Source organism: Limosilactobacillus panis, from assembly GCF_019797825.1.
Lineage (GTDB): Bacteria > Bacillota > Bacilli > Lactobacillales > Lactobacillaceae > Limosilactobacillus > Limosilactobacillus panis_A.
The window spans coordinates 1,496,832-1,612,174 of sequence record NZ_CP081855.1 but is presented as its reverse complement, the minus strand read 5'-3'; the positions used below and the strand labels follow the sequence as shown (position 1 = coordinate 1,612,174).

At 44.9% G+C, this 115,343-nt stretch carries 110 protein-coding genes, 1 tRNA gene, 1 pseudogene and 1 CRISPR repeat array (1 of these 113 only partly in view); of the genes and pseudogenes, 99 read left to right on the top strand and 13 right to left on the bottom strand.

Annotation, left to right across the window (positions count from 1 at the left end; all coding sequences use genetic code 11):
• Positions 1-30 precede the first annotated feature (30 nt).
• The 3 genes from rpoB to KZE55_RS07800 all read left to right on the top strand — a co-directional run bounded on the left by rpoB (position 31) and on the right by KZE55_RS07800 (position 8,574).
• Positions 31-3,648, top strand: coding sequence for a DNA-directed RNA polymerase subunit beta (gene rpoB / locus KZE55_RS07810; RefSeq protein ID WP_222258031.1), 3,618 nt, complete (start codon positions 31-33; stop codon positions 3,646-3,648).
• A gap of 46 nt (positions 3,649-3,694) precedes the next feature.
• Positions 3,695-7,330 carry a DNA-directed RNA polymerase subunit beta' gene (rpoC, locus tag KZE55_RS07805; RefSeq protein ID WP_222258030.1) on the top strand — a complete coding sequence of 1,212 codons (3,636 nt, stop codon included), beginning with the start codon at positions 3,695-3,697 and terminating at the stop codon, positions 7,328-7,330.
• A 74-nt stretch (positions 7,331-7,404) separates the two neighbouring features.
• Entirely contained in the window at positions 7,405-8,574 is a 1,170-nt protein-coding gene (locus KZE55_RS07800) for a DUF998 domain-containing protein (protein ID WP_222258029.1), read from the top strand.
• Positions 8,575-8,711: 137 nt separating this feature from the next.
• Here the strand turns inward: KZE55_RS07800 and KZE55_RS07795 are convergent, their stop codons facing one another.
• Positions 8,712-9,404 carry a prepilin peptidase gene (locus KZE55_RS07795; RefSeq protein WP_222258028.1) on the bottom strand — a complete coding sequence of 231 codons (693 nt, stop codon included), beginning with the start codon at positions 9,402-9,404 and terminating at the stop codon, positions 8,712-8,714.
• 253 nt (positions 9,405-9,657) lie between these two features.
• On the opposite strand from KZE55_RS07795, the gene rpsL reads away from it, so the two are divergent.
• From rpsL to rplQ, 35 genes are all read left to right on the top strand, one after another.
• Positions 9,658-10,074 (top strand): 30S ribosomal protein S12, encoded by a 417-nt coding sequence (gene rpsL / locus KZE55_RS07790; protein ID WP_047767437.1) that lies wholly within the window; start codon positions 9,658-9,660, stop codon positions 10,072-10,074.
• A 21-nt stretch (positions 10,075-10,095) separates the two neighbouring features.
• On the top strand, positions 10,096-10,566 hold the full coding sequence (gene rpsG, locus KZE55_RS07785) for a 30S ribosomal protein S7 (protein ID WP_047767439.1): 471 nt from the start codon (positions 10,096-10,098) through the stop codon (positions 10,564-10,566).
• A 136-nt stretch (positions 10,567-10,702) separates the two neighbouring features.
• The gene (fusA, locus tag KZE55_RS07780; protein WP_047767441.1) at positions 10,703-12,790 is read left to right on the top strand and encodes an elongation factor G; all 2,088 of its coding nucleotides are present in this window, start codon (positions 10,703-10,705) and stop codon (positions 12,788-12,790) included.
• Between the two features lie 217 nt (positions 12,791-13,007).
• Entirely contained in the window at positions 13,008-14,333 is a 1,326-nt protein-coding gene (locus tag KZE55_RS07775) for a uracil-xanthine permease family protein (RefSeq protein WP_222258027.1), read from the top strand.
• A gap of 339 nt (positions 14,334-14,672) precedes the next feature.
• Complete coding sequence (locus tag KZE55_RS07770; protein WP_222258026.1) at positions 14,673-16,166, top strand: peptide MFS transporter; 1,494 nt, start codon at positions 14,673-14,675, stop codon at positions 16,164-16,166.
• Between the two features lie 18 nt (positions 16,167-16,184).
• Positions 16,185-16,889: a serine hydrolase gene (locus KZE55_RS07765; protein ID WP_222258025.1), complete on the top strand. Its 705-nt coding sequence runs from the start codon at positions 16,185-16,187 to the stop codon at positions 16,887-16,889.
• A gap of 457 nt (positions 16,890-17,346) precedes the next feature.
• Positions 17,347-17,655 carry a 30S ribosomal protein S10 gene (gene rpsJ, locus KZE55_RS07760; protein WP_047767337.1) on the top strand — a complete coding sequence of 103 codons (309 nt, stop codon included), beginning with the start codon at positions 17,347-17,349 and terminating at the stop codon, positions 17,653-17,655.
• A gap of 55 nt (positions 17,656-17,710) precedes the next feature.
• Entirely contained in the window at positions 17,711-18,373 is a 663-nt protein-coding gene (rplC, locus tag KZE55_RS07755; RefSeq protein WP_047767338.1) for a 50S ribosomal protein L3, read from the top strand.
• Between the two features lie 21 nt (positions 18,374-18,394).
• On the top strand, positions 18,395-19,018 hold the full coding sequence (gene rplD / locus KZE55_RS07750) for a 50S ribosomal protein L4 (protein WP_222258024.1): 624 nt from the start codon (positions 18,395-18,397) through the stop codon (positions 19,016-19,018).
• Entirely contained in the window at positions 19,018-19,314 is a 297-nt protein-coding gene (gene rplW, locus KZE55_RS07745) for a 50S ribosomal protein L23 (protein WP_047767343.1), read from the top strand. Before rplD ends, rplW begins: the two co-directional genes overlap by 1 nt.
• Positions 19,315-19,339: 25 nt before the next feature.
• Entirely contained in the window at positions 19,340-20,185 is an 846-nt protein-coding gene (gene rplB / locus KZE55_RS07740; protein WP_047767344.1) for a 50S ribosomal protein L2, read from the top strand.
• A gap of 36 nt (positions 20,186-20,221) precedes the next feature.
• Complete coding sequence (gene rpsS, locus KZE55_RS07735) at positions 20,222-20,509, top strand: 30S ribosomal protein S19 (protein ID WP_222258023.1); 288 nt, start codon at positions 20,222-20,224, stop codon at positions 20,507-20,509.
• Between the two features lie 17 nt (positions 20,510-20,526).
• Positions 20,527-20,874, top strand: coding sequence for a 50S ribosomal protein L22 (gene rplV, locus KZE55_RS07730; RefSeq protein ID WP_222258022.1), 348 nt, complete (start codon positions 20,527-20,529; stop codon positions 20,872-20,874).
• Between the two features lie 12 nt (positions 20,875-20,886).
• Positions 20,887-21,552 carry a 30S ribosomal protein S3 gene (rpsC, locus tag KZE55_RS07725; RefSeq protein WP_047767348.1) on the top strand — a complete coding sequence of 222 codons (666 nt, stop codon included), beginning with the start codon at positions 20,887-20,889 and terminating at the stop codon, positions 21,550-21,552.
• Positions 21,553-21,555: 3 nt separating this feature from the next.
• The gene (gene rplP, locus KZE55_RS07720) at positions 21,556-21,990 is read left to right on the top strand and encodes a 50S ribosomal protein L16 (protein ID WP_047767349.1); all 435 of its coding nucleotides are present in this window, start codon (positions 21,556-21,558) and stop codon (positions 21,988-21,990) included.
• Positions 21,980-22,186 (top strand): 50S ribosomal protein L29, encoded by a 207-nt coding sequence (gene rpmC / locus KZE55_RS07715; RefSeq protein WP_003664552.1) that lies wholly within the window; start codon positions 21,980-21,982, stop codon positions 22,184-22,186. The genes rplP and rpmC overlap by 11 nt, the downstream gene beginning before the upstream one ends.
• 24 nt (positions 22,187-22,210) lie before the next feature.
• Positions 22,211-22,477: a 30S ribosomal protein S17 gene (gene rpsQ / locus KZE55_RS07710; protein ID WP_003716661.1), complete on the top strand. Its 267-nt coding sequence runs from the start codon at positions 22,211-22,213 to the stop codon at positions 22,475-22,477.
• Between the two features lie 64 nt (positions 22,478-22,541).
• On the top strand, positions 22,542-22,910 hold the full coding sequence (gene rplN / locus KZE55_RS07705; RefSeq protein WP_003714461.1) for a 50S ribosomal protein L14: 369 nt from the start codon (positions 22,542-22,544) through the stop codon (positions 22,908-22,910).
• 34 nt (positions 22,911-22,944) lie between these two features.
• Positions 22,945-23,253: a 50S ribosomal protein L24 gene (rplX, locus tag KZE55_RS07700; RefSeq protein WP_222258021.1), complete on the top strand. Its 309-nt coding sequence runs from the start codon at positions 22,945-22,947 to the stop codon at positions 23,251-23,253.
• A gap of 25 nt (positions 23,254-23,278) precedes the next feature.
• Positions 23,279-23,821 carry a 50S ribosomal protein L5 gene (rplE, locus tag KZE55_RS07695; protein ID WP_222258020.1) on the top strand — a complete coding sequence of 181 codons (543 nt, stop codon included), beginning with the start codon at positions 23,279-23,281 and terminating at the stop codon, positions 23,819-23,821.
• A gap of 15 nt (positions 23,822-23,836) precedes the next feature.
• Positions 23,837-24,022: a type Z 30S ribosomal protein S14 gene (locus KZE55_RS07690; protein WP_003664547.1), complete on the top strand. Its 186-nt coding sequence runs from the start codon at positions 23,837-23,839 to the stop codon at positions 24,020-24,022.
• A 31-nt stretch (positions 24,023-24,053) separates the two neighbouring features.
• Positions 24,054-24,452, top strand: a complete 399-nt coding sequence (rpsH, locus tag KZE55_RS07685; RefSeq protein ID WP_222258019.1) for a 30S ribosomal protein S8 — start codon at positions 24,054-24,056, stop codon at positions 24,450-24,452.
• Between the two features lie 29 nt (positions 24,453-24,481).
• Positions 24,482-25,018, top strand: a complete 537-nt coding sequence (gene rplF / locus KZE55_RS07680; protein ID WP_222258018.1) for a 50S ribosomal protein L6 — start codon at positions 24,482-24,484, stop codon at positions 25,016-25,018.
• Positions 25,019-25,074: 56 nt separating this feature from the next.
• Positions 25,075-25,440 (top strand): 50S ribosomal protein L18, encoded by a 366-nt coding sequence (gene rplR, locus KZE55_RS07675; RefSeq protein ID WP_047767363.1) that lies wholly within the window; start codon positions 25,075-25,077, stop codon positions 25,438-25,440.
• A 22-nt stretch (positions 25,441-25,462) separates the two neighbouring features.
• Positions 25,463-25,972: a 30S ribosomal protein S5 gene (gene rpsE / locus KZE55_RS07670; protein ID WP_047767365.1), complete on the top strand. Its 510-nt coding sequence runs from the start codon at positions 25,463-25,465 to the stop codon at positions 25,970-25,972.
• Between the two features lie 13 nt (positions 25,973-25,985).
• Positions 25,986-26,168 carry a 50S ribosomal protein L30 gene (gene rpmD, locus KZE55_RS07665; RefSeq protein ID WP_047767366.1) on the top strand — a complete coding sequence of 61 codons (183 nt, stop codon included), beginning with the start codon at positions 25,986-25,988 and terminating at the stop codon, positions 26,166-26,168.
• A 32-nt stretch (positions 26,169-26,200) separates the two neighbouring features.
• Positions 26,201-26,635 (top strand): 50S ribosomal protein L15, encoded by a 435-nt coding sequence (gene rplO, locus KZE55_RS07660; RefSeq protein ID WP_222258017.1) that lies wholly within the window; start codon positions 26,201-26,203, stop codon positions 26,633-26,635.
• A 1-nt stretch (position 26,636) separates the two neighbouring features.
• Positions 26,637-27,956, top strand: a complete 1,320-nt coding sequence (gene secY / locus KZE55_RS07655) for a preprotein translocase subunit SecY (protein WP_222258016.1) — start codon at positions 26,637-26,639, stop codon at positions 27,954-27,956.
• A gap of 2 nt (positions 27,957-27,958) precedes the next feature.
• Positions 27,959-28,609 carry an adenylate kinase gene (locus tag KZE55_RS07650; protein WP_315853402.1) on the top strand — a complete coding sequence of 217 codons (651 nt, stop codon included), beginning with the start codon at positions 27,959-27,961 and terminating at the stop codon, positions 28,607-28,609.
• Positions 28,610-28,741: 132 nt separating this feature from the next.
• Positions 28,742-28,960 carry a translation initiation factor IF-1 gene (gene infA, locus KZE55_RS07645; protein ID WP_003664537.1) on the top strand — a complete coding sequence of 73 codons (219 nt, stop codon included), beginning with the start codon at positions 28,742-28,744 and terminating at the stop codon, positions 28,958-28,960.
• Positions 28,961-28,999: 39 nt separating this feature from the next.
• Positions 29,000-29,119 carry a 50S ribosomal protein L36 gene (rpmJ, locus tag KZE55_RS07640; RefSeq protein ID WP_003714521.1) on the top strand — a complete coding sequence of 40 codons (120 nt, stop codon included), beginning with the start codon at positions 29,000-29,002 and terminating at the stop codon, positions 29,117-29,119.
• 29 nt (positions 29,120-29,148) lie between these two features.
• Positions 29,149-29,514, top strand: a complete 366-nt coding sequence (gene rpsM / locus KZE55_RS07635) for a 30S ribosomal protein S13 (protein WP_222258015.1) — start codon at positions 29,149-29,151, stop codon at positions 29,512-29,514.
• Positions 29,515-29,548: 34 nt separating this feature from the next.
• Positions 29,549-29,938, top strand: coding sequence for a 30S ribosomal protein S11 (rpsK, locus tag KZE55_RS07630; protein ID WP_047767375.1), 390 nt, complete (start codon positions 29,549-29,551; stop codon positions 29,936-29,938).
• A gap of 83 nt (positions 29,939-30,021) precedes the next feature.
• Positions 30,022-30,966, top strand: a complete 945-nt coding sequence (locus KZE55_RS07625; RefSeq protein ID WP_222258014.1) for a DNA-directed RNA polymerase subunit alpha — start codon at positions 30,022-30,024, stop codon at positions 30,964-30,966.
• A gap of 32 nt (positions 30,967-30,998) precedes the next feature.
• A complete protein-coding gene (gene rplQ, locus KZE55_RS07620; protein WP_047767379.1) occupies positions 30,999-31,382 on the top strand; it encodes a 50S ribosomal protein L17 in 384 nt (127 codons plus the stop codon).
• Positions 31,383-31,697: 315 nt separating this feature from the next.
• Here rplQ and KZE55_RS07615 read toward each other — a convergent pair whose 3' ends face one another.
• Complete coding sequence (locus tag KZE55_RS07615) at positions 31,698-33,026, bottom strand: ISL3 family transposase (RefSeq protein ID WP_222258013.1); 1,329 nt, start codon at positions 33,024-33,026, stop codon at positions 31,698-31,700.
• 291 nt (positions 33,027-33,317) lie between these two features.
• Here KZE55_RS07615 and tnpB point away from each other — a divergent pair, with 291 nt between their 5' ends.
• The 18 genes from tnpB to KZE55_RS07525 all read left to right on the top strand — a co-directional run bounded on the left by tnpB (position 33,318) and on the right by KZE55_RS07525 (position 52,478).
• Positions 33,318-33,674 carry an IS66 family insertion sequence element accessory protein TnpB gene (gene tnpB, locus KZE55_RS07610; protein ID WP_222258012.1) on the top strand — a complete coding sequence of 119 codons (357 nt, stop codon included), beginning with the start codon at positions 33,318-33,320 and terminating at the stop codon, positions 33,672-33,674.
• A gap of 71 nt (positions 33,675-33,745) precedes the next feature.
• Positions 33,746-35,287 (top strand): IS66 family transposase, encoded by a 1,542-nt coding sequence (gene tnpC, locus KZE55_RS07605; RefSeq protein ID WP_222258011.1) that lies wholly within the window; start codon positions 33,746-33,748, stop codon positions 35,285-35,287.
• Between the two features lie 127 nt (positions 35,288-35,414).
• Complete coding sequence (locus KZE55_RS07600; protein WP_222258010.1) at positions 35,415-36,242, top strand: energy-coupling factor transporter ATPase; 828 nt, start codon at positions 35,415-35,417, stop codon at positions 36,240-36,242.
• Positions 36,218-37,087: an energy-coupling factor transporter ATPase gene (locus KZE55_RS07595; RefSeq protein ID WP_222258009.1), complete on the top strand. Its 870-nt coding sequence runs from the start codon at positions 36,218-36,220 to the stop codon at positions 37,085-37,087. The genes KZE55_RS07600 and KZE55_RS07595 overlap by 25 nt, the downstream gene beginning before the upstream one ends.
• Positions 37,080-37,883, top strand: a complete 804-nt coding sequence (locus KZE55_RS07590; RefSeq protein ID WP_222258008.1) for an energy-coupling factor transporter transmembrane component T family protein — start codon at positions 37,080-37,082, stop codon at positions 37,881-37,883. Before KZE55_RS07595 ends, KZE55_RS07590 begins: the two co-directional genes overlap by 8 nt.
• Positions 37,884-38,120: 237 nt before the next feature.
• The gene (gene truA / locus KZE55_RS07585; protein ID WP_222259979.1) at positions 38,121-38,891 is read left to right on the top strand and encodes a tRNA pseudouridine(38-40) synthase TruA; all 771 of its coding nucleotides are present in this window, start codon (positions 38,121-38,123) and stop codon (positions 38,889-38,891) included.
• Positions 38,892-38,995: 104 nt separating this feature from the next.
• Positions 38,996-39,439 (top strand): 50S ribosomal protein L13, encoded by a 444-nt coding sequence (gene rplM / locus KZE55_RS07580; RefSeq protein ID WP_222258007.1) that lies wholly within the window; start codon positions 38,996-38,998, stop codon positions 39,437-39,439.
• A 13-nt stretch (positions 39,440-39,452) separates the two neighbouring features.
• Complete coding sequence (gene rpsI, locus KZE55_RS07575; protein WP_047767415.1) at positions 39,453-39,848, top strand: 30S ribosomal protein S9; 396 nt, start codon at positions 39,453-39,455, stop codon at positions 39,846-39,848.
• Positions 39,849-39,986: 138 nt separating this feature from the next.
• Positions 39,987-40,610, top strand: a complete 624-nt coding sequence (locus tag KZE55_RS07570) for a glycoside hydrolase family 73 protein (RefSeq protein WP_222258006.1) — start codon at positions 39,987-39,989, stop codon at positions 40,608-40,610.
• Between the two features lie 21 nt (positions 40,611-40,631).
• Positions 40,632-41,207, top strand: a complete 576-nt coding sequence (locus KZE55_RS07565; protein ID WP_222258005.1) for a xanthine phosphoribosyltransferase — start codon at positions 40,632-40,634, stop codon at positions 41,205-41,207.
• 10 nt (positions 41,208-41,217) lie between these two features.
• Complete coding sequence (locus KZE55_RS07560; RefSeq protein ID WP_222258004.1) at positions 41,218-42,393, top strand: ATP-grasp domain-containing protein; 1,176 nt, start codon at positions 41,218-41,220, stop codon at positions 42,391-42,393.
• A gap of 255 nt (positions 42,394-42,648) precedes the next feature.
• Complete coding sequence (gene pcrA, locus KZE55_RS07555) at positions 42,649-44,928, top strand: DNA helicase PcrA (RefSeq protein ID WP_222258003.1); 2,280 nt, start codon at positions 42,649-42,651, stop codon at positions 44,926-44,928.
• A gap of 16 nt (positions 44,929-44,944) precedes the next feature.
• A complete protein-coding gene (ligA, locus tag KZE55_RS07550) occupies positions 44,945-46,984 on the top strand; it encodes an NAD-dependent DNA ligase LigA (RefSeq protein ID WP_222258002.1) in 2,040 nt (679 codons plus the stop codon).
• 2 nt (positions 46,985-46,986) lie between these two features.
• Entirely contained in the window at positions 46,987-48,102 is a 1,116-nt protein-coding gene (locus KZE55_RS07545; RefSeq protein ID WP_222258001.1) for a CamS family sex pheromone protein, read from the top strand.
• Positions 48,103-48,247: 145 nt separating this feature from the next.
• Positions 48,248-48,565 (top strand): Asp-tRNA(Asn)/Glu-tRNA(Gln) amidotransferase subunit GatC, encoded by a 318-nt coding sequence (gene gatC / locus KZE55_RS07540; RefSeq protein WP_222259977.1) that lies wholly within the window; start codon positions 48,248-48,250, stop codon positions 48,563-48,565.
• Positions 48,565-50,037 (top strand): Asp-tRNA(Asn)/Glu-tRNA(Gln) amidotransferase subunit GatA, encoded by a 1,473-nt coding sequence (gene gatA / locus KZE55_RS07535; protein WP_222258000.1) that lies wholly within the window; start codon positions 48,565-48,567, stop codon positions 50,035-50,037. The genes gatC and gatA overlap by 1 nt, the downstream gene beginning before the upstream one ends.
• 1 nt (position 50,038) lies before the next feature.
• Positions 50,039-51,463, top strand: coding sequence for an Asp-tRNA(Asn)/Glu-tRNA(Gln) amidotransferase subunit GatB (gene gatB, locus KZE55_RS07530; RefSeq protein WP_047767408.1), 1,425 nt, complete (start codon positions 50,039-50,041; stop codon positions 51,461-51,463).
• 10 nt (positions 51,464-51,473) lie between these two features.
• Positions 51,474-52,478 carry a diacylglycerol kinase gene (locus KZE55_RS07525; RefSeq protein ID WP_222257999.1) on the top strand — a complete coding sequence of 335 codons (1,005 nt, stop codon included), beginning with the start codon at positions 51,474-51,476 and terminating at the stop codon, positions 52,476-52,478.
• Between the two features lie 99 nt (positions 52,479-52,577).
• Here KZE55_RS07525 and KZE55_RS07520 read toward each other — a convergent pair whose 3' ends face one another.
• Both KZE55_RS07520 and KZE55_RS07515 read right to left on the bottom strand, forming a co-directional pair.
• On the bottom strand, positions 52,578-53,000 hold the full coding sequence (locus KZE55_RS07520) for a MarR family winged helix-turn-helix transcriptional regulator (RefSeq protein WP_047767866.1): 423 nt from the start codon (positions 52,998-53,000) through the stop codon (positions 52,578-52,580).
• Positions 53,001-53,005: 5 nt separating this feature from the next.
• On the bottom strand, positions 53,006-54,310 hold the full coding sequence (locus KZE55_RS07515) for an MFS transporter (RefSeq protein ID WP_222257998.1): 1,305 nt from the start codon (positions 54,308-54,310) through the stop codon (positions 53,006-53,008).
• A gap of 262 nt (positions 54,311-54,572) precedes the next feature.
• Here KZE55_RS07515 and rlmD point away from each other — a divergent pair, with 262 nt between their 5' ends.
• The 9 genes from rlmD (at position 54,573) to KZE55_RS07470 (ending at position 64,541) form a co-directional block, all read left to right on the top strand.
• Positions 54,573-55,949 carry a 23S rRNA (uracil(1939)-C(5))-methyltransferase RlmD gene (rlmD, locus tag KZE55_RS07510; RefSeq protein ID WP_222257997.1) on the top strand — a complete coding sequence of 459 codons (1,377 nt, stop codon included), beginning with the start codon at positions 54,573-54,575 and terminating at the stop codon, positions 55,947-55,949.
• A gap of 487 nt (positions 55,950-56,436) precedes the next feature.
• Positions 56,437-57,795 (top strand): IS4 family transposase, encoded by a 1,359-nt coding sequence (locus tag KZE55_RS07505; protein WP_222257996.1) that lies wholly within the window; start codon positions 56,437-56,439, stop codon positions 57,793-57,795.
• A 71-nt stretch (positions 57,796-57,866) separates the two neighbouring features.
• Positions 57,867-59,026: direct repeats of the CRISPR family, unit length 30 nt; unit sequence GTATTTATCTAATAGAAGTGGAATGTAAAT.
• Positions 59,027-59,051: 25 nt separating this feature from the next.
• Positions 59,052-59,363: an MGMT family protein gene (locus tag KZE55_RS07500; RefSeq protein ID WP_222257995.1), complete on the top strand. Its 312-nt coding sequence runs from the start codon at positions 59,052-59,054 to the stop codon at positions 59,361-59,363.
• Complete coding sequence (locus KZE55_RS07495) at positions 59,326-59,745, top strand: hypothetical protein (protein WP_222257994.1); 420 nt, start codon at positions 59,326-59,328, stop codon at positions 59,743-59,745. The genes KZE55_RS07500 and KZE55_RS07495 overlap by 38 nt, the downstream gene beginning before the upstream one ends.
• Positions 59,746-59,811: 66 nt before the next feature.
• Positions 59,812-60,300, top strand: a complete 489-nt coding sequence (locus tag KZE55_RS07490) for a YbaK/EbsC family protein (RefSeq protein ID WP_222257993.1) — start codon at positions 59,812-59,814, stop codon at positions 60,298-60,300.
• A gap of 138 nt (positions 60,301-60,438) precedes the next feature.
• Entirely contained in the window at positions 60,439-61,974 is a 1,536-nt protein-coding gene (locus KZE55_RS07485; RefSeq protein WP_222257992.1) for a glutamate--cysteine ligase, read from the top strand.
• Between the two features lie 119 nt (positions 61,975-62,093).
• Positions 62,094-62,954, top strand: a complete 861-nt coding sequence (locus tag KZE55_RS07480) for an IS982 family transposase (RefSeq protein ID WP_222259876.1) — start codon at positions 62,094-62,096, stop codon at positions 62,952-62,954.
• Positions 62,955-63,034: 80 nt separating this feature from the next.
• Positions 63,035-63,976, top strand: a complete 942-nt coding sequence (locus KZE55_RS07475; protein ID WP_222257991.1) for a lactate/malate family dehydrogenase — start codon at positions 63,035-63,037, stop codon at positions 63,974-63,976.
• Positions 63,966-64,541, top strand: a complete 576-nt coding sequence (locus KZE55_RS07470; RefSeq protein WP_222257990.1) for an LOG family protein — start codon at positions 63,966-63,968, stop codon at positions 64,539-64,541. Before KZE55_RS07475 ends, KZE55_RS07470 begins: the two co-directional genes overlap by 11 nt.
• Before the next feature lie 41 nt (positions 64,542-64,582).
• Here KZE55_RS07470 and KZE55_RS07465 read toward each other — a convergent pair whose 3' ends face one another.
• Entirely contained in the window at positions 64,583-64,945 is a 363-nt protein-coding gene (locus KZE55_RS07465; protein WP_222257989.1) for a DUF4828 domain-containing protein, read from the bottom strand.
• 164 nt (positions 64,946-65,109) lie between these two features.
• Between KZE55_RS07465 and KZE55_RS07460 the strand changes: the two genes are divergently transcribed.
• The 4 genes from KZE55_RS07460 (at position 65,110) to wecB (ending at position 68,812) form a co-directional block, all read left to right on the top strand.
• A complete protein-coding gene (locus tag KZE55_RS07460) occupies positions 65,110-66,129 on the top strand; it encodes a Gfo/Idh/MocA family protein (protein ID WP_222257988.1) in 1,020 nt (339 codons plus the stop codon).
• Between the two features lie 11 nt (positions 66,130-66,140).
• The gene (locus KZE55_RS07455) at positions 66,141-67,445 is read left to right on the top strand and encodes a DEAD/DEAH box helicase (RefSeq protein ID WP_222257987.1); all 1,305 of its coding nucleotides are present in this window, start codon (positions 66,141-66,143) and stop codon (positions 67,443-67,445) included.
• Between the two features lie 56 nt (positions 67,446-67,501).
• Positions 67,502-67,574: transfer RNA gene (locus KZE55_RS07450), tRNA-Arg, on the top strand.
• Between the two features lie 104 nt (positions 67,575-67,678).
• Positions 67,679-68,812: a non-hydrolyzing UDP-N-acetylglucosamine 2-epimerase gene (gene wecB / locus KZE55_RS07445; protein WP_222257986.1), complete on the top strand. Its 1,134-nt coding sequence runs from the start codon at positions 67,679-67,681 to the stop codon at positions 68,810-68,812.
• A 57-nt stretch (positions 68,813-68,869) separates the two neighbouring features.
• Here wecB and KZE55_RS07440 read toward each other — a convergent pair whose 3' ends face one another.
• Both KZE55_RS07440 and KZE55_RS07435 read right to left on the bottom strand, forming a co-directional pair.
• Positions 68,870-69,307, bottom strand: a complete 438-nt coding sequence (locus KZE55_RS07440) for a GtrA family protein (protein WP_222257985.1) — start codon at positions 69,305-69,307, stop codon at positions 68,870-68,872.
• A complete protein-coding gene (locus tag KZE55_RS07435; RefSeq protein WP_222259975.1) occupies positions 69,300-69,761 on the bottom strand; it encodes a flavodoxin in 462 nt (153 codons plus the stop codon). The genes KZE55_RS07440 and KZE55_RS07435 overlap by 8 nt, the downstream gene beginning before the upstream one ends.
• Before the next feature lie 107 nt (positions 69,762-69,868).
• On the opposite strand from KZE55_RS07435, the gene map reads away from it, so the two are divergent.
• The 3 genes from map to KZE55_RS07420 all read left to right on the top strand — a co-directional run bounded on the left by map (position 69,869) and on the right by KZE55_RS07420 (position 73,644).
• Positions 69,869-70,723: a type I methionyl aminopeptidase gene (gene map, locus KZE55_RS07430; RefSeq protein WP_222257984.1), complete on the top strand. Its 855-nt coding sequence runs from the start codon at positions 69,869-69,871 to the stop codon at positions 70,721-70,723.
• Between the two features lie 404 nt (positions 70,724-71,127).
• Positions 71,128-72,633: a glutamate/gamma-aminobutyrate family transporter YjeM gene (gene yjeM / locus KZE55_RS07425; protein WP_222257983.1), complete on the top strand. Its 1,506-nt coding sequence runs from the start codon at positions 71,128-71,130 to the stop codon at positions 72,631-72,633.
• 117 nt (positions 72,634-72,750) lie between these two features.
• Positions 72,751-73,644 carry a YihY/virulence factor BrkB family protein gene (locus tag KZE55_RS07420; protein ID WP_222257982.1) on the top strand — a complete coding sequence of 298 codons (894 nt, stop codon included), beginning with the start codon at positions 72,751-72,753 and terminating at the stop codon, positions 73,642-73,644.
• Positions 73,645-73,715: 71 nt separating this feature from the next.
• On the opposite strand, the gene KZE55_RS07415 is transcribed toward KZE55_RS07420, so the two are convergent.
• Positions 73,716-73,961 carry a DUF2922 domain-containing protein gene (locus KZE55_RS07415; RefSeq protein WP_047768089.1) on the bottom strand — a complete coding sequence of 82 codons (246 nt, stop codon included), beginning with the start codon at positions 73,959-73,961 and terminating at the stop codon, positions 73,716-73,718.
• A 24-nt stretch (positions 73,962-73,985) separates the two neighbouring features.
• Positions 73,986-74,201 carry a DUF1659 domain-containing protein gene (locus KZE55_RS07410; protein WP_047768091.1) on the bottom strand — a complete coding sequence of 72 codons (216 nt, stop codon included), beginning with the start codon at positions 74,199-74,201 and terminating at the stop codon, positions 73,986-73,988.
• A gap of 99 nt (positions 74,202-74,300) precedes the next feature.
• On the opposite strand from KZE55_RS07410, the gene recX reads away from it, so the two are divergent.
• From recX to KZE55_RS07380, 6 genes are all read left to right on the top strand, one after another.
• A complete protein-coding gene (recX, locus tag KZE55_RS07405; RefSeq protein WP_222257981.1) occupies positions 74,301-75,101 on the top strand; it encodes a recombination regulator RecX in 801 nt (266 codons plus the stop codon).
• 59 nt (positions 75,102-75,160) lie between these two features.
• Positions 75,161-75,805 carry a sugar transferase gene (locus tag KZE55_RS07400; RefSeq protein WP_222257980.1) on the top strand — a complete coding sequence of 215 codons (645 nt, stop codon included), beginning with the start codon at positions 75,161-75,163 and terminating at the stop codon, positions 75,803-75,805.
• A 21-nt stretch (positions 75,806-75,826) separates the two neighbouring features.
• A complete protein-coding gene (locus tag KZE55_RS07395; RefSeq protein ID WP_222257979.1) occupies positions 75,827-76,588 on the top strand; it encodes a DUF4422 domain-containing protein in 762 nt (253 codons plus the stop codon).
• A 20-nt stretch (positions 76,589-76,608) separates the two neighbouring features.
• Positions 76,609-77,538 (top strand): glycosyltransferase family 2 protein, encoded by a 930-nt coding sequence (locus KZE55_RS07390; RefSeq protein ID WP_222257978.1) that lies wholly within the window; start codon positions 76,609-76,611, stop codon positions 77,536-77,538.
• Positions 77,539-77,602: 64 nt separating this feature from the next.
• On the top strand, positions 77,603-78,376 hold the full coding sequence (locus KZE55_RS07385; RefSeq protein ID WP_222257977.1) for a DUF4422 domain-containing protein: 774 nt from the start codon (positions 77,603-77,605) through the stop codon (positions 78,374-78,376).
• Positions 78,377-78,396: 20 nt separating this feature from the next.
• On the top strand, positions 78,397-79,365 hold the full coding sequence (locus tag KZE55_RS07380) for a glycosyltransferase family 2 protein (RefSeq protein WP_261313225.1): 969 nt from the start codon (positions 78,397-78,399) through the stop codon (positions 79,363-79,365).
• A 109-nt stretch (positions 79,366-79,474) separates the two neighbouring features.
• On the opposite strand, the gene KZE55_RS07375 is transcribed toward KZE55_RS07380, so the two are convergent.
• Together KZE55_RS07375 and KZE55_RS07370 are read right to left on the bottom strand one after the other, a co-directional pair.
• On the bottom strand, positions 79,475-80,398 hold the full coding sequence (locus KZE55_RS07375; protein ID WP_222257976.1) for an IS30 family transposase: 924 nt from the start codon (positions 80,396-80,398) through the stop codon (positions 79,475-79,477).
• Between the two features lie 360 nt (positions 80,399-80,758).
• Positions 80,759-81,247 (bottom strand): hypothetical protein, encoded by a 489-nt coding sequence (locus KZE55_RS07370; RefSeq protein WP_222257975.1) that lies wholly within the window; start codon positions 81,245-81,247, stop codon positions 80,759-80,761.
• A gap of 246 nt (positions 81,248-81,493) precedes the next feature.
• On the opposite strand from KZE55_RS07370, the gene glf reads away from it, so the two are divergent.
• The 13 genes from glf to KZE55_RS07305 all read left to right on the top strand — a co-directional run bounded on the left by glf (position 81,494) and on the right by KZE55_RS07305 (position 102,742).
• A complete protein-coding gene (gene glf, locus KZE55_RS07365; RefSeq protein ID WP_222257974.1) occupies positions 81,494-82,612 on the top strand; it encodes a UDP-galactopyranose mutase in 1,119 nt (372 codons plus the stop codon).
• Between the two features lie 3 nt (positions 82,613-82,615).
• Positions 82,616-84,049, top strand: a complete 1,434-nt coding sequence (locus KZE55_RS07360; RefSeq protein ID WP_222257973.1) for a flippase — start codon at positions 82,616-82,618, stop codon at positions 84,047-84,049.
• Between the two features lie 267 nt (positions 84,050-84,316).
• Positions 84,317-86,851: a M23 family metallopeptidase gene (locus tag KZE55_RS07355; protein ID WP_222257972.1), complete on the top strand. Its 2,535-nt coding sequence runs from the start codon at positions 84,317-84,319 to the stop codon at positions 86,849-86,851.
• A gap of 60 nt (positions 86,852-86,911) precedes the next feature.
• Complete coding sequence (locus KZE55_RS07350) at positions 86,912-89,467, top strand: C39 family peptidase (protein WP_261313224.1); 2,556 nt, start codon at positions 86,912-86,914, stop codon at positions 89,465-89,467.
• Between the two features lie 25 nt (positions 89,468-89,492).
• The gene (locus tag KZE55_RS07345; RefSeq protein ID WP_222257971.1) at positions 89,493-90,584 is read left to right on the top strand and encodes a glycosyltransferase; all 1,092 of its coding nucleotides are present in this window, start codon (positions 89,493-89,495) and stop codon (positions 90,582-90,584) included.
• Positions 90,577-91,521: a glycosyltransferase family 2 protein gene (locus tag KZE55_RS07340; RefSeq protein ID WP_222257970.1), complete on the top strand. Its 945-nt coding sequence runs from the start codon at positions 90,577-90,579 to the stop codon at positions 91,519-91,521. The genes KZE55_RS07345 and KZE55_RS07340 overlap by 8 nt, the downstream gene beginning before the upstream one ends.
• A 177-nt stretch (positions 91,522-91,698) precedes the next feature.
• A complete protein-coding gene (locus KZE55_RS07335; RefSeq protein WP_222257969.1) occupies positions 91,699-93,981 on the top strand; it encodes a glycoside hydrolase family 73 protein in 2,283 nt (760 codons plus the stop codon).
• A gap of 127 nt (positions 93,982-94,108) precedes the next feature.
• On the top strand, positions 94,109-94,978 hold the full coding sequence (rfbA, locus tag KZE55_RS07330) for a glucose-1-phosphate thymidylyltransferase RfbA (RefSeq protein WP_222257968.1): 870 nt from the start codon (positions 94,109-94,111) through the stop codon (positions 94,976-94,978).
• A 15-nt stretch (positions 94,979-94,993) separates the two neighbouring features.
• The gene (gene rfbC / locus KZE55_RS07325) at positions 94,994-95,569 is read left to right on the top strand and encodes a dTDP-4-dehydrorhamnose 3,5-epimerase (protein ID WP_222257967.1); all 576 of its coding nucleotides are present in this window, start codon (positions 94,994-94,996) and stop codon (positions 95,567-95,569) included.
• A 3-nt stretch (positions 95,570-95,572) separates the two neighbouring features.
• Positions 95,573-96,556: a dTDP-glucose 4,6-dehydratase gene (gene rfbB / locus KZE55_RS07320; RefSeq protein WP_222257966.1), complete on the top strand. Its 984-nt coding sequence runs from the start codon at positions 95,573-95,575 to the stop codon at positions 96,554-96,556.
• A gap of 117 nt (positions 96,557-96,673) precedes the next feature.
• On the top strand, positions 96,674-97,516 hold the full coding sequence (rfbD, locus tag KZE55_RS07315; protein ID WP_222257965.1) for a dTDP-4-dehydrorhamnose reductase: 843 nt from the start codon (positions 96,674-96,676) through the stop codon (positions 97,514-97,516).
• A gap of 24 nt (positions 97,517-97,540) precedes the next feature.
• The gene (locus tag KZE55_RS10315; protein WP_261313223.1) at positions 97,541-100,201 is read left to right on the top strand and encodes a peptidoglycan recognition protein family protein; all 2,661 of its coding nucleotides are present in this window, start codon (positions 97,541-97,543) and stop codon (positions 100,199-100,201) included.
• Positions 100,202-100,342: 141 nt separating this feature from the next.
• A complete protein-coding gene (locus KZE55_RS07305; RefSeq protein WP_222257964.1) occupies positions 100,343-102,742 on the top strand; it encodes a KxYKxGKxW signal peptide domain-containing protein in 2,400 nt (799 codons plus the stop codon).
• A 75-nt stretch (positions 102,743-102,817) separates the two neighbouring features.
• Here KZE55_RS07305 and KZE55_RS07300 read toward each other — a convergent pair whose 3' ends face one another.
• Positions 102,818-104,176, bottom strand: coding sequence for an LCP family protein (locus tag KZE55_RS07300; RefSeq protein WP_222257963.1), 1,359 nt, complete (start codon positions 104,174-104,176; stop codon positions 102,818-102,820).
• A 180-nt stretch (positions 104,177-104,356) separates the two neighbouring features.
• Between KZE55_RS07300 and KZE55_RS07295 the strand changes: the two genes are divergently transcribed.
• From KZE55_RS07295 to KZE55_RS07260, 8 genes and pseudogenes are all read left to right on the top strand, one after another.
• Positions 104,357-105,076, top strand: a complete 720-nt coding sequence (locus KZE55_RS07295) for a glycosyltransferase family 2 protein (protein WP_222257962.1) — start codon at positions 104,357-104,359, stop codon at positions 105,074-105,076.
• Between the two features lie 13 nt (positions 105,077-105,089).
• Positions 105,090-106,550: a hypothetical protein gene (locus KZE55_RS07290; RefSeq protein WP_222257961.1), complete on the top strand. Its 1,461-nt coding sequence runs from the start codon at positions 105,090-105,092 to the stop codon at positions 106,548-106,550.
• Positions 106,551-106,678: 128 nt separating this feature from the next.
• Positions 106,679-108,037: pseudogene (locus KZE55_RS10480) on the top strand (IS4 family transposase).
• A gap of 250 nt (positions 108,038-108,287) precedes the next feature.
• Positions 108,288-109,865: a peptide chain release factor 3 gene (locus KZE55_RS07280; protein WP_222257960.1), complete on the top strand. Its 1,578-nt coding sequence runs from the start codon at positions 108,288-108,290 to the stop codon at positions 109,863-109,865.
• Between the two features lie 160 nt (positions 109,866-110,025).
• Positions 110,026-111,237 (top strand): polymerase, encoded by a 1,212-nt coding sequence (locus KZE55_RS07275; protein ID WP_261313220.1) that lies wholly within the window; start codon positions 110,026-110,028, stop codon positions 111,235-111,237.
• The gene (locus KZE55_RS07270; RefSeq protein WP_222257959.1) at positions 111,227-111,847 is read left to right on the top strand and encodes a YveK family protein; all 621 of its coding nucleotides are present in this window, start codon (positions 111,227-111,229) and stop codon (positions 111,845-111,847) included. The genes KZE55_RS07275 and KZE55_RS07270 overlap by 11 nt, the downstream gene beginning before the upstream one ends.
• A 387-nt stretch (positions 111,848-112,234) precedes the next feature.
• Positions 112,235-113,980, top strand: coding sequence for a hypothetical protein (locus KZE55_RS07265; RefSeq protein ID WP_222257958.1), 1,746 nt, complete (start codon positions 112,235-112,237; stop codon positions 113,978-113,980).
• Positions 113,981-114,344: 364 nt separating this feature from the next.
• The gene (locus tag KZE55_RS07260; protein ID WP_222257957.1) at positions 114,345-115,250 is read left to right on the top strand and encodes a DUF6056 family protein; all 906 of its coding nucleotides are present in this window, start codon (positions 114,345-114,347) and stop codon (positions 115,248-115,250) included.
• Here KZE55_RS07260 and KZE55_RS07255 read toward each other — a convergent pair.
• Positions 115,247-115,343 carry the 3' portion of an IS4 family transposase gene (locus KZE55_RS07255; RefSeq protein ID WP_222257956.1) on the bottom strand. It continues 1,253 nt past the right edge of the window, so only the last 97 of its 1,350 coding nucleotides appear in the window; the start codon falls outside the window, past its right edge; the stop codon is at positions 115,247-115,249. The two genes, KZE55_RS07260 and KZE55_RS07255, sit on opposite strands and share 4 nt — an antisense overlap.

Genomic DNA, 115,343 nt, shown 5'->3' with positions numbered 1-115,343 from the left:
TAGAATGAACCCACCCAACAAATTAGAGAGGTGAACAGTTTGGCCGGACATTTAGTAAAATACGGTAAACACCGTACCCGTCGTAGTTACTCCCGAATTAAGGAAGTTCTCGAGTTACCTAACCTGATTGAAATCCAAACCGATTCTTACAATTGGTTCATGGACAAGGGCCTGCGGGAAATGTTTGATGATATTATGCCGATTGACGATTTCCAAGGAAAGCTTTCCCTCGAATTCGTTGATTATCAACTTTTGGAACCTAAGTACACTGTCGATGAAGCACGCGAACACGATGCTAACTACTCAGCACCCCTGCACGTTACTTTGCGGTTAACCAACCACGAGACCGGCGAAATCAAGTCTCAGGATGTCTTCTTTGGTGACTTCCCACTGATGACTGACCAAGGGACTTTCATTATTAACGGTGCCGAACGGGTTATTGTTTCACAATTAGTTCGTTCTCCTGGTGTCTATTATAATGAAGAAACAGATAAAAATGGTCGGCCAAACTATGGCGCTACCTTTATTCCAAACCGTGGTGCCTGGCTGGAATACGAGACGGATGCCAAGAACGTTTCCTACGTCCGGATTGACCGGACCCGGAAGCTGCCAATGACCGAACTGGTTCGGGCCCTTGGCTTTGGCTCTGATGACGAAATTATTGATATGTTTGGTGGCGACAGTGAAACTCTGTCGCTGACCCTGGATAAGGATGTCCACAAGAACGCTGAAGACTCACGGGTTGAAGAATCGTTGAAAGACATCTACGAACGTCTGCGTCCAGGTGAACCAAAGACGGCCGATTCTGCACGAAACTTGCTGACGGCCCGCTTCTTTGATCCAAAGCGTTATGACATGGCACCGGTTGGTCGTTACAAGACTAATAAGAAGTTAATGCTGAAGTACCGTCTGTTAGGGCAAACCCTTGCCGAAACGTTGGCTGATCCTGATACCGGTGAAGTTCTGGCACAAAAGGGTGACACGGTCGACAAGGAAGCTCTCAAGAAGTTGGAACCTTACCTTGACCGCGACGACTTCAAGATGATTACCTACACGCCATCTGACGAAGCGGTGGTTACGGAACCCGTTAAGCTGCAAAAAATCTTAGTTTACTCTAAGACTGACCCAGACCGGGTTGTACCAATTATTGGTAACGGCCACATTCCGTTGGAATACAAGCACATTGAACCAGCAGATATTCTAGCTTCTTTGAACTACTTCTTCAACTTGCAAGAAGGAATTGGGAGCACGGATGATATCGACCACTTAGGTAACCGGCGGATTCGTTCCGTGGGTGAACTGCTGCAAAACCAGTTCCGGATTGGGCTTGCCCGGATGGAACGGGTTGTTCGTGAACGGATGTCTATCCAAGACCCTGACACTGTTACTCCACAACAACTGATCAACATTCGTCCCGTGGTTGCATCAATTAAGGAATTCTTTGGTTCCTCCCAGCTTTCGCAATTCATGGACCAAACTAACCCGCTGGGTGAATTAACCCACAAGCGTCGTCTGTCTGCCCTTGGACCTGGTGGTTTGACGCGTGACCGGGCTGGTTACGAAGTTCGTGATGTGCACTACACGCACTACGGCCGGATGTGTCCAATTGAAACGCCAGAAGGTCCTAACATCGGTTTGATCAACAGTCTTTCCTCATACGCTCGTGTTAATAAGTATGGTTTCATTGAAACACCATACCGTCGTGTATCCTGGAAGACGCACAAGGTTACCGACAAGATTGATTACCTGACTGCTGACGAAGAAGATAATTATGTTATCGCTCAGGCCAACTCACCATTGAACGATGATGGTTCCTTCGTTGACGAACGGGTTATGGCTCGTGATAAGGATGAATACGTTGAAACTAATGTTGAAAACGTCGACTACATGGACGTTTCTCCTAAGCAAGTTGTTTCCGTCGCTTCCGCATGTATTCCATTCCTTGAAAACGATGACTCCAACCGTGCCCTGATGGGTGCCAACATGCAGCGTCAAGCTGTACCGTTGATTAACCCACACGCACCACTGGTAAGTACTGGTATCGACTACAAAGCAGCTCACGACTCTGGGGTTGCCCTGATTGCTAAGAAGCCTGGTACTGTTGAATACGTTGATGCTCGTGAAGTTCGTGTTCGTGAAGATGATGGTTCATTAGACACTTACAAGCTGATGAAGTTCCGTCGTTCTAACGGTGGTAAGAACTATAACCAACGGCCAATTGTTAAGGTCGGTGAACATGTGGATGCCGATGACGTACTGGCTGATGGTCCATCAATGGAACAAGGGGAATTAGCTCTTGGTCAAAACCCATTGATTGCATTCATGACTTGGCAAGGGTACAACTTCGAAGATGCCATTGCCATTAGTGAACGGCTGGTTAAGGATGATGTTTACACGTCCATTCACATTGAATCTTATGAATCTGAAGCCCGGGAAACCAAGCTTGGTCCTGAAGAAATGACCCGGGAAATCCCAAACGTCGGTGATGACGCCTTGAAGGACCTTGATGAAGACGGGATCGTTCGTGTTGGTGCCGAAGTTCATGATGGTGACATCTTAGTTGGTAAGGTTACTCCTAAGGGAATGACCGAACTGTCTGCTGAAGAACGGCTGCTGCACGCCATCTTTGGTGAAAAGTCGCGTGAAGTTCGTGATACCTCACTCCGTGTTCCTCACGGTGGTGGCGGAATTATCCAGGATGTTAAGATCTTTACCCGTGAAAACGGGGACGAACTGTCACCAGGTGTTAACACCATGGTGCGGGTTTACATCGCCCAAAAGCGGAAGATTCAGGTTGGTGACAAGATGTCTGGTCGTCACGGTAACAAGGGGACGGTTTCCATTGTTATCCCTGAAGAAGATATGCCGTACATGCCAGACGGAACACCAATTGATATCATGTTGAGTCCAATGGGTGTGCCAAGTCGTATGAACATTGGACAGCTGCTTGAATTGCACTTGGGGATGGCTGCCAAGCGCTTAGGTATCCACATGGCAACACCAGTATTTGATGGTGCCACCGACAAGGATGTTTGGGATGCCGTTCGTGAAGCTGGTTTCCCAGAAGATGGTAAGACCATCCTTTATGATGGGCGGACTGGTGAACCATTTGAAAACCGGATTGCCGTTGGTTCCATGCACTACCTGAAGCTGGCCCACATGGTTGATGATAAGATTCACGCCCGGTCAACTGGTCCTTACTCACTGGTTACCCAGCAACCATTGGGTGGTAAAGCACAGTTCGGTGGTCAGCGGTTCGGTGAAATGGAAGTTTGGGCTCTTGAAGCTTACGGTGCTGCCTACACCCTTCAAGAAATCCTGACTTACAAGTCTGATGATACCGTTGGTCGTGTTCGGACTTACGATGCCATCATCAATGGTGAATCAATTCCAAAGCCTGGTGTTCCAGAATCATTCCGTGTCTTGGTTAAGGAATTACAAGCTCTTGGCTTGGATATGAAAGTTCTTGACGGTAATAACAAGGAAATTCAACTGAAGAACATGGATGAAGATGATTCTGAAGTTGTTAGTGTCGACGCATTGGCTAAGTACGCTGAGCAACATAACGCTGATAACAAGGACAAGAAGACGGCAAACAAGGCTTCTTCAACATCCACTTCGACTGAAGATAAGACCAAACAAGATTAATTTATAGTTCTTCGCTCATATATTACGAAATAAGGAGGAACATCCTTTGATTGATGTCAATAAATTTGAAAGCATGCAGATCGGTCTGGCATCACCAGATAAGATCCGTAGTTGGTCATACGGTGAAGTAAAGAAGCCGGAAACCATCAACTACCGGACTTTGAAGCCAGAAAAGCAAGGTCTGTTTGATGAACGAATCTTTGGCCCAACTAAGGACTACGAGTGTGCCTGTGGTAAGTACAAGCGGGTTCGTTACAAAGGTCGGGTTTGTGACCGTTGTGGGGTTGAAGTTACCAGCTCAAAGGTTCGTCGTGAACGGATGGGCCACATTGAGTTAGCGGCCCCAGTATCACACATCTGGTACTTCAAGGGGATTCCAAGTCGGATGGGCTTGGTCCTGGACATGAGTCCCCGTTCCCTAGAAGAAATTATCTACTTTGCTTCCTACGTTGTTCTTGATCCGGGTGACACCCCACTGGAGAAGAAGCAACTGCTTTCCGAAGCCGAATACCGTGATAAGAAGGCTGAATTTGGTGACCGTTTCACTGCTGAAATGGGTGCGGCAGCCATCAAGAAGCTGCTTGCTGACGTGGACCTGGACAAGGAAGCAACCGAATTAAAGGAAGAATTAAAGGAAGCCACTGGTCAAAAGCGGACCCGGGCAATTCGGCGGTTGGACATCCTGGAAGCCTTCATCAAGTCTGGTAATAAGCCAGAATGGATGGTTCTAGACGTTATCCCAGTAATGCCACCTGACTTACGGCCAATGGTTCAACTGGAAGGTGGCCGCTTTGCTACCTCTGACTTGAACGACCTGTACCGGCGGGTTATCAACCGGAATAACCGGTTGAAGCGCCTGTTGAAGCTACAAGCACCAGGAATCATCGTTCAAAACGAAAAGCGGATGCTGCAAGAAGCCGTTGATGCACTGATCGATAACGGCCGTCGTGGTCGTCCGGTAGCCGGTCCTGGTAACCGTCCACTGAAATCTCTGTCACACCTGCTGAAGGGTAAGCAAGGGCGGTTCCGTCAAAACCTGCTTGGTAAGCGGGTTGACTACTCCGGTCGTTCCGTTATCGATGTTGGTCCATCCCTGAAGATGAACCAAATGGGGCTGCCAGTTCCAATGGCCCTGGAACTGTTCAAGCCATTTATCATGCACGAACTGGTTAAGCGGGGGCTTTCTGCCAACGTTAAGGCCGCTAAGCGGAAGATTGACCGTCGTGATGACGATGTCTTTGATGTATTGGAAGACGTTATCAAGGAACACCCTGTTCTATTGAACCGGGCACCTACCTTGCACCGGTTAGGGATTCAGGCCTTTGAACCAATCCTGGTTTCCGGTAAGTCCATGCGGTTACACCCACTGGTATGTACCGCCTACAACGCCGACTTTGATGGTGACCAGATGGCCATCCACGTTCCATTGTCCGATGAAGCGCAAGCGGAAGCACGACTGCTGATGCTGGCCGCTCACCACATTTTGAGTCCTCGTGACGGGGAACCAATTGTTTCACCATCACAGGATATGGTTATCGGTAACTACTACATGACCACTGAAGATAAGGGTCGTGAAGGAGAAGGGATGATCTTCAAGGACACCGATGAAGCTGAAATGGCTTACAAGAATGGCTATGTTTCATTGCAAACCCGGGTTGGGGTTCAAGTATCCTCCTTCCCAGATAAGCCGTTCACCGATGAACAACGGGGCCGGATCATGGTAACTTCCGTTGGTAAACTCCTCTTCAACCGGATCATGCCAAAGGACTTTGCCTACATTAACGAACCAACCGACGCTAACATTCATGAAGGGGTTGACGACAAGTTCTTCCTGGAACCTGGCCAAGACATTCACGAATACTTAGAAAACGCCCCACTGGTTCCACCATTCAAGAAGGGCTTCCTGTCCGATCTGATTGCTGAAGTTTACAAGCAGTACAAGGTTACTAAGACTTCTCAATTCCTGGACCGGATTAAGGACCTTGGTTACTACGAATCCACAATCTCCGGTTTAACAACGGCGATGTCCGATATTCATGACCTGCCTGAAAAGCCCGAAATTATCAAGAAGGCCCGTAAGCAAGTGGCCCTGATTACCAAGCAATTCCGTCGTGGTCTGATTACGGATGACGAACGGTACGAACGAGTTATCGGTGCTTGGAACGACGCTAAGGATGAAGTGCAAAACAAGCTGATTGAGCACATGGACATCCACAACCCAATCAACATGATGTCTGACTCCGGTGCGCGTGGTAACATTTCTAACTTTACCCAGCTAGCCGGGATGCGTGGTTTGATGGCCTCACCAAACGGTAAGATCATGGAACTGCCGGTTCTGTCAAACTTCTACGAAGGGCTGTCCGTTCTGGAAATGTTCCTTTCCTCACACGGTGCTCGTAAAGGGATGACTGATACCGCCTTGAAGACCGCCAACTCAGGTTACCTGACCCGGCGGCTGGTTGATGTTGCCCAAGATGTGGTTGTTCGTGAAAAGGACTGTGGTACTGACCGTGGCCTGGAAGTTACCGCCATTACTAACGGGAATGAAATGATCGAACCACTGTATGACCGGATTATGGGTCGTTACACGATGAAGTCCGTCTTTGATCCAAAGACTGGTGAAAAGATTGTTGGCAAGAACGTGCTGATTGACGAAGACATGGCCCAAAAGATTGTTGATGCCGGTGTTAAGAAGGTTACCATCCGTTCCGCCTTCACTTGCAACACTGAACACGGTGTTTGTGAACGGTGCTATGGTCGGAACGCCGCTACGGGTGACCGAGTAGAAGCCGGTGAAGCTGTTGGGACTGTTGCCGCTCAATCAATTGGTGAACCTGGTACCCAGCTGACCTTGCGGAACTTCCACACTGGTGGTGTTGCTGGTAACGACGATATCACCCAAGGTCTTCCTCGTGTGCAAGAAATTGTGGAAGCACGTAACCCTAAAGGGCGGGCAACCATCACCGAGGTTACTGGTGAGGTTGTTTCAATTGAAGAAAACCCGGCAGAACGGACTAAAGACGTTACTGTGAAGGGCGAAACTGACACGCGGACTTATACCCTGCCAATCACGGCACGGATGCGGGTTTCAGAAGGTGATTTTATCCACCGGGGAACCGCACTGAACGAAGGGTCAATTGATCCTAAGGAATTAATCCAGGTTCGGGACGTTCTTTCAACGGAAACTTACCTGTTGGCCCAAGTTCAGGGTGTTTACCGGATGCAGGGTATCGACCTGCTGGATAAGCACGTTGAAATCATGATTCGTCAGATGATGCGGAAGGTCCGGGTCATGGATCCAGGTGATACTGACCTTCTTCCTGGTCAACTGATGGATATTGGTCAATTCCGTGAGGCTAACAAGCCAACGCTTTATGCTGGTGGTATTCCAGCGACGGCCCGGCCAGTTATCCTTGGGATTACCAAGGCCGCTCTGGAAACTAACAGTTTCTTGTCGGCAGCTTCATTCCAGGAAACCACTCGTGTATTGACCGATGCTGCTATCCGCGGTAAGAATGACCCACTTGTTGGTTTGAAGGAAAATGTTATCATTGGTAAGATTATTCCAGCTGGTACTGGGATGAGTACTTACCGGCACATTAAGCCGAAGGAAGTTAGTGTTGCTGCATACTCCATCAAGGATTTAGAAGCCAAGATGAAGGAAGAAGACAAGCAAAACTAGTTCTGTAAAATTGATAAAAAGGGTTATGGCATTTGTCATGGCCCTTTTTTATTACGATGAAGAGGGGGAGTAAGGTGGCAAAAAAATATAAAGTTGAGATACCGGCGGCGGCCTTAAAAGAGACCGACTTTGATCCGGGGGATGACCTTTCCTTAAGCGTTAGTCATAAGCAGTTTGTTATCCGGTCAGCAAAGGTGACTGACCAGATACCGCAAATCAACATTGGCTTCTATACGGTACCAGCCCTGTTAATGATGGTTATTTTCTTTGTGTATAGCCGGAGTTTGGGCGTTAACCAGGTGGCCCTAACTGGAGAAGATTATTCGATTGCGAACGCGGGGACCTTGCTGGGAACAATCAGTGGGATTGTGATCTTTGTCATTGCGGCAATTTGGACGAAAGTTAACCAAACGGGGCCCACTAAAGAATTGTATTGGCGAAACCTACCGACGATTGTAATTGCTTGTGGACTGATTCTGGCTTTTTCCTTTTTGGCGGCCTTCTGGTTGCTCGGTCGCCTGTTTATGGATGCTAGCTTCGACATCTACACGTCAACTGTAATGATCTTCATGATCCTGGCGGTTGTTAACTATGTAATGATTAACTTAGCCATGACACTAACCACTAGTATTATCACCAACCTGCTGACCATCATGATTATTGGCGGAATGCTGTTTGCAATGCTGACCAACTCAAGCCGGGACTGGTGGAAGCACAACTTTAGCTTCTTGGGAACAGCAGAGAATTCTGCTAATTTTCAGTTCAACGTAACCTTGATTTTCTCTGGGGCGTTGATGTTGACCCTGGTGGACTACCTGTTTGTTAACCTTCAAAAGAACTTTAAGGGACGGCGGATTCTGATTTTGCGTTGGCTTCTCTATGCACTTTCCGCGTGCATCGCCTCGATTGGCCTCTTTCCGAATGACCCGCAGTTTCACATTCTCCATGACCGGATCTCGATGTGGCTGGTTTACATCATCCTAATCCTCATCGTTGCCCTCCGGTGGATTCTGCCGCGGGTTACCAAGCAGTTCTTAACCCTGTCCTATACGTTAGGTGTGGTAATGGGCGTGGAGTACATCGTTTTTAAACTGACTGATTACCTATCATTAACGGCGTTTGAGCTTTTGGAATTTGGCCTAGCCTTTTCTTGGCTGCTTTTGTTACTTCAGAACATTGAAAATCTGGCCAATTTTGGTCACAACCTTTTTATCGTAACGGTTAAGGACGATTCAAAGAAATAAATGACGGGAATAAGACAGAACTAGCTTGCTAGTTCGTTTTTCAAAGTGAAATAGGCCTAACCCCCGTCGACGCGAAGTAAGTTTTTAGAAGGGATCGGCTTTAGTGTTCGGAAAATCCGAATACTAGAGCCCCTTTTTTATATAATTTCATTTTTAAGTAGAATCAGAACCATCGCGAGGGCGGCAGCCAGCCCAGGTATAAAGGGAATCTTTTCTTTAATTGGCATTCGCAGGGTGAGTAGGAGCGTGAAAAAGGACCCAAGCATGATGACGTAAAGGGTGGGGTACCAACCAATAGTGAAAGTTACGACCAGGAGAAATTCGCCGTCTCCAATTCCTAGATAACTAGTCAGACAACAGCAAGCTAGAAACAGGAGTAGCAGAGCCGATGCAATCATATTTTCCCATGTCCAGTTCTGGTGATGGGTACAAAAGAAAAGGGGAAACAGACCCAGTAGGCCAACGGGGTAGATAAACTGATAAAAGAAATCGTTGCTAGCTAAGCCGACGAGGGTAGTAATCACTATAAAAAAAGCAGCTGAATCACCAAGGCCGGGGCCACAGAGTAAAGCGGCCGCGGTACCCGCCAGCAGTTCGCTGAGGGGGAAAAAGACGGGAATCGGCTGACGACAATAATGACAGTGACCACCTTGAATGAGGTAACCAAGGATGGGAATGAGCTGCCACCATCTCAGGCGGATATGGCAGGCGTCACAATAGGATCGTGGAGGAGCCCAGGGGCACTGCTGGTTGCCAATCCGTTGACCACAAAGGGCGGCAAACGAGGCGAGAACGGTTCCGATAAGAAAATAGTAGCTGGTGAAAAACAAAATAAGCACCTCCCTACCTATAAAGAACGGGAAAAAGGCCCAATTAACCTAAAATAACTATCCGCCGTTCATTGACATTCTATTTTGGTCGTGATACTCTATTTAAGGTGCTTTTTTAGCAACGAGTGTCTGTCGTTGGGCAGACGAATGCGTCAACGAAGGCACACTAATCTAATATTCATCCAGCACTTTTTTTATTCATTAAAAAGAACCACCTGGATGTGTGGACTTAAATTAAGGAAGGGGAAAAATTATGCCAACCATTAACCAATTGGTACGTAAAGGCCGGAAGAGCCACAAGGGCAAGTCAAAGTCACCAGCTCTTGGTTATGTTTACAACACTTTCAAGAAAGAAGAAGTTAAGACACCTTCTCCACAAAAACGTGGGGTTGCTACCCGTGTCGGGACGATGACTCCTAAGAAGCCAAACTCAGCTCTGCGGAAGTACGCTCGTGTACGTCTTTCCAACCTGATTGAAGTTACTGCTTACATTCCAGGTATCGGTCACAACCTCCAAGAACACTCCGTTGTTTTAATTCGTGGTGGTCGTGTTAAGGACTTACCAGGGGTTCGTTACCACATCATCCGTGGTACACTCGATACCGCTGGTGTTGAAGGCCGGATGCAATCACGGTCCAAGTACGGTGCCAAGAAGCCGAAGAAGAAGTAATTTATAAGGAGGAGTTAAGTAATGCCACGTAAAGGACATGTACAAAAGCGTGAAATCTTACCGGATCCAATGTACAACTCAAAGCTGGTTACCAGCCTGATTGACCACTTGATGATTGATGGTAAGCGCGGAACTGCTACAAAGATTTTGTACGCAGCTTTTGATCAAATTAAGGAAGAAACTGGCAATGATCCAGTTGAAGTATTCCAACAGGCGATGGACAACGTTATGCCGGTACTGGAAGTCAAGGCACGGCGTGTTGGTGGTTCTAACTACCAAGTTCCAATCGAAGTTCGTCCAGAACGGCGGACTACTTTAGGCCTTCGTTGGATTGTTCAATACGCACGTTTGCGTGGGGAACACACCATGGTTGAACGTCTGGCACGTGAAATCATTGATGCTTCTAACAACACAGGTGCTTCAGTTAAGAAGCGTGAAGATACGCACCGGATGGCAGAAGCCAACCGTGCATTCGCACACTACCGCTGGTAATCACTGTCAATTGAGACCAGTCGCTTAACTGGTCGAAAAAGGGGTGACGTAGTTGATTAATAACCGTCATCCCTTTTTCTAAAAATGACGAAATTATTCATAATAACCATATTTTGGAAGGAGATACATTCTTAAGATGGCTAATAAACGTGAATACCCACTCGCTAAGACTCGTAACATTGGTATCATGGCCCACATCGATGCCGGTAAGACGACTGCTACTGAGCGGATTCTTTACTACACTGGTAAGATTCACAAGATTGGTGAAACTCACGATGGTGCTTCACAAATGGACTGGATGGATGAAGAAAAGGAACGTGGTATCACTATCACTTCCGCTGCCACCACGGCCGTTTGGAAGGATCACCGGATTAACATTATTGATACCCCAGGACACGTGGACTTCACTGTCGAAGTTGAACGTGCATTGCGGGTGCTTGATGGTGCCGTAACGGTTCTTGATGCCCAAGCCGGTGTTGAACCACAGACTGAAACTGTTTGGCGTCAAGCTGACCAATTCAACGTTCCCCGGATTGTTTTTGCTAACAAGATGGACAAGGTGGGTGCTAACTTTGACTACTCCGTTCAAACGATCAAGGACCGTCTGAACGTTACCCCACTGCCAATCCAAATGCCAATTGGTGCCGAAGACTCCTTCGTTGGGGTAATTGACCTGGTTAAGATGGTTGCTTACGTTTACGATGAAGATAAACTTGGTACTCACTGGGATACTGATGATATTCCGGATGACATGAAGGATGAAGCTCAAAAGCGTCACGAAGCCATGATTGAAACCCTGGCCGACATTGACGACAACATCATGGAAAAGTACCTTGAAGGTGAAGATATTTCCGTTGATGAAATCAAGGCTGCTATCCGTAAGGGGACTCTGGAAGAAAAGCTCTTCCCTGTACTGGCTGGTTCAGCTTACAAGGATAAGGGTATCCAGATGATGCTTGATGCCGTTATCGACTACCTGCCATCACCACTGGATGTTAAGCCCTTCGTTGCTCACGATGCTGATGGTAATGAAGTTGAATTAACTGCTGGTGACGACAAGCCATTCGCTGCTTTGGCATTTAAGATTGCTACCGACCCATTCGTTGGTCGTCTAACTTTCTTACGGGTTTACACTGGTTCTCTGCAATCTGGTTCCTACGTTCTGAACGCTACGAAGGACAAGCGTGAGCGGATTGGTCGTTTGCTGCAAATGCACTCTAACCAACAACACGAAATCCCAGAAGTATTCTCTGGTGATATTGCTGCTGCTATCGGTCTGAAGAACACCACTACCGGTGACTCTTTGACCGATTCTGACCACCCACTGCAACTTGAATCCATGGACTTCCCTGACCCAGTTATCCAAGTTTCTGTTGAACCTAAGTCCAAGGCTGACCAAGATAAGATGGACAAGGGTCTGCAAAAGCTGGCTGAAGAAGACCCAACGTTCAAGGCTGAAACTAACCCTGAAACTGGTGAAACTCTGATTGCCGGAATGGGTGAACTTCACCTAGACATCATTGTTGAACGTCTGCGTCGTGAATTCCACGCTGAAGTTAAGGTTGGTAAGCCACAAGTATCCTACCGTGAAGCATTTACTAAGCAAGCAAGTGCCCAAGGTAAGTTCGTTCGTCAATCTGGTGGTAAAGGTCAATACGGTGATGTATGGATCGAATTCACACCACTTGAAGAAGGTAAGGGCTTCGAATTCGAAGATGCCATTGTCGGTGGGGTTGTTCCGCGTGAATTTATCCCTGCTGTTGAACAAGGATTGAAGGAAGCTATGCAAAACGGTGTTCTTGCGGGCTACCCACTTGTTGACATGCACGCTAAGCTCTACGATGGTAGTTACCACGAAGTCGACTCTAGTGAAGCGGCCTTCAAGGTTGCCGCATCCCTCGCTTTGAAGAATGCTGCTAAGAAGGCGGACCCAGTCATCCTTGAACCAATCATGAAGGTTGATATCGTTGTCCCAGAAGACAACATGGGTGATGTTATGGGTCAAGTTACTGCTCGTCGTGGGACGATCGATGGGATGGAAGAACGTGGTAACGCTCAACTGATTCACTCATTTGTTCCACTGTCTGAAATGTTTGGTTACGCTACCGCCCTGCGTTCTGCTACGCAAGGTCGTGGTACCTTCACGATGACTTTCGATCACTACTCAGCTGTTCCTAAGTCTATCCAAGAAGACATCATCAAGAAGAATGGTAACAACAACTAATTTTTAATGAATTGCCAAAAGGATAGTAATTGCTGATGCTTTTGGTAGATAAAGGGGACTCAGTATCCGTTTTGTCCGGATACTGAGTCTCCTTTTTTGTTTGGGTTTCCTAATGCGTCCTAAGTTAAACGTTTTAACGAACTTTTTAATTCTTTACATGCAATATAGTTCGTGTTATCCTATGAAATATATTAAAGTAATGAGGAGTAATTAGGAAATGGAAGAAAAAGCACAACTAATGTTTGGCCCAGATGATAAAATCTCACTTACCGAGGCGACCCTGTTGGGTTTGCAACATGTATTAGCAATGGATGTGTATGTGCCACCGATTATTTTGGCGGGGATGCTCTCCATGGGCGCGGCCGACTCAACCGGTCTCCTGCAAGCAACTTTCTTAGCTGCGGGAATTGGGACCATCCTACAAACGGGAATTTTTATGAAGATGCCGGTTTCCCAAGGTCCCTCTTTCGTTCCCCTGAGTGCTGCGGCGGGTGTTGTCCTTGCTAGTGGTGGGTTAAAAGGAAGCGGGATGGCAACTTTGTTAGGCTCATTAGTTATTGGTGCCTTCCTGCTGATTATTCTTGGCTTGAGTGGTGTTTTTCAAAAGATCATTAACTATCTTGTGCCAGCAGTAGTGGGTGGAACAATTATTACCTGTGTTGGCCTCTCGCTAATTCCGTCGGCCCTCAATGATAACATCTTTGAGGCCCAGGGAAATGTTTACCAGAACATGGAACTAGCAACGGTAACCGCGGTAACCTTATTAATTTGCGTTGGAATTAGTATTCGCTTTCCCCGCGTGCAAAAGCTGTTCAAGGCCGGCTCAATCGTCATTGCCTTGTTGGTCGGAACGGCAATGAGTGCTAGCATGGGACGCTTTGATTGGCATTCCGTTGCCGTATCCCCGTGGTTTAGCTTACCTCAACGAACAATGTTACACTGGGGAATCCATTTCAATATGACCGCGATTTTCACCTTCATTATTATCTACGCCATCCTGACCACGGAAACCACGGGAACATGGTTTGCAATGGGCGCGGTAACGAACCACAAAATTACTAAGAGACAGTGGAATCACGGGATTGTCGGCGAAGGGCTTAGTTGCTTGATTGCGGCTTTTAGTGGGACCACGCCAGTTACTGGCTACTCAACAAATGCGGGGATTATCTCAATTACTGGGGTTGCCAGTAAACGGGCTTTCATTTCTGCCGGGTGCTGGTTTATTGTACTGGGCTTCTTTACAAAATTATCCGCATTTTTGGCGGCAATTCCGGCACCGGTGATTGGTGGTGTCTTTGCAATTATCACGGTTACCATCATGTTAAACGGGTTAAACGTTATCCGGAATTTGCAGACTGGTGAAAGTGATATTTATGTTATTGGTCTGCCAATTATCCTAACAATTGCGCTGGTCTTGCTACCGAAACATGTTCTTAATGCATCTCCCCAGATGCTTCAGTACTTACTCGGTTCACCAATTGCTATTGCGGCAATTACCGCCATTATCCTAAACATTTTGATGCCACGTCGGCAGCATTTATAATCCTACCAAGAACTAACTAAGCAGATCACTATAAATGATTTCGCCAAGGGACGGGGAAACTTCGCTTTTTCCCGGTCCTTTTTACTTTTAAAATATTTGATGGAAGTTAACTAATCATGAATAAATAGTGATTATCTTAAACCGCCACTTAACACTTCCATTAATATTGTTAAGAAGGAGAGCAGATAAATTGCGGTTTTTGTTGCACTGTAAAACAAGAATCGTCAAACGAAATTGACTTTAATAACTTTGAAATTTTATAATAAAAACATTACAAAAATATTATTTGCTTTTAATCCTGCTAATAATGTTCAAGATTTCCTGGAGGTGTCGTAGTAAATGGGAAGACAAAGAAACATTGACACCGCATTTTTTGGACAGCCTCGTGGATTATCGACCCTGTTCTTTACTGAAATGTGGGAACGGTTTAGTTACTATGGAATGCGGGCAATCCTGATATTTTATATGTACTATGCTGTCACAAAGGGTGGTTTAGGCTTTAACCAGGTAACCGCTGCCTCAATCATGTCGATTTACGGCTCGCTGGTTTATTTGTCCAGCGTAATTGGCGGTTGGCTTTCGGACCATATTTGGGGATCCCGGCGAACAGTCTTTTATGGTGGTGTTTTGATCATGTTTGGTCACATTGCCCTTTCGCTCCCCTTTGGTCGGTGGGGATTGTTTGCCTCAATTGCATTGATTGTTATGGGGACCGGCTTACTGAAGCCCAACGTTTCTGAAATGGTCGGTAGTCTTTACAGTGATGAAGATAGCCGGCGGGCATCCGGATTCTCCTTATATCTTTTTGGAATCAACTTGGGAGCTGCCGTGGCACCATGGGCAGTACCGTGGGCGGCGGATGGTTTTGGTCTAGGACTTTTTCATGGACAGATGAATTTCCATGCCGGCTTTTCTTTGGCAGCTGTTGGAATGTTCTTTGGGTTAGTCCAGTACCTAATTGACGGTCGTAAATACTTGCCGTCAGTAAGTCTTAAGCCTGAAGATCCACTGAAGGCGGGACAAGGTCGCCCGGTAATTAACAAGACGGTTTGTGGTGTTGTATTGCTAGCAATCATTCTTGGTGTTATGGGGTTAGCCGGTAAATTGACCATTGCAAACGTCATCATGTTGATTACGATTGTTGCTATTTTACTGCCAATTTACTACTTTGTTTTGATGCTCCATTCCAAGAAAGTTACCAAGATTGAACGGGCTCGTGTGCGGGCTTATATTCCATTATTCTTTGCGGCGGTTATTTTCTGGATAATTGATGAATCTGGTTCAGTTGTCCTTGCGCTGTTTGCTGCTCAACGGACGGTTCTTCATATTGGGAGCTGGCATTTTGCCGCCGCCAATTTCCAGACGCTTAATCCATTATTCATGATGATCTTAACACCACTGTTTGCCGTTTTATGGGACCACCTCAAAAAACGGCCAAGTGCACCGGCAATGTTTGCCCTCGCCCTTGTCTTTGCTGGATTATCCTATGCCTTTATGGCCTTACCAGGATTAATTCATGGTACTACTGCCGGACGGGTATCACCATTCTGGCTGGTGGGTTCTTGGTTCATTGTTGAACTTGGCGAAGTTACTCTTTCGCCAGTTGGCCTATCGATTACCAGCTCATTAGCCCCACAAGCATTTAAGTCGCAGATGATGAGTATGTACTTCCTAGCTGACGCTGCTGGGCAAGCGGTTAACGCACAGATTGTTAAGTTCTACTCGTCAGCTACCGAGGTGCCTTACTTCCTGACAATTGGGACGACTAGCATTGCGTTTGGTATTTTGCTGTTCTTCTTTGTCAAGAAGATTCGTAGTTTGACCGAAGAGTAAGAAAAAGGGGTGAAGAAGTTGGATAAAGAAAAGCTGACGACCGCGTGGCAAAGGGTAATGGCTAAGTGCGGAAACCAGGCGGCAGTTGCTATTCAATTTGTAAATGACGATGAAGTCCTGGCAACCACTAATGCGCCGTCTTTTCGCTACGAAACGGCCAGCACTGTCAAAGTAGCTGTTCTAGCGCTCCTGTTAAAGGAAACGGGTGGCCAGCTTAACGCGACCCAGCGAGAGCTTACGGAACGAATGATTCGTTATAGTGATAATGATGCGACTACGACGATTCTGGAAAATTACTTGGGCGGGATGCTCTCACTCCAGTCCCTATACCAGGATTTGGGGATGGATAACACCACCGCTTCGTCATGGTGGGGGACCACATTAACCGTCCCAAGCGACCAATTGAAACTGTTACGGATGATCTACTGTAACTCACCTGCCAACTACTTGAGTGACTCATCACGGGCCTATATCAAGAAACTGATGGGAGAAGTTGCAATCAGCCAGCAGTGGGGAATTTCAACCGGAAAGAGTGAATACTATCTTAAAAACGGCTGGCGCCCCGCCAGTGACAATGGCAAATGGGAAGTTCACAGTATTGGTTATGTTCCAAATGGTCAAGAAAGCTATATAATTGCTATTTATACCCGTAATAATCGTAATTACGCTTCCGGAGTCAGTTTGGTCGAGGACCTTGCACGGGCAACTCAAAATAGTATCTAATGTTTAGGAAGCTGGGAAAAAAGCTTCAGAGCGCTCCGTATGGCTAGTATAGGACGATCGTTGGCACGTTACGGGCCGGCGATTGTCCGTAACTAGACACTAGGAGCGTGCTTTTTTTCCGCGATTACTATGTAATATTCTAGAAATACAAAAAGGGGGTGAGAAAAATTGTAGTTTTTTCTCACCCCCTTTTTAGGTTTAAAAAAGAAACCATTTTCTATTACAAAATAATTTCATTCAAAAATAATCGATTTAAACACTTGATATGACGGCGATTCTTTAGTATTATGGATAGGTGCTTGAGCGTTGGAGGTAGATTTGCCCTACCCCCATAGCGGTTTAAGCTGCGAAGCGATGATGCGGAAGGTTGCGACACACCCGGCCGCTTTGCCACAGGATGTGGCGGTAATTTCCGCGGAGCTAGTCAAATTTTAAATCTGACGAAGGAGGGAACATAATGGCAAAACAAAAGATTCGTATTCGGTTAAAGGCTTATGAACACCGTATCCTCGACCAATCTGCTGATAAGATCGTTGATACCGCTAAGCGGACAGGTGCTCAAATCTCAGGTCCAATCCCGTTACCAACTGAACGGACTCTCTACACTGTTATCCGTTCACCACACAAATTCAAGAAGTCGCGGGAACAATTTGAAATGCGGACTCACAAGCGTTTGATCGACATCATTGATCCAACACCAAAGACTGTTGACTCATTAATGAAGCTCGACCTGCCAAGTGGTGTTGACATCGAAATCAAATTGTAATTATTTTCTACTATATAAAAGAACAAACTAAAACATTGAAATTGGAGGTGTACTCATGGCCAAAGGAATCTTAGGTAAAAAGGTTGGAATGACTCAAGTCTTCACTGACAATGGTGAATTGGTTCCAGTTACTGTTATTGATGTAACACCAAACGTTGTTATGCAAATTAAGACTGTTGAAAACGATGGTTACAACGCTGTTCAACTTGGCTTTGATGACAAGCGTGAAATCTTGAGTAACAAGCCTGAACAAGGTCATGCAGCAAAAGCAAATACGACCCCTAAGCGCTTCATCGGTGAAATCCGTGACGCTGAATTAGGGGATGACATCAAGGTTGGAGACGAAGTTAAGGCTGATATCTTCAACGAAGGTGAAACTGTCGACGTTACGGGTACTACCAAGGGTCATGGTTACCAAGGTAACATCCACAAGGATAACCAATCACGTGGACCTATGGCTCACGGTTCTCGTTACCACCGTCGTCCAGGTTCATTGGGTGCCATCATTAACCGTGTATTCAAGGGTATGAAGCTCCCTGGCCGGATGGGTAACAAGACTGTTACTATGCAACACTTACGAGTTGTTAAGGTTGACTTAGATAACAATGTATTACTCATCAAGGGTAACGTTCCTGGTGCTAATAAGTCATACGTTACTATTAAGAACTCTGTGAAGGCTAACACTAAGAAGAGCCTGAGCAAGCAACACAACAAATAATAAGAAAGGAGGAAGTAAATAATGACTAGCGTTAATCTGTACAAGCAAGATGGTAGCCAAAACGGCACTATCGAATTGAATGCTGATGTTTTTGGTATCGAACCAAATCAAAATGCTGAATTTGATGCTATCTTGCGTCAACGTGCTTCCCTGCGTCAAGGTACTCACGCCGTAAAGAACCGCTCTGCTGTTAGCGGTGGTGGTAAGAAGCCATGGCGTCAAAAGGGAACTGGTCGTGCTCGTCAAGGTTCTATCCGGGCACCACAATTCCGTGGCGGTGGGATCGTCCTCGGACCTACCCCTCGTTCTTACAAGTACAACCTTCCTCGTAAGGTTCGTCAACTTGCTATCAAGTCAGCACTTTCCCAAAAGGTCCTGGACAACGCATTAGTTGTTGTTGATGCATTGAACTTTGATGCTCCAAAGACCAAGGAATTTGCTGGTGTAATGAACAACTTGAAGGTTGCTGAAAAGGCACTGGTTGTCGTAACTGACGATGACAAGAACGCTGCTTTATCTGCACGCAACCTTGCTAACGCAACTGTTGTTACTCCTGCTGGTGTTAACATCTTAAACGTTGCTGACGCACAAAAGATTGTTATTACTAAGTCAGCTCTTTCTCAAGTAGAGGAGGTGCTCGCATAATGGAAGCACGCGATATTATTTTACGTCCTGTAGTTACTGAAGCTTCAATGGCTGGCATGGACAACAAGCGTTACACTTTTGATGTTGATTTACGAGCAACCAAGACACAAGTCAAAAATGCCGTTGAAGAAGTTTTCGGCGTTAAGGTTGTTAAGGTAAACATCATGAACGTTAAGGGTAAGAAGAAACGTCAAGGCCGTTACGTCGGCTACACTAAGCGTCGTCGCAAGGCAATCGTTACTCTTTCTGCCGATTCAAATGAAATTAAACTGTTTAACGATGACAGTGAAAAATAATCATTAAAAAAAGGAGGAAAACATAGTGGGAATTCGTAAGTACAAACCTACCACTAACGGTCGCCGGAACATGAACGGTTATGACTTCGCTGATATTACGAAGAACACACCGGAAAAGTCATTATTGGCTCCATTAAAGCACACAGCCGGCCGGAACAGTTATGGTCACATTACTGTTCGTCACCGTGGTGGTGGTGTTAAGCGTCAATACCGGATCATTGACTTCAAGCGGATCAAGGATGATGTTCCTGCAACCGTTAAGGCTATCGAATATGATCCAAACCGGACTGCCAACATTGCTTTGCTTGGTTACGCTGATGGTACTAAGTCATACATCATCGCTCCAAAGGGCTTGAAGGTTGGCATGACTGTTCAATCTGGTCCAGATGCAGATATCAAAGTTGGTAACGCTCTTCCATTGAAGAATATTCCAGTTGGTACTATTATCCACAACATTGAATTAAAGCCAGGTAAGGGTGGTCAACTTGCTCGTTCAGCAGGTGCCTCTGCTCAATTACTTGGTAAGGATGAAAAGTACGTTCTGGTACGCCTTTCATCTGGTGAAGTACGGATGGTTCTGGCAACTTGCCGGGCAACCATCGGTACTGTTGGTAACGACGAACACGCCCTCTTAATCAAGGGTAAGGCTGGTCGGACCCGTTACGCTGGTCAGCGTCCACATGTTCGTGGTTCTGTAATGAACCCTAATGATCACCCACATGGTGGTGGTGAAGGTAAGCAACCAGTTGGTTTACCATCTCCTCTGTCTCCATGGGGTAAGAAGACTGTTGGTAAGAAGACCCGTTCACACAGGGCTCGTTCAAACAAGTTCATTGTTCGTGGTCGGAAGCGCGGTCCACATACTCGTTAATAATTTACGTCTAATACCCGAGAGGAGGTACACTAAATGGCTCGTAGTTTGAAGAAGGGACCTTTCGCTGATGCTTCATTACTGAAGAAGGTTAAGGCTCAAGAAGGTTCTGAAAAGAAGACAGTCATCAAGACCTGGTCACGTCGTTCAACCATTTTCCCAAGCTTCATTGGTTACACCTTTGCAGTTTACAATGGTCGGAAGCACGTACCAGTTTACGTACAAGAAGACATGGTAGGTCACAAGTTGGGTGAATTTGTCCCAACTCGTACTTTCCACGGTCACGCAACTGATGACAAGAAGACTGGTACTACTACTAAGTAAGGAGGGTGAATTAATAAATGGCTGAAAACATTACATCAGCTAAGGCAACCGCTAAAATGGTTCGCGTGCCTGCACGTAAGGTTCGTCTTGTTTTAGACGCAATTCGCGGCAAGAGCGTTGCTGAAGCATTTGCTATTCTGAAGTTCACCAACCGTGGTGCCGCTTCAGACGTTCAAAAAGTATTAAGTTCTGCTGTTGCAAACGCTGAAAACAACTTTGATTTAGATCGTGCTTCTTTGGTTGTAAGTGAAGCCTATGCAAACGAAGGACCAACCCTGAAGCGGTTCCGTCCACGTGCAAAGGGTTCTGCTTCGCCAATTAACAAGCGGACTAGTCACATTACAGTGGTTGTTACAGAACGATAGGAGGAATGAATAGTGGGTCAAAAGATCAATCCTAATGGTTTTCGTGTTGGAGTCATTCGTGATTGGACTGCAAAGTGGTACGCTGATAAGGACTTTGCTAACTACCTGAACGAAGACCTTCGGATCCGTAAGTACTTTGAAAAGCGACTTGCTGATGCCTCTGTATCAACCGTTGAAATTGAACGTGCCGCAAACCGCGTCAACGTTTCAATTCACACTGCCAAGCCAGGAATGGTAATTGGTAAAGGTGGTTCAGAAGTTGAAGCACTTCGTAAGGAATTAAACAAGTTAACTGGCAAGCGTGTTCACATCAATATTGTGGAAATCAAGAAGCCAGACTTGGATGCTCACCTTGTTGGTGAAAGCATTGCTCGTCAACTAGAAGCTCGTATTGCTTTCCGTCGTGCAATGCGTGGAGCTATGCAACGTGCAATGCGTGCTGGTGCAAAGGGTGTTAAGACCCAGGTTGCTGGTCGTTTGAATGGTGCTGACATGTCAAGGGTTGAATCATACTCTGATGGTACTGTTCCTTTGCACACTCTTCGTGCTGATATTGATTATTCTTGGGATGAAGCACATACTACTTACGGTGTTCTGGGTGTTAAGACTTGGATCTATCGTGGTGAAGTTCTTCCTGCCAAGAAGACCGCTAACGATGATGAAGAAGGAGGGAAGTAAAACATGCTAGTACCAAAGCGAGTAAAGCACCGTAAGGTTCAACGTGGCCACATGCGTGGTGAAGCTAAGGGTGGTAAGACTGTTGCCTTTGGTGATTTCGGTCTGCAAGCACTTGATTCTCACTGGATCAGTAACCGGCAAATCGAAGCTGCCCGTATCGCAATTACCCGTTACATGAAGCGTGGCGGGAAGGTTTGGATTAAGATCTTCCCTCAACTTTCTTACACCAGCAAAGGTGTTGGTGTCCGGATGGGTAATGGTAAGGGTGCTCCTGAAGGATGGGTTGCACCAGTTAAGCGCGGCAAGGTAATGTTCGAAGTAGGGGGCGTTTCTGAAGAAGTCGCTCGCGAAGCTTTACGTCTTGCCGGTCACAAGTTGCCAGTTCGCACTAAGATCGTACAACGTGAGGAAGTAGGTGGACAATCTAATGAAAAGTAAAGATTACGTACAAGAACTGAATGGATTAACCACTGACAAGCTACTTGACCGTGAAAAGGAATTGAAGGAACAATTGTTTAACTTACGTTTCCAATTAGCTACTGGTCAATTGGAAAACACTGCAAGTCTGAAGCAAGTACGTAAGGACATTGCACGGGTTAAGACAGTTCTTCGTCAACAAGAATTAAACAAATAAGAATACGAAAAGGAGGATTAGCGCATGAGTGAAGAACGTAATGCACGTAAGGTTTATCAAGGCCGCGTTGTTTCTGACAAGATGGACAAGACCATCACTGTTGTGATTGACACTTACAAGAGTGCCCCAATCTACGGCAAGCGTGTTAAGTACTCAAAGAAGTACTACGCCCACGATGAAAACAACGAAGCAAAGACCGGCGACACTGTACAAATCATGGAAACTCGGCCACTGTCAGCTAAGAAGCGTTTCCGTCTTGTAAAGATTGTCGAAAAGGCTGCTACCCTTTAATTAGCAGATAACTCTAAAATTCGTATTCTAATTCTTATTTGTAAATGGAAGGAGGACATTAACCGTGATTCAACAGGAAAGTCGGTTGAAGGTCGCTGATAACTCTGGTGCCCGTGAAATCCTTGTTATCAAGATCTTGGGTGGTTCCCGGGTTAAGACTGGTAATATTGGTGACATTATTGTTGCTACTGTAAAGCAGGCAACACCAGGTGGCGTTGTTAAGAAAGGTGACGTTGTTAAGGCGGTCGTAGTACGGACTAAGCATGGTCTGCACCGTAAGGACGGCTCTTACATTAAGTTTGATGAAAACGCCGCTGTTCTGATCAACAACGATAAGAGCCCTAAGGGTACCCGTATTTTTGGACCAATCGCTCGTGAACTTCGTGGCGATGACTTCATGAAGATCGTTTCTCTGGCTCCAGAAGTTCTGTAAGATTTAACCAAAAATAAGGAGGTGCACAATCAACATGTTCATTAAAACAGGTGACAAAGTTCGCGTTATCGCCGGTAAGGACAAGGGTAAGGAAGGTAACGTTAAGAAGATTTTCGCTGCCCAAAACCGTGTTATCGTTGAAGGCATTAACAAGGTAAAGAAACACCAAAAGCCAAGTAACGCTAATCCAAATGGTGGCGTTATCGATACGGAAGCTGCTATTAGTGCTTCAAACGTTATGCTGATTGATCCTTCTACCAACGAACCAACCCGTGTTGGTTTCAAGTTCGTTGATGGCAAGAAGGTTCGTTTTGCTAAGAAGTCTGGCAAGACTCTTGACTAATTGAGGAAAGGAGGAATAACTACCAATGGAAAACCGTTTAAAAGCTAAATACGAAAGCGAAATTCGTCCCGCTTTGATTGAAAAGTTTAACTACTCTTCAGTAATGCAAGCACCAAAGGTTGACAAGATTGTCTTGAACATGGGTGTTGGTGACGCTACCACTAATTCCAAGAACTTGGATGAAGCCGTTGAAGAACTTGGCCTGATCGCCGGTCAAAAGCCTCTAATTACTAAGGCTAAGAAGTCAATCGCCGGTTTCCGTCTTCGTGAAGGAATGCCAATTGGTGCTAAGGTAACCTTACGTGGTGAACGGATGTATGATTTCTTGGATAAGTTGATCAACGTGGCTCTGCCACGGGTTCGTGACTTCCACGGTGTAAGCAACAAGGCCTTCGATGGTCGTGGTAACTACACTCTCGGCATTCGTGAACAATTAATTTTCCCAGAAATTGATTACGATAAGGTTAACCGTGTCCGGGGCTTAGACGTAGTTATCGTTACTACTGCTGAAAGTGATGAAGAATCACATGAATTACTTGCCAAACTCGGCATGCCATTTGCTAAATAAAGGAGGTTCCACAAATTGGCTAAAAAATCAATGATTGCTAAGTGCAACCGTCCAGCTAAGTTCTCAAGTCGTGAATACACGCGTTGTGCACGTTGTGGACGTCCGCACTCAGTTTACCGTAAATTCCACCTATGCCGGATTTGCTTACGTGAACTTGCCCACAAGGGACAAATTCCTGGTTTAAAGAAGGCTAGCTGGTAAACAAATCACCGACAAAAGGAGGAAAACATCGATGTCTATGAGTGATCCAATTGCAGATTTCTTAACACGGATTCGTAATGCCAACATGGCGCAACACGAATCAGTTGAGGCTCCTGCATCAAAGATGAAGAAGGACATCGCCGAAATCTTGAAGAACGAAGGTTTCATTCGCGATGTTGAATATGTTGACGATAACAAGCAAGGCATCATCCGTGTGTTCTTGAAATACGGCAAAGATGGTCAACGGGTTATTTCCGGCTTAAAGCGTATTTCCAAGCCAGGGCTGCGGACCTATGTCAAGGCTGATGCTGTGCCAAAGGTTCTTAACGGATTAGGTATTGCGATTATCTCAACATCTGAAGGCGTTGTAACTGACAAGGTAGCTCGTGCCAAGAACATTGGTGGCGAAGTTATCGCTTACGTTTGGTAATAAATTATATATAGTTAGGAGGTGCACGCATGAGTCGTATTGGTTACAAGGAAATTGACTTACCAAAGGGCGTTGAAGTTTCCCAAGATGGTAACGTCGTAACTGTTAAGGGTCCAAAGGGTACTTTGTCTCGCGAAATCTCACCTTTGATTAAGATGACTGTCGCTGACAACGTTGTTAAGTTTGACCGTGATGAAGATACTAACAAGTTGAAGATGATTCACGGTACCACCCGGGCTAACATTAACAACATGGTTGAAGGTGTTGTTAATGGTTACAAGAAGGTTCTTAAGTTGGTCGGTGTTGGTTACCGTGCTCAATTTAAGGGTCAAAAGCTGATCCTGACTGTTGGTTACTCTAACCCAGTTGAGATTGACAAGCCTGATGATATTGATATCAAGGTTCCTGACAACACAACCATTGAACTAAGTTCTATCAATAAGGAACACCTTGGTGATTTTGCTGCCCAAGTTCGTTCCGTTCGTTCACCTGAACCATACAAGGGTAAGGGTATTCGTTATGAAAACGAACACATCATCCGTAAGGAAGGTAAGACTGGTAAGTAATCTGTTAAGTAGATTAGTTAGCCGTCTAATAATAAAAACAAACTATTTAATAAGAGGTGACTGTTGTGATTTCTAAACCAGATAAGAACAAGATCCGTCAACGCCGTCACATGCGCGTTCGCGGTAAGATTTCTGGTACTGCGGAGCGCCCACGCTTAAGTGTTTACCGTTCAAACAAAAACATTTACGCTCAATTAATTGATGACGTAAAGGGTGTGACGCTCGCAAGTGCCTCCACAAACGACAGCGAAGTAAGTGGTAAGACTAAGACTGAACAAGCTAGTGGTGTTGGTGCTTTAATTGCTAAGCGCGCTGCTGCTAAGAACATTACTAATGTTGTTTTCGACCGTGGTGGTTACCTGTACCACGGACGTGTTCAAGCTTTAGCTGAAGCTGCTCGTGAAAACGGACTTAAATTCTAAAGAAAAGGAGGAATAACCTGCAATGACATCATCAGAATACATTGATCCAGCAAAGTTGGACTTAGACGATCAAGTTGTTGCCATCAACCGTATTACTAAGGTTGTTAAGGGTGGTCGTCGGATGCGTTTCGCTGCATTAGTTATCGTCGGCGATCGTAAGGGCCACGTTGGCTTTGGTACTGGTAAGGCTCAAGAAGTTCCTGAAGCTATTCGTAAGGCCCAAGCTGCTGCTGAAAAGAGCCTGATCACTGTTCCAATCGTTGGTACTACTATTCCACACGAAGTTATCGGTACTTACGGCGGTGGAAAGATTATGTTGAAGCCAGCCGTTGAAGGTTCTGGGGTTGCTGCCGGTGGTGCGGTACGTAACGTTATGGACCTCGCCGGTGTTGCCGATGTTACTTCCAAGCGTCTCGGTTCTAACACTCCTGTTAACGTTGTTCGGGCAACATTTGAAGGCCTGAAGCAATTGAAGAGCGCCGAAGAAGTTGCTAAGCTTCGTGGTGTTTCAGTAGATCACTTGGCAGAATAAGGAGGGCATGAATTTGGCTAAAGTTAAAGTTACCTTAATCCACAGTGTTGCCCACCGTGAACCTACCCAACGTAAGACCGTTAAGGCTCTGGGTTTAGGCAAGATCGGTAGCTCAAACATTCTACCAGACAACGCTGCAACACGTGGTCAAATTTTCAAAGTTGCACACTTAGTTTCAATCGAAGAAGTTAAGTAATTAAAATTAAATAATAAGGAGGTGCCTACCAAATGAAGTTAAATGAATTGAAGCCTGCTGCAGGTTCTCGTTCAAAGCGTCTTCGTAAGGGTCGTGGCCTTTCATCCGGTCATGGTTTTACTTCTGGACGCGGTACTAAGGGGCAAAAGGCTCACGGCAAGACTCGTCTTGGTTTTGAAGGGGGCCAAATGCCACTCTACCGGCAAATTCCAAAGCGTGGTTTTACCAACATTAACCGTAAGGAATACGCTATTGTTAACTTGACTGCTCTGAACAAGTTCGATGACGGTACTGAAGTTACCCCACAAGTTCTTGTTGAAAATGGGGTTGTTAAGAACTTGAAGAGCGGTGTTAAGGTTCTTGGTAGCGGTAAGCTTGAAAAGAAGTTAACTGTTAAGGCTAACAAGTTTTCTGCTTCTGCAGTTTCTGCTATTGAAGCTGCGGGCGGTAAAACTGAGGTGATGTAATTTGTTCAAAGCCGTCATAAACACCCTTAAGGTTAAAGAGATTCGTAAGAAGATTCTCTTTACATTATTTGTGTTGATTGTTTATCGAATTGGGGCGGCTATCACTGTTCCGGGAGTTAATGCTGCAGCTTTGCAGGAAATTTCCTCGACCGGGTTAGCATCGATCCTCAATACCTTCAGTGGTGGTGGACTGGAAAACTATTCATTATTCGCGATGGGGGTTTCCCCGTACATCACTGCGCAAATTGTTGTTCAGCTACTGCAGATGGACATTGTCCCGCGGTTTGTTGAATGGAGTAAACAAGGTGAAGTAGGGCGGCGAAAACTTAATCAAGCAACCCGGTGGTTAACAATTGTTCTTGGTTTTATCCAATCAATTGGAATTACCGCTGGTTTTAATGCGTTAAGTACTATTAAGTTGGTTAATCACCCGAATGTGCAAACATATTTGACAATTGGTTTAATTCTGACTGCTGGAACAATGTTTGCCACTTGGATGGGTGATATGATTACTGAACGTGGTATCGGTAATGGTGTCTCCATGCTGATCTTTGCTGGGATTGTTGCTCAGATGCCTGGTGGAATCAGACAACTTTGGGATGATCAAATTGCTGGTGAATCTGGTTCGGCCCTATGGTCAGGAATTGGATTTATTGCCTTAGTAATTTTAGCGTTAATAATCATCGTGGCGTTTGTAACTTGGGTTCAACAAGCGGAACGTCGTTTACCAATTCAATATACCCGTCGAACAACTACCTCACCATCGAGTAGTTATCTACCATTGAAGATCAACGTTTCCGGGGTTATTCCAGTTATCTTTGCTGGATCCTTTATTTCGACTCCGCAAACAATCTTAATGGCTTTCCAGCAAAGCCATGGTGGTGATACTTGGTATCAAGTTTTAACAACGGTTTTCAACATGCAGTCCGGACCCGGAATTGCATTATACACATTGTTGATTGTTGTATTTACCTTTTTCTACGCCTTTGTTCAGGTTAATCCGGAAAAGCTTGCAGAAAATCTGCAGAAGCAGGGTTCTTATATCTCTGGTGTCCGTCCCGGACGAGGGACCCAGGACTTTGTTTCTAGTTTGTTAATGCGTTTAAGTACGGTTGGTTCACTGTTCTTGGGATTGATTTCGTTAATTCCATTAATTGCAAGTAACGTTTGGAACCTCAGTCAGTCAATCGGGCTCGGTGGTACGAGCTTGCTAATTATTGTCCAGATTGCCTTAGACGTAATTCGTCAATTAAACGGGTTAACAATGAAGCGTGAATATATTGGATTTATTCGTGAACCAGAAGGAGGAAATGGCAAATGAGTATGAACCTTGTATTAATGGGGTTGCCTGGTGCTGGTAAAGGTACCCAAGCTCAAAAGATTGTGGAAGATTTCGATATTCCTCATATCTCAACTGGGGATATCTTCCGTGCGGCAATTAAAAATAAAACGCCAATGGGAGTTGAAGCTAAAAAGTACATCGATAAGGGTGAACTTGTTCCTGACGAAGTTACTAACGGCATCGTTAAGGAACGGTTAGCTCAGGATGATACCAAGAAGGGCTTCATGCTTGACGGCTTTCCTCGTAACCTTAATCAGGCGGATGCCCTGGATAAGATGTTGGCTGAGAGCAACCGGCAATTAGATGCAGTTATCAATATTCATGTCGAACCTGACGTATTGGTAGAACGTTTAAGTGGTCGGTTTATTTGTCGCAATTGTGGTGCAACGTATCACAAGATTTACAATGCACCGAAGGTTGAAGGAACGTGTGACGTTTGTGGCGGCCACGACTTCTACCAACGTGATGACGATAAGCCAGAAACGGTTAAGAATCGTTTGGATGTTAACATTAAGTTGAACACACCACTGGTAGATTACTACCAAAAGAAAGGTGTTTTGCACACGATCGATGGTCAACAAGACATCGATAAGGTTTATGAAGACGTCAAGAAAGTGCTCAATAACCTTTAATTAGGTGGGATACCTTGCTATAGGGAGCGGATTATGCTAAACTAGGCAAGGTTTATCTAACTGACAGTGGGAAGTGGTCTGCTTCCCACCGTTTTTACGTAATTTCTTGATTAAGCAAGGAGGAACCGTTTCGTGGCAAAAGCCGATGTGATTGAAGTTGAGGGCAAGGTTACCGAAACCCTGCCTAATGCGATGTTTAAAGTTGAACTGGAAAATGGGGCGGAGATTCTTGCTCACGTTTCTGGGAAGATCCGGATGCACTACATCAAGATCTTGCCTGGTGACCGAGTAAAGGTTGAAATGTCCCCATATGATTTGACTAAGGGTCGGATTACGTTCCGGTTTAAGTAATAATTGTTAATCTAGAAACTCTCTAGGAGGATATTAAGAATGAAAGTAAGACCATCAGTCAAGCGGATGTGCGAGCACTGCAAGATCGTTAAGCGTCATGGACGTGTTATGGTTATCTGCTCTGCTAACCCTAAGCACAAGCAACGTCAAGGCAAGTAATTTTATTAATTAGAATGGAGGTGCACTAAATGGCTCGTATTGCAGGTGTCGATTTACCTCGTGACAAGCGAATCGTGGTCGGCTTAACTTATATTTACGGTATTGGTGATTCCCGGGCTAAGAAGATCCTGGAAGCAGCCGGTGTTTCAGAAGATGTTCGTGTTCGTGACTTAACTCCGGACCAAGAAGAAAAGGTCCGTGGTCAAGTTGAAAACATCGAAGTTGAAGGGGACTTACGTCGTGAAGTTTCCATGAATATCAAGCGGCTCCAAGAAATTGGTTCTTACCGTGGCATGCGTCACCGTCGTGGTTTACCAGTTCGTGGTCAACACACCAAGAACAACGCCCGGACTCGTAAGGGTAAGGCAGTAACCATCGCTAATAAGAAGAAATAATTTAATTTTATAAAAAAGGAGGTTAGTACTGGATATGGCAACCAAAAAGGGTACGCGTAAGCGTCGTGCAAAAAAGAATGTTGAAACTGGTGTCGCTCACATTCACTCAACATTCAACAACACTTTGATCATGATCACTGACGTTCAAGGTAACGCTGTTGCTTGGTCTTCAGCTGGTGTATTGGGCTTCAAAGGTTCACGTAAGTCGACACCATTTGCTGCTCAAATGGCCTCAGAAGCTGCTGCAAAGCAAGCAATGGAACATGGTATGAAGACTGTCGAAGTTGAAGTTAAGGGTCCAGGTTCTGGACGTGAAGCTGCAATTCGTGCTCTTCAAACAACTGGTTTGGAAGTTACTGCTATTCGTGATGTAACTCCAGTTCCACATAATGGTTCTCGTCCTCCAAAGCGTCGTCGTGTTTAATGGGCATTGGTGGAGAACGAGTTTTCCACATTTGTCTTTTCGCAAAAAATACGAACCACGTTTGAAAGGGGTACAGGGATAGAATGATCGAATTTGAAAAGCCAAACATTCATAAAGTTGAAGAAACGGATAACTACGGCAAATTTGTTGTAGAACCACTTGAACGCGGTTATGGGACCACTCTCGGTAACTCACTGAGACGGGTTCTGATTGCTTCATTACCAGGTGCTGCAATTACCACCATGCAAATTGATGGCGTTTTGCACGAATTCAGTACTGTTAAAGGTGTAACTGAAGATGTAACCCAAATTATCTTAAATCTTAAGAAGGTTTCTCTTAAGCTGAATTCTGAAGATCAAAAGGATTTGGAATTGGATGTTAAGGGACCTGCTGAGGTAACCGCCAGTGACATTCAGGGAGATAGTGAAGTAACTATCTTAAACCCTGACTTGCATATCGCAAATGTCGCTGATGGTGCTGAATTACACATTAAGATGACAGCTGATAAAGGTCGTGGCTACCTTTCAGCTAATGATAATAAGGCCCGGATGGAAGATCTTCCGATTGGTGTTTTGCCGATTGATTCCATCTACACCCCAATTGAACGTGTTAACTACACCGTTGAAAATGCGCGGGTTGGTCAACGTAGCGACTACGATAAGCTGACTTTGGATGTTTGGACTGATGGTTCATTAACGCCAATCGAAGCGGTTAGTTTGGGTGCTAAGATTTTAACTGAACATTTGGACATGTTCGTTAACTTAACGGAAACGGCACAAAATGCCCAAGTGATGGTTGAAAAAGAAGAAACCCATAAAGAAAAGACGCTTGAAATGACAATTGAAGAACTTGACCTTTCTGTTCGGTCCTACAACTGTCTTAAGCGTGCCGGCATTAACACTGTTAAGGAACTGACAGACCGTACCGTTTCAGACATGATGAAAGTTCGGAACTTAGGACAGAAGTCATTAGAAGAAATTAAACTGAAATTAAATGATCTCGGCGTTTCATTCCGTCAAGATGATTAATTGATACCAATTGCAAAGGAGGGAACCACTTCATGAGTTACCGTAAATTAGGACGTACAAGTTCACAACGTAAGGCTTTATTACGTGATTTAACTACCGATTTAATCGTTAATGGTCAAATTACTACTACTGAAGCACGGGCTAAGGAAGTTCGTAAGACTGCTGACAAGATGGTTACGCTTGCTAAGCGTGGCGACCTTGCTTCCCGGCGGAAGGCAGCTGCATTTATCCGCAATGTCGTTGCCGATGTTAAGGAAGACGGCGACAACATCCGTATCCAATCTGCGCTTCAACACCTGTTTGAAGAACTTGCTCCAAAGTATGCAGACCGTAACGGTGGTTACACACGGATTTTGAAGACGATGCCTCGTCGTGGTGACGGTGCACCAATGGTTATTTTGGAATTCGTTGACTAATTATTGTTAACTAAATACGTAATAAAGAATCACTATCACTGATGGTATAGAGCGTTACGATGGTGGGAACTCCCTAGTCTAGCTCGAATGCGGAAACCCCGTGCACTGCAGTGGTAAGTGATTTTTTATTTTAAATTGTTTTAGAGCAAATGGGTGTTCAACTGGCGTAGTTCGTAAGCAGTCAATAACGACACGTCTAGTCACGATCAGCCAATCCTCCTATACTAAAATCACAAGATTCAGTACAGGAGGATTTCTTTATGGAAGAAAAGGGCTCTTCGTCAAGAAGTACTGATAAGATAAATTGAATAATTTCTAAGCAGCTCTTGCCTGACCCTGGACATGAGCTGTTTTATTATGCCAATTAATGGCGATATAAGAATTCGGCAGGGAAATCAGGATACGAACGCGGAAGTGGAAGAAGTTACGAAAGCCATAGGCAGTCCGTTTGATAACTTTAATCTTATTGTTTGTACCCTCAACGGGACCATTCGTGTAATGATCATATTTGAAGCTGGCGATGATTTCTTGACGATGGGTTCGCAGAGTGCGTTGGACCTTCTGAAACGCTTGGGGAAGCGCGGTCCATTTGATAGCTAATAGTTGGTTGAGAGCTGACTTACTCCGATGATTAACTGCTAAAATCAGGTCTTGGTAATATTGATAGGCCTGCTTAAGCTCGTCGTCGAAAGCTAATAAACGATGAATAACCTCAATATCAGTTAGCTGGGCGTAACCAAAATTGCGGCGGCGCCAAAAGTTATCATACTTGAGGAGTGCACTAGGGGTTAAGAGCAGTTTCCAAAAATGTTTGAGAGCTCGCCATTGCCGGGAACTTTTTCCGGCACGGTTCATTACTTTAATCCTAGTTTGGTTCAGGGCACGGTAAGCTTGAGCTACGACATGGAAGTGGTCCGCGATAATTAAAGCATGCGGAAATAGCTCTTGAATCAAGCGGCGGTAAGGAGTATAGAGATCGACCGTAACAGTTTGAACCGCTAAACGAGCGCGGTGACTATAACGCAGGAAGTAATTGCGAAGAAAGCTACTCCGGCGTGAAAGAATGATATCGAGCGTTCGATGGTTCTCAATGTTTACGAGAATCATGCTCATTCCGCTGGGCGCAAAGCGACCAGAATGAAAGTCATCGAAGGCAATATGACGGGGAAGCCAATGGTAGTTAGGCTTAAAGACATGATCAAGGTGATTAATTACGCGCCTGACGGTCCAGCCCGAAACAGAAAAATCATCGGCGATATCAGTTTGGGATTCATTCTTAACCAGTTGCATCATAATGCGTTGCTTAATACTCGTGGCGATATGGTGACGATATTGGACATCCTCGACCGGAGCTAATTTCGTCACTGTTTGTGGACATTGAGGAGAAGCTGGGCAAATATACTTCTGCTTTTTAATCGACCAAACAGTCGGCTTGTAATGAAGGTCTGCCCCATGATAGTTAACGATTTTAATGCCATTCTTGTACATTAGCCGGCCACAATGAGGACAATGCATGGGGTAGGATTGAACAAGATGGACCACAATATAATCGCCGTGATCGGCAATCGAGTCTTCTTTAGTATTGGTATCAAGTTCAAGATGAGTGTCTTTAATTCCGAGAGCAGTTCTGATAGAATTATCCATGAAAGATGGTCCTTTCTTAAACGAAGACGGGGGTCAGCCATCTTTCGTTTTTTATTTTAAATTTAAACCAAAATAAGCACTGATGTTAAATCCATCAGTACTTAAAATTGTAGAACCAAGAAAAGCACGACGTTGTAGCACCGGTTTTCAGAACCAAAAAGGAGACACTTGATAAGCCTAAATTTTTACCGCGACCGGTCGTTAAAATGAAAGCTGGAAATATCCAATTAACAATCTTCAAGGGCACCAATCCCAGCCTTGCGGCCGAGATTGTAAAGGCTGTGGTCCGTTATGCTCATTAACTGGCACGATCCAGACCATGTTTATCTGGTTTGCGGGAAAACCGACTTACGTAAAGGAATTGATGGGCTGGCGATGGTTGTCGCGGAAAATTATGGACTAGAATTATACGATAATTCTCTGTTCCTCTTTTGCGGGTCACGTAATGATCGGTTCAAAGGGTTACTTTGGGACGGTGAAGGCTTTATTCTCCTTTATAAGCGCTTTGAGAATGGTCACCTGAGTTGGCCAAGATATAGTAGCGAAGCTAAAGAACTATCAGCCAGGCAATTGGATTGGTTACTGAAGGGATTAAACCCGTTGCCAGTTCGTAAAATCAAAGCTGCCCAACCAGGTACTTTTTATTGAATTACCTCTGTTTAAAATCGTTGTTCTTTGATATAATTACCGAAGAATAAGTTAAAGGGAGGTGACGTACCATGAGTAAGAGCTTAGTAGAAGAGAATCGAGAGCTTAAGCAGCAAATCAAGGCTTTGAAGGACCAGGTTAATAAGTTGACGGCGATTATTAAGCTTCAACAAAACCAAATGTTTGGGAAAAAAACTGAAGTAATTGAGTCCGTAGTTGATGGTCAACAATCACTGTTTAGTGATGATGAACTAGCTCAGCTGCAAGATTCTAATGTTTCAATCACGGAAGTGATTGAAAAGCAGACAAAACAAGTGGTGCGTCACCGGAAAGCCAAGGCTTCTGGTCAGCGAACCGCTTTTTTGGATGGTTTACCTCAAGTGGATAAGACGATTCATTTAACTAATACGAATTGTCCAAAGTGCCATGAACAGATGAAAAAGATTGGTAATCATTTGTATAGCCGCGAAGTCCGGCTGAAGCCAGCCGAGTTATATTGTGTGAATTTATACCAAGAAAGCTATAAGTGTAATGACTGTGACGAAGATGGTAAAGATATCATCATTAGTAGCGAGATGCCACAGTCGTTATTACCACACAGCTATGTTTCTAGCAGTATCTTGGCTAAAGTAGCTGAATATAAATTTGCCTTAGCTTTACCCTTTCATCGACAAGTAAAGCTCTGGCAAGCCGTTGGTTTGCCAGTTAGTGGTCGTCAACTCGCAACTAATATCATTACAGTTAGTCAAACATACTTGAGGCCACTGTATGACCGGCTAACCCAATTAATGCAAGGTGAAAACGTAATTCAAATGGATGAAACGCCATTTAAGGTCATTGATGAAGCTAAAAACACCAGCTATTTTTGGGCAACCAAGACGACGAGCGAATTTAGTCGTCATCATATGGTGATTTTTCACTATCGTAATACACGCTCAGGGAAAGTAATTGGCGATATTATCGGACAGGACTATCCGGGCTTTATCATGTGTGATGGCTATGGCGGTTACAGTAATCGTTTATATCCCAATGCCCGATTTGGCTCATGCTTGGTTCATATTCGTCGGGAGTTTATTCGAATCACTAAATTACTGAGTAAGGAGCAATTAAAGTATTCGAAAGCTCTCCATGCGGTAAAACTACTCGGGGCCGTTTTCCATAAGGAAAACGGATTAGTATATCAAACTGAAGAGGAAAAGCGGCAGCAAAGAATTACTCATGTGAAACCGTTGCTTGATAGGTTTTACCAGTACTTGGGAAGTATCACTTCACCACAGGGCCGGCTATGTGCAGCCATCAAGAATGCCTTAAAGCTTCGGACAAGAGTATATCGGATTTTTGAAAATGGACAAATTCCCCTAAGCAATAACTCGCTAGAAGGAGAGATCCGTTTTACAACCTTGGTTCGTAAGAACTGCTTGTTTGCGAAAAGCATTCGTGGAGCTGAAGCCAATGCGATTTATTACACGTTAGTGGCAACAGCGAAAATTAATAAACTAAATGTATATAAGTATTTCAAATACCTGTTTGATCGACTACCCAACCAGAAAAGTAGCAATATTGAGGCTTTTTTACCATGGGCAGAAGAAGTGCAACGAGTATGTCGTAACTAAAGAAAGGGCGTGAACCGCAAGAAGCCGCGGCTCACGTCCTTTCACTTGTTTTCAATACGTATCGTTATTGACTGCTTACCGTAGTTCACGCTAAAATGGAAATACTAACTGTGAAGGGATCAGTAACTTGGACGGAATAGTTTTAAAAGATATTACATATACATATCCGGGAGCCACGACTCCCGCCCTCAACGGATTAAACCTGACAATTTCCCGTAACCGGTGGACAACTTTAATTGGGAAAAACGGGAGTGGGAAGAGCACCATTGCTCGCTTGATAGATGGTCTCCTTGTCCCAAGTCAGGGGAGCATCACGGTTAACGGCCTAACGGTGATAGAAAAAAACCTTAGTAAACTCCACCAGCAGGTAGGGATCGTTTTTCAGAACCCAGAGAACCAGTTTGTGGGGGCAACGGTGGCTGATGACATTGCCTTTGGCTTAGAAAATCTCCAAGTTCCCCGAAAGAAGATGGAGTCCCTTATTAAAAGGTCACTGGAACGGGTTGGAATGACTGCGTTAGCCGACGCGGAACCGGGAATGTTGTCTGGCGGTCAAAAGCAGCGGGTCGCGATTGCTGGAATTTTAGCATTGGAGCCCGAAATAATCATTCTTGATGAGGCTACGAGTATGCTTGACCCTGCTGGTCGGCAGACAATTCTTGATCTTATTAGTAGGTTGCGGCGTGATAGCGGGTTGACCATTATTTCGATTACTCATGACCCGGTTGAAATGGAAATGGCGGACCAAATTGTGGTCGTGGGCGATCACCACGTTATTGAAAATGGTCCAGCAGCAGATATCCTGCAAAGAACGGCCTTACTAAGAAAACTTGGTGTTGGTATCCCGACCGGTCAGCGCCTACGTGATTTATTAGTTGCTAGGGGGGTCACAGTTCCCGAGCAGTACTTTACGGAAGATGAAATGGTGAAATGGTTATGGCAGCAATTGAGTTAAACAACGTTAATTTTACCTACCCAAATTCGCAGCGAGGCGATACTAATACTCTTACCGATATTAATCTTTCGATTGCCGCGGGAAGTTATACCGCAATCATCGGTCACACCGGGTCGGGGAAATCAACCTTGGTATCGCTGATTGATGGTTTATTGGTACCATCAAGCGGTCAAGTAAGAGTTGGCCCGGTGACAGTGACGAGTGAAGCCAAACAGGCAGATTTGGCCCACCTTCGTCGGCACGTCGGCTTTGTCTTTCAGTTTCCTGAACAACAGCTTTTTGCGGAAACGGTCGCTCAGGACGTTGCCTTTGGACCGGAAAACTTGGGATGGTCTCCAGATGAGGTTAAGGCAGCGGTCAAACAGTCGATTGCCGATGTCGGCTTACCAGAAGAGATTGGTAAGCGATCACCTTTTATGCTCTCCGGTGGGCAAATGCGGCGGGCGGCTATCGCCGGGGTGTTGGCGATGAAGCCGTCAATCCTGATTCTGGACGAACCAACGGCCGGCCTCGATGCCCAATCAACTAACCAGTTACTGGCGTTGGTCGCTAAGCTAAATGCGGCCGGAACGACCATCATCTTGATTACCCACCAGATGGAACAGGTGGCTGCTTACGCGGACCAAGTAGTGGTAATGAACCATGGCCACCTAGTAACTAGTACTGTTCCTCAAAAGTTGTTCAGTAACCCGCAGTTACTGGCGGATAACCACCTGGCTCAACCGGTGGCAATTAAGATACGGAAACGCCTTCAAGACCGGGGCCTTTCTTTGCCCCTTTCCCTAACTCTCGATGATTTGGCAGACAATCTGGCTAGCCGAATGGGAGGTGTGATGGATGAATAACGCAATTGTGTTCGGGAGTTACGTTCCTGGCGGCTCCCTCCTTCACCGCCTCGACCCGCGAACGAAGCTTTTTTTGTGTGTGGCATACGTGGTATTGGTTTTCTTTGCCAACTCGTTTGTGACTAGCGCATGGCTAACGGTAGCTTTGCTAGTAACGATGGTCCTCAGTCAAGTGGGCTTTGGACTTTACTGGCGTGGTATCCGGCCTCTAATGTGGATCATATTGATCACGGTTGCTTTTCAAATCCTGTTTAGCACGGGAGGAAAGGTATATTGGCACTGGGGAATTATGTCAATTACCCATAACGGCCTGGTCAACTCAATGATCATCTTTTTCCGCTTTATGGTGATTATTACCGCCTCCACCGTTTTAACGGCGACAACGCCGACCCTGCGGATTGCTGATGCTCTTTCTTGGTATATGAAGCCATTGCGGGTAGTTAAGGTGCCGGTCAATCAGATTACCCTGATGATCTCAATTGCGCTCCGCTTTATTCCTACAATCATGGAGGAAACGGGGAAAATCACTAATGCCCAGCGTTCCCGGGGGATGAACTTTGCGGAAGGTAACCTCGTCCGGCGGGTCCGGCGGATGGTACCAATCTTGATTCCGCTCTTTGTTGATTCCTTTAAGCGAGCGGAAGAATTGGCAACCGCGATGGAGGCCCGGGGATATGACCCGGCAGCACCACGGACACACTACCGCCAGCTCCACTGGGCAAAGCGCGACACCATCAGTCTCTTTCTGTTCGCTGTTGTAACCGTTATTTTAATTGGCTTACGAATTATTTTATAAAAGTCCGCTACTGAAATAAAAAAGATAAACAAGCTTTTTAAAACGCTAAATCATGATTCTGGTACTTAGCTATAAATTATACTTTTGATTCGACTGTAATTTTTTTAGGTCGAATTGATTGCATAGGGGATTAATTGAACGTGTCTAAATTTCGTGCTGGCCTCCTTTTTTCATACTTGTATCTCCAGAGACGACCAGCTAAAATAGGAGAGATAGTTTATGAAAGGAGCGGCAGAAATGTACCGTTACAAGATCACGTTTGCCTATGATGGAGCAAACTTCTCTGGCTTTCAGATTCAGCCGCACAAGCGAACTGTTGAGCAGGTCCTAAAAAACGCGGTCAACAAGATTGCTAAACACCCTAATCCGCCGATTTCGGTCATTGGGTCTGGGCGGACCGATGCCGGTGTCCACGCCCTAAACCAGGTAGCCCACTTTGACATTCCTTATCACCTGAGTAATGATTCAATGCGCAAAGCCCTCAATAGTATCCTTCCCTTAGATATCCTGGTGAAAAAGGCTGAACTGGTCGACACCAGTTTTCACGCCCGCTTTAGTGCCCACCGCAAGACCTACCGTTACCGGGTTGACCAGGGGGAATTCGTTAACCCTTTTAAGCGTAACTATACAGCACACTTTAAATACCCCCTTGATATTGCAAGAATGCGGAATGCGGCCCGGGACTTCATCGGCGAACATGACTTTACCAGCTTTGTTGCCTCGGGAAGCCAGGCCAAGAGCAATGTCAGAACGGTAGAGAAAATCACCATTAACCGGGACCCCACCCAAAATGAGGTCGTTTTTGAGTTTACGGGGAACGGGTTCTTGTATAACCAGATCCGGATAATGGTGGCCTTCCTACTGGAAGTGGGGAGCGGCCAGCGCCCGGTCAGTGACGTCAAGCGGGTGTTGGCGGCCAAGGACCGTACCCAGGCCCGGATGACAGCTCCCGCCAGCGGCTTATACCTGGTCAGGGTTGATTATGGATCTAATGGCGAGAATGATTGACGAACAAATAAGAAAAAGGTATACTAACACTTGGTATTTCTTTTCCATCTAATAACTCGGTACACTATTATATGTAAAAGAAAACAAAATTGGAGGAACTAATCGTGAGAACGACATACATCGCTAAACCTGGTGAAGTTGATCGCAAGTGGTACGTTGTCGATGCTAAGGATGTCCCAATGGGTCGTCTGGCTACCGTCGTCGCATCTATTTTGCGTGGTAAGAACAAGCCAACATTTACTCCCCACGTTGACACTGGTGACAACGTCATCGTTATCAACGCTGCACAAGTTAAGTTAACTGGTAAGAAGGCATCTAAGAAGATGTACTACCGTCACTCAAACTACCCTGGTGGTTTGAAGGCCCGGACTGCCGGTGACTTCCGTGCTAAGGAACCAGAGAAGTTATTGGAAACTGCTATCAAGGGTATGCTTCCCCACAACTCCCTGGGTCACAAGATGGGCTTAAAGCTTCATGTCTACGCTGGCGAAGACCACAGTCATGCAGCACAAAAGCCTGAAGCATTGGACATTACAAACTTAATCTAAGGAGGGAATGGAATTGGCTCAAACTGTACAATACAGAGGTACTGGTCGTCGTAAGGACGCTACCGCACGTGTTCGCTTAGTACCAGGTTCTGGTAAGATTACTATGAACGGTAAGGCAATCGAAGACTACATTCCATTTGCCAACTTACGTGCTATCGTTAACCAACCATTTGATGTTACTAAGACTAACGGTCAATACGACGTTATTGCTAACATCAACGGTGGTGGATTCTCCGGTCAAGCCGGTGCAGTTCGTCACGGTATTGCCCGTGCCCTGCTCACCGTTGATCCTGACTTCCGTGACGCTTTGAAGAAGGCCGGTCTTTTGACTCGTGACCCTCGGATGAAGGAACGTCGTAAGCCAGGTCTGAAGAAGGCTCGTAAGGCTGCTCAATTTAGTAAGCGTTAATATTCGATTATCGCTTCAATATCAGAGATCGAGGTTTACTCGATCTCTTTTTGTTTTAAAATCATACGGGCTGGTTATTAAAATAATGATATAATCTGAAGTAGATATTTTAAAATTGGTAGAGGAGGACAATTTCTTTTGGCAAGGCGAAAGGGAAAAAAGCGCAAATCAGGGACGAAGACGTTAATTTGGCTACTCGTCATTATCGCTCTATTCCTGGGGGTCTACGCTGCACATCACTATTACCGGATTTGGAACCAACAGCGGATTGAACGCCAGATGGAGCATCAAGACCGCGAGGCAAAGCGTCTGTTCATCAAGCAGGTTGCTCCTGAGGCCCAGGCAATGCAGAATACTTACCATGTCTGTGCTTCGGTAACCATTGCCCAGGCAATTCTGGAGTCCCAGTGGGGGACAAGCCAGCTGGCATCCCAGTACCATAACCTTTTTGGAATTAAGGGGACAGACCCCAGCAATTCTAAGGTGATGACGACAAAGGAGTACATTAACGGACGTTGGATTGTCACCAAGGGTCGTTTCCGGGTTTATGACAGTTGGAGTGATTCCATTAAGGATCATACAAAGCTGATGTTAAACGGGACCGACATGAACAAGCAGAACTACCAAGACGTGGTCAATGCGAAGAACTATAAGGAGGCGGCTGAGGCCTTGCAGAAATCGGGCTACGCAACCGATCCAGACTACGCCAAGAAGCTCATTTCGGTAATTCAGACTTATAAGTTATATAATTATGACAAGTAGAGAATCAAAGGAGTAATCACCATGCAGGAATTAAACGAAAAGGTCGAAAAGTTTGGGACGGTCCTGCCGGGCAATATCTTGAAGGTGGATGCCTTCTTGAATCACCAGGTTGACCCTGAACTGATGCTGCACATCGGTCAAGAGTTTGCCAAGCGCTTTGCGGGTGAAGGAATTACGAAGATTTGGACCGTGGAATCATCTGGAATTGCCCCAGCAGTAATGACCGGGTTGGCAATGAAGGTTCCCGTTATTTTCGCACGGAAGCACAAAAGTTTAACTCTGAACAAAGACATGTACGTTGCTGATGTTTACTCGTACACTAAGAAAACGACTAACCGAATTTCGATTTCTAAGAAGTACGTCTCACCGGATGACAAGATTTTAATGGTTGATGATTTTCTGGCTAATGGTCAGGCAGTTGAAGGAATGTTAGAAATTGCTGACCAGGCCGGCGTTAAGGTTGCTGGTGCTGGAATCGTGATTGAAAAGAGCTTCCAGCCTGGTGGCAAGGAACTACGGGACCGGGGCTTCCGGGTTGAATCCTTGGCCCGGATTAAGTCGCTGGCCAACAATCAGATTGAGTTTGATAAGGATTAGGGGGACGACAATGAGTACAAACGCTATTTATCCAGGAAGCACGATTGGCTTAATTGCTGTTAACCGGAATGTGGGGGCCCTGATTGCCGCAGCAAAGAAGGCTGGCTTTAACGTGGGTGTCTACTTGGATCACGCCCAGCCAGCATTAACAAAGATGGCTGATTTTACCATAGTGGGGCCCTACAATGATAAGGCCAAACTAACTGAGTTTGGCCAGGACTGTGACGCCATTATCTACCAGACGCCGAGTGTTGACTCCCGGGTCCTGCACTTTTTAAGCCAGTTTGCGGTAATCCCTCAGGGAATCAATGGCCTGGAAATTGTCCAAGACCGTCTGATGGAACGGGCCTTTTTGGACCAGATTAACATTAACATTGCCCCCTACGTAACGGTCGTTAGCCTGGATGATGTTTACCAGTCAATTGACTCCATCGGCTATCCGGCCTTATTGAAGCCAATTCAGCGGGGAATTGGTGAGCAGTCCATGATGATCAACCGCCAGTCGGACATTGCCCGAGCCGGTGACTTCATCAACACGGGAACCTACCTTTTGGAATCTTGGATTGACCACACTGCTGAATACACGATGACGGCGGCAACCGATGGGAAAGACGTCAAAATCTACCCGCTGGCAAAGCTTAAGTTTGCCCAGGATCGGAAGCTGATTGCTGTTGAAACGCTGGCCGTAGTGGATGATGACCTGTTGACAGAGATGCAGCGAATCGTGAAAAGTGTTGCGGCATCGTTGGAATACCGGGGTGTCTTCTCCCTTAACTTTTACGTTACGGCCACCGGCTCGCTGTACGTGAAGAATATTGAATTGGGCATGACTTCGATTGCCAACGTTTACGACAGTGCCGCCAACGTGACCCAGTATGAGGAGCAGGTTCGGGCAACGGCGGGGATGCCCCTCCACGTTATCCGTTCCCTACAACCGACTCTCTTGATGGTAGCCCGGTACTCACAGGAGGAGGCAATCCAGCGTCAGTGGATGCTGAAAGACAACTGGCAGTTCCGTCTCTTTAACCTCAGTAATCCGGATGATGATAGTCTGCTGGGCTTCGTCTGGATTACGGGTAGCAGCCTGACCGAACTGGAGGAACAGGTGGATGACACCGAAGTTTGGACAGAACCCCTCGCTGCACAGGATGAGCAGAAGACAGAAGATGACAACGATCAACTTTAACTAGAAAGTAAAACTGAAAAATTAACGCACGCTTTTGACTAGTATTGAAGCCAGTTTCGGTAGTCAATAGGGTGCGTTTTTTGCGATTACTGGGTAATGTTTGGAAATACAACAGGAGCCGGCAGGCAAATTAAAACTTTTTACCAGCCTTTTGCTTTTTGGAAAAATTCGTAACAGATGTTCGTTTTAGTCAAAAGTAAATGCATTATTTGGTATAATATTAGCCGACTGATTTTTTAGAGAGGATGGGACGGCGTGAATAATAGTCAAGCACTACTAGATGGAATGAACGATAAGCAAACCGAAGCGGTCTTAACAACGGAAGGACCGCTGCTGGTTATGGCTGGAGCTGGTTCCGGGAAGACACGGGTATTGACCCACCGGGTGGCCTACTTGATTGAAGAAAAGAATGTTTTTCCATGGAACATCTTGGCGATCACCTTTACCAATAAGGCCGCGCGAGAAATGCAGGAACGGGTCGGCAAGCTTCTAGGCGAGAGTGCCCAGGATATTTGGGTGTCTACTTTCCACTCCCTATGTGTGCGCATCTTACGACGGGATATCGAGAAGATTGGTTATAACCGGGCCTTTACCATCGCAGACACGGGTGAACAGCGGACGCTGATGAAGCAGGTCTGTGCTGAGTTAAACATTGACCCCAAGAAGTTTGACCCGCGGAGCATCCTCAGTACGATTTCAAATGCGAAAAATGCCCTGCTGACACCTGACGACTACGCAGCCAAGGCTAGCGATAACCGTAACCCACATAGCATGTACACCTCCGTGGTTGCCCGGGCTTACAAGCTTTACCAAGAGCAGCTTGAAGCCAACCAGGCCCTTGACTTTGATGACCTGATTATGAAGACGATTGAGCTTTTCCAAAAGGATCCGGAGACCTTGGAATTTTACCAGGACCGCTTTCACTACATTCACGTCGACGAATACCAGGATACCAACGATGCCCAGTACAAGCTGGTTCACATGCTGGCCGACAAATACCAAAACATCTGTGTGGTTGGGGATGCGGACCAGAGTATTTACGGCTGGCGGGGTGCCAATATCGAAAACATCCTGAACTTCGAACATGATTATCCCAACGCCCACACCGTCATGCTGGAACAGAACTACCGGTCGACCCAGACCATTCTGGATGCCGCCAACGAAGTGATTAAGAACAACAGTGGGCGCAAGGACAAGAACCTCTGGACCAAAAACGGCCAGGGGGACAAGATCACCTACTACCAAGCCCAAAACGAACATGACGAAGCCCAGTACATTGTCGCTAAAATTAAGGAAGAGCACGACAAGCACGGTTACCACTACAACGACTTTGCCATCCTCTACCGGACCAACGCCCAGTCGCGAATGATTGAAGAGACCTTTATGAAGTCCAGCGTCCCCTACACGATGGTGGGGGGCCACAAGTTCTATGACCGGAAGGAAATCCGCGACGTCCTGGCCTACCTAACTCTGTTAGTCAACCACCAGGATTCCATGAGTTTTAGCCGTATCGTTAACACACCTAAGCGGGGCATCGGCCTGACAACGGTTGAACACCTCCGGGAGTTTGCCAACGACAACGGCTGGTCTCTGCTGGAGGCGAGTCAGAACGTTGATATTGCCAATAATATTTCCTCCCGGGCGCGGACAAAGCTGGCGGATTTTGGCCAGTTAATTGCTGATTTGGACAAGCAGGTTGAGTACTTGAGCATTACTGACCTGACCGACCAAATATTGGAGCGGTCGGGTTATAATAAGATGTTGCAAAAGGAAAATAACCTGGAGAACCAGACTCGCCAGGAGAACCTGGATGAATTTAAGTCGGTGACCCAGGAATACGATAAGCAACACGAAGACGATGACACGCCGAACCGGCAGAAACTGGTTAACTTCCTAGCCGACCTGGCCCTAATTTCTGATCAGGACGATGTTGATGAGCAGGAGCCAGCGGTGACGTTAATGACCCTCCACGCCGCAAAGGGGCTTGAATTTCCGGTCGTCTTTCTGGTTGGCATGGAAGAGGGAGTTTTTCCCCTTTCCCGGGCCCTGATGGAAGACGATGAGCTGGAAGAAGAACGGCGGTTGGCCTATGTGGGAATTACCCGGGCCAAGAAGAAACTCTATTTGACGAACGCCGTTTCCCGTCTCCTGTACGGACGGATCCAGCGGAACAAGCCGTCCCGCTTTGTGGAAGAAATTGACCCGAAGCTTCTCGACGAAGAGGGGGGTCAAATGAATGACGACGTTCCATTCAGTAAGAAGGCCGCCACGATGGGAACTTATCGCCAGCGGTCAACGCAAAAGCACCATTACCGGGATGCCGGTAAACGGGTCAAGCCAATTACGAATACCGGTACCGGTGCGGACAAAGTAAGCTGGAAAGTTGGCGATAAAGTTACCCACAAGAAATGGGGCCAAGGAACGGTCGTCAAAGTCAACGGCAGCGGGAACGATATGGAACTGGACATCGCCTTCCCTGCTAAGGGGGTCAAGCGGCTCCTGGCAAGTTTTGCACCAATTCAAAAAGTAAATTAAAAGTGAGGCCAGAATAATGGATAAGCAAATACCAGTCGACCAGCTAACCCTGGCGGCGGCCAAACAAGAAATTGTTCCCCTGAGAAAGCAGTTAACCCAGTGGGGCAAGGAGTACTACGAACAGGACAACCCAACCGTTGAGGACTACGTCTATGACAGGGCCTACCAACGTTTGGTAGCCCTGGAACAGCGTTTTCCGGAGCTGAAGACGAGCGATTCGCCAACGCAACGGGTTGGGGGTGGCCCCCAAAGTCAGTTAACGAAGGTGACCCATGATATCCCGATGCTGTCAATGGGTGACGTCTTCTCCATTGATGAGTTGATGGACTTCAACCAGCGGCAACAGGATAATAAAGACGTTGAAGTGGCGCCTGAGTATAACCTTGAATTAAAGATTGATGGTCTTTCCTTATCCTTAGTTTATGAAAACGGCAAGTTAGTTCAGGGTTCAACTCGGGGGAACGGGGTCATTGGTGAAGATGTCACCGCCAACGTGATGACGATTAAGTCGGTTCCCCACGAACTACCCGAACCCCTTTCCCTTGAATTCCGTGGTGAGTGCTACATGCCGAAGAAGTCTTTTGTTAAGCTCAACCAAGAACGGGAGGCGGCTGGTCAACCAATCTTTGCTAACCCGCGGAATGCGGCGGCGGGGAGCCTTCGCCAGCTTGACCCGCACGTGACGGCTAAGCGGGATTTGGATACCTTTATGTACTATGTTCCTGAGTATCAGAAGCTGGGCGTTAAGACCCAGGCGGCAGCCCTCGACCGGATGCGGGAACTCGGCTTTAACGTCAACCCGAATAACCGGGTCGTTCATAACCGCCAGGAGATCACCGCCTACATTGAGGAATACACGGCCAAACGGGACCAGCTTTCCTACGGGATTGACGGAATCGTGGAAAAGGTCAATGACCTTGACACTGAGATTGCCCTCGGGAATACCGTTAAGGTTCCCCGCTGGGAAATTGCCTACAAGTTCCCACCTGAGGAGCAGGCGACGGTGGTCAGAGATATTGAATGGACGGTTGGGCGGACCGGTAATGTTACACCGACTGCGGTGATGGATCCGGTTCAACTGGCGGGGACCACGGTGAGTCGTGCTTCTCTCCATAATCCCGACTACCTCCAGGAGAAGGGGATTCGGGTCGGCGACACCGTTTACCTCCACAAGGCAGGCGACATTATTCCTGAAATCTCCCGGGTCGACCTGAAAAAGCGGCCGGCTGATAGTAAACCATACGAGATTCCGACAACCTGCCCAGTCTGCGGCGCCAAGTTGGTCCACTTAGACGATGAGGTTGCCTTGCGGTGCATCAACCCGATGTGTCCGGCCCAAATTAAGGAGGGGTTGGCCCACTTCGCCTCTCGGAACGCGATGGACATCGATGGCTTAGGACCGAAAATTATCCAGCAGCTCTGGAACAAGAAGTTAATTCATGACGTGGCTGACCTGTACAGCCTGACGCGGGACCAATTATTAACTTTAGATAAATTTGGTGACAAATCCGCCACTAACCTATTGACATCGATTGACAATAGTCGTAATAATTCTGTCGAACGCTTATTATTTGGTCTCGGTATTCGCCATGTTGGTGCTAAGGCGGCCCGGCTGATCATGGAGCATTTTGGCTCCCTCGACCAGTTGATGGCAGCAAGCGCTGATGAGGTTTCCGCGGTTGATGGCATCGGCCCCACCATTGGTGAGAGTGTGGAAGCCTACTTTGCTAACCCCCAAGTAGTCAAGCTGGTTGATGAACTCCGGGATGCCGGCATTAATTTCGCTTACCTGGGGGCCACCACACCAGTCAACCCAACAAGCGAATGGAACGACCGCCGGGTAGTTTTGACCGGGAAGCTGGAAGAAATGACCCGGAGTCAGGCGAAGGATTGGCTAGAAGCACATGGGGCAAAGGTTACTAGCAGCGTTTCAAAGAAAACTGATATTGTCATTGCCGGGACGGCAGCGGGAAGCAAACTGACGAAAGCCCAGGACCTGGGAATCACGGTTTGGAATGAGGCCCGCTTTGCCCAAGCAATGAAGGAGGAACAATAATCGTGAAGTTAAAAGTTAAGAAAATTGCAACAGCTGCGGCCCTTTTGATGAGCACGGTCGTCCTTGCTTCATGTGGCTTTGGGCACAGTTCGTCTAAAAACTATAGTACGACTGGCTCTGGCAACGGAAATTATCAAGGGGTTATTCAAAATGGTCGCTACAAGACCAGTAAGGCCCGGGGAATTAACGTTGCCCAAAACGATAATCCGTACAACCAAAAGAGCTTTGAAAGTGGTTTGACCCAGGTTTCCAAGCGGGTCTTTTCACCGAAGTCCTATATCTTCCAGGAAGGCCAATACTTGAACACCAATACCCTGCAGAGCTGGCTCGGCCGGAAGTCGAAGAAGAACCCGAACGGTCTTAACCCAGTCCGGGGTAAGAAGAGCGACCCGAATCCGGAATATATCCAGCAGATTGAGGAGCAGGACTACATGACGGATAGTGGTCGGTCGATGAAGCTGAAGGGAATCGTTATCGGGGTTGGAATCAACTCCGAATACAATTACCAGAAGAAGACGGATGGTCCGTCCTTCACTAAGGACATTAGCAAGGATGAAATGCGCCAACAAGGTGAAATTGCTGCCCAGAAGATTTTGACCCGCCTGCGGCACACTAAGGGCGTCGGTGACGTGCCGATTGTAATTGCCCTCTATAAGCAGGCGCCCGACGATAGCCTGGTTGGTGGAAGTTACTTTGCCTACAGCAAGAACAACGGTAACAAGATCAGTAGCTGGACGAACCTCCACTACAAGACAGTTGTTCTTCCGAAGGCATCAGCAACGAACTCCCGGACCAGCGCCGATTCACAGGATAATGACAACTTCTCGAACTTCAAGAGTCAGATTCAGAGCTTCTTCCCGAACCTGAGTGGGGTCACCGCCCAGGCCCAGTATAATAATGGTCAGCTGGCGGGAATGCACATCACGGTGACAACCCAGTTCTACAGTCAGACGGAAATCACCAGTTTTACCCAGTACATTGCCCGGGCCGCCAAGCGTTACCTGCCGAGCGGAATCCCGATTGATATCCGGATCCAGGCTGACTCTGAGATGCAGGCGATTGTTTACCGGGATTCCGGATCTAACACTTTCCACACCCACATTTTGGATTCTTACTAATACTTTTAAACTAAAAGAGGTCGGTTTTCAGCCGCCTCTTTTTATTTGCGCAAACTCCGACCGCAAATTGCTGAAAATACGACGAGTTCTGTGCTAAAATTGTTAATTGTATGTATACCTAAATTTTGGAAAAGAGGTAGAAATGATGGCCAGTAAAATCACTGAGCAACAAGTAGAACACGTTGCTGAACTTGCTAAGCTTGAATTCCCCAAGGACGAGCTGGGTAAGTTTACCACACAATTAGGAAGCATTATTGACATGTTTGAAGACCTCACTGCTGTTGATACCGATGGTGTTGAACCAATGACTTCAGCAACCGACCGGGTTAACGTGATGCGTGAAGATAAAGCTGTCAAGGCCACGAAGGAAGAGACCGAAGCACTGCTGAAGAACGCTCCGGACGAAGATGGCGGCTACATCAGAGTTCCTGTAATCATTGACGAAAGTGAGGATGGCGAATAATGGACTTCTATCAAACCGACTTAAGTCAGCTGCACAATGACCTGGTCAATAAGAAGATTAGTGCCAGTGAACTGACGAAGGCAACCTTCGACCACATCAAGGCCAATGATGACCAGGTCAAGGCCTTCTTGACCCTGAACGAAGATGCCGCAACTAAGCGTGCCCAAGAAATTGATGATGCCGGGATTGCGGCTGACCAACTCGTTAGTGGGGTACCACTGGCTGTTAAGGACAACATTCTGACCAAGGGGTTGACGACTACGGCCGCTTCCAAGATCCTGGAAAACTTCAATCCCGTTTATGATGCCACAGTTGTTGATAAGTTAAACCAGGCTGGCTTCATTAACGTCGGGAAGACCAACCTGGATGAATTTGCCATGGGTTCGTCCACGGAAAACTCAGCCTTCTTTACCACCCACAACCCATGGGACCTGACCCGGGTTCCTGGTGGTTCTTCAGGTGGTTCTGCAGCGGCAGTTGCAGCGGGCGACGTCCTCGGGGCCCTCGGTACTGATACTGGTGGTTCCATTCGGATGCCTGCCTCTTTCAACGGAGTCGTCGGCATGAAGCCAACATACGGCCGGGTTTCCCGGTGGGGGATCATTGCCTTTGGTTCCAGTTTTGACCAGGTTGGCTGGCTGACCCGGACCGTTAAGGACAATGCCTACTTGATGGCGCTGATTGCTGGTAATGATAAGCACGATATGACGTCTTCTCTGAAGGAAGTACCAGACTGGGCTGCCCACCTGAATGACGACACGAGTGTTAAGGGCCTGAAGATCGCCGTTCCAAAGGAATACTACGATGACTTAAACGACGACGTTAAGAAGGTTGTCAAGGCAGCCTTAGACCACCTGGAGTCACTGGGCGCTACGGTTGACAAGGTTAGTCTGCCCCGCACTAAGTACGGTGTTCCAGCTTACTACATTTTGGCATCATCTGAAGCTTCATCGAACCTGCAACGGTACGATGGGATTCGTTACGGTTTCCGGGCTAAGGATGCCAAGAACCTGGATGAAGTTTATGTTAAGTCCCGGACGGAAGGTTTCGGTGAAGAAGTCAAGCGGCGGATCATGCTGGGGACCTTCTCCCTGTCCGCTGGGTTCTACGATGCCTACTTCAATAAGGCCGCTAAGGTTCGTCGCCTGATCGCCCAAGACTTCGATAAGGTCTTTGAGAACTATGACCTGATCATCGGGGCTACCGGGGCCACGACCGCCTTTAAGATTGGGGCCGAAATTGATGATCCAAAGACGATGTACATGAACGATGTCCTGACCGTGCCGGTTAACATGGCTGGCCTGCCAGCAATGTCTGTTCCGGCCGGCTTTTCTGAAAAGAACGGGATGCCAGTTGGTCTGCAGATCATTGGGAAGCCATTTGACGAACAGACCATCTACAACGCTGGTTACGTCTTTGAACAAACCACTGATTTTCACAAAAAGGCACCAAAGTTAGGAGGGCAAAACTAAGATGAACTTTCAAACTACCATCGGACTAGAAGTCCACGTCGAATTGAAGACGAATTCAAAGATTTACAGTCCTTCACCGGTTGACTTTGGTGACCAACCGAACGCCAACACCAACGTCATTGACTGGGGGTACCCGGGGGTATTGCCAACCCTGAACAAGGGCGTTGTTCGTGACGGAATCATGGCCGGGCTTGCACTTCACGCTCAGATTGCCCACCACATGCACTTTGACCGGAAGAACTACTTCTATCCGGACAACCCGAAGGCCTACCAGATCACCCAGTCTGATACGCCAATTGCCCACGACGGTTGGATTGAAATCGAAGTCGACGGCAAAAAGAAGAAAATTGGAATCGCCGAAATGCACATCGAAGAAGATGCCGGTAAGAACACCCACACCAGCAAGTACTCCTACGTGGACCTGAACCGGCAGGGGACGCCCCTGATTGAAATTGTTTCTAAGCCGGATATCGCTTCACCAGATGAAGCCGTGGCCTACCTGGAAGCACTGCGGCAACGGATCCAGTTCACGGGGATTTCTGACGTGAAGATGGAAGAAGGGTCGATGCGGGTTGATACCAACATCTCCATCCGCCCAGTCGGCTCCGACAAGTTCGGGACCAAGACGGAAATGAAGAACATCAACTCCTTCAACTACGTCCGCAAGGCTCTGGCCTTTGAAGAAAAGCGTCACCAGCAAGTATTGATGTCTGGTGGGCACATTGCCCAGGAAACCCGGCGGTACGATGAACCAACCGGGACCACGGTTTCTATGCGGACCAAGGAAGGGGCCGATGACTACCGTTACTTCCCAGAACCAGATATTCCGGACTTGAACGTCAGTGACGACTGGATCAAGGAAATCGAAGGCGAAATGCCAGAAATGCCGGGTGAACGGCGTAAGCACTACGTTGACGACCTGGGACTTTCCGACTACGACGCTATGGTCCTGACCCAGACGAAGGAAATGTCAGACTTCTTTGAGGCGGCCGTTAAGGATGGCGGCGATCCAAAGCGGGTTGCTAACTACCTAATGAACGACGTTAACTCCTACTTGAACGACAAGCACATTGACCTGCCGGACACCAAGTTGACTCCTGCCAACCTGGCCGGGATGGTTAAGTTGATTGATGACGGGACGATTTCTTCCAAGATGGCTAAGAAGGTCTTCAAGGGGATTCTGGCCGGTGAAGAACCACAGGCATACGCCAAGGAACATGGTCTGGTTCAACTGTCTGACCCAGCACAATTACAGCCAATCGTTGACGATGTTTTGGCTAACAATGCCCAATCCATCGAAGACTTCAAGAACGGGAAGGACCGGGCAGTTGGTTACCTGATGGGTCAGATTATGAAGCAGACCCGGGGAAAGGCCAATCCACAAGTTGTTACCCAGTTACTGATGAAGTCCCTAAAGGCTAAGTAGGAGGATTACTATGCGTAAACGGGCACGGATTATTTATAACCCAACTGCTGGTCGTGAAGCCCTCCGCAACGACCTAGTAGACATTTTGGATATCTATGAAAAGGCTGGTTACGAAACGAGTGCGTTTGCGACAACACCAGCACCGAATTCGGCAAAGAACGAGGCGACCCGGGCAGCCAAGGAGGGTTTTGACCTGATTGTGGCCGCCGGTGGTGACGGAACGTTGAACGAGGTCGTTAATGGGATTGCCGGCTTAGAGAAGCGGCCCACAATGGCGATTATTCCGGCCGGGACGACCAATGACTACGCCCGGGCACTGCGGATTCCGCGTGATGATCCGATCGCTGCCGCCAAGCTGATCTTACGGAAGAACAAGAAGTTCAAGATTGATATCGGTAAGGCGGGCGACAACTACTTCATGAACATTGCTGCCGGGGGCACATTGACCGAATTGACCTATGACGTGCCGTCCCAGATGAAGTCCTTATTTGGCTATGCCGCGTACCTGGCCAAGGGGGCGGAGCTATTACCGCAGGTTAAGCCAGTCGATGTTTCCATCAAGTACGATGGTAATGAGTACCGGGGGATGGCCTCAACGATTTTCTTGGCCCTGACGAATTCGGTTGGGGGCTTTGAGCAAATTGTGCCGGACGCCTCTTTGGATGATGGTAAGTTCACGATGATTATCGTCAAGAAAAGTAGCCTGGCGGACATGCTGGGGTTAATGGCGAAGGCCTTGCAAGGAAAGCACCTCAATGATCCGCGGATTGTCTATGCCAAGGCAACCGATGTTGAGGTGACGCCGTTGAACAAGGATGACCGGCTGATGATCAACCTGGACGGCGAATACGGTGGTGATGCGCCGATGAAGTTCCACGACCTCAAGCAACATATCGAAGTGGTAGCTAACCTGGACGCCATTCCGGACGATGCCATTACTGAGTCGGCAGATTTCCGGCGAGTCGAAAAGGACTTCGTCGAAGGGGTCGACAAGATTAATAAGAAAAGCAAGTAGGGTAAAATTTAGTTTACCCGTAAGCAAAAAAGAGCCGTTAGTATTCGGAATTTTCTGAAAGCTAACGGCTCTTTGTGTATTCTAAATAAAAAGATTAAATCATTTACGGTTAATAAAGTTTTGCCGAGTATCATAGAGTAGTTGTTGAAATTTTTTCTGTTGCGCAATCGGTAATGTAGCCAGTGCTTCGCGGTTAACTTGTTCGGTAATGGCGTGTAACTGTGGAAGGATTGCTGTACCCTTGGCGGTTAAATATAGTGCGCTCTGTCGACCATCGTTTGCTGAACGCCGCTTTTCGATCCAGCCTTGTTTAGCTAAACGGTCGACTTGCCGTGTAATACTTGATTGGTCCCGGACAATCCTGGTTGCGAGCCCGGATTGACTAACCCCCGGTGTTTTTTCAATAATCATTAAGTAATAATAGTTGATTTCTGATAACGCTAGTGGCTGCAATAAGTGGTCTAAACGCCGGCGAATTAGGGCGTTTAGGATTGCTACTTGCCCGACAAAATCTTCTTGCATCGTTCTTAATGTGCTCCTTTCTTACATGCATATATTAAGCAGCCAGCCAGTGATAAGATGGCGAAAAGCAACGTCAATCCCATTGCCCAACGCATTCCCATAACCGAGTTATTTGGAACATCACTAATGACTACGACCAACGTAACTGCTAGGGCACCGGCAATTTGACGAAGGGCGTTGCTCATTGCGGTTGCCTGCCCAATATCGGATTTACGCATGCCCCGGTACGACTCTGACATTGTAGGTACAAACGCCATGCCGATACCAATCATCCGTCCTGTGTAAAGGAGAGTAAGGGTTAGTAAGGAAATATGAGCGGTAATCACCAGAGTAGGTGGCGTCGTAACGACACATAAGATTAGTCCCGGAATAGCCAGACGGTTAACGCCAATGCGGTCGTATAATCGGCCGACAATCATCCCCGTGATCGCGTCTAAAAAAGCACCGGGGAAAAGGATTAATCCCGCTACCATACTAGAAACGTGGAGACTGTTTTGCGCAAAGACCGAAACCATCTGTTCAGCACTAAGGAGGGTCATGAACAGGAAGGCACCGGCGATTAACATTAAGCTAAAGGACCAGTAGTGAAAAACCCGGAAGTCCAGGAGCAGCTTGGTTAATTTCTGCTGGTGCTGATAAAAAGCTATTGATACTATAACCCCAATTAATAGCATTGGGCAAGCAAGGAGTGGCGTCGTACTGACCAGAGAAAAGCCAGCCATGAAAAGTCCAGGACCCAAGATGAGCTCAATAATCGAGCGTTGATCCAGCATGAGATGGTGGGCGACGGTAAAGGCAGGCATCACGGCCCAGCCGGCTAGTAGGGTGAAGATCATAAAGGGAAGAACGACCCAGAAAATTGAGCGCCATCCCCAAAGATGCATCGTAAAACCTGCCAGTGTGGGACCAATCGCTGGACCAAACGCAATAACGAGGGATGATAGTCCCATAATGGTTCCCCGTTTCTGTGGTGGATAGATTGAAACCAGAACAGTCATCTGAAAGGAGATTAGTACCCCACCAGCCGCGGCTTGGATGAGGCGGGCAATCAAAAGGCAGATAAAGTTTGGTGCCAGGCAACCAAGGATGGTACCCAGAATAAAGAGGCTAATGATCCCCGAGAATAGCTGCCGGTTATTATACTTTTCGTAAAGGTTAGCCGACAGCGGGGTGGTAATTCCGAGTACGAGGGTGTAGCCGGTAGTGAGCCACTGCACCAGGTTGAGTGGCTGCTTCATCTCAGCTTGAACCACCGGTATGGCGGTGACAATCATCGTCTGACTCATTAGACCGATAAATGATGCTAGCAAAAGAAGCATCGCGGTTAAAGTTCGTTGACGGTTAGTAATGTTAAGAATAATTATTCCTCCTCATAATAAAATGCATCTGCATGTATTTACGGGTGAAATTATAGATGCAGATGCACTTATTTGTCAAGGTGGAACCAATCCTTATTAATGTCAACGGTGCGGCACACGTGACTAAGCCGGTATGCGGACTTAAAGAGGGGCTGGTTACTAGCGGGGGGTGCCGTGTATAATAGGGCGTAAGACCATTAATGGAGGAAGAAAAATGAAGGTTCAAATACCAGTACATAAGAACAACGATTACCAGGCAGAAGTGACCGACCTGACCTACGAGGGCAATGGGGTCGTTAAGGTTGACGACTTCCCAATCTTCTTGCCCAACGCCTTACCGGGGGAAAAGATTACCGTGCGGGTGACCAAGGTAGCCCGCCACTTTGCCTGGGGCCGGGTGATGGAATGGCAGAGTAAGAGCCCGGACCGGGTCGACGTCAAAGATAAGAAGTATATTCAGACGGGGATTGCACCTCTGGGGCACCTGAAGTATGCGGCTCAGCTGAAGTTTAAGCAGCACCAGATTAAAGAACTTCTGGAAAAGGCCCACCTGGGAGATATCGAAGTCCTGCCAACGATGGGGATGGACCGACCTTACCACTACCGGAATAAGGCCCAAGTCCCGGTCAAGATGGTGCGCGGCCAGCTGCAGACTGGCTTTTACAAGCGGGGGAGCCATACCCTGGTACCGATTGAGGACTTCTATATTCAAGACCCGCAGATTGATAAAGCAATCGTTGTGGTCCGTGACCTCTTACGGAAGTACCATGTGACTCCGTATGACGAGCGGACGGGCAAGGGCGTCATTCGAACGGTGATGGTGCGTCGTGGTTACTACAGCCATGAGGTGATGGTCGTTTTGGTCACCAACACGAAGCGGCTCCCGATGGCTAAGGAGATTGTGGCCGGTATCGTGGCCGGCGTGCCGGAAGTGAAGAGCATTGTCCAGAATATTAATGACAAGAAGACGAACCGCCTGCTAGGTGACCGTGATCAGACCTTGTGGGGTGCCGACGAGATCCATGACCAGTTACTGGGGATTGACTTTGCTATTTCGCCGCTGTCGTTTTACCAGGTCAACCCGCAACAGACGGAGCGCCTCTACCAGACTGCCATTGATAATGCCGGTCTGGATGGTAGTCAGACGGTGATTGACGCCTACTGCGGGATTGGGACGATTTCCTTAGCCGTGGCCAAGCATGCTAAGCAGGTTTATGGGGTGGAAATTGTGCCCGCCGCGATTGAAGATGCCAAGCACAACGCCAAGCGGAACGGAATTCGGAATGCGGAATTCGTGGTCGGTAAGGCGGAAGAACAATTTACCAAGTGGCAAGCAGCGGGACTGGAGCCGGACGTAGTGATTGTGGACCCACCACGCAAGGGCCTTGCGGAATCTTTAATTGAGGCGACTGGCAAGATGGCACCACGGAAAGTGATTTACGTTTCCTGCAATCCGGCCACCCTGGTGCGGGATATTCAACGTTTCGGTGAGCGGGGCTACCACGTTGTCAAGCCAATCCAGCCCGTCGACCAGTTCCCACAGACGACGCATGTTGAGAGTGTTACTGTCCTTGAACGCACAGAAAAATAGCCGACAAACCGCGTTATAATGGCATTTATAGATGATTGAAAGTGTACTTTTTCCCTTCTGAGCTATTGGAAAAAGTACACTTTTTCTATTTGAAGCTGGCGGGTCGAGTGTTCTATGTCCTATTTCGATAGTCGAGTAGGTGAATGTCCAGTTTGGCAGGTCGTGTCGATTAGGGTAGTGGAAGTAGAGGTGAGCCTTGATATGGTAGCGTTTGTGGTATGTACGAATCGGTCAGTTTGGTACTAAGGATTGAGTTAACAAAAATAATATTGAATTTATGCTAATTCGGTTAGAATATCGAAAATTCGCAGGAGAGTTGTATACTCGACGTATATGACAAAAATTATTCTTTTAACTGAAACTTGAAAGCTAATAATCACGCCAAAGGCGTGTGGTTATTGGCTTTTTTGGCAAAAAAATAAACGCAAGCTCTCCTGCGTTGTATACTTTAGTCGACCAAAACCAAGATACAAAGGAGACTTACGTCATGAATATTATAAGACAAAAAAATACAGAAAACGAGCTTCACAATATTGTTCATCAATTTACTTCCCTCATTGGTCTATCTAAACTCACCAAGTTGGTGAATTATCGCCGGAATTCAGAAATCAGCTTGATGAAGGTCATTGAATGGCTGCTCACGACAAAGTTCCTGGGACGCTCGCTTTATCGAGCCCATGAAACACCTAACTTTACCAGTCGCACCGTCAGAAATAATTTGAACGATGGCCGGATCAATTGGCAACGCTTGATTTGTCAAGTTGGGAGTCATTTAATCAAGCATTTACGACCGTTTATTGACCGCCGGCGGCGGTTAGCATTGATCATTGACGATACACTCTTTTCCCGTGAGTACGCCACCCAAACCGAATTACTAGCGCGAGTCTTTGACCATGACAAACAGTTATATATTAAGGGATACCGGGCTTTAACTTTGGGTTGGAGTGACGCCAATACATTCTTACCGATCAACTTTGCATTAATGTCTTCCAAGAAGCCACAAAACGTCCTTGGAAAATCAGCTAAAACAACCGATCAACGAACAATTGCTGGCCGGAGACGTCGCCAAGCACAGCAAAAAATGAACCTCGTTTCATTGCAACTTGTCAAGCAAGCCCTCGCAAATGGCGTTCTGGCTGACTATGTGTTATTTGATAGCTGGTATAGCTCACCAAAAATGTTCTATGAATTAACCAAGTTGGGATTAAACGGCGTGGGCATGCTTAAACGGTCCAGCAAAATTTACTATCAATATCGCGGACGGCAATATTCAGTTAAAGCATTATACAAGCGACTGCAGGCCTCAAAATATCAACCCAAGCAAGCTTATCAATACAGCTGCTTTGTCGAAGCGCACGTCGGGAACCAAAAATTCAAGCTTCGCTTGGTATTTGTGGCTAATCGGGTCCGTCAAGATGACTACCTAGTACTGGCAACGACTCAGTTAGGCCTTCAGCCACAAGCGATCATTCAACTATACGCCCGAAGATGGCAAATTGAGAATTACTTTAAAGTTGCCAAGCAATACTTGCGGCTCGACAAATCACAAGTTCAAAATTATGACGGGCTTTGTGGCCATTTAGCAATTGTCATGATGACTTATGACCTATTAGCTTGGCAGGAACGGCAAAATCAGGATGATCGCACCATTGGGGATTTATTCTTTATAATGAACGAAGCCATGCCAGATATTGAGTTGTCTCAAGCACTGGTATGGCTTCTAAATTCGTTAAAAACGATTATTAATCATGAAGTTTATGCAAGAAGAGCCCAAATTATTCAGATGATGAATCAGTTCTTCACATTTTTGCCGAAACGGTTAGTTTCGCTGTTAACAGCAAGCTAAATGGTTAAATTAATTAAAATATGCCCTGTGATACCAAGGGATCAGTCTGTCTTCATACTTTCAAGTTTCAGGTATTTATCTAATAGAAGTGGAATGTAAATGAATGGGATAAATTCTTACATCAAGTTTTCAATAAGTATTTATCTAATAGAAGTGGAATGTAAATATCGTATTTTGAATAGGCAAACTATTAGAGTTAACTAGTATTTATCTAATAGAAGTGGAATGTAAATATTGCAAACACTAGCCGCGTCCTGGTATGGGTCGCCGTATTTATCTAATAGAAGTGGAATGTAAATCAAGTCGTCCGCTGGTAAGGCCCCTCAAACTGGTGCTGTATTTATCTAATAGAAGTGGAATGTAAATTTCATAATGGGCGAAGAAGAATTTGACGACGGCATGGTATTTATCTAATAGAAGTGGAATGTAAATATTTAAAGAGGCGTACCATCAGCTTCAACCGAAGCAGTATTTATCTAATAGAAGTGGAATGTAAATCTCGTTATCTTTTGCAAAAGTAATCTTATCTAGCTCGTATTTATCTAATAGAAGTGGAATGTAAATATCTCTTTGATCTCCTTGCCGGCCTGGTCCGGAATGGTATTTATCTAATAGAAGTGGAATGTAAATTCATTGTTCTTTACAGCGTAGTCTTCAATCAAACGATGTATTTATCTAATAGAAGTGGAATGTAAATCACGTCAAACTTTATGTAAAAGATGAGAATGGTAATGTATTTATCTAATAGAAGTGGAATGTAAATCATTTGCAAGTTGTAGCCTCTGTCTTGGATAAATGGCGTATTTATCTAATAGAAGTGGAATGTAAATGCCACAGGCTTGCTACTACAATTTTTGGGATAAGTGTATTTATCTAATAGAAGTGGAATGTAAATGTCTTTTACTCTTACTCCGGAATGGCTAACCTGTGGGTATTTATCTAATAGAAGTGGAATGTAAATACAACTTACCAAGATATGGTCACTAAGATGACCAGTATTTATCTAATAGAAGTGGAATGTAAATTCAAGTAGTCATGCACCACTTGAAAGCAATCAAAAACCCGTATTTATCTAATAGAAGTGGAATGTAAATGCTATACTCTTAATGCTTCTAACGTTAAAAGCAATCATTTAGTATTTATCTAATAGAAGTGGAATGTAAATATTTATGCCTGATTACTTACGTCTTACCTTATAGCTGTATTTATCTAATAGAAGTAGAACGTGAATTATAGTTACAAAAAAGAGGTGCCCCATGGCAACCAAGCTAGACAAACAATTCACCCAAGACGTCCTAAACACAGTGGACTTAATCCCGTACGGGTGCGTCACAACCTATGGCCAGATTGCCCGCATGATTTGCCGCCCGCGCAACGCCCGCCTCGTTGGTAAGGCGCTGGGCAAATTTGGCGGGTGCGGTAAGCATCCCTGCCACCGGGTCGTCACTGCAAACGGTCGGTTAGTGCCTGGCTGGATTGACCAACGACCCATGCTAGAAGCGGAGGGGGTGCCGTTCAAAGATGCGACCCATGTCGACATTCAAAAATGTTTTTGGCGCGGCATCTAGTTCCCGTAACCTGGCTCCGTGGCCGATTCCACGCTATGCTGCCGTCCAGCGCCAGACCAAGAATGGCTACGTCCAGGTCAAATACACCTGGGTAGCGGCCGGCTGGCATTACGAGGCCCGCTGGCATAGTCGGGTCCCCACCGCCCAAATCATCACCTACCCAAGCTGGCAACTCAACCGTGTCCATCCTGGAAAGGGCTATGGCAAAGATGCTGCTCCTAGAATGGCCCAAACCCTCGTCGGTGACCAGTGGATTGCTACATCCCGCATCCGCTACCTTATCCAGCAGGCTGCGAACAACCCAACTCCCGCAGCCCAAAGTTTTCTACGCGCGGTTCATCCACCAGCAGTCGTCACATATTTCCCGGGAAATAATCATTAGGTTAGTGGCTTCTTAACCTATAATAAAACTACTTAACTGCATACACTTGTTTGAGGAAAAACAAACATGAATAATCCATCAGAAGAGGTTCTTAACCTGCTTAACCAACACCATATTGACTACCAACTGATTAACCATCCCCCAGTCTATACTGCGGAAGCGGCAGATAAAATTTACATCAATTGCCACTTTGGTCGCGCCAAGAACCTCTTTTTACACGGCAAGCATCACTTCTACCTGGTTACCTTTCACGATGACCATCAGCTAGACCTTCGCGCCTTACGCAAGGCCCTCCACACTAGTCGCCTGTCACTCGTTTCACGTGATGACTTACCTAAGTACCTAGGTATCCGAAGTGGGGCGGTTTCGCCGCTTAATCTAATTAATGATAAGAGCCATGATATCGTTCTTGTGTTTGACCGAAATCTTATTCACAGTGGTCTACCAATTGGCTGCCACCCCAACGACAACACTAAAACGGTGGTCATTCCCGTCGACCGTCTCCTCAAGCTCGTTAAGGAATGGGGAAACCCCGTGCAAATTCTGGACTTGTAGGATCCTTTGCCGGCACTTTCAAAGACTAATACAGACATCTAGTAAAATAATTTATTAACATTGTCTCTAAAAAGATTGTCCATTATGTTCCAAAAGTGTTAGAGTGAGAATGATATATTATGATTGGGAGGATGCTAGATGGCTGATAAATATGACCAAATCAAGTCAGCTTTGAAAGAGCCCGAACTGAACGCCAAAATGTTTGCCTGTCAGTTCGGCTTAGAAGCTAAAAAGCATCGTGTCTTGACGAACGGCCGGGCCAGTCGGTACCCATATCCGGCTAATCTACGGTCGCGTCAATACAACATTTACCTGAATTCAGGGTTTACCGATGACATGATTGACTTTGAGACACCACCGGTAGTGGGAAGCCGGCATGCGGTAACTCACTTGAAGATGCTGGAACAGATTATGATCGAGCAGCTCCACAGCGATGAGCGCCTGTGGCCACTTAGCATGGCCCCCGCGCCGGTTTACCAACACGACATGGACTACTTAAAGGATGCCTACACCAAGCCATGGGCCCAGGCTAACCATGATTACCTGGGAAATAAATATGGGGTTGCCAAGGAAATCATGGGCGATGTCCATATCAACTTTGGTCTGGATAGCGACCTTGTATCAACGCTCTACCAGCGCTTTTATATTGACGAGTACGGCAATGAAGTTGACTTCCGTAACCACCTCTACTTCAAACTCGCCCAGGCCTATTATCTTTACCAGTGGCTGTTCACCTACCTGTATGGGGCCAGCCCGGTTGCTGAGGACATGCCGCAGAGCTTTCCGGACAACATTGAGCTTCCGGTTCGGAGTATTCGGGCCAGCGAGTACGGGGACGATAACAAAGCTAGTGAACGGATTACCTACAACTCTCTAGAAGAGCACGTTGACCAGCTGCAGGAGTACGTCGACAACGGGACCTTCTACAGCCTCAAAGAATTCTTCGGGCCTGTTCGTCTACGTCATCATGATCAGAATATGCGCGACTTGCGGGGAGTAATGGCAGCCGGAATCGACTATCTCGAATTCCGCAATTTTGACCTCGACCCGCTCTCCCGGACGGGAATCAGTGATGATACCCTGAACTTCTTGGAGCTCCTCTTGTTGGACGCCATTGTCTCACCCCTTCCGGATGACTTGACGACACGTCTGACCAAAGCGCGTGAGCTTAATAACGAGGTTGCCCTACAGAAGCCAACGGATGAGACCGGCTGGATGAAGGATGCCGCTAACAAGCTGATTGACGAGCTCCAGGCCTTTGTGGAAGAGTTCAATGCCCCGCGGGAGTACAAACTGGCGTTGACCTTTGTCAAGCGGCGGGTGGAGGATCCGACCCTGACCATCAGTGGTCAACTGGCTGATCGAATCGAAAATGGTAACCTTCTGTCTTTCGGCTTGAAGATTGCCAATGACCGGTACACCAACAATATCAACTACCAGCACCCGCTCCAGGCCATCAGCAAGGACTATTCGGATGACGTCCAACGCCTGTTGCGGGCGGCAATCGAGCTGGGGGTTCAGTTTGAATTGCAGCCGGATATGGTTACCCTCTATGTTGGGGGCCATAAGGAAATGTACCAGGCGGAAGAACCCCTCGACTTTAGTAAGGGCCCCCGTGAATTCGTTTTAAGCGCCTTTCCTGAGGCCCAGAAACTGCAGGAACCACAAGAATAAATATCTTAAAATACGCGTGGTGCTAGTACTCATTAGTATGTTTGATTTTACAAAAAAAGCCCAACATGGTTAGACTATTAAGTGATACAAAACTTAAATAGAAAAGAGCCTTAATCATGTTGAACCTTCTTAAGTCTAACCACTATTGCCATCATTTACAAGTTAATTTTGCTCAATTAAACCGTACCTGCCATCGCTGGTATAAGCTTTATGCACCTAAAAAGCTCGTTCAACGACCGAACATCAACCAAGTTAAAGTTGATGATAGTACCCTAATAGCCCTTCTGATTTGCCAAACTCAGTTAGGAATCGAATCGCAACGACGCTTTTGTATGATCTTGGTGAGCTCCATTTCTCGGTCACGTTTCAACCGTCGCACTCGCCAATTACTACCGTTACTCAGTTTAATTAGGCGAAAGCTAAACCAAGATGTTGATTTACATGGACAATTCCTAATTATTGATAGCTTTCCAGTACCAGTTTGTCATCCAGTTCGCAATTATCGAGCCAAGATTTTTCGGGGAAGTACTGATATTGGCTATAACGCTACGAAAAAACAGTATTACTATGGGTTTAAAGTCCACATGATTGTTAGTAGTGATGGTTACTTGCTCAACTACATCGTTACTAAAGCTTCTGTCCATGATAGTAAGGTCGCCGAAGAATTAATCTTAAACACTATGCCACTTGAGCACTTTTTATTAGCAGATGTTGGCTATGTTAGCCGTCAGCTTCATACCGACCTAGTTAGTGATGGCTATGAGCTTTGGACTCCATTTCGTCAAAACATGGCTGGCGCTAAGAAGCATAATTCACGAATCCTAAAAGCAATTCGCCGAACGATTGAGACCGACTTTTCGTTATTAAAATACTATAATGCCGAAAATAATCGTGCGCGAAGTTTAGCAGGCTTTCAAGAACGGTTAGAAGTGGCAATTTTAGCATCTAATATGGAGTATTGTCTAGAAAAGTTTCACTAGCACCACGCGTCTTAAAATAAATAAGTAGAGGTTGGCGTAGAGAGCGTCAGCCTCTCCTTTGTAATTAGCGAGGTGCAGGTATGAGAAAAATTGGAATTATTGGATTAGGCCACGTGGGGCGCCTCCTGGCAAATGAACAGGTAGTTACTGGCGAAGCAGATGAGTTGGTCCTAATCGACCAGGATGATGACCGTGCCCTAGCAGTGCAAACCGACCTAGCAGACGCGGCTACCGCCAGTGCCTATCATCCGAAAATCACCATCCAGGACTATGCGGCGCTTGGTGGGGCTCAAGTTGTTGTTGTGGCGGTCGGTAAGAGTGCCTTAGCTAGAGAACAGCCGATGGCCGAGCTGACTACTAGTGGTCAGGCAGTAAGAAAGATTGCCCCGAAAATCAAAGCGAGTGGCTTTAAGGGAATCGTCCTCAACCTAACTGACCCGAACGAATCCATCACCGCCTTCCTCCAGGAGGAATTACTCCTCCCGCCTAAGCAGGTAATTGGCCTGGGAACGGTTCTGGATACCGCCCGGATGCGCCGGGCGGTTGCTCATGCTGCCCACTTGTCTGTGGCCAACGTGACCGGCTTCGTCTATGGTCAGCATAACGGTCGGCAAAGTTTTGCCTGGTCTACCGTCCGGGTTAACGGCCAGGGGATTGATGAATCCATCAATGGTCACCGGCTGGACGAGAGTCAGCTCAAGGTTCAGGCTGACCTCAGTGGTTGGTACACCTTAAAGGGACTGGGTTACAACGCCAGTGCAGCGGTTGCCTGGGCCCGGCGGATTATCCGGGCCATCTTTACCGATGAGCAGTTAGGCTTGCCGGTAGCCATTTTCCAGCCGCAGTATTCGACCTACGTAAGTTTTCCGGCACTAATTGGGCGTCAGGGTGTGGGGAACCTGTTGCTGCTCAAGTTGTACCCGGTCGAAGAGATGGCTGTTAAGACCGCTGCAGCTGATATCAAACAGCAGTTGGCGACACTTCAAGAATTAAGCAAAGAGGGGAAAGCAGATGACAATTAACAAGCTAGCAGTTTACTGTGGAGCCTTAGAAGGCAAGGATAAGCATTACATGGTTGAGGCGGAGAGGCTCGGTGAGTGGCTAGCAGCCCACCAGATTGACCTGGTTTATGGTGGTGGCCGTCATGGCCTGATGGGGGCAATTGCCCGGGGGACCCTCCTGAATGGCGGTCTGGTCCACAGCGTGATTACCCAAGAACTATACGACCGTGGCGTGACCTTAGACGGGGTCACGGACCGGCAGATCGTTGCCAACATGGACATCCGCAAGGAAAAGATGATGAGCCTGGCGGATGGGATGCTGGCCTTTCCCGGCGGCGTAGGGACCCTGGAAGAAATCAGCCAGGCGGCCTCCTGGGTAACGCTTGGTGATAATAAAAAACCAGTTGCCTTTTATAATTACCGTGGTTACTACGATAATTTAAAAAAGCAGCTGGTTGAGATGACTAAGGCGGGCTTTTTAGAGAAGGAATACCTGAAGAGTCTGTACTTTGGGGATGACCTGGGCACGATTATTAAATTCATGAATGACTACCAGGCTCCCCACCACCGCACCTATGACAAATAAATTTTAAAATAAAAAAACGCTGTGTTGCAGCGCTCCAATAATTATTGAACTGGTTGAATTGTGTAAACCTGGTCGTCAGCTTCATCGGAAAGGGAAACTGGCCGTTGTTCATTGGCTCGAATCGTAATGTGGTAACCAAACTTATCAAGGAATACTAATTTGTCATTCTTAATTTGTTGAACAGTGGCCGGAATTATCTGATTGTCGATGCCCAATTTAAGTTCAGGAGAAATGGTGATTTTATGGAATCGATTACGTTCCTTGTCATAATATTGCCAAGTACCAGTGTAAAAAATTGGTAGCGCTGTTGTCGTGCTACTCTTCTTTGCGCGGCTGAACCCGAAGGTACTGCTGAGTCCAGCCATAAGTCCCGCGCCGAAAAGTAACATTCCCTTTTTCTTCATATTCCATCGATCTCCTCAATTAAGTATGTGATAAGTCATTTAACTTCCATGCTTATTATACACACATTTGTGTTATGGGAAGATTTCAATTCTGTTAAAAAGCCGCAATAATTGGTAAAATTAGTTGTAACAATCGTATTTATATTAAAGGAGAGAATTGCATTATGCTCAAGTTAGGAATTATCGGAACTCACATTATTACTGATCAAATGTTAGATGCCGCTAAGACTACTGGTAAGTATAAGCTGACGACCGTTTATTCACGGACGATGGACCGGGCCAAGGAATACGGCAAGCCTTATGGGGCCACGGAATTCTACGATGACCTTGACAAGTTCTTTAGTGAAGGAGACTTTGATGTGGTCTACGTTGCTTCACCAAACAGTCTGCACTACTCACAAGTTCGTAAGGCCATTGAAAACGATAAGTTCATCATCGTTGAAAAGCCATCGTTTGCTAATCCTGACGAATTTAGCGCCATTGAATCCCTCCTTGCTGCCCACCCGAAGGCCCGCTTAGTTGAAGCTGCGCGGCACATCCACACGCCCCTTTATAAGAAGGCGGCTGAGAAGGTTGCTGAGATGAAGCAAGATCACTGCCAAGGAGCCACAATTACAGTGATGAAGTACTCATCCCGTTACGACAAGGTCTTAGCTGGTGATAAGCCATATCCAAATATCTTCACTCTCGACTTTGCCGGTGGGGCGCTGATGGACTTGGGAGTCTACGCCGTCTACGGTGCGGTGACACTCTTCGGCGAACCAAGCACGGTCGTATACTACCCAACCCTCGCTAAGACAGGTGTTGACGCCAAGGGGGTTGCGATCCTCGACTACGATAAGTTCTCCGTTACCCTAAACTTCGGTAAGACTGCCAATTCGCACCTGTCATCAGAAGTTTATGGACTAAAGGATACCCTGGTTTTTGACAGTATCTTCAACACCAAGAAGGTTGTTTACTATGATGCCGACAAGAATGCTCACCCGCTGGACGTCCCGGTTGAAGAAAACTCCATGACCGATGAAATGAATGACTTTGCCGACCTCTTCACCAATCCGGATGATCCGGCCGAAATGAAGAAGTACCAGCACTGGATGGATCTAGCCCGGACGGTTAACTCCGTCATGTACTCCCTCCGGCAGTCAGCAAATTTGGTATTTCCAGCAGACAATGATCAAGAATAGGATGATAATGTTTGATTGAACAATTTAAGGAACATTTTGATAAGCTGTACAAACAACCAACGGCAATCCAGTCGGCGGTTGAAAAGGCTCTCCAGACCGATAAATCAGTCCTGGGGATTGCCCCGACCGGTTCCGGTAAGACCCTGGCCTTCACTTTGCCGCTTTTACCCAAGGTGATGCCGGGCTCTGGCACCCAGATTCTGGTCCTCGCACCATCACAAGAACTGGCCCTCCAGACCGCCCGAGTGATGCGGGAGTGGGGGACCATTATCGGTGTTAAGGTCCAGTCCTTGACCGGTGGTGCGAACCTCCGTCGACAGGTGATGCACCTACACAAGCATCCCGATGTCGTCGTCGGAACGCCCGGCCGGGTTTTACACATGCTGGATAACCACCACCTGAAGCTTGGTCACCTCCAGACAATGGTGATTGACGAAGCGGATGACCTCCTTCAAGATGATACCTTAGCAGTCGTTGAGGACATTGAGCGGGCGACCCCGCTGTCCACCCAGCTGGCTTTCTTCTCAGCTACCATGTCACCGGTCCTCAACCAGTTGAATGTGATGTTTGGTCGCGACATCGTGACCTTCGATGTTCGTGAGTCTGACCATTCGCGGGGTCCCGTCCGTCACGTCTATCTCGCCGCCCGGACGAATGTCCAGAAGACGGCGACCCTCCGGCGTTTGGCCAGCATGAAGGACTTCCGGGCCCTGGTTTTCTTCAACAGCACCCGGACACTCCATTACGCGGCCAGCCGGTTAAAACACGAGCACGTTAATGTCGGCATCCTCGGTGGGCGCCAACGGCAAACCGAGCGGGAAAAGGCGATGCGAATGTTCCGTAAGCGCCAAATTAAGCTGCTCTTAACCACCGATCTGGCGGCCCGGGGGCTAGACATTCCAAAGCTGCCCGGGGTGGTGAACTTTGATTTGCCAACTGCAACCAATACCTACGTTCACCGGGCAGGACGGACCGGCCGGCAGGGTGAACGGGGCATGGTCATTAACCTCGGAGATGATCATGATATCCGTGACCTGCGTAAACTTGTCAAGGACCTCGACGTGGACATTAAGCACTTCTACATTAGCGAAGACCACCTGACCGACCAAAAGCCGGTTGCTGGTGAGCGGGTGGTTCCCTACGTCAAGAAGGCTGACCACCGCCTGCAGAAGAAGCAACTGACGGGTGAGCCGCGGTTGAAGAAGTCGGTGGATAAGACTTTTGCAGGCTTTTCCAAGCCCAAGAAGCACCGCCACAAAAAGAACCGCAAAAATAAGGGCATTCGTCTGAAGCACCGTCGCCAAAATTTAAAATAAAAAAGGACATTATTGCTTTACCTTCACCGAGGTAAATGCGATAATATTCTTTGCTTGGTCCCATAGCATAATTGGATAGTGCATCCGCCTCCTAAGCGGTCGATTCCGGTTCAAGCCCGGATGGGATCATCATTTTAATTAGCAGCCTGGCGAAGGAGTTCCCGGGTTGCTTTTATTTTACGGAAATATTAGGTGTACAATAATAATGAATTTTATCGAAAGGAGCGAGCTAAGTGCAACCACCGTATCGAATCATGTTCCTCTTCGGAACCCGGGCTGAAGCATTAAAATTGGCACCGGTAATCAAGTTGGTGCGGACTGATTTGGATACCTGGCAACCGCTGGTGGTAACGACCATGCAGCAAAGCCAGCAGGAGGTTCTCCAACAGACGTTGGACTACCTGAAGATCAAGTCAGACTTTGATCTGGCCCGGGAGGCCAACCAAACGGCCGACCCGGTTGAGGGACTGAGCTTCCTGTTGCACAATCTGAATAACGTCGTCAATGCTGGCCAGCCAGATATGCTCTTGGTAGTCGGGGATGCATCCACCAGCTTAGCTGCCAGCCTGGTGGGCTTCTATCACCGCCTACCAATTGGCCATATTGAAGCGGGACTGCGGACCCATGATAAGCGGTTACCGTTTCCGGACGAGATGCATCGACGGTTGACTGACGACTTAGCCGACCTTTACTTTGCGCCGACAACCCACGCCCGTGATAACCTCCTGTTGGAACACCATCCGGCTAAACAGATTTACGTGACCGGGAACACGGTAATCGACATGGTAAAGCAGACCTTGGCTGGTGACGATAACATGTCAGCCTTGTTTCCGGAGATTCCAACGGACCACCACTTAATCATTCTGACGATGGAGCGCCCCGAATACTTTGGTGAACCGATGCGTCAGGTTTTTCACACGGTGCGTGATATTGTGGAGACCAATCCCAACGTTGAACTAATCTACCCGGTCTTTCCGGATCCGGAGGTCGTGGCGATGGCCGAAGAGGTCCTCGGTAAGCATGCCCGGATCCACCTGACCAAGCCGCTGAATCACTCGACCTTCCTGCGGCTGGCGGCCCGGGGAACGTTGATCATTACCGATTCGGGAAGCATCCAGGAAGAAGCACCCGCCTTGCACACCCCGGTCCTACTCCTGCGGGAAAAGACGGAGCGGCAGGAGGCGGTTGATGTGGGGGCCGTTAAGGTTGTTGGAACGGACCCGACCAGCATCCAGCAGGCGGTCTTTGAACTGCTCAATAACCACCGGAAGTACAAGCGTATGGCGGAAGCGGATAATCCCTTTGGCAATGGGCACGCCAGTGAAAAAATCTTACAGATTATTCAGAATTATCTAGCTCAGAAATAGAAGTAAGGCTCAAGCAGGGGAGAATACCCCGGGCTTGGGCCTTGTTTACTTTGCAGGTTACTTGTTTTCAATTTTCTTATTATTGTTAAAGATGAGCCACTTCGAGAAGATATAGTTAGCGACAATAACGATGACGTTGTCGATGACCTTGACGATGAACTGGCCAAGTGGGTCCTTAAAACCGAGCCCGGAGATTCCAACAAAGGTAATAACGATGTCGATGACTAAAGTCAGGGCCCGGTAAAAGAAAAAGCGGAAAATCTCAGCGATAAAGTCGCTGACAGTGGTGTAGTGGGAACCAAATACCCAGACCTTATTGGTGAAGTAGGCAACCAAAACAGACACAAACCAGGCGATGACTGTGGCAACTTCGTAATTCCAATGAATCCCGGAACTGAGAATCTGGAAGGTGGCCAGGTTGACAATCGTCGTCACCACACCCCAGAAGAGGTAGGCGACGATTGACTTGTACTTGTCCCACAGTTCTTTAAGCATTCAGTTCTTCCGCCTTTTTAACAAGTTCCGCCGTGAATTTGTCCAGCTTCTTGACGTCTTCACTGTCGGGGGCCAGGTTGATGTGGACGTTTTCGCTACCCTTAGTTGCCCCAGTGCCGTCGAAGACTTTGCCGAATTCGTCAACCGCCTTGCAGAAGTCGTCACCGTAGAAGGTGTCCCCGGAGCCGGCAACACCGTAAACCTTACCGTCCAGTTCTTCTTCTTGCAGGTCATCGAAAAAGTCCATCCCCTCGTCAGGCAGGGCCCCTTCGTCGTAGGTGTAAGGGCAGACAACACAGATATCGACGTCTTCGAAGTCCGCCGGGTCGGCTAAGGAGATTTCGGTGGTTTCAACATCGACGTCGTGGTCGTCTTCCAAGGATTCGGCGATCAGGTCGGCGACATCCTTGTTGTTACCAGTGATGGTTGCGTAAATTACGAGTGCTTTCATTATATATGCCTCCAAATTATTGATCTTTTTTAGTATAGCATGGTTTGGGTGTTTTAGCGGTGACAAGTGGTATACTAATAACGATAGAATGTCAAAAAGGAGATCCGAGAATGATTACATTAAAATCGCCACGTGAAATTGAAGCGATGGAAAAATCTGGTGCGGCCCTTGCCGGCATGCACCTCGGAATTCGCGAGTTTATTAAGCCCGGAATTTCCAGCTGGAAGATTGAAGAATTTGCCCGCAAGTACTTCAAGGCTGCCGGTGCCAAGGCCGAACAAATTGGCTTTGAAGGATACAAGTACGCTACCTGTGTCAGTGTTAACGACGAAATTTGCCACGGTTTCCCCCGCAAAAACCTTATGTTGAAGAAGGGGGATTTGGTTAAGGTCGATACCGTGGTCAGCGTGGATGGCTTCTTTAGTGACTCTTGCTGGTCTTACGCAGTGGGCGAAGTAAAGCCAGAAATCAAGAAGCTGATGGATGTTACCAAGAAAGCGCTCTTCATGGGAATTGACCAGTGTGTTCCCGGCAACCGGATTGGGGACATTGGCGCCGTTATCCAACACTACACCGAAGACGAAAATGGTTATGGTGATGTCCGGGAGTTTGTCGGGCACGGTATCCAACCAACGATGCACGAAGATCCCATGGTTCCGCACTACGGGGAACACGGTCAAGGCTTGCGCCTGAAGAAGGGCATGACCATCACTGTTGAACCAATGATTAATACCGGGACCTGGGAAGCCGACACCAGTGACCCAAGTGGCTGGTTAGCTAAGACGGCCGATGGTGGTTGGAGCTGCCAATACGAACACACCTTAGTCGTTACCGACAAGGGACCAAAGATTCTGACTTCTCAAGACCCCGAAGCGGATGCTAAGTACATCTATGACGACAACTACGCCAAGTACCTAGACCACTACGGCAAGATTGCCCGGGAAGTTGCCGAACAATTTAAGTAATGATTTCAACCTCAGCTGTTGGCTGGGGTTTTTGTATTTTAAACCTTGTTTTAAACGCTATTACTCACTTAACAAAATAAAGTTATTCAATAAATTTGCTTATAATAATTAAGCAAATATTATCAATTCTCATTATTATGTTACCTAATCTGCCTAAATTGTCATTTTGCACCGATAAATATGCAAACCATGTGAATGCATCTTTATACGCACAAAAGCTGAATAATCGCGCTACTTTGTATCATAAATGAATATTTTAGCGAAAATAATTGCATATTTTGATTAGAGTTTGATTAAAAAGGCCTGTAAACTCTTCAAATATTCAAAAAGTGAACTATACTTATTTTATTAAATAATTTCTTAATTTTATTTAAGATTATGAGTATTTATGGAGGAATAGGATATTGGAAGAACAGAGTGGTAATAAAAAAATTATTACTACCTTTGGCTTGGTCACGATGATCATTACCGCTATCTTCGGTTTTGGTAATGTTTCAAACGCCTACTTACAAATGGGCTACGGTAGTATTATCTGGTACGCACTGGCGGGGATTTGTTTCTTCTTCCCATGCGGCTTAATGATGGCTGAATATGGTTCGACATTTAAGGATGCCAAAGGAGGGATCTACTCCTGGTTGGCGGGTTCCGTCGGTGAACGGATTGCCTTCATGGGGACCTTCGTTTGGTTGGCATCCTGGATCGTCTGGATGGTTTCGACAGCTTCACGGATTTGGATCACCTTCTCCGCACTGATTTTTGGTAAGGATACTACCCAACAGTGGCACGCTTTTGGACTGACTTCGACGCAGTTCATCGGGGTGTTAGGGATCATCATGATCCTGGTCGTTACCTTCCTGAGCTCGCGGGGGATGAACTCCATCGCCAAGGTTGGTTCACTTGGTGGAATCTTCACCATTGCCGTTAATATTATCTTCGTCGTTGTCAGTTTCATCGTTCTGATTGCTGATAAGGGGGTCTTGAAGGAACCAATCCACGGTGTTAGTTCCTTCATCACTTCACCGAATCCCCAGTTCCAGAGTCCAATTGCCATTATTTCATTTGTCGCCTACGCGATCTTTGCTTACGGGGGGATGGAATCATTGGGTTCCGTTACTGATAGCATGAAGAACCCAGAAAAGACTTTCCCACGCGGCTTGATTATCGCCAGTGTATTCACGATTGGTGCCTATGTTTTGATGATCTTCATGCTAGGGTGGTCCGTAAATTACCAGCATGATTTAACCAAGAGTAGTGTTAACCTAGGAAACGTTACTTACGTGGTCTTTAACTACCTGGGCGTTACGATGGGGACATCACTCGGTTGGTCCCACGCGGCGGCACTGACTTTCGGGGTAATCATGACCCGGATTGTTGCCTTGGCACAGACGCTAGGCTTCTTGGGCGCCCTCTTTATCTTGATGTACTCACCAATTAAGGCCTTCATCATTGGGTCTAACCCAGATTTGTGGCCAAAGAAGCTGACCAAGCTCAACAAGGCCGACATGCCGGCTAACGCCATGTGGCTGCAAGCAATTGTCGTTTGTGTTATCGTCTTCCTGGTTGCCTTTGGAGGATCGGCTGCCCAAAAATTCTACCTGATCTTGACTGATATGGCCAACGTTTCAACCTGTTTCCCATACATCTTCCTGATTGGCGCCTTCCCATTCTTTAAGGCCAAAAAGAACCTCGACCGGCCATTTGTAATCTTTAAGAACCGGTTCTGGACGAACGTCTTGGTTGTCTTTGTGGAACTGATCCTGGCTTGTGGGATCATCTTCACCTTCATGCAACCACTGCTGGAGAAAGATTACCAAACCGCCTTCTGGACACTCGCCGGACCAATCTTCTTTGCGATTGTGGCCCTGGTCTTCTACCAGATTGCGGCCAAGAAGCGGCGTGCTAATAAATAATTTATTAAATCAAAACGCGACTGACGTTCATTTTCGTTAGCCGCGTTTCTTTGTATTATCGTCCACTACCCATTATTATTTGCTATAATGTCCCTATACTATTAAAGGGAGAATACCATGAGTAAGGAACCGGGGAAATTTAAGAACTTCGTGCTGCTCTTGATGCGGCACTTCACCATGGCCCAGATATCGAGTTCGGCGGCCATGTTGGCCTACTATACCTTATTATCGATTTTCCCAGCCGTCCTGGTGATTGGAAACCTCCTACCAATGATGGGGCTGGATGCCAATACGGTCTTGGCCTACCTCCAATCAGCGGTTCCCACGTCAGTCTATGAGTTTATCCGGCCCCTGATTTTTGACTTCCTCCGCCGGGGGAGTGGGGGCTTACTGACGACTGGGGCCTTGATTGCTCTCTGGTCGACCAGTCAGGGGATTGCGGCCTTCCAGCGGTCAGTTAACCTGACCTATGGGGTGGCCCGCAACCAGAACCCGGTGATTAACCGGGTGGTTTCCTTTATCTGGATGATCGTTGTCCTCGCCGTTATTTTCATCATCGTCCTCCTTTACGGATTTGGTGAACAGATCTTAAAGAGTATCCAGCCGTTTCTGCGCTTTAACCGGAGTTACATCTACCTATTTAGCTCACTGCGGTGGCCGGTTACCTTTGCGGTCCTCTTTTTAGCGTTGACCCTGTTGTACTACTTCGTGCCCAACGCTAAGGTTCACCTCCGCTATGCTGCGGCCGGGGCGCTTTTGGCCGCCCTTTTGTGGATGGGATTGTCCCGGCTCTTTTCCTACTACACGGTCTTCTTCCGTCACAGTGTGATTTCCTACAAGACGATTGGGGCCTTCATCGCGATGATGATCTGGCTGGACCTGTCCGGCTACGTCATAATGCTTGGGGCGGTGCTAAACGCTACTCTCCAGGAAGCTCACGAAGGGGTCCTGCGCGAACGGGAACACTTCTGGCAAATCATTGACCGCGAGGAACGGCGAAAACGCAAATAAAAATGGGCCCCAACGCGGGGAAATCCCGAACGTTGGCGCCCAACTTATCTTATAGGTGGTACCATGCTTTGCTAAGCAGCTGGTGCTTCTTTCTTTTCGTCGTTAAAGAGGACGGTGGAGACGGTATCAACGTACTTGGCGGCGATTGGCTTGGCGTAGATGTCCTCCTCGTCGCCCTTACTGAAGGCGTGGGCGTTAGCAATTTGGTCCATTGCCTGGCGGACGGCATCGGCGGAGAGGTTTTCACTAGCGTAGCTGAGCTTTAAGAGGTGCTTTTTACCAAGGTTGCCCTTGAAAGTTAAATTAAGAGTTCGCATTTGAGAAAGTTCCTTTCTTTAAGTTTATTCAGCGGTGATGAACTGGTCAGTAGTGATGATGTTAGTGGCGGTGCACTTTTCGCCGGTCAGGCTTTCGATGGCAGAGCCAACAATTGCCAGCTGTTCACCAGAGACATTTTGGGAGACGTTGTTGAAGAGGCGCTTGATGCCCTTGGGATGCTTATCTCCGACTAATGTTAACTGGACTTTGGCAGACTTAAATTGACGTTCCATACTCATGTTGAGCACTCCTTTATTGTGTTTTTCATAAGTAGTGGCCACTGCTTACACTTATATAAACGATTCAGAACGGAAAAAATGAAGGGTGAATCTTAAAAAATGGCGAAGATTTCTAAAATTACAGCACAGAAGCGGCGTGGTCGCTATAATGTCTATGTAGATGGCAAGTACGCCTTTCCCGTGGCGGAGAGCGTCTTAGTGAAGTTCCGTTTGATGAAGGGGATGGAAGTCGATCAGGACCTTATCAGGCGGGTCACAACTGCCGACCAACAGGCCCAGGCCTACGCAAAGATTCTCGACTACTTATCCTATCAGATGCGGAGCGAGAGCGAGGTCGAAAAAAAGCTCCATGACCTTGAGACACCACCGGAATTTGTGGACCCCATCATGGCCAAGCTCCGGGAACACCGCCTGGTGGATGACCACCAGTACGCACTATCCTATGTCCAAACGATGATGACCACTAGCCTGAAGGGCCCCGGTGTCATCCGCCGGCATCTTCGTATGAAAAAGGTTGGGGAAAATGACATTGACGCGGCCCTGGCCAACTTCACCAACGCCCAGCAAGTAGAAAATGCTAGTAAGCTTGCTAAAAAGTTATTCAAGCGGTACCGTAACCAACCAACTTTCCGCCGGGAACAGAAAGTCCGGCAGGGGCTGATGACTAAGGGTTACTCCAGTGACCTATTTGACCAGATCAAGGACCAGGTTGAGCCCGCAGCGGACCCCGACCACCAGGCGGACCTCTTAGCTAGCCAGGCGGAGAAGGTCTGGCGCCGCTATCGTCGCTACACTGGATTGGATCGGGAGCGGCGGTTCAAGCAGGCAATGTACCGGAAGGGCTTTGACCTGGATGCCGTGCAGCACTGGCTGAGTGAAAAACAGGAGGGACTTTCCTAACGAAGAGAATACTGGTATTATAGGTAAGATATATTACTAAGGTTTAAAGAGAAAAGAAAATGAAGATTCATATTAATGAACAACAACTAAATCATCAGTATGGCTACCGCTTCATCAAACGGCTTTTTGACATTGTCGCTTCATCAATTGCGGTGGTTATTTTGAGCCCATTATTCTTGATCATTGCAATCTGTATCAAGATTGATGACCCCAAAGGCCCCATCTTTTATACCCAGATTCGAGTAGGTAAGGATGGTAAGCACTTTAGAATGTTTAAATTTCGTTCAATGGTTACTAATGCGGATGAATTGTTGGCGAAGTTGCGGAGTAAAAATGAAGTTAACGGGGCAATGTTTAAAATGAAGAACGATCCACGCATCACACGAGTGGGTCGTTTTATTCGGAAATATAGCCTTGATGAGCTTCCCCAACTAGTTAACGTAGTCGGCGGGTCGATGAGCATCGTTGGCCCCCGGCCGCCGCTGGTCGGTGAAGTCGCTGAATATACTGAGTATGATAAGCAACGCTTGATGGTTAAGCCGGGTGCCACGGGAATGTGGCAGGTTGGTGGCAGAAACGACGTCGATTTTGACGAAATGGTCCGCCTTGACCTGACCTATATTCAAGAACGGTCAATCTGGCTCGATCTAAAGATCATGTTTGAAACGGTAAAAGTAATGATTGTGCCAAATGGTGCGTACTAAGTAAGACAAGGAGAAACGAAAGTGGATGTGAAAGTACTTGTCGCAGCGCATAAGAACTATGCGATGCCCAAAGACAGCCTTTATTTACCCGTATTTGTGGGTAAGGAAATTCACCCGGATGTTAACCATACATTCCAGGGGGACAATACGGGCGACAATATTTCCGTCAAGAACCCGACTTATAATGAGTTGACGGCCATTTACTGGGGCTGGAAGAACCTTGATTTAGATGCCATGGGACTTGTCCATTACCGGCGGTACCTTAGTATGAACCACCGTAAGTCCCTGGATGACGTTTTGTCTAAAAAACAGGCAGAAACCCTACTAACCAATCATGATATCATTTTACCACCCAAGCGGCGTTATTACATTGAAAGTAATGAGTCACACTACTTACATGCCCACCACCATGAGCCATTTGAGGTGATGCGGCAGGTGATTAGGGAGCAGTACCCAGAATACCTGCCATCCTTCGAAAAGGTTGTGAAGCGGACCTGGGCGCACATGTTTAACATGTTCGTAATGAAGAAACAGCCGCTTAATGAATACTGCACGTGGATGTTTGCGGTCTTGGCAGAAGTGGAAAAGCGGACTGATATTAGCAACTATTCGGCATACGAGAAGCGAGTATACGGATTTCTGAGTGAGTTACTCTTGGATACCTGGCTGGATAAGAACACTCAGTATTCAACGGTTGAGGTGAAGTATGTCTTCATGGAACACACCAACTGGTTCAAAAAGGGCGGCAAGTTTATCTTACGCAAGATTACTGGCCATGCCTAAGAAAGTAGGGGGAATCTGAAGTGGCAAAGTTATCGATCGTCGTACCGTGCTACAACGAAGAGGAGACCGTCCCGTTGTTTTATCCAGCAGTGGAAAAAGTTGTCCAGAAAATGCCGGTTGAGGTTGAATACTGGTTTGTCAACGATGGTTCGGCTGACAATACATTGACTGAGATGCGGAAGCTCCACGAAAGGGATCCGGAACGTGTGCACTACGTCTCCTTCTCCCGGAATTTCGGTAAGGAGGCCGGCTTATACGCCGGACTGGAGGCAACGACCGGTGATTACGTGGTTGTGATGGATGTGGACCTCCAGGACCCACCGAAGTACCTGCCAGAGATGTATGACTATGTCTCGTCTGGCGAATACGACTGTGTGGGGATGAGGCGGACTGACCGGAAGGGTGAGGCAAAGGTTAAGTCTTTCTTAAGTGATCAGTTTTACAATGTAATCAACCGCATTTCTGATACTAAGATTGTCTCGGGAGCACGTGACTACCGGATGATGACCCGGCAAATGGTCGACGCGGTTCTTTCACTGAAGGAGTACAACCGGTTCTCTAAGGGAATCTTTAACTGGGTCGGTTTTAAGACCAAGTACCTGCCATATAAGAACGTGGAGCGGGTTGCTGGAACAACCGATTGGTCAACCTGGAAGCTGTTTAGGTATGCTATTGACGGGATTACCGACTTTTCCGAGGCCCCGTTGGCGATTGCGACCTGGATTGGGGGCTTTTCCGCCTTTATAGCCGTAATTGGTATCATTGTCGTAATCGTGCGCCACTTTATTGCGCCTAACGGCAGTGCGTTTGGTTGGGCCTCACTGGTATGTATTATGTTATTTATTGGTGGTGTCCAGCTCTTCTGTTTAGGGATTGTTGGCCGTTATATTGGTAAAATTTATATGCAGACCAAGCATCGGCCAATTTATATTGTTAAGGAGAAAAAGTAGTGAGGTTATGTACGACAAAAGTTAAAGTTAACCGCTGTAAGTATAATTAATGAGGAAACATTAAATGGTTGTTTATGTAATTACCCACAAAGATTTTAACTATCATAGTTTACAAAAAGGCTATGTTCCATTATTAGTAGGAGCCTACAATAAAAAGAATAAGTATAATTTTTTAACGGATAATATAGGAGATAATATATCTCAAAAAAATAAGTATTTTTGTGAAGAGACCGGGTTGTACTGGATATGGAAACATTCAAATGATAATAAAGTAGGAATTTCTCATTACCGTCGTTTTTTTTCTGACTGCGCTAATCGGAAAATAATGTACCTGAACCTTTTGTTAAGAAATAACACTAAAATTATATCAGTAAAAAAGTTAGACAGAATCTTATCTGATGGTTATCAGTGGATCCTGTCTCAACCAGAACATGGAGGGGATGGTACTCTTTGGAATCAATTTGCAAGTAACCATAATCTTCATGATTTAGAAGTTACTGAAGCAACGATACGTAACTTAACTCCAGAATATTCTGATGCTTTTGGAGAAGTTATGAAGCATAGGTCAACCGGTTCTTTTTACAATATGTTTTACACCACCCATGAGCAATTAAACTTATATTGTGAATGGCTGTTTAAAATTCTTTTCGCTGTTGAGAAGAAAACCGATGTTTCTAACTACGATGACTATCAACAGAGACTTTATGGATTCTTAGCGGAGCGGTTGCTTAATGTTTGGATTTGCAAAAATAAATCTAGAGTAAAGTACCTACCAGTTTTTGAAACTGAAAAGATGAACAGAAATTATGTTTTAAACATACTGAAGAAGACGGTTTAAATTTACTGGAGAATGAGACCTTGAAAGATTTTAAAGTTGCTATCTTGATGTCAACATATAATGGCGAATTATATATAAGACAACAGATTGATTCGATAATTCACCAAAGTTATTCTAACTGGATACTATACATTCGTGATGATGGTTCTAACGATCAGACTGTAAAGATTATAGAGGAATATTCTAAAAAATATGATAATATTGTTTTCTTTAATAAAGACAATATTGAAAACTATGGTGTTGTCCACTCTTTCTTAGAATTGCTGCAAAAAGTTAACGCTGACTTTTATATGTTTGCTGATCAGGACGACTATTGGAAGGAGAATAAAGTTCTTGATACTTTGCATTTAATGTTGTCAGAACCATATGATAACTTACCAATTTGTGTACACACAAACTTAACAGCTGTTGATAAAACCTTAAAAAATGAAGTAGTAACTGAGCCCAAAAGAGTTTGGTCATCATTTCAAAAGGTTTTATTTAGTAACTGTGTAACTGGTTGCACTGTAATGATTAATAATGGATTAAAGAATAAGATAAAATTTGATAACATTAGGTATCAAAATGTTGTAATGCACGATTGGTGGGTGGCACTGATTGCTTCTCAATTTGGTAAGCTAGTATATTTGAAAAAGTCTACAATGTTATATAGGCAGCACGGTGATAATGTTGATGGCAGTCAGAAGAAAAATACAATTGGATGGCTCTTTCATCGTTTAACTCATTATGATTATGATAGATTACAAATGCGTAAAAACATTACTATGATTAACGAATTCTCTCATAACTATATTGAGGAACTAAGTGGTAAAGATAAAGAATATGTAAAAAGGTATAGTCAGTTAGTTAACAAGAGTAGTTTTTTGCATAACTTATTACTGGGTATTCAGTGCCCGCCCCAAGAAAGAACAATAGGTGGATGCTTATTTTTTGTTTACCTAATAACTTTTTTTTATAAAGACTTATTGTATTTAGGCTTGAAACCATGAGAACTTATATGTATAAAAGTCGGTAGCGTAGCTGTGATTGTGTAGTAGTTAAAAAGAATACATACGGTCTTTATTAAGAGGCAGATTGCAAGAAATAACTTGAACGAATTTAGTGACGTAGATTAAGCAGGAAGATCTCGATTGGTGTATGCCAATTAAGACATTTAAGTGGCCGGGAATTCAGATACCAATTGATTTGAATCAGCTTGTGATCGCTTAACTCTTCAATGGCTTGGCCTTTGGGAATAAAGCGTCGTAAAACTCGGTTACGGTTCTCATTACTGCCGCGTTCATGTGGTGAATAAGCATGAGCAAAATAAACCGGAGTACCAGTTCGCTGCTCAATTGCCTGGTAGTTAGCGAACTCTTTACCATGATCTACGGTAAGCGTCTTGAGCTTGTCTTGAAGTTGACTAGCTAGTTCAAGTACGGCTTGAGTCATGGACTGACTGTCGCGACCATGGAGCCGTTTAACAATTGTCAGGCGACTCTTACGCTCCACAAAAGTAGCCACAGCTTGACCTTTACGTTTGCCAGAAAGTACGGTATCAGCTTCAAAGTGGCCGAATTCCTGGCGAGTTTCGACTTTATGAGGCCGCTCCTCAATGGAGCGGCCGTGACTGAACGTACCACGCTTTTCTTTAGCACGATGACGACGCATTCCATGATCAGGCAAATCGGGCAACTGTATATCAAGCCATCCTTGATCAATCCAGTTATAGACCGTCTTGTAGGCAATCCCAACCACATGGGCAACTTGTTCAGGGGACCACTTCTGGACTTGAATCTTTTCTTCGATCAAGTGTTTAAGGTTTTTAGTGAGCGAAGACTTCCGCCCCCGTTGACTAACCTTGCGTTCAAAGTCAGTTTGCGCTAGCTCAGCCTTGTACTCACTATTTAGCCGGTGAAGTTCGTTAAAGACTGTGGTTTTACTAAAGCCTAAGTAATTAGCGATGTATCGCAAGGAACGTCCTTCATTATGAAGCGTTTCAATGACAACACGGTTCTGGAATGATAAAATAGTGGTGCTCATCAAGGTCCTTCTTTCTAATGGATTGTGCGGTAACACCATTAAAGACCTTGATGGGTTTTTCTGTCCACTTAAATGTTCAACTTAAATTTTACAATCTACCAAGACAATTATTTTCTGAATAAGACATCTTTATTATTCATAAGTGATTAAATAGTGGTAGTAACGTTATCACTGACAGTATTGACTGTATTCCGATTGACTGTATTCCGGTGTGTAAATATCATAATTCATTCAACTAAAGAGGGACAAAGGGTTAATCCTAAAGTTGAGTATGTTAGATGATATTCTTTAAAAGAAAGACACAAGTTGCTAAATTTACAACTTGTGTCTTTCTTTTATATAATCATTATTAAAAGCTAATTAGTTATGATGAACAATCTGTGCATTGCTTGGTAAACTACCGGACCAGTCTTTGTAGGTTGTACCAGATTGGTTAGGTGAAGTCTGCCGGTCCATCCCATCACTATCAACGTGATGGGTGATACCGTTTTTATCAGTCCAAACGGCAACATCACTCAAGCCTAATTGTTTGTGACTAGTAATTGATGAACTTTCACTAGTAGCACTGTTGTTACTCTTATTAGTCGTTACGCTATTATTTGCAGCGCTTGATGAACTACTATCTTCTTCTGATTGACTATCACTTGAACTTGATGACTTCTTGTTAGTAGCCTTTGAAGAGGATTGCTTCTTATTCTCATGACTCTTCTTATGCTTTGTAACCTTAGTTACCCGGTCTTTTGAGGTTGCCGACTTAGAAGAGTTATGGTTGGATCCGCAACCAGCTAGTCCGAACGCTAATGTCAGAACTAAAATTCCAGAGCAAACAAAGCGTTGTAATTTTTTCATGTTAAGATGTCTCTCCTATATTTTTAATTTGCAAACTATACTATTGAAATGTTTAATAGTATAATTATAGCATTTGTAAGAAATATCCGTCCACAATGTTAATTGATTAAAAACACATGTGACACAAATCAATATGCATTTTAACACTAACCTCTTTGACCATCAATGAAAATAAGGGGAGTTGCTGATATTTAAAACAATAGTAAAATACTTGTATAAAACTGAAATGATTGAAGGAAATTTATCATGAAAAAATATGATTATCTAGTTGTTGGTACTGGCTTGTTCGGTGCAACCTTTGCTTACGAGGCTGCCGAACGTGGCAAGCATGTCAAGGTAATTGACAAGCGTCCCCATGTTGCGGGAAATATTTATACCAAGGAAGTGGACGGCATCCAGGTTCACCAATATGGCGCCCACATTTTTCATACTTCCAACAAGCGAGTTTGGGACTATGTTAACCAGTTTGCGAACTTTAACCGTTACACTAATAGCCCGATTGCTAATTACAAGGGCGAAATCTACAACCTTCCTTTTAATATGAACACCTTCAATAAGATGTGGGGGGTAAAGACACCTGCTGAGGCCCTGGCCAAGATTAATGAGCAACGGCAAGAGATGGCAGGTAAGGAACCGCAGAACCTTGAGGAACAAGCTATTTCTTTGATTGGTCGTGACATCTACGAAAAGCTAATCAAAGGCTATACCGAAAAGCAGTGGGGACAAAAGGCAACGGACTTGCCAGCTTTCATCATTCGACGTCTGCCAGTTCGTCTGACTTATGATAACAACTACTTCAATGATGATTACCAAGGTATTCCAATCGGTGGTTACACCCAAATTGTCGAAAAGATGTTGGATAGTGACCTGATTGACGTTGAAACCAATGCTGACTTCTTTACCAAGAAAGACGAGTACCTGAAAGACTATCCACGGATTGTCTTCACCGGGACGATTGACCAGTTCTTTGACTACCAGCTTGGTGAGTTGGAATACCGGAGCTTACGTTTTGAAACGGAAGAGAAGAACGTTGGCAACTACCAAGGAAATGCGGTTGTTAATTACACGGATGCAGAGACACCATACACCCGGGTGATTGAACATAAGCACTTTGAATTTGGCAAGGGTGATAAGAATAAGACAATTGTTACCCGGGAATACCCTGCCGATTGGCACCGGGGGGATGAACCATACTACCCAGTTAATAATCAACGGAATAACCAACTCTATACAAAGTACCAAGAACTAGCTAAGAAAGAGCCTAACGTTATCTTTGGCGGTCGGCTTGGTCAATACCGTTACTACAACATGGATCAAGTGATTGCTGCTGCTTTAAAGGCCGTGTCTAAGGAGTTTGACAATTAAACTATGAAGGTAATTAAGAATTATCTGTATAATGCGGGATATCAAATCCTGAATATGTTAATTCCATTAATTACGGTTCCTTATATTTCACGTGTCTTGGGAGCGCATGATGTTGGAATTAATGAGTATACCAACAGCTGGGTTACCTTTTTCTACCTCATGGGACAGATGGGGATTACCCTCTACGGCAATCGGGAAGTCGCTTATCACCGTGATGACTTGTATGAACGATCACGGACCTTTTGGGGGGTGGAGTCCCTCCAGGTGCTAACAATTTCTGTATCGCTGGTTGCTTATTTGGCGGCAGTTTTTCTTTTCAGTACGACTTTTAAGTACTACTTCCTCTTGCAAGGAATTTGGATTATTGCTACTGGCCTTGATGTTTCCTGGTACTTTATGGGACTTGAGAATTTTAAGGTCACAGTTCTTCGAAATACCCTAGTTCGATTGATATCCTTAGTGTTAATCTTTACGGTTGTTAAAAACGTTAATGACCTTTGGAAGTACATCGCAATCTTGGGCTTAACGCAATTAGTGGGGAACATTACTCTCTGGCCGTACCTCAAAGGTAATATCGTCTGGGTAAGCATTAGCAAGTGGCACCCATTTAAACACTTCTACCCAGCGCTTCTGTTATTTATTCCAACAATTACGACACAAGTTTACCTAGTTCTAAACCGGTTAATGCTGGGGAGAATGTCAACTCAGACTGCTTTAGGAAACTTTGGCCAGGCGGATAAGATAGTTAAATTTGTCTTAGCTGTTGTCACCGCAACAGGGACAGTAATGTTACCCCACGTTGCTAATAAGTTTGCTAAGGGAGACGTAAAGGGAGTTCGTTCTAGCCTGTATTCTTCCTTTAACTTTGTGTCCGCCATCTCCGTTCCAATGATGTTTGGCTTAATGGCAATCTCCGAACGTTTTGCACCATGGTTCCTTGGGGGTGACTTCATTCCCGCTGGTAGAATTATGTTTCTTGAAGCGCCGATTATCGTCTTGATAGCCTGGAGTAACGTTACCGGTACTCAGTATTTAATGCCAATTAACCGTGTTAAAGAATATACAACTTCCGTTACTATTGGTGCGGTCAGTAACATTATCTTCAACCTCTTCTTAATTGAAGGATGGGGAGCAAACGGGGCAGCAGTAGCTACTGTTTGCTCGGAATTCTTGGTAACGGCAAGTCAACTGGTAATGATTAGGCACACCATTAGTCGCCGCCGGCTGTTTGGCGAACAGTGGAAGTACTTCTTGTGTGGTCTTATCATGTACATTGTGGTCAACCGGATTTGCCTGACAATTAATATGACCGTTTCTAACCTTGTTCTGGAAGTTGTGGTTGGTGCAGGGCTCTACCTGTTAGGACTTATCATCACAAGAGCCTCTATCATTGATGAGGCACAAAAAATACTTAAGAAACGCACTAGCAAAAAGTAAATGTTTCTGCTGTGTTACAAGAATTTTAAAATATATTGACTCAAATTTAGCAAAGTAGCGATAAAAGCCTGGCATTTAGGCCTTTATCGCTGTTTTTAGCTTTTTTATTAAAATTTGCAATCTGGATCGCGGACGTATATCTTTATTATTAGTGTTAATAAGTCAACCTAAGTTTGACATTTGGAGGAAAACATTATTTTTAACCTTAAGAATTTCAAAAGCAAAATTTTACCAACAATCACCGTTTGCGGAAGTGCACTTTTCTTAATGCACGGTAAGGTTTCTGCTAATCAGATTGATACTACTAACCAAACTCAGACTGATGCCCAGACGACGGCAACAGTCAATAACACTAGTGCTAATGGCACCTCAAATGATAATGACAATAATACTGCTACTTTAACAAACAGTACTGCTTCAGCAACAAATTCTGCTGCAGATTCTCAAAATAGTGCTGCAACTACGGCAACTGATAACGCTGTTTCAGTAACGACAACTACGGTCACTGCTGCCGCTACTGCAACGACTAGTGATAATAGTCAGGAATCTAACTACAATCAAAATGATAAAGGCAACTACGCTTACCTGGATTCTGTTAAGCTGGGTAACGACGGACAACTACAAGTTTCTGGTTGGAACGCCACTAACTCTTCAGAAGGCAAGCCATACCACTACATCATTGCTTACGATAACACCACTAAATCTGAAATTACCCGGACTCAAGTTACTGATCCGGTTAGCCGGCCAGATGTGCAAAAGGCCCATAACGTTTACGGAGCTGCTCAGTCCGGCTTTAACGTCAATTTGAAGCTTTCCACAGATGCCTTGGCTAATGCGGATTCAATTAGCTTTATCAGCCGCTACAGTGCTTCTACTTCTGGTAATTCGAACTACACTGATTTTTGGTTTGCGCCGATTACCTTTGATAAGGAAAACCATGCTTACCTTGATAGTGTGACGGTAAACAATAACCAACTGCAGGTTACTGGTTGGAACGCTACTAATCTGGCTGCTAACAAGCCATACCACACCATTTCGGTATACGACCGGACAACCAAGCAGGTCGTTGCTAGTCAAACGGTCAAAGCAGTTAGTCGGCCGGATGTTGCTAAGGCCTACCCGGACGTTGATAATGCTGATCAATCTGGCTTTAACGTCAATTTTGACTTGAGTAAGCTCAACTTAAACCACCAGTTACAAATCATCAGTAGCTACAGCGCTGACGCTAATGCTCAACTTGCCGATGATGTTAACTATTACTTCACCCCAATCACTAACGGTAATTACACTAACCAAGGAAACCTGGATGGTGTTGATATCAGCAATGGTAAGCAGTTAATTGTTTCCGGCTGGCATGCTGATGATATTTCCAAACTGGAAAGCAACCACTACCTGATTCTGTTCGATAATACGGCAAACAAGCAGGTTACTGCGATTAAGCCCAGTACAACTAGTCGCCCTGATGTTGCAAAAGCCTATCCATCTATTATTACGGCTGCTCAATCAGGTTTTAAGGGTAGCTTCAACCTCAGCGACCTTAACTTGACATCTGGGCACTCTTATTCGTTAGTAAGTCGTTATTCAACGAGTGCTAATGGTAACGGCGGTGATGGTCAGTATACTGATAAGTGGTTTAGCTTACCATCATTTAACAAGCATGAAAATAACTTGGATAGCATTGAAATGACCAGTGAAGGTTTGCATGTTAAGGGTTGGATGGCCAGTGACTTCTCCCTTAATCGTAACAATGCCTACATCATTGTATTATCAAATGGTAAAGAAATTGGCCGTCAAAAGGTTAACCTGTATAATCGGGCTGATGTTGCCAATGCAAAGTCAAATGTTTACAACAGCCTTAAGAGCGGCTTTGATACCACCATTAAGTTTGACCCAGCGCAAGTTACTGGTAATATTCAAGTCTTGATGCGGTTCTCCGGTGCTGAAGACGGTAACAGTGATTACGATGACCAGTACAGTACTACTTATGCTACTAATGCTGGTTCTTTTGACCAAATTAACGTTAGTGATAATGGTATTTATGTCAGTGGTTGGCACGCTAGCAACCAATCTGCTAATAAGCCTTATCAATACTTAATCTTTGTCGATGCAGAAAGTGGTAAGGAGCTATACCGGCAACGAGTCTTAGATATCAACCGAAGCCGTCCTGATGTTGCTAGTGCTGAGCCAGCAATTACCAATAGCGGCAAATCTGGTTACCAACTTGGCTTCAACATTCCAACAAGTCTTGACCACCACACAGTCCGGGTTATCCACCGGATTACTAACGATGTGAATGGTAACGGAGACTACGTTGATGTTGAATCACAACCGGTTTCTATCCATGCTGATAAATGGGCTTGGCCGTTCCCAGCGGTTGGTGAAGGTTACTTCGCCGGTGCTCAGCTGTTCGGTGTTAACCCTGGTGGTGAATTCCGTCTAAACGGCTTCCACGATGGTCTTGACTTCGGTTCATATGACCACCCCGGTGCCCATGTTCAAGCAATTCACTCCGGTAAGATTGTCAGCGTTGGTTATACCGCTGGTCTGGACTGGTATGTTCTAGAAGATACCGGTGATTACCTGATCGTTTACCAAGAAGCGTTTGCTAGTCGTGGTGACATCCACGTTACCCCAGGTCAACAGATTAATGTTGGTGACGTTATTGGTACTCGGGATACTTCGCACGTTCACATTGGGATTACTAAGAACCATAACTTCAACTACGATTTAGCCAACTCCTTTAATAATAACGGGACTTGGCTGAACCCGCTTGAAATTATCCGAAACGGTTTAAATGGTTAAATAGGTCTTTGAGGTCGAGTATAAATACCCGGCCTCTTTTTCTAGGGAGAGAAAATTATCATGAAGATTATTGATTTTAGTCATGCCAAGCACGTGGCAATGACGACGTTGGCGATGACTAGTTGCGGCTTTGCGCTATGGCTATCACAGGTGAATGGTCAAGCTGACGTAACAACGACCAACCAAACGGTAACTGCTGAAAAATCCACTAACGTTGGACAACAGGCAACGCAGGCAAGTGCTACAACTACAACTGCGGTAGCAGCGAATACTGATCAAGCAACGAATAAAGTGAACTCAAACGATCAAGGAAACTACGCCAATATGGATAGTCAGGCTGTAAATGATCAGGGACAGTTAATCGCCCGTGGCTGGCACGCTACCAATGGTTCGGCTACTCGGCCTTATCACTACATTATTGCCTATGATCAAACTAACCACCGGGAAATCAGCCGACAGAATATTACGGACCAAGGGATTAATCGGCTGGATGTTCAGCGACAGCATAACGTGGCTGGGGCAGAAAAGTCCGGCTTTGCAGTTCAGTTTGATCTTTCAAAAGTCCTGCCAACCACGAATAGTGTTCAATTGATCAGCCGTTATACAGCTGATAAGCAGGGAAATGGTGATAGTGTTGACTACTGGTTTGCTCCACTGACCATTGACCATAATAACTACGGGAACTTGGATAGCGCGGTGGTTAAGAATAACCAGTTAGTACTGTCCGGCTGGCACGCTACTAATCGAGCCGCCAACAAGGATAACCACTACATTATTATTCTCGACCGGACAACCGGTAAGGAAGTGGGGCGGCAGCTAGTTAAGGCTGTTAGTCGCTCTGACGTTGCTAGGGTTTATCCTGGGGTTGACAAGGCCGGTCAATCTGGTTTCACGGCCACCTTTGCCATGGGTAACCTCAACTTTAACGACCAACTCCAGGTATTGAGCCGTTACACCGGTTCCGCCGATGGTAACAGCGACTATGTTGACTACTACTTTGCCCCAATCACAAACGGCCACTTCTCTAACCAGGGTTGTCTGGATAGCTGGGACTTAAGCAGTGGTCGGGTGAATGTCACCGGTTGGCACGCTAATGATGTCTCCCAGTTTGAAAATAACCACTTCCTAATTCTGTTTGACAACACCGCCAATAGCCAGGTGGCAGTGACAAACGCCCAACAGGTTACCCGTGAGGACGTTGCTAAGGCCTTCCCAAACGTGAAGACTGCCAAGAACTCTGGCTTTACGGGTAGCTTCAGCCTGCAGAATGCACTAGTCGGCGGGCACTCCTACTCAATCGTTAGTCGTTACTCCACCAGTAATAAGGGTAACGGCGGCGACGGAAAGTACGTTGACTTCTGGTCTGCTCCGAAGGTCTTAAACCAGCACCACTACTTCATCGATAGTCAGAAGATGACCAAGCAGGGGTTGCAGATTAGCGGCTGGATGGTCAGTGACTATTCTGGCTCGGATAGTCACCCTTACATCATCGTCTTAAATGGTAACCAGGAGATTACCCGTCAGCAGTTGACCTTGAACGACCGGCCAGACGTTGCCAAGGTGTACAGTGGAATCTATAACAGTAAGAAGAGTGGCTTTAATACTCTTGTTAAGCTTGATCCAACCACCATCACTCAAAACATGCAAATTGTTCTGCGCTTCTCAAGCGATGGTAGTAAGGGGGAAGGCAATAAGGATGACCAGTGGACACCCGCTTACGCAAGTAACCAGGGAGCCTTCGACCAGGTAACGGTTAACGGTAGTAATATCTACGTAAGTGGTTGGCACGCAAGTAACGTCTCCGCAAGCAAACCTTACCAGTGGCTGATTTTCCTGGACCAAAACGGTCATGAACTGACTCGCCACCAGGTTCAAGATATTAACCGGGCCCGACCGGACGTTGGAAATGCCGTTGGTTACATCCTGAACAGTGACCACTCCGGCTTCCAACTAACATTTGCTCTGCCGGATAGTGCCCAGCACAAGATTGTTCGGATTATTGACCGGCTAACCGATGATGTCAACGGTAATGGGAACTACATCGATTATTATTCTGGCAACGTCTCCATTAACTCCGGTGCCCAAACCAGTGGTCTCAAAACACTCTACTACGACGCAATGGGGAACATTGTGGGAGCCTTTAATAACGCTGAGGTAATTTGTCAACTTCCTGAATTGCCAACGGGATGTGAAATTACGGCAGTCACGATGATGCTTCGCTACGCGGGCTACAATGTCAACAAGATTCAACTGGCCAATGAGATGCCACGGAGCAGCAATGGTGACTTTGGCTTCGTCGGTAATCCATTCAGCCCGAGCGGCTGGTGGGTTTTCCCAACTGGGGTTGCTCCCGTGGTTAACCACTACGTTGGCCACAGTCAGGTGATGACCGGGACAAGCCTACAAGCAATTCAAGAAAAGCTGCGGGAAGGGCACCTGGTTGTCGTTTGGATGGCCAATATGAATGGTTTTGTTAACCATGCCATTGCTTTAACTGGTTACAACGCTAACGGGTTCGACTACAACAACCCGTGGACTGGTCGGAAGGAAGCAATGTCCTATGGTGAATTCTATTCCCACTGGAACGCCGACCGTCAACGGGCATTAAGTTACTAGTGTCTTAGTATGGAGGATATGAGGTATGAAAAAAGGATTACTTTTTGTTCCATTTATGACCGGAAAAGGTGGAACAGAAACCGTTATTCATAACTTATTTGAGGCATATAACAAAGTCAATGTTTCTAAAGAGTATGAGATATCTGTTTATTCAGTTGGTGGAAGCCAGGATTATAACTGGACGAGACCAATTGATAAAATAAATATTAAGTATATCAGTGATCGAAGGATAGTAAGAACGCTTTACTATTTGACATTTTTACCAGGGTACTTGTTTAGGGTATTGAAGAAAGAAAAACCTGATTTTGTTATTTCAACAAACCCAGTAATGTGGTTTTTGTCTTTTTATATTACTAAATGCTTGTCTTTAAATACAAAGATTGTATCGTGGTATCATTATTCGTTAAAGAGAAAACCAGTAAAGACACTTTTTTTAAAGGCTGCAGATTATTATTTAGCAATTAGTAATTCTATTAAAGAAGAGTTGATTCAAAATGGTGTTGACAAATCTAGAATATATACAATATATAATCCAATAATCACTAATGGGAAAGTTATTAAAAGGCCAATAAGTAAAACTAGGTTTATCTACCTTGGACGCCTTGATCTTAATGGACAAAAGAATCTTCAAGATTTAATAGATGCATGTAGTCTTCTGAAAGGCGAATGGTCATTAGAGCTTTATGGTGACGAGACTAATGCAGAAGTTATTAAGAAATATGCCCAACAGAAAAGTATTAAAGATAGTTTTACTTTCCACGGATTTGTTAATGAACCATGGGATAAAATAAATGAAGCTTCAGCATTAGTTTTGTGTTCAAAGTTTGAAGGTTATCCAATGGTAATAGCTGAGGCAATGTCTCATGGTGTCTTCTGTATTGCGTCAGATATAGATGGATCAAATGAGTTAATTAATGATCATAATGGCAAGATGTACCAACTTGGGCATACAAAGGAACTGGCAAAGTACATGCAAAGAGTTATTAACAATCCTAGTGGATTACCAGCTCAAAGGGAGATTCAACAATCTGTTAATAAGCTTTTGCCGCAAAGGTATATTGCCAGATTTAATGATTCAATTCGAGAAATATTAAAAAATAGGTGTAGCGATGAATAAAAAGGTTGCTGTCTTAATGTCGACATATAATGGTGAAAAATATTTGGAAGAGCAGATCCAGTCCATTATTAATCAATCGTACAAGAATTGGGTCCTGTACATTAGGGATGATGGCTCCAAAGATAGAACTGTCAATATTATCGAAAAGTATACTGACCATTATGATAATATTGTCTTTTTTAATAAGAATAGAGTAAAAAACGTTGGTGTTGTTAAATCTTTCATGGAACTGTTAGCAAATGTTACGGCCGATTGCTATATGTTTAGCGACCAAGATGATGTTTGGCTTGAGAATAAGATTAAGAATAGTGTTGATGAGTTAAGTAAAAATGAGCCTGGCCCGGTATGTGTATTTACAGACGTTGAGATAGTTAATCAGAATTTAGCACCGGTTAGAAAAATGAACGGTAGTAAGGTTTGTACAGACTTCATATCATTATTATTTACTAACTATGTAACGGGATGCACAATGTTATTTAATGATGAATTAAAATCATTAATTAAGTTTAACCAAATTAATTACCAAAACATCTTTATGCATGATTGGTGGATTGGGTTATTAGCGTCCGCGTTCGGTAAACTAGTTTATCTAGATGAAGCGACTATGCTATATCGACAGCATAGTGACAATGTGGTAGGAAGTAATAAAAAGAACACACTTCCTCGTATTATTTATCGTTTAACACATTTAGATCAAGAACGTGCTAATGTTAAGCGTGTTGTTAATATAGCCTATGAGTTTAGTCGAGAGTATCCTTCATCCTTAGAAGGAAAACAGCAACTCTATATTGATAAATATGCGGCACTTACAGATAAGAGTTCGATATCTAATAATTTGAAGTTAGTAATGAAGTTGGTGCCTCAACGGTTGAATCCCAAAGGAAAAGTATTTTTTAGTTATCTATTAGTGGTTTTTCATAATGACTTTCTTAAATAGAAAAAACATAAATAGGGCTGATTTTTAGTAATTCCTTTAGGAAGATTGTTTCTTTTATATTTCATTATCGGCCCTTTTTATAAACCTCTTGTAACTTAGCTGTAATTTAAGAATGTTAGTATATTCATGGTGTTTAAGTTAAATTATTAGTTAGATTTGAGGGAATATTAATACACAATGAAGAACAAGAAACAATCAAGAATTAAAATCGTTTTACCTGTTTTATTTACTTTCGGTGCATCTTTAATGTTTTTCCAAGCCGATGCGCAAGCTGATAGCACTCAAACAACTACTAGTGCTAACCAACAGGTAGCTTTAACTGCCAATGTCAACACAACTAGTCAAAATACTAATTACCAAAACTTAAATCAAAGTACGAACAACCAGCAAAATACTGCCCAAGCAAGCACACAGATGGCGGTTGCTGGTGCAAATGATGGCGTCAGTTTAAATGAACAAGCTGTTCAACAAGCAAATAGTAAACCGGTGATTGATACTAATCCTGGTTTCTCTACTAACCAGTACAATGTAACCGCAACCCCAGTTTCATCTTCAAATGGGGTTAATGGGGCAGCTTCTCTGAATACTGCCGGCCTTTCTAGCTGGAACATTAACTTTTTAAATAGTATCCATGATGGAGCCCTGAACGGTTGGCGCCAATACGGTGTTCTTCCGTCTGTTACCGCTGCTCAAGCAATTTTGGAAAGTGGCTGGGGCCAGTCTGGTCTAGCTACTCAAGGGCACAACTTGTTTGGAATTAAAGGTTCTTACAATGGGCATTCCATCACGATGCCAACCCGGGAAGTTTACGGTGGACGGAGTGTCTACATCAATGATGCCTTTCGGGCTTACGCCAACAACAATGAGTCTGTCCAAGACCATGGTCGCTTCTTAGCTGTTAACAGTCGTTACCATAACTTACTATGGCAGACTGATTACCGGACTGTTACCCGTTTGATTCAAGCCGACGGGTACGCAACTGATCCTTACTACGCTGTTAGTTTAAATGCGGTAATTGAACGCTATGGTCTAACTGCTTGGGACCGTGAAGTGGCTGAAGTTAATACTGGTCACATTGATAATCTGTCAGTGATTGGTAGCCAAATTAATATTCGGGGCTGGCATGCATCTGACTCGTATAATAATAAAATGCACCACTTTATTATTCTTCTAGATGGTAACGGTCATGAATTTTACAGGACAGAAGTAAATGGTGATTACCGTCAAGATGTGCAAAATGCATACCCAAATGCTGATATTTCCGGCTGGGGTGGCTTCAATATTAACGTTCCTTACTCTTCAAATCTTGTGGGCAAAAGTATTCAAGTAGTATCTCGTTATACCTATAACACTAATGGTGAACCAAATGGAGGCAAGGATTTATACTTTAATTCTGTATCTTTAAATGCTAATACTGGTTCTCTCGATAATATGAGTTTGGACGCTAAAACGGGAACAATTAACATTACTGGTTGGCATGCAGCTGATGCAAGCATGAACAAGAATTACCACTATATCATTATTTATGATGCTTCTAAGCATGCGGAATTAGGTCGTTACCTTGTTGAAAGCGGGTCACGTGGTGATGTTGCCAAGGTCTACAATATTTATGGTGCAAATAAGTCTGGCTTCAGCTTAAAGTTGAACTTTAACCCGGCCTTAGCGGGCGACCAGATTCAGGTAATTTCCCGTTACAGTGACTCACAAAATGGTGAAGGAAACTATGTTGACTACTGGTTTGCTCCAAAAACCTTCACTGAAAATCGTGGGAACTTGGATTCTTTCGTTGTTAAGGGAAACCAGCTCCATGTTACTGGTTGGCATGCAGCTGATGCAAGCATGAACAAGAATTACCACTATATCATTATTTATGATGCTTCTAAGCATGCGGAATTAGGTCGTTACCTTGTTGAAAGCGGGTCACGTGGTGATGTTGCCAAGGTCTACAATATTTATGGTGCAAATAAGTCTGGCTTCAGCTTAAAGTTGAACTTTAACCCGGCCTTAGCGGGCGACCAGATTCAGGTAATTTCCCGTTACAGTGACTCACAAAATGGTGAAGGAAACTATGTTGACTACTGGTTTGCTCCAAAAACCTTCACTGAAAATCGTGGGAACTTGGATTCTTTCGTTGTTAAGGGAAACCAGCTCCATGTTACTGGTTGGCATGCAGCTGACCAGAGCATTGCCAAGCCATACCACTTTATTATTATTTACGACGCAACTACTCACCGAGAAGTCAAACGTCAGATGGTAGATTCCTTGTCGCGGAACGATGTTCAAAAGGTCTACCCAAATATTTATAACGATGCTCAGTCCGGCTTTGACATGACAACCACTCTTGACCCTTCACTGAACGGTCACGAAATCCGGATTATCTCCCGGTACAGTGACGCCAAAAATGGTGAAGGCAACAAGATTGACTACTGGTTCAACCCGGTTAAAGTGACAATTCATTAATTATAACAAGTAAGGAAGAATGGCTTTTGTGCCGTCCTTCCTTTTTAATTTATCTATGAATTTAACCACGGGCCCTTGCTAAGTGTGATAAAATGTAACATGGATTTTGGCATTTAAGGAGGCCACTATGAAAGGAATTATTTTAGCTGGTGGGTCTGGCACCCGCCTGTACCCAATCACGCGGGGAATATCCAAGCAGTTGATTCCAGTATACGATAAGCCAATGGTTTATTATCCATTGTCAACCTTAATGCTGGCGGGGATTCGTGATATCTTAGTTATCTCGACTCCCGAATACACCCCTCTGTTTAAGGAGCTCTTGGGAAACGGTTCAGACCTTGGTCTGCACTTCACCTACAAGGTGCAGGAGAAACCTAACGGCCTGGCGGAGGCCTTCATCCTCGGCGCTGACTTCATTGGTGACGATTCAGTTGCTTTAATTTTAGGGGATAACATCTACTACGGTGCCGGTCTTTCCGAGCTTGTCCAGGCGGCGGCTAAGAAGACCGAAGGGGCCACCGTATTTGGTTACCACGTCAACGACCCAGAACGGTTTGGGGTGGTTGACTTTGATGACCAGATGCACGCCTTGTCAATTGAGGAAAAGCCCGCCCACCCGAAGAGTAACTATGCTGTTACGGGGCTTTACTTCTACGACAATAACGTGGTTGATATTGCTAAACATATCAAGCCGTCTGCCCGGGGTGAACTTGAGATTACTGACGTTAATAAGGAGTACCTGCGCCGGGGGAAGCTTGATGTTGAGCTGATGGGCCGGGGCTATGCTTGGCTTGATACCGGGACTCATGACTCGATGCTTGAAGCGGCGAACTTCATCGCAACGATTGAGCGGCGGCAAAACCTTAAGGTGGCCTCAATTGAGGAAATTGCCTACCGGATGGGTTACATCGATAAGGATAAGCTTGTCCAATTGGCACAACCACTGAAGAAGAATGATTATGGCCAATACCTCTTACGGCTGGCTAAGGAAAACTAAGGAGATAGGAAATAAATGTCATTAAAAGTTATCGACACTACGTTACCAGATGCAAAGATTGTGGAAACTGATGTCTTTGGCGACCACCGGGGCTTCTTCACCGAAACCTACACCAAGAACAAGTTTGAGGCGGCAGGCATCAACGTTGAATTTACCCAGGATAACCAGTCGCTATCTGTAGAACCCGGTGTTTTGCGGGGGATGCACTACCAATTAGCACCATACTCCCAAACTAAGCTCCTGCGGGCCGTTACTGGGGCCATTTACGATGTCATCGTCGACATCCGGAAGGGGTCACCAGCTTATGGTATGTGGGAAGGCTTCATTTTAAGTGAATACAATCACCGGCAACTGCTGGTTCCCAAGGGCTTTGCACACGGCTTTGTTACCCTGACGCCAAACGTTAACGTTGCCTACAAGGTCGACGGCTACTACGCACCAGATGCTGACCGGGGAATTGCTTACGATGATCCTGACTTAAACATCAAGTGGCCAATGCCAACTGACCACCTGATCCTGTCCGAAAAGGACCAACACCACCCATCCTTCAAGGATGCTGAAATGAACTTTACTTATGGGGAGGAAAAGTAAATAATGAATATTCTAGTAACCGGTGGAGCCGGCTTTATCGGTAGTAACTTCATCCACTACATGCTCAAGAAGCATTCTGACGATAACCTGATTAACTTAGACCTGCTGACTTACGCAGGGAACATCCACAATTTGGATGATATTAAGGATAACCCCCACTACCACTTCGTTAAGGGGAATATCGTCAACCGTGAACTGGTAACCCACCTGGTCCACGAATTCAACATCGACCACATTGTTAACTTTGCGGCTGAATCACACGTTGACCGCTCAATCCTTCACCCAGACATCTTTGTAGAAACCAATGTTCAGGGGACCCTGGCTTTGCTGGACGTTGCCAAGAAGGAAGGTGTTGAGAAGTTCCTGCAAGTATCAACCGACGAAGTCTATGGTACCCTGGGGGCAACGGGCTACTTCACGGAAGAATCCCCACTGCAACCAAACTCACCATATTCGGCAAGTAAGGCTTCAGCGGACATGATTGTACGATCCTATTTTGAGACTTACGGCTACAACGTCAACATTACCCGTTGTTCTAACAACTACGGTCCATACCAATTCCCGGAAAAGTTGATTCCACTGGTGACCTCCAATGGGATGGAAGGTAAGGACCTGCCAATCTATGGCAACGGTAAAAATATTCGTGACTGGCTCTACGTTTCCGATCACTGTCAGGCAATCGACCTGGTCCTGCGGAACGGTAAGCCGGGTGAAGTTTACAACGTCGGTGGCCACAACGAACGGACTAACAACGAGATTGTCCACCTGATTGTTGATAACTTAGGAATTTCTGAAGACCACATCAAGTACGTCAAGGACCGCCTGGGCCACGACAAGCGTTACGCTATCGACCCAAGCAAGATTGAGAAGGAGTTAGGCTGGAAACCGGAATACACCTTTGATACAGGAATCGTTAAGACAATTGACTGGTACAAGAACAACGAAGCATGGTGGAAGCCACTGAAGGCTAAGGCCGCTTTGAAGTAATATAAATAAAATGAAGTTGTAACATCCGGTAACCTAACGTGATGTACAATGGATAATAACGAATAGGGGTAACGGTAATTGCTTGCCGTGGCCCCTTTTTAAGGAGGAAAACTGATAATGGCAGACATCCTAATCACGGGAGCAAATGGTCAGCTCGGGACGGGACTCCGTCACTTACTGGACCAGAGGGGGATTGACTACCAGGCCTTTGATTCGCAGGGTCTCGACATTACTGACCGTCAAGCAGTTGCAAAACGGTTTGCAGCAATTAAACCCAAGGTGGTTTTCCACTGTGCCGCTTACACGGCAGTTGATAAGGCGGAAGACGAGGGGAAGGAAGCCAACTGGCAGGTCAATGCTGAGGGAACCAAGAACATCGCCCAAGCGGCCCACCAGTATGGTGCCACCTTGGTTTACATCAGTACTGACTATGTGTTCGACGGTACGAATGCGGGTGAGTACTCGACAGATGCAAAAACGAACCCGAAGAACGAGTATGGCAAGGCCAAATTGGCGGGTGAGCAGGCCGTCCGCGAGACGATGGATAAGTATTATATCATCCGGACTTCCTGGGTGTTTGGCGAGTTTGGCAAGAACTTTGTTTACACGATGCTTCGCCTAGCTAAGACCCATGACCATCTGACGGTTGTCAATGATCAGACGGGCCGACCAACCTGGACCCGGACCTTAGCTGAGTTCATGCTCTTCGCCGTTCAGAACAAGATAGCTTACGGCACTTACCAGCTCTCCAACGATGGTTCCTGTACCTGGTATGACTTTGCCTGTGAAATCCTGAAGAATAAGGATGTCACGGTAAGCCCAGTTACCTCCGCAGAATACCCGCAAAAGGCTTACCGACCGCGTCACTCAATTATGAGCCTCGACAAGGTCAAGGCAGCGGGATACCAGCCAATTAGCTGGCAAGAAGCCTTACATGATTTCTTAAAAGCGATTGATTAATGATTCTCAGGGAAGGATATATTGATGGAGTTTATTAATTTTGAACATGCTAAGAAGGTTGCCATGACTGGTTTGGCCATGACGAGTTGTGGATTCTTGCTGTGGGTTTCACAAGGTACATCCCATGCGGATGATGACGCCCCAACCACGGTTGCAACGACTCAGGCACAGCAAACAAATACTGATGGCACGACCACCCAGCAACAGGCAACGGTTAACACGGATAATAGTCAGGCGGCAACGGCTAATACCCAGATGCAGGTGGCTGCTAGTCAGAGCTATAACCGCAACGACAAAGGCAACTATGCCAACATGGACAGTATTAGCCTTAATCCGGATGGCAGCCTTAATGCCATTGGCTGGCACGCTACTAATGGTGCTGAGGGCCGCCCGTACCACTACATTATTGCCCTCAACCAGAACAACCACGAAATTGCCCGGCAGAATATCACCAACCAGGAAGTTACCCGCAATGATGTTCAACGGGTACATAACGTGTACGGGGCAAGCCAATCGGGCTTTAACGTCCACTTTGACCTCAGTAAGGTAATAGGAAGCACTAGCTCAGTAACCCTGATTAGTCGTTATACGTCAGACCCACTTGGCAATACGAATGATGCTGACTACTATTTTGCCCCTGTCACAATTGACCGGCGAAACTATGCCAATCTGGATGTGGCAACGGTTACTAAGAATCAACTAAGGGTTACTGGCTGGAACGCCACCAATCTGGCGGTAAATAAGCCGAACCACTATATTATTCTACTTGACCGGACAACGGGCAGTGAGGTTGCCCGGCAGTTGGTTAAGAATGGTCAGAATCGTCCCGATGTTGCCAAGGTATACCCCGGTGTTGAGGGGGCAGGACAGTCTGGCTTTGACATCTCCTTTAACCTGAACGGAGTCAACTTTAACCACAAGTTGCAGTTACTGAGTCGTTACACCTCCAGCAAGGATGGTAACAGTGATTACGTTGACTATTGCTTCACCCCAATCACGAATGGTAACTACGCTAATCAAGGAAACTTAGATAGCTTTAATCTCAGTAGTGGTAAGCTTAACGTTACCGGCTGGCATGCCAATGATATCTCGAAGTTTGAAAACCAACGGTATGTAATCATTTATGACAACACCGCTAACAGCCAGGTGGCTAGCCAGAAGGTTGATGGCATATCCCGGGATGACGTTGCTAAGGTCTATCCGTCAATCGCAACAGCGGGACAGTCGGGATTCAATGCCAACTTTGACCTAGGTAGAATCAAGCTGATGGACGGTCACTCCTACTCGGTTGTGAGTCGGTATTCCACCAGTACCAATGGTAACGGTGGTGATGGCCAATACACCGACTTCTGGTCTTCACCAGTTGTTTACCATAACCAACAGGCTTATTCGATTGACCAAATCAAGATGACTGATCAGGGACTTCAGCTTACTGGCTGGATGGCCAGTTCCCAGTCGCAAAGTAAGGGAAACGCCTACGTAATTATTTTGAACGGTAATCAAGAGGTTGCTCGTCAGAAGCTGGCGCTCACTAGCCGTCCCGACGTTGCCAAGGTATACCCATTAATCTATAGCAGTGCTAATAGCGGCTTTAACACGCTGGTTAAGTTTAACCCAGCAGAGATTACGGGTAACATGCAGATTGTTCTCCGCTTTACTGACGATCCGGCCGGTAACGGTAACAACACTGCTGACCAATGGTTACCTGCTTACTCCTCAAACCAAGGGAAGTTTGATGACATCCGGATCAACGGTCGTTCAGTATACGTAAGCGGCTGGCATGCGAGTGACCAGTCCGCTAACAAACCGTACCAGTACCTGATTTTCTTGGATGCTAACGGCCATGAAGTTTACCGGCAACGGGTTCTGGATATCAAGCGAGCTAATGCTACTGCGGCTGCCACGGCACCATACATCCTGCACAGTGCTAACTCGGGTTATCAACTTGGCTTAACCCTGCCGGCAAGCGCACAGGGTAAGGTCTTCCGGGTAATTCACCGCTTTACGGATGACGTTAATGGAAATGGAAACGGTATTGATCTTTACTCGGAACCTTTGCTGCGATACAATATGACAGCTAACGCAATCAACCGCTATATCTTGCAGAATAAGGTTGGTCACGCAAGCATTCGGACTGATTATGTAATTCCGGAAGTGACTGATAAGTATAGTAAGACCAGTGATGGTCGACCAGACATGGTAGTAGTTCACGAAACCGCCAACCCAAACGATAATATTTACGGTGAAATCAACTTTGAAAAGCAACACTACGAAAATGCCTTTGTCCACGCCTTCGTTGATGGCAACAACATCATTGAAGTCTCTAGTACGGACCGCGAAGCCTGGGGGGCTGGATACCCGGCTAACGGACGGGCCGTCCAGTTTGAACAGGTTGAGGTTTACGGTGCTGGCAACTTCGTCCGTGAATTAGTCAACGGAGCCTACTACACGGCATATAAGATGAAGCAATACGGGATTGTGCCGACCTTGGCTTGGTACAACGGTCAGACGGGCCAGTACGGTGGTACATTATGGTCCCACCACATGGTTTCTGAATACATGCACGTGACGGACCATACTGACCCTGATGGCTACTGGGCTAACCGTGCTTCACGTTACTTTGGTACATCATACACGATGAGTGATTTCTTCGAACTCGTTAAGTACGAATACCGGCAACTATAAATCGTCAGGTGATTAGAGATCGGGACTGAACTCCCGATTCCTTTTTGTTTTTATCCCAATCACTTCTTGTGAAACCGGATACGGTGATATGTTATACTGGCAATATAAAATTAAATGGATTGAACTTTTTGGAGGATAACCATGGAAACAAAAAAGCATTACAAGATGTACAAGAGCGGAAAACTGTGGGTTTCAGCAGCAGTTGCCACCCTTGCCTTAACCGCAGGGATGGCTTATGGCCCATCGGCAAATGCTGATACTGCGCAGCCTACGCAGCCAACCCAAGCTGCTAAGCAGACGACACCTGCTACCGATAAAGCGGCAACTAATAATCAGACCGATAACCAAACTAGTCAGGGACAGACTGACCAGCCGACAACAAATAATACTCAACAGAGTAACAAGAGTAATCAACCGGCGGGTAACCAAAGCGCCCAGCAAGAAGATAATAAGGAAAATCAGCCGAGTGGCAACAAGAGTACCCCAAATAATGACAATAAAGGTAGCAAGGACACCAAGCAAGGCGATAAGGGAAATCAGCCAAGTGGCAACAAGGGTACCCAAAACAATGATAATAAAGGTAACCAGAACAACCAGCAGGATAATAATGGTAAAAAGCCAACCGACGACCAAGGTGACCAGAGTAACAAGAATGCTGATTTAAGTATTAAAGGTAATTTTGGTTCGCTAGATGTTACGAATATTGCTAATAACCAGCTTCATGTAGTTGGATGGAATGCAACAAATGATAGCAAAGGTAAACCGTACCACTACATTTTCGTTCTGCATAACGGTCAAGAAGTAGGTCGTTATCAAGTCGATACCGCCCAAAGTAATCGGTCTGACGTTGCCAAAGCATATAATGTCTGGGATGCTACTAAGTCTGGCTTCGATGTCAATATTACTTTGAATATGAATGAGATTAAGGTTGGCGACCCACTTCAAGTCATGTCACGTTGGACTGCTGATCCAGATGGAAACGCTACAGATAAATTGCCAGCTGTTGACTTTTATTTTCCTAATTTATATGAAATTAAACCGAGTGCTAACCAGGCTCATTTAGATAGTTTCGGGACGTATGCAAATAACCAATTGAAGGTTGTCGGTTGGAATGCTACCAGTCAATCACTTAATTATCCATACCACTGGCTAATTTTATTTGATACTACGACCAATAAAGAAGTTAGTCGTCAAAAAGTTGATAATATAAAGCGAACCGATGTTGCTAAAGCGTATCCAACTATCTTAAATGCTGATAATTCTGGATTCGAAGGTACTTTCAGTCTTAAGGGTATTAATCTAATTGATAGTTTGCAGGTCATTAGTCGCTACAGTAACGATATGGTGAATGGTGAGGGACAATATGTTAATTATTGGTTCCCTGCTCAAAAGTTAATTAAAGGGAGTACAACGATTGAGGGTTCCCTGGATACATTTGAACTTAAGGATGGCCGTGTTCATGTTGCCGGTTGGAACGCTACCGACTGGTCAACGGTTACTCAGAATCACTTCCTCATCTTGTGGGATAACACAGCCAAAAAGCAGGTTGCCTCAAAGCTCGTTGATAACGTTGCACGTCCGGATGTAGCTAAGGCCTACCCATCAATCAAGACCGCCGGCAACTCTGGCTTCGACACCTCCTTTGATCCAGTTATCCTAGTGCCTGGCCATACCTACTCATTAATTAGTCGATATTCAACCAGTAATGAGGGTAACGGAGACACTGGTGCCAATGTTACTTGGTGGTTTATTAACAGGCACCTGACATTCAATCCTAACAAAGAAAATGTTGGTAACCTTGATAATTTTGACATTAGTGATGGTAAACTTCAGGTCACTGGTTGGCATGCTAACGATATGTCAGAATTAGAATCCAATCATTGGTTGATTCTTTTAGGCAGCAATAACAATGAAGTATCCCGGGTCCAAGTTACTAATGACGCGCGTCCGGACGTGGCTGCAGCGTTTAAGGGAATTAAGACCGCCGGTAATTCTGGCTTTACGGCTAGCTTTGATAATTTGAAGCTTAAACCGGGAACCTACACTTTAGTTAGCCGGTATGCAATTAATCCTAATGACCCAAGTCAATACACGGACTACTGGTTTAAGGATGCTATCAAGATTAATCCTAGTCAGCACGCCTCAAATATTGATAGTTTCACTGAAAACAAGGATGGTAGTTACCAGATTACTGGTTGGATGGCAAGCAATGCTACAATGGCGATGAAGGACGTTCACCCATACTTGATCTTGGTAAACGACAAGGGGCAAGAACTTGGCCGGACGGAAGTGAAGTTAGAGGCACGTCCTGACGTTGCTAAAGCCTTTCCAACAATTTACAACAGTGCAATCTCCGGTTTTAATGCTAATCTCAAGTTGAATAAGGGTATCAAGATTGATAAGAAGACTAACGAAGGCCTTCAGCTTTACCTGCGTTTTACGGAAGCTAAGGATGGTAACCCGACAGCTGAATTAGTAGCTGATGACCAGGTTAATACTGGTTTCATGATTAAGGACGGCCAACTCGTCAAAAAGGCTTAGAAAACTCAATAAGAGGTAACAAAAAAGGTTCACTCAGTCGTTGTTTGGCTGAATGAACCTTTTTAGTATGTCAATTTAGTAATCGTAACGGGTTTGCGGTGAACGATAGTACCCGGTTCCGTATGAAGAACGTGGACTGGTTTGTGATGATGAATTATTTTCATCATCTTCATCTGAGGAGGATTGGGACTGGTGACGACTACTGCTAGTTACGTAGTCACTACCATTACCGCTACCGGGATCATTGTAAGAGGCACCACCTGGCAAGATGAAGTCAGTCTTATTATAGCCGTTGTAATTTGGCTGTGACTTGTACATCTTTGTTTCATGGTTAACCACTTTCTTTGGCTTGAGGCCAAGCTCCTTACGAACCAGCTTAGAAACCCGGTTGATCTCCTTTGGACTAGCAATTTGGAAAGAAGCCCCGTCAATCATGGCGTTTTGGCCTTGGAAGTGGTAGGTCGTGACATTGTTCATGGCACTGTGATAGTTACCATACAGGGTTGCAATGTCATCGATTGGAATATTGGCCTTAACACCATCCCCAACCGCATCCATGATTTTGTTGGCAGAACTAATGGATCCGGATTTCTTAAACTTCTTAATGACGCTGGACAAGATTTGTTGTTGCCGCTTTTGCCGGCCGTAATCGTTATTTGGATCTTGGTACCGCATCCGTGAGTACTTTAAGGCCTCATTACCATTCAGGTGTTGTTTACCCTTCTTGAAGTGGTGGCCTTCATAGGTAAAGGCGAACGGGTTATCAACCTCGACACCGCCAAGGGAGTTAACTACCTTCTTGAGGACCCCCATGTTGATAACGGCGTAATAGTCAATTGGCACGTCAAGTAATTCGCTGACCTGCTTAACTGTCTGCTTTGGCCCCCCAATAGAGTAGGCGGCATTAATTTTGACGTAATCCGCACCGTCATCGGTGTTGACACGAACTAGGGTATCACGCGGGATACTTGTCATGGTAATCCGTTGTGTCTTGGGGTTAATAGTGAAGAGTTCGATTGAGTCGGTATTCCCACCAGCATTACCCCGGTGTAGGGCGCCAACATCAGTTCCCATGGCCAGAACCGAGACTGGCTTACCTTGTTGAAGTTTCTTGCTGATTTTGCCGTTACCGTCACTGAAGACCCCGGTGGCCATTTTGTGGACCTTGTGATATTCGTAGAAGCCACCACCGACAACCAGGATGATTAGTAGCCAGATTAGGGCTTTCATCCACTTTGGTGTGTGGAAGTGGTGTTTTTCTGGAACTGGCGGTGGGGTTGGCCGGCCTGCCTTAGGCTTTTTATGATGGTGATGATTAAATTCATGGTGGGAACGCTCAGTCGTTTCCTCATCGTGAGCGTTCTTATAAATTTGCTCCTCTAGTCTTTTTCGGTATTCTTCACGCGACTCGCGTTCGTTGTTGTTATTGTCCATAGCAAAAGTACCTCGATTTTATTTCTAACGTTACTAATATAGCAAAAAAACGGGTGATTGTTCAACGTTAATAAGATAGCTTTAAACTTCTGTAACTAATTTTAAATTGTATTTCTGGAAACATTAAGTTAAAATTGCCCTGTTAAAATTAAACAGGTTGATAGTTAAAAGGAGTACATGATGTCTGAAGAAATGTATATTATTATTCCAGCATATAATGAAGCGGCTAATATTGCCAGGCTAATTAAAGACTGGTATCCGGTAATTGAACGTCATAGCGGAGATGGCCATTCACGATTAGTAATTATTAATGATGGTAGTAAAGATAATACATATGAATTAATTAAAGAAGCGGAAAAGCAGTATCCTCTTTTGGAAGGACTTACAAAAGCAAACGGGGGCCATGGTTCAGCTGTATTGTATGGCTATCGTTATGCGATAAAAAATAATGCTGACTATGTTTTTCAAACTGACTCTGACAATCAAACTAATCCAGCTGAATTTGAACAGTTTTGGCAGTTAAGGAAAAAATACGATGCTGTTATTGGGAATCGTGTACATCGTCAAGATGGTATACAACGAATAATGGTCGAAAAGACGTTACTCATGATTTTGCGATTTTACTATGGTGTAAAAATCCCCGATTCTAATGCCCCCTATCGGCTTATGAAAGTGGAGTTATTGAAAAAGTACATTTCCAAGATGCCATCAGACTTTAACCTACCGAATGTTATGCTAACTACGTATTTTGCGTACTATCATGAAAAAATTAAGTTTTTACCAATTAGCTTTGTAGCGCGTCAGGAAGGCACAAACTCTATTAATATTCCTAAAATTACTAAGATTGGTTGGAAAGCCTTGGGTGATTTTAGAATGCTAAAGAAGCAAATGAATGATTAATGGTGGTACCAAAATGAAAAATGAAAATCATTTAAACTTGATTTACTTATTATATTTATATTTACCAATACTTATATTTGCAGTTAGTTGGTTAAATCCAATCGTTGGACTTCCAGCAGCAATTATCAGTGTTTACCTGATATGGAGGTGTTCTTCCTGGAAGAAAAATGGAATTAGTAGCCTTTTTAAAAGGCATTGGCCGTTCTTAATAGTTACCCTGTGTATTGTTATTAGTTGGGCACTTTTATCTGGACTAGGTGGTTATTTTCAGCAATCGTACGACTGGCAAAAGCATAATGTCCTACTTAATGACTTTATTAACCGTTCATGGCCTGTTCACTATCAGTTTAAAGGGAAATATGGTGTAGTAAGCTACTATATTGGTGAATACATTATTCCTGGGTTAATTGGTAAATTAGGGGGATTCAACCTGGCACAGATTTCTCTATTACTTTGGATAGTTTTAGGAATTTGTCTGCTAATTTTATCTTTATATCATTGGATTGGTGAAGATAAAGGCTGGATACTTATACTGATTGTTTTAGGATTAATATTCTTTTCTCCTTTTATCTACCCATTAAGTGGCATCTACGGCAATTGGGTGCCTTGGGATGCCATGCAAATGAGAGATATGGGAGAATGGTTTAGTAGGGAGTTAGGAATACAATATACTTCTAACATATCTTTATTACGCTTTGTTTTTCCGCAATTTATTCCAACGGCATTGTCTGTCAGTTTATGGATGAGAAATCGATATTGTTATCAGGTTTGGGGTGTAATATTAGCACCAATCATTTTGTACTCAACATTTGCATTCTTGGGATTAGCATGTTTGATGTTGATGACTTTGATATTTGACCTTATAAAGCGGGGGCAAAGCTTATCATGGCGTGAAGTAATCAATCCGGAAAACATCTTATCGATAATCTTAATGGTTGTGCTGCTTCTCTATATTGCTTGCAATATTTTGCAGCCCAAACCGCTTAACGAAGCAATGCATTTTGGCTTTACCGATGTTTGGCATCATAAGCTTGGGTTCATTATTTTTCAAGGGGCATGGATTATTTGGCTGTTATTACTATTGAAGCATGAACGGAAAAACGAATTGTTGTATTTCGCTAGTGTATTACTGTTCTTTTTACCGTTCTTTAAGTTTGGTGCCGCTAATGATCTAGTAATGAGAGTAAGTATTCCGGCACTGATGATCATTAACTTTTATGTGATAAAAGATATAGTATCATATCTGAAAAAAGACACTTATTATGCCCTCATCCTTGTTGGTGGCCTAATTATTGCAGGTGCAGGTCCACTTTGGCAACTAAGAAATGCGGCAGGTAATCATAACATTCATAGTCATATTTACAACATGCCGTTTAAGACTGGTAATCAGTTTTTTAAATCAGACAAGCATGTTGTTTACCAATATGTCGATTGGGACAATAGTAAATTGCGTAGATTAATTATTCGTAACTGAAACTTGAAAGCTAATAATCACGCCAAAAGCGTGTGGTTATTGGCTTTTTTGGCAAAAAAATAAACGCAAGCTCTCCTGCGTTGTATACTTTAGTCGACCAAAACCAAGATACAAAGGAGACTTACGTCATGAATATTATAAGACAAAAAAATACAGAAAACGAGCTTCACAATATTGTTCATCAATTTACTTCCCTCATTGGTCTATCTAAACTCACCAAGTTGGTGAATTATCGCCGGAATTCAGAAATCAGCTTGATGAAGGTCATTGAATGGCTGCTCACGACAAAGTTCCTGGGACGCTCGCTTTATCGAGCCCATGAAACACCTAACTTTACCAGTCGCACCGTCAGAAATAATTTGAACGATGGCCGGATCAATTGGCAACGCTTGATTTGTCAAGTTGGGAGTCATTTAATCAAGCATTTACGACCGTTTATTGACCGCCGGCGGCGGTTAGCATTGATCATTGACGATACACTCTTTTCCCGTGAGTACGCCACCCAAACCGAATTACTAGCGCGAGTCTTTGACCATGACAAACAGTTATATATTAAGGGATACCGGGCTTTAACTTTGGGTTGGAGTGACGCCAATACATTCTTACCGATCAACTTTGCATTAATGTCTTCCAAGAAGCCACAAAACGTCCTTGGAAAATCAGCTAAAACAACCGATCAACGAACAATTGCTGGCCGGAGACGTCGCCAAGCACAGCAAAAAATGAACCTCGTTTCATTGCAACTTGTCAAGCAAGCCCTCGCAAATGGCGTTCTAGCTGACTATGTGTTATTTGATAGCTAGTATAGCTCACCAAAAATGTTCTATGAATTAACCAAGTTGGGATTAAACGGCGTGGGCATGCTTAAACGGTCCAGCAAAATTTACTATCAATATCGCGGACGGCAATATTCAGTTAAAGCATTATACAAGCGACTGCAGGCCTCAAAATATCAACCCAAGCAAGCTTATCAATACAGCTGCTTTGTCGAAGCGCACGTCGGGAACCAAAAATTCAAGCTTCGCTTGGTATTTGTGGCTAATCGGGCCCGTCAAGATGACTACCTAGTACTGGCAACGACTCAGTTAGGCCTTCAGCCACAAGCGATCATTCAACTATACGCCCGAAGATGGCAAATTGAGAATTACTTTAAAGTTGCCAAGCAATACTTGCGGCTCGACAAATCACAAGTTCAAAATTATGACGGGCTTTGTGGCCATTTAGCAATTGTCATGATGACTTATGACCTATTAGCTTGGCAGGAACGGCAAAATCAGGATGATCGCACCATTGGGGATTTATTCTTTATAATGAACGAAGCCATGCCAGATATTGAGTTGTCTCAAGCACTGGTATGGCTTCTAAATTCGTTAAAAACGATTATTAATCATGAAGTTTATGCAAGAAGAGCCCAAATTATTCAGATGATGAATCAGTTCTTCACATTTTTGCCGAAACGGTTAGTTTCGCTGTTAACAGCAAGCTAAATGGTTAAATTAATTAAAATATGCCCTGTGATACCAAGGGATCAGTCTGTCTTCATACTTTCAAGTTTCAGATTCGTAAGTAGTAATAAGAATATTAAATGGGCAGTTTGTACTTAAATATTTACAACAAACTGCCTCTTTTAATTTGCTATTTACCGTAATGAGCCGGAAAGTAGATTGTCAGTTGACAACGAATATACTAAAATAGAAAAGATATTGCGCAATTTAAAATATGAAAGGAAAATTTTTGATGGCATCAAAACAACTTGCTGAAGCAGTTAACAAGCGGCGGACATTCGCTATTATTTCTCACCCAGACGCGGGTAAGACGACAATTACTGAACAGCTTCTCCTTTTCGGGGGCGTTGTCCGGGAAGCCGGGACCGTCAAAGCCCGGAAGACTGGTAACTTTGCTAAGTCTGACTGGATGGAAATCGAAAAGAAGCGGGGAATTTCCGTCACTTCCTCCGTTATGCAGTTTGATTTCCAGGGTAAGCGAATCAACATCCTTGATACTCCTGGGCACGAAGACTTTTCCGAAGATACTTACCGGACTCTGATGGCCGTTGACTCGGCCGTCATGGTAATCGATAGTGCCAAGGGGATTGAACCCCAAACGAAGAAGCTCTTCCAAATTTGTAAGATGCGGGGGATTCCCATCTTCACTTTCATGAACAAGTTTGACCGGGATGCCCGGGACCCATTGGACCTTCTGAATGAGGTTGAAGACGTATTAGGTATCGAAACTTACCCAATGAACTGGCCAATTGGTTCTGGTCACCAATTTAAGGGGATCTATGACCGCTTTAACCATCGTGTTGCTCTAACCCATCCAGCCGATTCGGAGAACCCCTACCTTCCACTGGATGAAGATGGTAAGGTCAAGGGGGATAACCCGCTAGCTGGGGATGGTGAATGGCAGGATGCCCTAGATGGAATGGAGCTTGTGGAAGTTGCCGGAAACCAACTTGACCGGGAGAAAATTGCCAAGGGGGACCAAACACCGGTATTCTTTGGTTCTGCCTTAACGAACTTTGGTGTCCGGACCTTCCTTGAGAACTACCTGCAATTTGCCCCTGCACCAGGGGAACACAAGACGGAAGACGGTGAAATAGTAAAGCCGCTCGATCCTGAGTTCTCTGGTTTTGTATTTAAGATTCAGGCGAACATGAACCCACGCCACCGGGACCGAATTGCCTTTGTGCGAATCTGCTCTGGTGAATTTGACCGGGGGATGGATGTTACCCTGGAGCGGACAAAGAAGCCGTTGCGGCTTTCGAACGTTACCGAGTTCATGGCTGATACCCGGAAAAACGTAGAAAAGGCCTGTGCCGGTGATATCATCGGTCTGTACGATACTGGAAACTTCCAGATTGGTGACTCGATTTACACTGGTAAAAAAGATATTAAGTTTGAGAAGCTGCCACAATTTACGCCAGAACTGTTTATGCGGGTCTCGGCCAAGAATGTTATGAAGCAGAAGTCCTTCCATAAAGGAATTAATCAGCTGGTTCAAGAAGGGGCGGTTCAGTTGTACCGGTCCTACACGACGAATGATTATATTCTAGGTGCCGTTGGTCAACTGCAGTTTGAAATTTTCAAGTTCCGGATGAAAAATGAGTATAACTCCGATGTTGTGATGGAACCAATGGGGCACAAGACCGCTCGTTGGATTGATCCCGAACAGCTCGACGAAAAGATGTCTTCGTCACGAAACATTTTGGTTAAGGACATCCATGACCAGCCACTGTTCCTGTTTGAAAACCAATTTGCGGAGAATTGGTTCAAACAGAAGTATCCAGATGTTAAACTGACAGCTAAGCTGTAAATATCTTGATGGTGGTTGTGGAATAACTTGTTTTAACTAAATACTATATGTTAAGATGTTCCTGTTTTTGAGCTACCTTTACAGCTGATATTTACTAAACGTAATAAGGAGTTATAAGTTAGTAAACTCAATCAATTCCTCTAGGAAAGGAGGTAGCAAGTTGGAAAAAAATAGTTTTTGGATGAAGGCTTGGGACTATCCTATTAATGGACGCCAAGTATATCTGATTGCCTTTTTGTTTTACTGTTTGCCCACGCTTTTAAGTGAAACGACTTTTATACCAGCAATTAGTAATCATTGGTTAAGAATATTTACATATATTTCATTACCATTACTGTTGTTTAAAATTTTTGTGTTGGATCAGTGGGAAAGGAAGCAACTTTTTGTAATTTCAGTTTTCCTAATTTTAGGACTGATAGTTTGGCGAACAACTCAATATTCTGATCTATTAATAATTTCACCTTTTGTTATCGGGGCGAAAAATGTTAATTTTAGGGATATTATCCGGTGGTATTTTTACTTAACCGTCCTTTTTATAATGATGGTTATGATCTTCTCTTTGGTTAAAATAATTCCTAACCTTATATATTATTCTAAAATAAGGCCAACGAGGTATTCCCTTGGTATGCTTTATCCATCGGTCCTTGCGGCGCACTATTTGTTCCTAGCGCTTGCCTATTGTTACTTAAAGTTTGGTAAGCTTAATGTGCTTGATTATCTGTTAATAATTATAGGTGACTTTATTTGTATGTGGCTCACCAATACTAAATTAGATTTTTTGGCAACTCTAATTATAATACCTGTGATGGTTGTTGCTCAGCGGGCCTATCGGGGGAAAAAGTTGTCAAACATACTTGCTTCCTTTTGGTGGATGGCTACTCCAATTTCAGCAACGATTATAATCTTTCTTTCTTATTTCTATAATTCTTCTAATCATTTTATGTACAAAGTAAATTCTTTACTTTCAGACCGATTAGAATTGGGTCATCGTGCTTTTGAAAAGTATGATATAAATCTTTTAGGAAGATCAATCGTTGAACATTCTTTTGCGGGTATAAAGGGACAGAAATTAGAAAAGCTAGCTAGTGGCGGCATGCAAAATAACTATTTCTATATTGATTCTTCATATATTCGGCTAATTTTATTGTGGGGGTTGTTGGCCTTTATTATCGTAATTCTTTGTCTAACCTTTATTGCAATAAGGTCCACGGTATGTAAAACTTTTATCCTCTCAGCTGTAATTCTAGTTTCATCATTAAGCTTTATGTTTGAACCACATATCGTTCAAATTATTTATAATCCATTCTTGTTAGCTTTGCTATCCAATGAATATTTCAGTAGTCTTAATAAGGAGAATAAAAATGCAAGATAATAAGATTAGTATAAAAAATATTTCAAAAATCGTTTGGCATAATATTATAGTTATCGCTGTTGCTACGCTAGTGTTTGGCCTTATTGGTGGCCTGTATGCGAAACATAAGCAGCATACCGATTATGTGTCTACTCGAAGTCTGATGACTAGCCATTCCTATCGTGGAAATTCTGCTAATGAGGAAGTCCAAGCTGATATTAATTTAGGTAGTACATATGCAAAAATCGTTAAAAGCGATAACGTTGCACGGACTGCCCACAGAAGCCTACCTAAAAAGATAAGGAAGGATTACAGCGCAAAACAGATTAGTACAATAGTGAAAGCCCATCCAGTAACGCAAACTACAATAGTAAAGGTTAGTGCTAAAGCTGGAACTGCGGAAGCGTCATCAAAGATTGTTAATGCGGTAACTGATGCTGCAGCTAAACAAATTCCAAAAAGGGTTCCGTCAGCTGGAAAGATTTCTCTTTTTGCGAAGGCCACCGCTGATGATGCACAAAGTATCACTACTCCTTCAATTAAAAAATTCACATTAATTGGAGCAGCGGTTGGTTTTCTTTTAGGAATGGTAGTAGCATTTTCAATTACTACTTGGGTTAAGTTGGTTTAATAACAATCATTAATAAGTTTATCCTTTAGTAAATTGTTAGTAGATGAAACAAATTAATTAGAACTTAATGAAGTAAAATTTTAATTATTGAATGCTAATTAAGTATTTAGGTAGTCGAGGACTTAAATATCAATTAATATTTTAATGCTTAAGTCTTCAATCGGTATATAACCCAATTACAACTCTCATTACTACCACGTTTATGTAGGGGGAGTAGGGGGTGTATACCGTTTTTTTATTTGATAATAATTTAAACTATATAATCAATAGCTAATATTTAAATCTCACTCAAAATGATGACTTTACAGCTACTTATTTCACGATTAGTATTTCTTATAACTTTTTTTACTTATTTCTATATACTTATTAAACTAAGCTGACAAAAATTTGAATTTTTATGATATTGGTGATTATATGTCCAAAAAAAAGTATTTAAAAAATAATTATATATACATACTGATTTTAATGATTTTTTCGATTTTAATGATATTGCCGTTTTTTATTCCAAACAAGATGGCTGTTCAATATGATTGGAGCTTTCATGCTTCTCGGGCTCAGCAATTGTATTTAAATATTCGAAGAGGGCACTTATTTACTTTCCTTGCTACAGATACTTTTAGTAAAGTTGGTAATGCAAACTTCTTGTTCTATCCGTCGGTTTTTCTATATCCTTGGGCTATTTTAAGGCTTTTCTTAAAACCAATTGAAGCATATTTAATATATGTTTGGCTTCAGATGCTTGCAACCATGATTATTGCTTACTTTTGTATGTATAAATATAGCAATAAAAACTGTAACGCTTCATTGATCTTTGCCATTATATATACTATTGTTCCCTATCACCTTCATCTTACGTTGACTGACTATGTAATTGGTGAAGGATTAGCTTATATGTTTATCCCTATTGTTCTTTTGGGACTTTATTTACTACTTACTGGGCAAGGATGGAAAACATTATCGGTTGGGATTGCATTGGAGTTCTACTGCCATATTGTTGATACTGTAATTTCTATCGAAATATGCTTTGCAGTTTTTATCTTATGGCTTTTATTTAATAGAACATTAAACTCTAAAGTATTTTTTGACTTATTGAAATCACTTTTACTATTTTTACTATTGACACTATGGCAAATAGTTCCGTTTATTACAGACTATGTCCATAAAGGACTTGCAAAACCAACGTTTGGAATTTTTCAGTTACTTAACCCTGGTGACTACATTATTCAATGTTTGAATAATGTACCTATGTCGGGTAATGGTGGCTTGGGTATTATCCTTTTAATGACTGTACTATTTGGTTGGAAATGGTGTCGGAAAGGTACAGCTGATTTTTATGTTTATTTGATTGGACTAGTACTTAGTTTAATTATTACATCACTCTTTCCATGGAAGTATTTGACACATACACCGCTGGCGGTTATTCAGTTTCCATACCGTTATACTAGTTTTGCAGTTTGTCTATTGTCTGTTATTGCCGCTTTGGGATGTATAAAGTGTATTCAAATACTTAAAGACCACCAGATGATTGCCATTAGCATCGTGGTATTGTCCTTGTTCACTGTGTATGCAGGAGAATCTTATCCATCTGTTGTCAGAAATAATAATTCTGAGCATAATATTTATGTTCTTAAGCATAGTAGAAAGGGCAAATACAGAATTTTAAGTCCAAAAGAGAAAAATCCACTGGTTATTATTGACAATAAAACATACAATAAACAATTTAGCTATGGAGCACAATTTGGTGAAACAGATTATTTGCCATTACCAAGTTTGTCGAACGCAAATTCGGTTCTAAATAGAAGAGCCTATTTAAATGGAGCACGGATTCCGTTTAGCCAATCTGTTAGTGCAAATAAGCTTAATTATAAAGTTAATATTCCTAGAAATGGGCGGCTTGATTTGCCTTCGGTAATGTATAATCGTTCAACACTAACAGTAAATGGTCAAAGAACCAATATTATCGAATCACGCCGTGGAACAATTTCAGTATTCTTAAAAAAGGGCAAGTATCAAATTACAGTTGGTTATAAACCATTAATCGCCTATTATTTGTTATTACTTGTATCAGTTGTGACCTGGATTTCCTTACTTTTTGAAAAATGTCAAATGTGGTTGAAAAATGCTACAGATTGATCCTCCAAGTACAACTATGGCAATGATAGTAGATGACTAAAACAATCGGTTGGAAGTAGTCTCATATTATGATAATAAGGAAATTACATTAACTTCTTTGGTTCAACCTATTCAAGTGTCAGTATCATTTGTGGCTTGGAATTAATCGTTAACAGAAAGGAAAAACGATAGCCCAAGAATAAACGTTTTAGCTATTGCTATTTTAAGAAGTTTGTCTATCGGTATACTAGGTTATCGAAAATGGAGTAAATCATGTTTAGAAATAAAAAATCAATTTACCTGTATTGGTTAATAGTCTTGTTATTTACGGTAATAGCATTAGCTATCCTTGAAATAAATGCAAAGCTTTGAGGAGAAAGAAAAGATGGAAAATTATAAAAAGAAAAAGTATGCATTCTTTAGCATTATTAGTCTCTTTGTAGCATATTTATTCTATCTAACTCCTGTTATTTATGATGATCGGGTTAACCAGGCAAAATCATCTTTATATAATTCCTTTTATAAAGATTGGCATGAGGTCTTCTCAATGTACTTTTCGTGGTCTTCAAGAACGATTGTGAACTTTTTTATGTATCAATTTGAAGTTCATAATAAGCTTATTTTTGCTATAGTAACTGGTGCCTTCTTTTTCTTAATGCTTTTCAGCATCTCCCTAATAGTTAATAAAAACGAAAACCTTAAATTGGATATTTCTATCGCATTTGCTTTAATGATTATTCCATTTTCCTATTATTCAACGGCAGGATGGATTGCAACAACAGCAACGTATTTATTTCCAATATGTGCAGCTACGTTTGTAGTAACACCGATTTTTAGGGAAAATACGACTAAAAGAAAATTTGAAAAAGTATTACTTTGTCTCGCAACTTTATATGCTGCAAATAATGAACAGGTATTGATAGTTCTGTTATGTATTTTTTGCACCTACACCATAACTAAATTTATAAAAAAGTCAGTAATTAGTAAGTTAATAATATCTCAAGATGTTTTGCTGTTATTCAGCTTACTGTGGTTTGTTATGTCACCAGGGAACAAGGAGCGAAGTCTGGAAGAAATACCAAGATGGTTCCCACAATTTAAGGAAATGAATTTCTTTAATAAGATGGATATGGGATTTATGACAACAGTACAACATATATTATTTGGCAATTTACCTTACATGCTATTAATAGTTACAATTCCTGTCATCTTTTATCTGAAACTTGAAAGCACGAAAACTAGCCGGAGCTGCGTCAGCTTCGGCTTTTCTCAGCCTAAATTAGACTTTTAGATGCCAGTATTCAATGCTTTTTGGATCGTTATTGGCAACTGAGCTATGAATCGATTAATGATGTCATCAATGTGATCAGTTAGGCTGAGCTCA

Coding starts and splice junctions, on each gene's coding strand:
- KZE55_RS07280 (WP_222257960.1), top strand. CDS start 108,288: ATGGCATCAAAACAACTTGCTGAAGCAGTTAACAAGCGGCGGACATTC.
- KZE55_RS07495 (WP_222257994.1), top strand. CDS start 59,326: ATGTCGACATTCAAAAATGTTTTTGGCGCGGCATCTAGTTCCCGTAAC.
- rplF (WP_222258018.1), top strand. CDS start 24,482: ATGAGTCGTATTGGTTACAAGGAAATTGACTTACCAAAGGGCGTTGAA.
- tnpC (WP_222258011.1), top strand. CDS start 33,746: ATGAGTAAGAGCTTAGTAGAAGAGAATCGAGAGCTTAAGCAGCAAATC.
- KZE55_RS07465 (WP_222257989.1), bottom strand. CDS start 64,945: ATGAAGAAAAAGGGAATGTTACTTTTCGGCGCGGGACTTATGGCTGGA.
- KZE55_RS07625 (WP_222258014.1), top strand. CDS start 30,022: ATGATCGAATTTGAAAAGCCAAACATTCATAAAGTTGAAGAAACGGAT.
- KZE55_RS07770 (WP_222258026.1), top strand. CDS start 14,673: ATGGGAAGACAAAGAAACATTGACACCGCATTTTTTGGACAGCCTCGT.
- KZE55_RS07345 (WP_222257971.1), top strand. CDS start 89,493: ATGAAAAAAGGATTACTTTTTGTTCCATTTATGACCGGAAAAGGTGGA.
- KZE55_RS07300 (WP_222257963.1), bottom strand. CDS start 104,176: ATGGACAATAACAACAACGAACGCGAGTCGCGTGAAGAATACCGAAAA.
- KZE55_RS07370 (WP_222257975.1), bottom strand. CDS start 81,247: ATGAAAAAATTACAACGCTTTGTTTGCTCTGGAATTTTAGTTCTGACA.
- rpsL (WP_047767437.1), top strand. CDS start 9,658: ATGCCAACCATTAACCAATTGGTACGTAAAGGCCGGAAGAGCCACAAG.
- KZE55_RS07400 (WP_222257980.1), top strand. CDS start 75,161: ATGAAGATTCATATTAATGAACAACAACTAAATCATCAGTATGGCTAC.
- KZE55_RS07475 (WP_222257991.1), top strand. CDS start 63,035: ATGAGAAAAATTGGAATTATTGGATTAGGCCACGTGGGGCGCCTCCTG.
- KZE55_RS07415 (WP_047768089.1), bottom strand. CDS start 73,961: ATGCGAACTCTTAATTTAACTTTCAAGGGCAACCTTGGTAAAAAGCAC.
- KZE55_RS07270 (WP_222257959.1), top strand. CDS start 111,227: ATGCAAGATAATAAGATTAGTATAAAAAATATTTCAAAAATCGTTTGG.
- rpmJ (WP_003714521.1), top strand. CDS start 29,000: ATGAAAGTAAGACCATCAGTCAAGCGGATGTGCGAGCACTGCAAGATC.
- KZE55_RS07290 (WP_222257961.1), top strand. CDS start 105,090: ATGAAAAATGAAAATCATTTAAACTTGATTTACTTATTATATTTATAT.
- KZE55_RS07460 (WP_222257988.1), top strand. CDS start 65,110: ATGCTCAAGTTAGGAATTATCGGAACTCACATTATTACTGATCAAATG.
- rplE (WP_222258020.1), top strand. CDS start 23,279: ATGGAAAACCGTTTAAAAGCTAAATACGAAAGCGAAATTCGTCCCGCT.
- KZE55_RS07595 (WP_222258009.1), top strand. CDS start 36,218: ATGGTTATGGCAGCAATTGAGTTAAACAACGTTAATTTTACCTACCCA.
- KZE55_RS07340 (WP_222257970.1), top strand. CDS start 90,577: ATGAATAAAAAGGTTGCTGTCTTAATGTCGACATATAATGGTGAAAAA.
- rpmC (WP_003664552.1), top strand. CDS start 21,980: ATGAAAAGTAAAGATTACGTACAAGAACTGAATGGATTAACCACTGAC.
- rpsQ (WP_003716661.1), top strand. CDS start 22,211: ATGAGTGAAGAACGTAATGCACGTAAGGTTTATCAAGGCCGCGTTGTT.
- KZE55_RS07335 (WP_222257969.1), top strand. CDS start 91,699: ATGAAGAACAAGAAACAATCAAGAATTAAAATCGTTTTACCTGTTTTA.
- gatA (WP_222258000.1), top strand. CDS start 48,565: ATGGACTTCTATCAAACCGACTTAAGTCAGCTGCACAATGACCTGGTC.
- rpsE (WP_047767365.1), top strand. CDS start 25,463: ATGACATCATCAGAATACATTGATCCAGCAAAGTTGGACTTAGACGAT.
- KZE55_RS07650 (WP_315853402.1), top strand. CDS start 27,959: ATGAACCTTGTATTAATGGGGTTGCCTGGTGCTGGTAAAGGTACCCAA.
- KZE55_RS07485 (WP_222257992.1), top strand. CDS start 60,439: ATGGCTGATAAATATGACCAAATCAAGTCAGCTTTGAAAGAGCCCGAA.
- rplQ (WP_047767379.1), top strand. CDS start 30,999: ATGAGTTACCGTAAATTAGGACGTACAAGTTCACAACGTAAGGCTTTA.
- KZE55_RS07490 (WP_222257993.1), top strand. CDS start 59,812: ATGAATAATCCATCAGAAGAGGTTCTTAACCTGCTTAACCAACACCAT.
- KZE55_RS10315 (WP_261313223.1), top strand. CDS start 97,541: ATGGAGTTTATTAATTTTGAACATGCTAAGAAGGTTGCCATGACTGGT.
- rpsG (WP_047767439.1), top strand. CDS start 10,096: ATGCCACGTAAAGGACATGTACAAAAGCGTGAAATCTTACCGGATCCA.
- rplV (WP_222258022.1), top strand. CDS start 20,527: ATGGCTGAAAACATTACATCAGCTAAGGCAACCGCTAAAATGGTTCGC.
- KZE55_RS07360 (WP_222257973.1), top strand. CDS start 82,616: ATGAAGGTAATTAAGAATTATCTGTATAATGCGGGATATCAAATCCTG.
- rpsS (WP_222258023.1), top strand. CDS start 20,222: ATGGCTCGTAGTTTGAAGAAGGGACCTTTCGCTGATGCTTCATTACTG.
- rlmD (WP_222257997.1), top strand. CDS start 54,573: ATGAAGGTTCAAATACCAGTACATAAGAACAACGATTACCAGGCAGAA.
- rfbD (WP_222257965.1), top strand. CDS start 96,674: ATGGCAGACATCCTAATCACGGGAGCAAATGGTCAGCTCGGGACGGGA.
- rpsJ (WP_047767337.1), top strand. CDS start 17,347: ATGGCAAAACAAAAGATTCGTATTCGGTTAAAGGCTTATGAACACCGT.
- rfbA (WP_222257968.1), top strand. CDS start 94,109: ATGAAAGGAATTATTTTAGCTGGTGGGTCTGGCACCCGCCTGTACCCA.
- KZE55_RS07355 (WP_222257972.1), top strand. CDS start 84,317: ATGCACGGTAAGGTTTCTGCTAATCAGATTGATACTACTAACCAAACT.
- KZE55_RS07590 (WP_222258008.1), top strand. CDS start 37,080: ATGAATAACGCAATTGTGTTCGGGAGTTACGTTCCTGGCGGCTCCCTC.
- KZE55_RS07420 (WP_222257982.1), top strand. CDS start 72,751: ATGAGTAAGGAACCGGGGAAATTTAAGAACTTCGTGCTGCTCTTGATG.
- tnpB (WP_222258012.1), top strand. CDS start 33,318: ATGCTCATTAACTGGCACGATCCAGACCATGTTTATCTGGTTTGCGGG.
- rplW (WP_047767343.1), top strand. CDS start 19,018: ATGGAAGCACGCGATATTATTTTACGTCCTGTAGTTACTGAAGCTTCA.
- rpsK (WP_047767375.1), top strand. CDS start 29,549: ATGGCAACCAAAAAGGGTACGCGTAAGCGTCGTGCAAAAAAGAATGTT.
- KZE55_RS07375 (WP_222257976.1), bottom strand. CDS start 80,398: ATGAGCACCACTATTTTATCATTCCAGAACCGTGTTGTCATTGAAACG.
- KZE55_RS07305 (WP_222257964.1), top strand. CDS start 100,343: ATGGAAACAAAAAAGCATTACAAGATGTACAAGAGCGGAAAACTGTGG.
- KZE55_RS07295 (WP_222257962.1), top strand. CDS start 104,357: ATGTCTGAAGAAATGTATATTATTATTCCAGCATATAATGAAGCGGCT.
- KZE55_RS07410 (WP_047768091.1), bottom strand. CDS start 74,201: ATGAGTATGGAACGTCAATTTAAGTCTGCCAAAGTCCAGTTAACATTA.
- recX (WP_222257981.1), top strand. CDS start 74,301: ATGGCGAAGATTTCTAAAATTACAGCACAGAAGCGGCGTGGTCGCTAT.
- rplD (WP_222258024.1), top strand. CDS start 18,395: ATGACTAGCGTTAATCTGTACAAGCAAGATGGTAGCCAAAACGGCACT.
- rplX (WP_222258021.1), top strand. CDS start 22,945: ATGTTCATTAAAACAGGTGACAAAGTTCGCGTTATCGCCGGTAAGGAC.
- ligA (WP_222258002.1), top strand. CDS start 44,945: ATGGATAAGCAAATACCAGTCGACCAGCTAACCCTGGCGGCGGCCAAA.
- gatC (WP_222259977.1), top strand. CDS start 48,248: ATGGCCAGTAAAATCACTGAGCAACAAGTAGAACACGTTGCTGAACTT.
- KZE55_RS07615 (WP_222258013.1), bottom strand. CDS start 33,026: ATGGATAATTCTATCAGAACTGCTCTCGGAATTAAAGACACTCATCTT.
- KZE55_RS07560 (WP_222258004.1), top strand. CDS start 41,218: ATGAGTACAAACGCTATTTATCCAGGAAGCACGATTGGCTTAATTGCT.
- rplP (WP_047767349.1), top strand. CDS start 21,556: ATGCTAGTACCAAAGCGAGTAAAGCACCGTAAGGTTCAACGTGGCCAC.
- KZE55_RS07440 (WP_222257985.1), bottom strand. CDS start 69,307: ATGCTTAAAGAACTGTGGGACAAGTACAAGTCAATCGTCGCCTACCTC.
- rfbB (WP_222257966.1), top strand. CDS start 95,573: ATGAATATTCTAGTAACCGGTGGAGCCGGCTTTATCGGTAGTAACTTC.
- KZE55_RS07470 (WP_222257990.1), top strand. CDS start 63,966: ATGACAATTAACAAGCTAGCAGTTTACTGTGGAGCCTTAGAAGGCAAG.
- map (WP_222257984.1), top strand. CDS start 69,869: ATGATTACATTAAAATCGCCACGTGAAATTGAAGCGATGGAAAAATCT.
- rplC (WP_047767338.1), top strand. CDS start 17,711: ATGGCCAAAGGAATCTTAGGTAAAAAGGTTGGAATGACTCAAGTCTTC.
- KZE55_RS07260 (WP_222257957.1), top strand. CDS start 114,345: ATGGAAAATTATAAAAAGAAAAAGTATGCATTCTTTAGCATTATTAGT.
- KZE55_RS07350 (WP_261313224.1), top strand. CDS start 86,912: ATGAAGATTATTGATTTTAGTCATGCCAAGCACGTGGCAATGACGACG.
- KZE55_RS07775 (WP_222258027.1), top strand. CDS start 13,008: ATGGAAGAAAAAGCACAACTAATGTTTGGCCCAGATGATAAAATCTCA.
- truA (WP_222259979.1), top strand. CDS start 38,121: ATGTACCGTTACAAGATCACGTTTGCCTATGATGGAGCAAACTTCTCT.
- fusA (WP_047767441.1), top strand. CDS start 10,703: ATGGCTAATAAACGTGAATACCCACTCGCTAAGACTCGTAACATTGGT.
- rplO (WP_222258017.1), top strand. CDS start 26,201: ATGAAGTTAAATGAATTGAAGCCTGCTGCAGGTTCTCGTTCAAAGCGT.
- rpsH (WP_222258019.1), top strand. CDS start 24,054: ATGTCTATGAGTGATCCAATTGCAGATTTCTTAACACGGATTCGTAAT.
- KZE55_RS07505 (WP_222257996.1), top strand. CDS start 56,437: ATGAATATTATAAGACAAAAAAATACAGAAAACGAGCTTCACAATATT.
- KZE55_RS07520 (WP_047767866.1), bottom strand. CDS start 53,000: ATGCAAGAAGATTTTGTCGGGCAAGTAGCAATCCTAAACGCCCTAATT.
- glf (WP_222257974.1), top strand. CDS start 81,494: ATGAAAAAATATGATTATCTAGTTGTTGGTACTGGCTTGTTCGGTGCA.
- KZE55_RS07385 (WP_222257977.1), top strand. CDS start 77,603: ATGGTTGTTTATGTAATTACCCACAAAGATTTTAACTATCATAGTTTA.
- KZE55_RS07500 (WP_222257995.1), top strand. CDS start 59,052: ATGGCAACCAAGCTAGACAAACAATTCACCCAAGACGTCCTAAACACA.
- rpsM (WP_222258015.1), top strand. CDS start 29,149: ATGGCTCGTATTGCAGGTGTCGATTTACCTCGTGACAAGCGAATCGTG.
- gatB (WP_047767408.1), top strand. CDS start 50,039: ATGAACTTTCAAACTACCATCGGACTAGAAGTCCACGTCGAATTGAAG.
- KZE55_RS07525 (WP_222257999.1), top strand. CDS start 51,474: ATGCGTAAACGGGCACGGATTATTTATAACCCAACTGCTGGTCGTGAA.
- KZE55_RS07565 (WP_222258005.1), top strand. CDS start 40,632: ATGCAGGAATTAAACGAAAAGGTCGAAAAGTTTGGGACGGTCCTGCCG.
- rfbC (WP_222257967.1), top strand. CDS start 94,994: ATGTCATTAAAAGTTATCGACACTACGTTACCAGATGCAAAGATTGTG.